Origin of the sequence: Brevibacillus sp. (assembly GCF_003521185.1) — a bacterium.
Lineage (GTDB): Bacteria > Bacillota > Bacilli > Brevibacillales > Brevibacillaceae > Brevibacillus > Brevibacillus parabrevis.
Genome location: NZ_DOTK01000079.1, coordinates 57,672 through 169,285 on the forward strand (window position 1 = coordinate 57,672; position 111,614 = coordinate 169,285).

121 protein-coding genes, 1 pseudogene, 2 riboswitches and 2 other annotated features (2 of these 126 cut by a window edge) are annotated in these 111,614 nt (G+C 53.0%); of the genes and pseudogenes, 34 read left to right on the forward strand and 88 right to left on the reverse strand.

Annotation, left to right across the window (positions count from 1 at the left end; all coding sequences use genetic code 11):
* From nusB to DEP07_RS23635, 16 genes are all read right to left on the reverse strand, one after another.
* Positions 1–251: the 5' portion of a transcription antitermination factor NusB gene (nusB, locus tag DEP07_RS23560; protein WP_122965842.1), read on the reverse strand. 154 nt of this gene lie to the left of the window's left edge; 251 of the gene's 405 nt are visible here — the first part of the coding sequence; it begins with the start codon at positions 249–251; its stop codon lies beyond the left edge, outside the window.
* 51 nt (positions 252–302) lie between these two features.
* Complete coding sequence (locus DEP07_RS23565) at positions 303–515, reverse strand: DUF2273 domain-containing protein (RefSeq protein ID WP_122965841.1); 213 nt, start codon at positions 513–515, stop codon at positions 303–305.
* Between the two features lie 12 nt (positions 516–527).
* A complete protein-coding gene (gene amaP, locus DEP07_RS23570) occupies positions 528–1,091 on the reverse strand; it encodes an alkaline shock response membrane anchor protein AmaP (protein ID WP_173595766.1) in 564 nt (187 codons plus the stop codon).
* Positions 1,092–1,234: 143 nt separating this feature from the next.
* Positions 1,235–1,651 (reverse strand): Asp23/Gls24 family envelope stress response protein, encoded by a 417-nt coding sequence (locus tag DEP07_RS23575; RefSeq protein ID WP_122965839.1) that lies wholly within the window; start codon positions 1,649–1,651, stop codon positions 1,235–1,237.
* Positions 1,652–1,721: 70 nt separating this feature from the next.
* Positions 1,722–3,077, reverse strand: coding sequence for an acetyl-CoA carboxylase biotin carboxylase subunit (gene accC / locus DEP07_RS23580; protein WP_122965838.1), 1,356 nt, complete (start codon positions 3,075–3,077; stop codon positions 1,722–1,724).
* 16 nt (positions 3,078–3,093) lie between these two features.
* Entirely contained in the window at positions 3,094–3,603 is a 510-nt protein-coding gene (gene accB, locus DEP07_RS23585) for an acetyl-CoA carboxylase biotin carboxyl carrier protein (protein ID WP_122965837.1), read from the reverse strand.
* A gap of 213 nt (positions 3,604–3,816) precedes the next feature.
* A complete protein-coding gene (locus tag DEP07_RS23590; RefSeq protein WP_122965836.1) occupies positions 3,817–4,491 on the reverse strand; it encodes a SpoIIIAH-like family protein in 675 nt (224 codons plus the stop codon).
* 13 nt (positions 4,492–4,504) lie between these two features.
* Positions 4,505–5,143: a stage III sporulation protein AG gene (gene spoIIIAG / locus DEP07_RS23595; protein ID WP_173595765.1), complete on the reverse strand. Its 639-nt coding sequence runs from the start codon at positions 5,141–5,143 to the stop codon at positions 4,505–4,507.
* Between the two features lie 31 nt (positions 5,144–5,174).
* Positions 5,175–5,852 (reverse strand): stage III sporulation protein AF, encoded by a 678-nt coding sequence (gene spoIIIAF, locus DEP07_RS23600; RefSeq protein ID WP_122965834.1) that lies wholly within the window; start codon positions 5,850–5,852, stop codon positions 5,175–5,177.
* 8 nt (positions 5,853–5,860) lie between these two features.
* Positions 5,861–7,054, reverse strand: coding sequence for a stage III sporulation protein AE (spoIIIAE, locus tag DEP07_RS23605; protein WP_122965833.1), 1,194 nt, complete (start codon positions 7,052–7,054; stop codon positions 5,861–5,863).
* Between the two features lie 16 nt (positions 7,055–7,070).
* Entirely contained in the window at positions 7,071–7,460 is a 390-nt protein-coding gene (spoIIIAD, locus tag DEP07_RS23610; RefSeq protein ID WP_063226823.1) for a stage III sporulation protein AD, read from the reverse strand.
* Positions 7,461–7,474: 14 nt separating this feature from the next.
* A complete protein-coding gene (gene spoIIIAC, locus DEP07_RS23615; RefSeq protein ID WP_005827263.1) occupies positions 7,475–7,678 on the reverse strand; it encodes a stage III sporulation protein AC in 204 nt (67 codons plus the stop codon).
* A 16-nt stretch (positions 7,679–7,694) separates the two neighbouring features.
* Positions 7,695–8,213, reverse strand: coding sequence for a stage III sporulation protein SpoIIIAB (gene spoIIIAB, locus DEP07_RS23620; RefSeq protein ID WP_122965832.1), 519 nt, complete (start codon positions 8,211–8,213; stop codon positions 7,695–7,697).
* Positions 8,201–9,163: a stage III sporulation protein AA gene (gene spoIIIAA, locus DEP07_RS23625; RefSeq protein WP_122965831.1), complete on the reverse strand. Its 963-nt coding sequence runs from the start codon at positions 9,161–9,163 to the stop codon at positions 8,201–8,203. The genes spoIIIAB and spoIIIAA overlap by 13 nt, the downstream gene beginning before the upstream one ends.
* Before the next feature lie 163 nt (positions 9,164–9,326).
* Positions 9,327–9,812 carry a CD1247 N-terminal domain-containing protein gene (locus tag DEP07_RS23630; RefSeq protein ID WP_122965830.1) on the reverse strand — a complete coding sequence of 162 codons (486 nt, stop codon included), beginning with the start codon at positions 9,810–9,812 and terminating at the stop codon, positions 9,327–9,329.
* A 75-nt stretch (positions 9,813–9,887) separates the two neighbouring features.
* Entirely contained in the window at positions 9,888–10,151 is a 264-nt protein-coding gene (locus DEP07_RS23635) for a YqhV family protein (RefSeq protein ID WP_122965829.1), read from the reverse strand.
* Between the two features lie 149 nt (positions 10,152–10,300).
* On the opposite strand from DEP07_RS23635, the gene DEP07_RS23640 reads away from it, so the two are divergent.
* The 3 genes from DEP07_RS23640 to DEP07_RS23650 are packed head-to-tail and all read left to right on the forward strand — an operon-like array spanning position 10,301 to position 12,339.
* The gene (locus DEP07_RS23640; RefSeq protein WP_287103117.1) at positions 10,301–11,122 is read left to right on the forward strand and encodes a phosphosulfolactate synthase; all 822 of its coding nucleotides are present in this window, start codon (positions 10,301–10,303) and stop codon (positions 11,120–11,122) included.
* On the forward strand, positions 11,113–11,829 hold the full coding sequence (locus tag DEP07_RS23645) for a 2-phosphosulfolactate phosphatase (RefSeq protein ID WP_122965827.1): 717 nt from the start codon (positions 11,113–11,115) through the stop codon (positions 11,827–11,829). Before DEP07_RS23640 ends, DEP07_RS23645 begins: the two co-directional genes overlap by 10 nt.
* 39 nt (positions 11,830–11,868) lie before the next feature.
* Positions 11,869–12,339, forward strand: coding sequence for a DUF441 domain-containing protein (locus DEP07_RS23650; protein ID WP_063227107.1), 471 nt, complete (start codon positions 11,869–11,871; stop codon positions 12,337–12,339).
* Positions 12,340–12,488: 149 nt separating this feature from the next.
* Here DEP07_RS23650 and efp read toward each other — a convergent pair whose 3' ends face one another.
* The 4 genes from efp to DEP07_RS23670 form a co-directional block, all read right to left on the reverse strand.
* Positions 12,489–13,046: an elongation factor P gene (gene efp, locus DEP07_RS23655; protein WP_122965826.1), complete on the reverse strand. Its 558-nt coding sequence runs from the start codon at positions 13,044–13,046 to the stop codon at positions 12,489–12,491.
* Positions 13,047–13,088: 42 nt separating this feature from the next.
* On the reverse strand, positions 13,089–14,159 hold the full coding sequence (locus tag DEP07_RS23660; protein WP_122965825.1) for a M24 family metallopeptidase: 1,071 nt from the start codon (positions 14,157–14,159) through the stop codon (positions 13,089–13,091).
* Between the two features lie 33 nt (positions 14,160–14,192).
* On the reverse strand, positions 14,193–14,633 hold the full coding sequence (gene aroQ, locus DEP07_RS23665; RefSeq protein ID WP_122965824.1) for a type II 3-dehydroquinate dehydratase: 441 nt from the start codon (positions 14,631–14,633) through the stop codon (positions 14,193–14,195).
* 150 nt (positions 14,634–14,783) lie between these two features.
* A complete protein-coding gene (locus DEP07_RS23670; RefSeq protein WP_122965823.1) occupies positions 14,784–15,299 on the reverse strand; it encodes a YqhR family membrane protein in 516 nt (171 codons plus the stop codon).
* A gap of 134 nt (positions 15,300–15,433) precedes the next feature.
* Here DEP07_RS23670 and DEP07_RS23675 point away from each other — a divergent pair, with 134 nt between their 5' ends.
* Positions 15,434–16,369 carry a DUF1385 domain-containing protein gene (locus tag DEP07_RS23675; RefSeq protein WP_167470360.1) on the forward strand — a complete coding sequence of 312 codons (936 nt, stop codon included), beginning with the start codon at positions 15,434–15,436 and terminating at the stop codon, positions 16,367–16,369.
* A 35-nt stretch (positions 16,370–16,404) separates the two neighbouring features.
* Positions 16,405–16,758 (forward strand): hypothetical protein, encoded by a 354-nt coding sequence (locus DEP07_RS23680; RefSeq protein ID WP_063226811.1) that lies wholly within the window; start codon positions 16,405–16,407, stop codon positions 16,756–16,758.
* Positions 16,759–16,813: 55 nt separating this feature from the next.
* On the opposite strand, the gene DEP07_RS23685 is transcribed toward DEP07_RS23680, so the two are convergent.
* From DEP07_RS23685 to DEP07_RS23695, 3 genes are all read right to left on the reverse strand, one after another.
* Positions 16,814–17,743 carry a patatin-like phospholipase family protein gene (locus DEP07_RS23685; protein ID WP_173595762.1) on the reverse strand — a complete coding sequence of 310 codons (930 nt, stop codon included), beginning with the start codon at positions 17,741–17,743 and terminating at the stop codon, positions 16,814–16,816.
* 115 nt (positions 17,744–17,858) lie between these two features.
* Positions 17,859–18,287, reverse strand: coding sequence for a transcriptional regulator MntR (gene mntR, locus DEP07_RS23690; protein ID WP_063226809.1), 429 nt, complete (start codon positions 18,285–18,287; stop codon positions 17,859–17,861).
* Between the two features lie 96 nt (positions 18,288–18,383).
* Positions 18,384–18,950 carry an NADPH-dependent FMN reductase gene (locus DEP07_RS23695; protein ID WP_122965819.1) on the reverse strand — a complete coding sequence of 189 codons (567 nt, stop codon included), beginning with the start codon at positions 18,948–18,950 and terminating at the stop codon, positions 18,384–18,386.
* Between the two features lie 159 nt (positions 18,951–19,109).
* Between DEP07_RS23695 and DEP07_RS23700 the strand changes: the two genes are divergently transcribed.
* Entirely contained in the window at positions 19,110–20,120 is a 1,011-nt protein-coding gene (locus DEP07_RS23700; protein WP_173595761.1) for a hypothetical protein, read from the forward strand.
* On the opposite strand, the gene DEP07_RS23705 is transcribed toward DEP07_RS23700, so the two are convergent.
* Both DEP07_RS23705 and DEP07_RS23710 read right to left on the reverse strand, forming a co-directional pair.
* The gene (locus DEP07_RS23705; RefSeq protein WP_217021748.1) at positions 20,111–21,793 is read right to left on the reverse strand and encodes a PAS domain-containing sensor histidine kinase; all 1,683 of its coding nucleotides are present in this window, start codon (positions 21,791–21,793) and stop codon (positions 20,111–20,113) included. The two genes, DEP07_RS23700 and DEP07_RS23705, sit on opposite strands and share 10 nt — an antisense overlap.
* 348 nt (positions 21,794–22,141) lie before the next feature.
* Positions 22,142–23,470, reverse strand: a complete 1,329-nt coding sequence (locus DEP07_RS23710; protein WP_217021747.1) for a M28 family peptidase — start codon at positions 23,468–23,470, stop codon at positions 22,142–22,144.
* 353 nt (positions 23,471–23,823) lie between these two features.
* Here DEP07_RS23710 and dat point away from each other — a divergent pair, with 353 nt between their 5' ends.
* Positions 23,824–24,675 (forward strand): D-amino-acid transaminase, encoded by an 852-nt coding sequence (dat, locus tag DEP07_RS23715; RefSeq protein WP_217021746.1) that lies wholly within the window; start codon positions 23,824–23,826, stop codon positions 24,673–24,675.
* 93 nt (positions 24,676–24,768) lie between these two features.
* Here dat and DEP07_RS23720 read toward each other — a convergent pair whose 3' ends face one another.
* From DEP07_RS23720 to gcvT, 5 genes are all read right to left on the reverse strand, one after another.
* Entirely contained in the window at positions 24,769–25,599 is an 831-nt protein-coding gene (locus DEP07_RS23720; protein WP_063226803.1) for a lipoate--protein ligase family protein, read from the reverse strand.
* 76 nt (positions 25,600–25,675) lie between these two features.
* Positions 25,676–26,749, reverse strand: coding sequence for an undecaprenyldiphospho-muramoylpentapeptide beta-N-acetylglucosaminyltransferase (locus DEP07_RS23725; RefSeq protein WP_287103120.1), 1,074 nt, complete (start codon positions 26,747–26,749; stop codon positions 25,676–25,678).
* Positions 26,750–26,856: 107 nt separating this feature from the next.
* Positions 26,857–28,326, reverse strand: coding sequence for an aminomethyl-transferring glycine dehydrogenase subunit GcvPB (gene gcvPB, locus DEP07_RS23730; protein WP_122965813.1), 1,470 nt, complete (start codon positions 28,324–28,326; stop codon positions 26,857–26,859).
* Positions 28,319–29,671, reverse strand: a complete 1,353-nt coding sequence (gene gcvPA / locus DEP07_RS23735) for an aminomethyl-transferring glycine dehydrogenase subunit GcvPA (RefSeq protein WP_173595756.1) — start codon at positions 29,669–29,671, stop codon at positions 28,319–28,321. Before gcvPA ends, gcvPB begins: the two co-directional genes overlap by 8 nt.
* A 46-nt stretch (positions 29,672–29,717) precedes the next feature.
* Positions 29,718–30,818 (reverse strand): glycine cleavage system aminomethyltransferase GcvT, encoded by a 1,101-nt coding sequence (gcvT, locus tag DEP07_RS23740; protein WP_122965811.1) that lies wholly within the window; start codon positions 30,816–30,818, stop codon positions 29,718–29,720.
* A gap of 91 nt (positions 30,819–30,909) precedes the next feature.
* Positions 30,910–31,026, reverse strand: a riboswitch (glycine riboswitch).
* Positions 31,027–31,123: riboswitch (glycine riboswitch) on the reverse strand. It lies immediately after the preceding riboswitch.
* Positions 31,124–31,343: 220 nt separating this feature from the next.
* On the opposite strand from gcvT, the gene DEP07_RS23745 reads away from it, so the two are divergent.
* The 3 genes from DEP07_RS23745 (at position 31,344) to DEP07_RS23755 (ending at position 35,169) form a co-directional block, all read left to right on the forward strand.
* Positions 31,344–33,044 (forward strand): DEAD/DEAH box helicase, encoded by a 1,701-nt coding sequence (locus tag DEP07_RS23745; RefSeq protein WP_173599162.1) that lies wholly within the window; start codon positions 31,344–31,346, stop codon positions 33,042–33,044.
* 42 nt (positions 33,045–33,086) lie between these two features.
* A complete protein-coding gene (locus DEP07_RS23750; protein WP_287103124.1) occupies positions 33,087–34,211 on the forward strand; it encodes a YqhG family protein in 1,125 nt (374 codons plus the stop codon).
* Between the two features lie 109 nt (positions 34,212–34,320).
* On the forward strand, positions 34,321–35,169 hold the full coding sequence (locus tag DEP07_RS23755; RefSeq protein ID WP_173599164.1) for a hypothetical protein: 849 nt from the start codon (positions 34,321–34,323) through the stop codon (positions 35,167–35,169).
* Positions 35,170–35,266: 97 nt separating this feature from the next.
* On the opposite strand, the gene DEP07_RS23760 is transcribed toward DEP07_RS23755, so the two are convergent.
* The 5 genes from DEP07_RS23760 to DEP07_RS23780 all read right to left on the reverse strand — a co-directional run bounded on the left by DEP07_RS23760 (position 35,267) and on the right by DEP07_RS23780 (position 39,342).
* Positions 35,267–35,521, reverse strand: coding sequence for a YkuS family protein (locus DEP07_RS23760; RefSeq protein WP_063230799.1), 255 nt, complete (start codon positions 35,519–35,521; stop codon positions 35,267–35,269).
* Positions 35,522–35,558: 37 nt separating this feature from the next.
* On the reverse strand, positions 35,559–35,720 hold the full coding sequence (locus DEP07_RS23765; protein WP_083955784.1) for a YqzE family protein: 162 nt from the start codon (positions 35,718–35,720) through the stop codon (positions 35,559–35,561).
* Positions 35,721–35,785: 65 nt separating this feature from the next.
* Entirely contained in the window at positions 35,786–36,307 is a 522-nt protein-coding gene (locus tag DEP07_RS23770) for a shikimate kinase (RefSeq protein ID WP_173595753.1), read from the reverse strand.
* Positions 36,304–38,172 carry a stalk domain-containing protein gene (locus tag DEP07_RS23775; RefSeq protein WP_173595752.1) on the reverse strand — a complete coding sequence of 623 codons (1,869 nt, stop codon included), beginning with the start codon at positions 38,170–38,172 and terminating at the stop codon, positions 36,304–36,306. The genes DEP07_RS23770 and DEP07_RS23775 overlap by 4 nt, the downstream gene beginning before the upstream one ends.
* 201 nt (positions 38,173–38,373) lie before the next feature.
* The gene (locus DEP07_RS23780; RefSeq protein ID WP_173595751.1) at positions 38,374–39,342 is read right to left on the reverse strand and encodes a substrate-binding domain-containing protein; all 969 of its coding nucleotides are present in this window, start codon (positions 39,340–39,342) and stop codon (positions 38,374–38,376) included.
* Between the two features lie 144 nt (positions 39,343–39,486).
* On the opposite strand from DEP07_RS23780, the gene modA reads away from it, so the two are divergent.
* From modA to DEP07_RS23795, 3 genes are all read left to right on the forward strand, one after another.
* Positions 39,487–40,302, forward strand: a complete 816-nt coding sequence (modA, locus tag DEP07_RS23785) for a molybdate ABC transporter substrate-binding protein (protein ID WP_287103126.1) — start codon at positions 39,487–39,489, stop codon at positions 40,300–40,302.
* 101 nt (positions 40,303–40,403) lie between these two features.
* Complete coding sequence (modB, locus tag DEP07_RS23790) at positions 40,404–41,087, forward strand: molybdate ABC transporter permease subunit (RefSeq protein ID WP_287103127.1); 684 nt, start codon at positions 40,404–40,406, stop codon at positions 41,085–41,087.
* 18 nt (positions 41,088–41,105) lie between these two features.
* Positions 41,106–41,768: a sulfate/molybdate ABC transporter ATP-binding protein gene (locus tag DEP07_RS23795; RefSeq protein ID WP_007785279.1), complete on the forward strand. Its 663-nt coding sequence runs from the start codon at positions 41,106–41,108 to the stop codon at positions 41,766–41,768.
* A gap of 63 nt (positions 41,769–41,831) precedes the next feature.
* Here the strand turns inward: DEP07_RS23795 and DEP07_RS23800 are convergent, their stop codons facing one another.
* Positions 41,832–42,596 carry a 5-oxoprolinase subunit PxpA gene (locus tag DEP07_RS23800; protein ID WP_007785277.1) on the reverse strand — a complete coding sequence of 255 codons (765 nt, stop codon included), beginning with the start codon at positions 42,594–42,596 and terminating at the stop codon, positions 41,832–41,834.
* Between the two features lie 159 nt (positions 42,597–42,755).
* Positions 42,756–43,100: a YlbG family protein gene (locus DEP07_RS23805; protein WP_007785275.1), complete on the reverse strand. Its 345-nt coding sequence runs from the start codon at positions 43,098–43,100 to the stop codon at positions 42,756–42,758.
* Positions 43,101–43,175: 75 nt separating this feature from the next.
* Here DEP07_RS23805 and DEP07_RS23810 point away from each other — a divergent pair, with 75 nt between their 5' ends.
* Positions 43,176–43,511, forward strand: coding sequence for a hypothetical protein (locus tag DEP07_RS23810; protein WP_007785273.1), 336 nt, complete (start codon positions 43,176–43,178; stop codon positions 43,509–43,511).
* Positions 43,512–43,518: 7 nt separating this feature from the next.
* On the opposite strand, the gene DEP07_RS23815 is transcribed toward DEP07_RS23810, so the two are convergent.
* Positions 43,519–43,974 (reverse strand): YlbF family regulator, encoded by a 456-nt coding sequence (locus DEP07_RS23815; protein WP_007785272.1) that lies wholly within the window; start codon positions 43,972–43,974, stop codon positions 43,519–43,521.
* Between the two features lie 72 nt (positions 43,975–44,046).
* Positions 44,047–45,969, reverse strand: coding sequence for a hypothetical protein (locus tag DEP07_RS23820; RefSeq protein ID WP_217365718.1), 1,923 nt, complete (start codon positions 45,967–45,969; stop codon positions 44,047–44,049).
* Positions 45,970–46,009: 40 nt separating this feature from the next.
* Between DEP07_RS23820 and DEP07_RS23825 the strand changes: the two genes are divergently transcribed.
* Complete coding sequence (locus DEP07_RS23825; RefSeq protein ID WP_035317423.1) at positions 46,010–46,450, forward strand: protease complex subunit PrcB family protein; 441 nt, start codon at positions 46,010–46,012, stop codon at positions 46,448–46,450.
* A gap of 86 nt (positions 46,451–46,536) precedes the next feature.
* Here DEP07_RS23825 and DEP07_RS23830 read toward each other — a convergent pair whose 3' ends face one another.
* The 27 genes from DEP07_RS23830 to DEP07_RS23960 form a co-directional block, all read right to left on the reverse strand.
* Positions 46,537–46,956: a hypothetical protein gene (locus tag DEP07_RS23830; RefSeq protein WP_007785265.1), complete on the reverse strand. Its 420-nt coding sequence runs from the start codon at positions 46,954–46,956 to the stop codon at positions 46,537–46,539.
* A 108-nt stretch (positions 46,957–47,064) separates the two neighbouring features.
* Positions 47,065–47,412 carry a hypothetical protein gene (locus tag DEP07_RS23835; protein WP_007785263.1) on the reverse strand — a complete coding sequence of 116 codons (348 nt, stop codon included), beginning with the start codon at positions 47,410–47,412 and terminating at the stop codon, positions 47,065–47,067.
* Positions 47,413–47,638: 226 nt separating this feature from the next.
* Positions 47,639–48,208 carry a manganese catalase family protein gene (locus DEP07_RS23840; RefSeq protein ID WP_005827166.1) on the reverse strand — a complete coding sequence of 190 codons (570 nt, stop codon included), beginning with the start codon at positions 48,206–48,208 and terminating at the stop codon, positions 47,639–47,641.
* 20 nt (positions 48,209–48,228) lie between these two features.
* Complete coding sequence (locus DEP07_RS23845) at positions 48,229–48,495, reverse strand: spore coat protein CotJB (protein ID WP_007785261.1); 267 nt, start codon at positions 48,493–48,495, stop codon at positions 48,229–48,231.
* Positions 48,485–48,727, reverse strand: coding sequence for a spore coat associated protein CotJA (locus tag DEP07_RS23850; RefSeq protein WP_007785259.1), 243 nt, complete (start codon positions 48,725–48,727; stop codon positions 48,485–48,487). The genes DEP07_RS23845 and DEP07_RS23850 overlap by 11 nt, the downstream gene beginning before the upstream one ends.
* A 150-nt stretch (positions 48,728–48,877) precedes the next feature.
* Positions 48,878–50,431, reverse strand: a complete 1,554-nt coding sequence (locus DEP07_RS23855; RefSeq protein WP_007785257.1) for a hydantoinase/oxoprolinase N-terminal domain-containing protein — start codon at positions 50,429–50,431, stop codon at positions 48,878–48,880.
* Complete coding sequence (locus DEP07_RS23860) at positions 50,428–51,525, reverse strand: DUF917 domain-containing protein (protein WP_007785255.1); 1,098 nt, start codon at positions 51,523–51,525, stop codon at positions 50,428–50,430. Before DEP07_RS23860 ends, DEP07_RS23855 begins: the two co-directional genes overlap by 4 nt.
* Positions 51,526–51,556: 31 nt before the next feature.
* The gene (locus DEP07_RS23865) at positions 51,557–52,873 is read right to left on the reverse strand and encodes a cytosine permease (RefSeq protein WP_007785252.1); all 1,317 of its coding nucleotides are present in this window, start codon (positions 52,871–52,873) and stop codon (positions 51,557–51,559) included.
* A gap of 33 nt (positions 52,874–52,906) precedes the next feature.
* Positions 52,907–53,491, reverse strand: a complete 585-nt coding sequence (locus DEP07_RS23870; protein ID WP_173595748.1) for a TetR/AcrR family transcriptional regulator — start codon at positions 53,489–53,491, stop codon at positions 52,907–52,909.
* A gap of 157 nt (positions 53,492–53,648) precedes the next feature.
* Positions 53,649–54,689: a 2-hydroxyacid dehydrogenase gene (locus DEP07_RS23875; RefSeq protein ID WP_287103129.1), complete on the reverse strand. Its 1,041-nt coding sequence runs from the start codon at positions 54,687–54,689 to the stop codon at positions 53,649–53,651.
* A 20-nt stretch (positions 54,690–54,709) separates the two neighbouring features.
* Positions 54,710–55,564 (reverse strand): class II fructose-bisphosphate aldolase, encoded by an 855-nt coding sequence (locus DEP07_RS23880; RefSeq protein WP_122965797.1) that lies wholly within the window; start codon positions 55,562–55,564, stop codon positions 54,710–54,712.
* A gap of 29 nt (positions 55,565–55,593) precedes the next feature.
* Positions 55,594–56,352, reverse strand: a complete 759-nt coding sequence (locus tag DEP07_RS23885) for an SDR family NAD(P)-dependent oxidoreductase (protein WP_007785242.1) — start codon at positions 56,350–56,352, stop codon at positions 55,594–55,596.
* 14 nt (positions 56,353–56,366) lie between these two features.
* A complete protein-coding gene (locus DEP07_RS23890) occupies positions 56,367–57,881 on the reverse strand; it encodes an FGGY-family carbohydrate kinase (protein WP_217021741.1) in 1,515 nt (504 codons plus the stop codon).
* Positions 57,882–57,902: 21 nt separating this feature from the next.
* A complete protein-coding gene (locus tag DEP07_RS23895) occupies positions 57,903–59,165 on the reverse strand; it encodes a PTS galactitol transporter subunit IIC (RefSeq protein WP_007785236.1) in 1,263 nt (420 codons plus the stop codon).
* 146 nt (positions 59,166–59,311) lie between these two features.
* On the reverse strand, positions 59,312–59,890 hold the full coding sequence (locus DEP07_RS23900) for a glycerol-3-phosphate responsive antiterminator (RefSeq protein WP_122965794.1): 579 nt from the start codon (positions 59,888–59,890) through the stop codon (positions 59,312–59,314).
* Between the two features lie 172 nt (positions 59,891–60,062).
* A complete protein-coding gene (locus DEP07_RS23905; protein WP_173595743.1) occupies positions 60,063–62,510 on the reverse strand; it encodes a bifunctional diguanylate cyclase/phosphodiesterase in 2,448 nt (815 codons plus the stop codon).
* A gap of 38 nt (positions 62,511–62,548) precedes the next feature.
* On the reverse strand, positions 62,549–63,880 hold the full coding sequence (locus DEP07_RS23910) for a globin-coupled sensor protein (protein ID WP_173599168.1): 1,332 nt from the start codon (positions 63,878–63,880) through the stop codon (positions 62,549–62,551).
* A 268-nt stretch (positions 63,881–64,148) separates the two neighbouring features.
* Positions 64,149–65,279, reverse strand: a complete 1,131-nt coding sequence (locus DEP07_RS23915) for a response regulator (protein WP_173599169.1) — start codon at positions 65,277–65,279, stop codon at positions 64,149–64,151.
* On the reverse strand, positions 65,257–66,087 hold the full coding sequence (locus DEP07_RS23920) for a sensor histidine kinase (RefSeq protein ID WP_287103132.1): 831 nt from the start codon (positions 66,085–66,087) through the stop codon (positions 65,257–65,259). The genes DEP07_RS23915 and DEP07_RS23920 overlap by 23 nt, the downstream gene beginning before the upstream one ends.
* Positions 66,084–66,737 carry a sensor histidine kinase gene (locus tag DEP07_RS23925; protein WP_280648281.1) on the reverse strand — a complete coding sequence of 218 codons (654 nt, stop codon included), beginning with the start codon at positions 66,735–66,737 and terminating at the stop codon, positions 66,084–66,086. Before DEP07_RS23925 ends, DEP07_RS23920 begins: the two co-directional genes overlap by 4 nt.
* 567 nt (positions 66,738–67,304) lie before the next feature.
* Positions 67,305–67,847, reverse strand: coding sequence for a hypothetical protein (locus DEP07_RS23930; RefSeq protein ID WP_280648280.1), 543 nt, complete (start codon positions 67,845–67,847; stop codon positions 67,305–67,307).
* Positions 67,848–67,887: 40 nt separating this feature from the next.
* Positions 67,888–68,637, reverse strand: a complete 750-nt coding sequence (locus tag DEP07_RS23935) for a thermonuclease family protein (RefSeq protein ID WP_217021738.1) — start codon at positions 68,635–68,637, stop codon at positions 67,888–67,890.
* 162 nt (positions 68,638–68,799) lie between these two features.
* Entirely contained in the window at positions 68,800–70,359 is a 1,560-nt protein-coding gene (locus DEP07_RS23940; RefSeq protein ID WP_287103134.1) for a hypothetical protein, read from the reverse strand.
* The gene (locus DEP07_RS23945) at positions 70,343–70,885 is read right to left on the reverse strand and encodes an RNA polymerase sigma factor (protein WP_173599175.1); all 543 of its coding nucleotides are present in this window, start codon (positions 70,883–70,885) and stop codon (positions 70,343–70,345) included. Before DEP07_RS23945 ends, DEP07_RS23940 begins: the two co-directional genes overlap by 17 nt.
* 81 nt (positions 70,886–70,966) lie before the next feature.
* Positions 70,967–72,472 carry a YcdB/YcdC domain-containing protein gene (locus DEP07_RS23950; RefSeq protein WP_173595733.1) on the reverse strand — a complete coding sequence of 502 codons (1,506 nt, stop codon included), beginning with the start codon at positions 72,470–72,472 and terminating at the stop codon, positions 70,967–70,969.
* A gap of 403 nt (positions 72,473–72,875) precedes the next feature.
* Positions 72,876–73,925 carry a MerR family transcriptional regulator gene (locus tag DEP07_RS23955; protein ID WP_122965783.1) on the reverse strand — a complete coding sequence of 350 codons (1,050 nt, stop codon included), beginning with the start codon at positions 73,923–73,925 and terminating at the stop codon, positions 72,876–72,878.
* A gap of 128 nt (positions 73,926–74,053) precedes the next feature.
* Entirely contained in the window at positions 74,054–74,494 is a 441-nt protein-coding gene (locus DEP07_RS23960) for a CBS domain-containing protein (RefSeq protein WP_063230771.1), read from the reverse strand.
* A 182-nt stretch (positions 74,495–74,676) separates the two neighbouring features.
* On the opposite strand from DEP07_RS23960, the gene DEP07_RS23965 reads away from it, so the two are divergent.
* A complete protein-coding gene (locus tag DEP07_RS23965) occupies positions 74,677–75,021 on the forward strand; it encodes a YugN family protein (protein ID WP_063230770.1) in 345 nt (114 codons plus the stop codon).
* Between the two features lie 71 nt (positions 75,022–75,092).
* Positions 75,093–76,262, forward strand: a complete 1,170-nt coding sequence (gene ftsW, locus DEP07_RS23970; RefSeq protein ID WP_122965782.1) for a putative lipid II flippase FtsW — start codon at positions 75,093–75,095, stop codon at positions 76,260–76,262.
* A gap of 52 nt (positions 76,263–76,314) precedes the next feature.
* Here the strand turns inward: ftsW and DEP07_RS23975 are convergent, their stop codons facing one another.
* On the reverse strand, positions 76,315–76,650 hold the full coding sequence (locus tag DEP07_RS23975) for an Asp23/Gls24 family envelope stress response protein (RefSeq protein ID WP_173595731.1): 336 nt from the start codon (positions 76,648–76,650) through the stop codon (positions 76,315–76,317).
* Positions 76,651–76,726: 76 nt separating this feature from the next.
* A complete protein-coding gene (locus tag DEP07_RS23980; protein ID WP_280648277.1) occupies positions 76,727–78,355 on the reverse strand; it encodes a thiamine pyrophosphate-binding protein in 1,629 nt (542 codons plus the stop codon).
* A 257-nt stretch (positions 78,356–78,612) separates the two neighbouring features.
* Here DEP07_RS23980 and sleB point away from each other — a divergent pair.
* Positions 78,613–79,263: pseudogene (gene sleB, locus DEP07_RS23985) on the forward strand (spore cortex-lytic enzyme); the annotation flags it as partial.
* Positions 79,264–79,337: 74 nt separating this feature from the next.
* Here the strand turns inward: sleB and DEP07_RS23990 are convergent.
* A complete protein-coding gene (locus DEP07_RS23990; protein WP_122965778.1) occupies positions 79,338–79,598 on the reverse strand; it encodes a hypothetical protein in 261 nt (86 codons plus the stop codon).
* 170 nt (positions 79,599–79,768) lie between these two features.
* Here DEP07_RS23990 and cax point away from each other — a divergent pair, with 170 nt between their 5' ends.
* Positions 79,769–80,812 carry a calcium/proton exchanger gene (gene cax / locus DEP07_RS23995; RefSeq protein WP_063230764.1) on the forward strand — a complete coding sequence of 348 codons (1,044 nt, stop codon included), beginning with the start codon at positions 79,769–79,771 and terminating at the stop codon, positions 80,810–80,812.
* A gap of 122 nt (positions 80,813–80,934) precedes the next feature.
* On the opposite strand, the gene DEP07_RS24000 is transcribed toward cax, so the two are convergent.
* The 4 genes from DEP07_RS24000 to DEP07_RS24015 all read right to left on the reverse strand — a co-directional run bounded on the left by DEP07_RS24000 (position 80,935) and on the right by DEP07_RS24015 (position 85,532).
* Positions 80,935–82,275, reverse strand: coding sequence for a sodium-dependent transporter (locus DEP07_RS24000; protein ID WP_122965777.1), 1,341 nt, complete (start codon positions 82,273–82,275; stop codon positions 80,935–80,937).
* 62 nt (positions 82,276–82,337) lie between these two features.
* Positions 82,338–82,585: a binding site (T-box leader), on the reverse strand.
* A gap of 41 nt (positions 82,586–82,626) precedes the next feature.
* Positions 82,627–82,868 (reverse strand) — a binding site (T-box leader).
* Between the two features lie 105 nt (positions 82,869–82,973).
* Positions 82,974–83,255: a YlaN family protein gene (locus DEP07_RS24005; RefSeq protein ID WP_063230762.1), complete on the reverse strand. Its 282-nt coding sequence runs from the start codon at positions 83,253–83,255 to the stop codon at positions 82,974–82,976.
* 93 nt (positions 83,256–83,348) lie between these two features.
* Positions 83,349–84,281: a glutaminase A gene (gene glsA / locus DEP07_RS24010; protein ID WP_122965776.1), complete on the reverse strand. Its 933-nt coding sequence runs from the start codon at positions 84,279–84,281 to the stop codon at positions 83,349–83,351.
* An 81-nt stretch (positions 84,282–84,362) separates the two neighbouring features.
* The gene (locus DEP07_RS24015; protein ID WP_287103135.1) at positions 84,363–85,532 is read right to left on the reverse strand and encodes a MalY/PatB family protein; all 1,170 of its coding nucleotides are present in this window, start codon (positions 85,530–85,532) and stop codon (positions 84,363–84,365) included.
* A 181-nt stretch (positions 85,533–85,713) separates the two neighbouring features.
* Between DEP07_RS24015 and DEP07_RS24020 the strand changes: the two genes are divergently transcribed.
* The gene (locus DEP07_RS24020; RefSeq protein WP_281868376.1) at positions 85,714–86,217 is read left to right on the forward strand and encodes a hypothetical protein; all 504 of its coding nucleotides are present in this window, start codon (positions 85,714–85,716) and stop codon (positions 86,215–86,217) included.
* Between the two features lie 141 nt (positions 86,218–86,358).
* On the opposite strand, the gene DEP07_RS24025 is transcribed toward DEP07_RS24020, so the two are convergent.
* Positions 86,359–86,496 carry a sporulation histidine kinase inhibitor Sda gene (locus DEP07_RS24025; protein WP_063230759.1) on the reverse strand — a complete coding sequence of 46 codons (138 nt, stop codon included), beginning with the start codon at positions 86,494–86,496 and terminating at the stop codon, positions 86,359–86,361.
* A 277-nt stretch (positions 86,497–86,773) separates the two neighbouring features.
* Entirely contained in the window at positions 86,774–87,985 is a 1,212-nt protein-coding gene (locus DEP07_RS24030; protein ID WP_122965773.1) for an ornithine--oxo-acid transaminase, read from the reverse strand.
* A 278-nt stretch (positions 87,986–88,263) separates the two neighbouring features.
* Here DEP07_RS24030 and DEP07_RS24035 point away from each other — a divergent pair, with 278 nt between their 5' ends.
* Both DEP07_RS24035 and DEP07_RS24040 read left to right on the forward strand, forming a co-directional pair.
* Positions 88,264–89,604 carry a sigma-54 interaction domain-containing protein gene (locus DEP07_RS24035; RefSeq protein ID WP_229049948.1) on the forward strand — a complete coding sequence of 447 codons (1,341 nt, stop codon included), beginning with the start codon at positions 88,264–88,266 and terminating at the stop codon, positions 89,602–89,604.
* 215 nt (positions 89,605–89,819) lie between these two features.
* The gene (locus DEP07_RS24040) at positions 89,820–91,253 is read left to right on the forward strand and encodes an amino acid permease (RefSeq protein ID WP_122965771.1); all 1,434 of its coding nucleotides are present in this window, start codon (positions 89,820–89,822) and stop codon (positions 91,251–91,253) included.
* Positions 91,254–91,560: 307 nt separating this feature from the next.
* On the opposite strand, the gene DEP07_RS24045 is transcribed toward DEP07_RS24040, so the two are convergent.
* The gene (locus DEP07_RS24045; protein WP_287103136.1) at positions 91,561–92,778 is read right to left on the reverse strand and encodes an MDR family MFS transporter; all 1,218 of its coding nucleotides are present in this window, start codon (positions 92,776–92,778) and stop codon (positions 91,561–91,563) included.
* Between the two features lie 132 nt (positions 92,779–92,910).
* On the opposite strand from DEP07_RS24045, the gene DEP07_RS24050 reads away from it, so the two are divergent.
* Positions 92,911–93,795 (forward strand): LysR family transcriptional regulator, encoded by an 885-nt coding sequence (locus DEP07_RS24050; protein WP_122965769.1) that lies wholly within the window; start codon positions 92,911–92,913, stop codon positions 93,793–93,795.
* A gap of 5 nt (positions 93,796–93,800) precedes the next feature.
* Here the strand turns inward: DEP07_RS24050 and DEP07_RS24055 are convergent, their stop codons facing one another.
* Both DEP07_RS24055 and DEP07_RS24060 read right to left on the reverse strand, forming a co-directional pair.
* Complete coding sequence (locus tag DEP07_RS24055; protein WP_122965768.1) at positions 93,801–94,466, reverse strand: phosphatase PAP2 family protein; 666 nt, start codon at positions 94,464–94,466, stop codon at positions 93,801–93,803.
* On the reverse strand, positions 94,453–94,917 hold the full coding sequence (locus tag DEP07_RS24060; protein ID WP_122965767.1) for a YaiI/YqxD family protein: 465 nt from the start codon (positions 94,915–94,917) through the stop codon (positions 94,453–94,455). The genes DEP07_RS24055 and DEP07_RS24060 overlap by 14 nt, the downstream gene beginning before the upstream one ends.
* Before the next feature lie 83 nt (positions 94,918–95,000).
* Between DEP07_RS24060 and DEP07_RS24065 the strand changes: the two genes are divergently transcribed.
* A complete protein-coding gene (locus DEP07_RS24065) occupies positions 95,001–95,315 on the forward strand; it encodes a hypothetical protein (protein WP_063230752.1) in 315 nt (104 codons plus the stop codon).
* Positions 95,316–95,423: 108 nt separating this feature from the next.
* On the opposite strand, the gene DEP07_RS24070 is transcribed toward DEP07_RS24065, so the two are convergent.
* Positions 95,424–96,377 carry a S8 family peptidase gene (locus tag DEP07_RS24070; RefSeq protein ID WP_173595727.1) on the reverse strand — a complete coding sequence of 318 codons (954 nt, stop codon included), beginning with the start codon at positions 96,375–96,377 and terminating at the stop codon, positions 95,424–95,426.
* Between the two features lie 192 nt (positions 96,378–96,569).
* Here DEP07_RS24070 and DEP07_RS24075 point away from each other — a divergent pair, with 192 nt between their 5' ends.
* Entirely contained in the window at positions 96,570–96,809 is a 240-nt protein-coding gene (locus tag DEP07_RS24075; protein ID WP_063230750.1) for a stage VI sporulation protein F, read from the forward strand.
* Between the two features lie 84 nt (positions 96,810–96,893).
* Here the strand turns inward: DEP07_RS24075 and DEP07_RS24080 are convergent, their stop codons facing one another.
* The 3 genes from DEP07_RS24080 to rnz all read right to left on the reverse strand — a co-directional run bounded on the left by DEP07_RS24080 (position 96,894) and on the right by rnz (position 98,826).
* A complete protein-coding gene (locus tag DEP07_RS24080) occupies positions 96,894–96,983 on the reverse strand; it encodes a YjcZ family sporulation protein (RefSeq protein ID WP_122965765.1) in 90 nt (29 codons plus the stop codon).
* A 132-nt stretch (positions 96,984–97,115) separates the two neighbouring features.
* Positions 97,116–97,727 carry a YczE/YyaS/YitT family protein gene (locus tag DEP07_RS24085; RefSeq protein ID WP_217364905.1) on the reverse strand — a complete coding sequence of 204 codons (612 nt, stop codon included), beginning with the start codon at positions 97,725–97,727 and terminating at the stop codon, positions 97,116–97,118.
* Between the two features lie 121 nt (positions 97,728–97,848).
* Positions 97,849–98,826 carry a ribonuclease Z gene (gene rnz, locus DEP07_RS24090; protein ID WP_242771845.1) on the reverse strand — a complete coding sequence of 326 codons (978 nt, stop codon included), beginning with the start codon at positions 98,824–98,826 and terminating at the stop codon, positions 97,849–97,851.
* A 130-nt stretch (positions 98,827–98,956) separates the two neighbouring features.
* Here rnz and DEP07_RS24095 point away from each other — a divergent pair, with 130 nt between their 5' ends.
* From DEP07_RS24095 to DEP07_RS24110, 4 genes are all read left to right on the forward strand, one after another.
* Positions 98,957–99,949 (forward strand): ABC transporter substrate-binding protein, encoded by a 993-nt coding sequence (locus tag DEP07_RS24095; protein ID WP_287103137.1) that lies wholly within the window; start codon positions 98,957–98,959, stop codon positions 99,947–99,949.
* Positions 99,950–99,955: 6 nt separating this feature from the next.
* Positions 99,956–100,759 carry an ABC transporter ATP-binding protein gene (locus tag DEP07_RS24100; protein ID WP_122965762.1) on the forward strand — a complete coding sequence of 268 codons (804 nt, stop codon included), beginning with the start codon at positions 99,956–99,958 and terminating at the stop codon, positions 100,757–100,759.
* Positions 100,740–101,546 carry an ABC transporter permease gene (locus tag DEP07_RS24105; protein WP_122965761.1) on the forward strand — a complete coding sequence of 269 codons (807 nt, stop codon included), beginning with the start codon at positions 100,740–100,742 and terminating at the stop codon, positions 101,544–101,546. Before DEP07_RS24100 ends, DEP07_RS24105 begins: the two co-directional genes overlap by 20 nt.
* Before the next feature lie 132 nt (positions 101,547–101,678).
* Positions 101,679–102,176: an 8-oxo-dGTP diphosphatase gene (locus tag DEP07_RS24110; RefSeq protein WP_122965760.1), complete on the forward strand. Its 498-nt coding sequence runs from the start codon at positions 101,679–101,681 to the stop codon at positions 102,174–102,176.
* Positions 102,177–102,203: 27 nt separating this feature from the next.
* On the opposite strand, the gene DEP07_RS24115 is transcribed toward DEP07_RS24110, so the two are convergent.
* The 3 genes from DEP07_RS24115 to DEP07_RS24125 form a co-directional block, all read right to left on the reverse strand.
* Entirely contained in the window at positions 102,204–102,593 is a 390-nt protein-coding gene (locus tag DEP07_RS24115) for a VOC family protein (protein WP_122965759.1), read from the reverse strand.
* A gap of 183 nt (positions 102,594–102,776) precedes the next feature.
* Positions 102,777–103,739 carry a tetratricopeptide repeat protein gene (locus tag DEP07_RS24120; RefSeq protein ID WP_122965758.1) on the reverse strand — a complete coding sequence of 321 codons (963 nt, stop codon included), beginning with the start codon at positions 103,737–103,739 and terminating at the stop codon, positions 102,777–102,779.
* A 98-nt stretch (positions 103,740–103,837) separates the two neighbouring features.
* Positions 103,838–104,212: an ATPase gene (locus tag DEP07_RS24125; protein ID WP_287103139.1), complete on the reverse strand. Its 375-nt coding sequence runs from the start codon at positions 104,210–104,212 to the stop codon at positions 103,838–103,840.
* Between the two features lie 174 nt (positions 104,213–104,386).
* Here DEP07_RS24125 and DEP07_RS24130 point away from each other — a divergent pair, with 174 nt between their 5' ends.
* Both DEP07_RS24130 and DEP07_RS24135 read left to right on the forward strand, forming a co-directional pair.
* Positions 104,387–104,830 (forward strand): DUF2621 domain-containing protein, encoded by a 444-nt coding sequence (locus tag DEP07_RS24130; protein WP_122965756.1) that lies wholly within the window; start codon positions 104,387–104,389, stop codon positions 104,828–104,830.
* A 163-nt stretch (positions 104,831–104,993) separates the two neighbouring features.
* The gene (locus tag DEP07_RS24135; RefSeq protein WP_122965755.1) at positions 104,994–105,242 is read left to right on the forward strand and encodes an OadG family protein; all 249 of its coding nucleotides are present in this window, start codon (positions 104,994–104,996) and stop codon (positions 105,240–105,242) included.
* A gap of 124 nt (positions 105,243–105,366) precedes the next feature.
* On the opposite strand, the gene DEP07_RS24140 is transcribed toward DEP07_RS24135, so the two are convergent.
* A complete protein-coding gene (locus DEP07_RS24140; protein ID WP_122965754.1) occupies positions 105,367–105,975 on the reverse strand; it encodes a DUF502 domain-containing protein in 609 nt (202 codons plus the stop codon).
* A 96-nt stretch (positions 105,976–106,071) separates the two neighbouring features.
* Between DEP07_RS24140 and DEP07_RS24145 the strand changes: the two genes are divergently transcribed.
* Positions 106,072–106,899 carry a sulfurtransferase gene (locus DEP07_RS24145; RefSeq protein WP_287103141.1) on the forward strand — a complete coding sequence of 276 codons (828 nt, stop codon included), beginning with the start codon at positions 106,072–106,074 and terminating at the stop codon, positions 106,897–106,899.
* A 144-nt stretch (positions 106,900–107,043) separates the two neighbouring features.
* Positions 107,044–107,457, forward strand: coding sequence for a DUF4288 domain-containing protein (locus DEP07_RS24150; RefSeq protein ID WP_280648271.1), 414 nt, complete (start codon positions 107,044–107,046; stop codon positions 107,455–107,457).
* Between the two features lie 140 nt (positions 107,458–107,597).
* Here DEP07_RS24150 and DEP07_RS24155 read toward each other — a convergent pair whose 3' ends face one another.
* Complete coding sequence (locus DEP07_RS24155) at positions 107,598–108,341, reverse strand: bleomycin resistance protein (RefSeq protein WP_287103142.1); 744 nt, start codon at positions 108,339–108,341, stop codon at positions 107,598–107,600.
* Between the two features lie 498 nt (positions 108,342–108,839).
* Here DEP07_RS24155 and DEP07_RS24160 point away from each other — a divergent pair, with 498 nt between their 5' ends.
* Positions 108,840–109,625 carry a DUF817 domain-containing protein gene (locus DEP07_RS24160; protein ID WP_173595649.1) on the forward strand — a complete coding sequence of 262 codons (786 nt, stop codon included), beginning with the start codon at positions 108,840–108,842 and terminating at the stop codon, positions 109,623–109,625.
* Positions 109,626–109,990: 365 nt separating this feature from the next.
* Here the strand turns inward: DEP07_RS24160 and DEP07_RS24165 are convergent, their stop codons facing one another.
* Positions 109,991–111,614 carry the 3' portion of an AraC family transcriptional regulator gene (locus DEP07_RS24165; RefSeq protein ID WP_287103143.1) on the reverse strand. 299 nt of this gene lie beyond the right edge of the window, so the window shows 1,624 of its 1,923 coding nt (coding positions 300–1,923); its start codon lies off the right edge, out of view — the gene reads right to left on this strand; the stop codon is at positions 109,991–109,993.

The following is a 111,614-nucleotide window of genomic DNA, read 5'->3' on the forward strand; positions in this document are numbered from 1 at the left end:
AAAGCAAGGCGCAAAATGGCGCGGTCAACGTTGGCAATACGCTCCAGCTGCCAGCCGCGCAAATACTTTTTGATTTCTGCATCGATGTCCGCCATGTTGGTCAAAACTCCATCGAGCAAGTAGCGCAAATACTGCGCGTTTTCCTCGGATTCTTCCATGACCAGATCGATTGCTTCTTTTACAGGCACCTCGGCCATATCGATCTGAAACAAGCATTGGACTGCTTTTTCTCGTGCTGTTCTTCGCTTCATACCATTCACCTACTAATTAAAGTCAGCAGGGGAGTTTTCCCCTCGTTCTTGTTACCGAAACTTGCCAGGCAGAATCCGATCCAGTATTTCGCGCAAGTCTTCCTTATGGTCAAGCTTGCGACCGATGTAATAGCCGGTTCCGACAAACACAACAAAGACCAGTGTATCCCAAAATCCGACGAGAAGGTAGATGATGCCGAAAAAAAGTCCGGCAGAAATCCCCATTAGCTTCCCCTTGTGTTCCCACATTAACTCCCATTTCATGGACTTCACCTTCTATTCTACCCGCTTGCGAGCCGCGTAGTTTTCTTGCTGAGCCACTTCCGTCACCACAACCGCTACTTCGGAAATCACGACACCAGCAATTCCTTCGACCTGCTCTTTCACATCCGCTTGCAGCTTTTGCGTCAACTCCGGCAAAGGTGTCTCGCCATCCACAGAAACACGCAGGGTAATGATGTTCCCGCTTTCCAGCGCTTTGACTGTCGTCTTCATGTCGCGCACGCCTTTTACACGTCGGGCAGCGCGCTCCGCGATTGTTTGGATCGTCTGAATCGTAATGTTGACTTCGCCCAAATCACTGCGCTGGCGAATGCCGCGATCCACTTTTGGCTTGTTGGAACGAAACGAGCTGAAAAAGAAGCGAAGGCTCACAATGAGGAAAATAATCGCGACGATGAGATACGTAATGTTCGTACCCTCAAGCATTTGATCCACATAAGGCTCAAAATAAGCAGATGAGACCAATCCGCTGGTGGCCGCAATCGCGATGCAGGACAAAACGATCAGCGCAAAGCTGTAAATCGTCAAAATAAAGCGGTCAAACAAGTTCACATGCATCTCTCCTTTACGCCATGTTTGAAAGGAGACAAACAAGGCTCAATCAAAGGCTAACGCTTCGCCATGAGCCAAGGCTTGGCGAAACAACTGATTGGAATGAGGAAAATGCCCCCTGTGAAAAGGGGGCATCCATCCGGTGCTGCTTAGCGCACACGCTGGTAATCTTCGACTACAGGCGCCGCCGGTGCTTTTTCTTCGGCTTTCAGCTCTACATCGACGATATGTACGTTTACTTCCACAACAGAAAGTCCGGTCATTCCTTCGATTCCATTGCGCACACTATCTTGAATATTACGAGCGACGTCTGGAATGCGGTGTCCGTATTTGACAATGATGGAAACATCCACTGCCGCTTCGCGGGAGCCAACCTCCACACGAACGCCGCGAGCTATATTTTTACGGCCCAATCTTTCAGCAATCTCCCCTACGAAACCGCCGCTCATTTGCGCTACACCTTCAACCTCGGACGCAGCCATGCCGGCGATCACTTCCAGTACCTCGGGAGCGATCTGGACTTTACCAAGCTCTGTTCTATCTAAATCCGGAGTAAACTCTTCCATGCTTCGCACCTCCCTTTAGATTTGTAATTCATTATACCAAGCGCACCGTTTTTTTACAAATCAGCCCTGTTTACTCTTCGTCCAGGTTCAATTCGTAGGTTTCCAGGAACTTGGTGTCAAAATGACCGCTTACGAACACTTCATGCTCCAGCACTTTTTGATGGAACGGAATCGTCGTGGTGATGCCATCGATGACAAATTCGCCGAGCGCACGCTTCATGCGTTCGATTGCCTCGTTGCGATCCTTGCCCCAAACGATCAGCTTGGCGATCATGGAATCGTAGTACGGCGGAATGGAATAGCCCGCGTACGCAGCACTGTCCACCCGCACACCGAAGCCGCCTGGTGGCAAGTACTCGGTGATGCGTCCAGGTGACGGCATGAAGTTTTTCGCCGGGTTCTCTGCGTTGATCCGGCATTCGATCGCCCAGCCGTCAAGCTTGATGTCTTCCTGACTGAAAGACAGCGGTTGACCGGCTGCGACCGTCAGCTGTTCCTTGATCAGATCATAGCCAGTAACCAGCTCGGTCACCGGATGCTCTACCTGAATCCGCGTGTTCATTTCCATGAAGTAAAATTGTCCGTGCTTGTCCAGCAAAAACTCGACTGTACCCGCTCCGTGGTAAGCTACCGCCTTGGCAGCAGCAACGGCTGCCTCGCCCATTTGCTTGCGTGTTTCCTCGCTCAAGGCAGGCGATGGAGCTTCCTCGATCAGCTTTTGGTGGCGGCGTTGGATGGAGCAGTCGCGCTCGCCCAGATAAACCGCGTTGCCATGCTTGTCGGCCATGATCTGGATTTCCACGTGACGCGGGCCTTCCACGAATTTTTCCAGGTAGACGCCCGGGTTGCCGAAAGCGGTTTTCGCTTCGTTTTGCGCCTGACGGATCGCCTTTTCCAAATCTTCGTCGTCGACTGCCACGCGCATGCCGCGTCCACCGCCGCCCGCAGTAGCCTTGACCATTACCGGATAGCCGATCTCATTCGCTGTCACGACGGCGCTTTCCACATCTTCGATCAGCCCTTCTGTTCCCGGAACAGTCGGCACTCCAGCCGCTTTCATCGTATCTTTTGCGGTGGACTTGTCCCCCATTTTTACGATGGCTTCCGGATCCGGACCGATAAACGTGATGTTGCATGCCGTGCAAATTTCCGCAAAGTCGGCGTTCTCAGCCAAAAATCCATAGCCTGGATGGATTGCGTCTGCCCCTACCTTGGTCGCGACACTCATGATGTTTGCTATGTTCAGGTAGCTTTCCTTGGATGCTTTTGGACCAATACAGTAAGCTTCGTCGGCCATTTTCACATGAAGCGCTTCACGATCCGCTTCGGAGTAGACAGCGACCGTACGAATGCCCAGCTCGCGGCATGCCCGGATGATCCGTACAGCAATCTCCCCGCGATTGGCAATCAATACTTTTTGAAACATTTCGCTCTCCCCCACCTTATTCTGGCTTCACCAAAAACAGCGCTTGACCGTACTCAACGAGCTGGCCGTCTTCCACCAGCACTTTGACGATCTCGCCGCTTACTTCTGCTTCGATTTCGTTGAACAGCTTCATCGCTTCCACGATGCAGACCACTTTGCTCGCATTCACTTTGTCGCCCGCTTGGACGTAAGGAGGCTTGCCTGGTTCCGGAGCGCTGTAGAACGTTCCAACCATCGGGGAAACGATCTTGTGCAGGTTCGCATCGTCAAGAGCCGGAGCGCTTGCAGCTGCCTTAGGCGCTTCCACGGCAACAGGAGCTGCTTGTACAGCTGCTGGGGCTGCCGCTTGCACTGGCGCAGCAGGAGCCGCTACCTGGGCTTGTACGACAGGCTGAGTCACTACTACTGTCTCTGTACCACTGGATTTTCGCAGGGTCACTTTTGCCCCTTCTGTCTCCAGCTTAAATTCATTAATGGAAGATTGATCAATCAGCTTAATAATTTCTCGGATTTCATGAATTTTCATGACGAAAAAGCACTCCTTCGTTTGTTTCAATAGAGGATCGGGGAGTCCCATATGTATCCTTTTTGGCAAACCATAAATCCATGGTAGCCTGTTGCCCATATCACGTCAAGAAAGGATTTCCCCGCTTCCTGCCAAGAAGAAGCGAGAAAATCCTTACCATCATGCCCACTTACGGCACCCGTTATAACGCGAAGGTCAGCTTGCCTTCGCCATTCAGGACGTCTGGAACTGGACCTGGATGTTCGTTGCCGGGAGATTCAATTGCTGCTTGACTTGCGCAATAATTTCCACCACTTCGTTTGCGCTCAGTTTGTCTTTTTGCACGATGACAGTCGCTTTGTCGTTCTGGACGAGGACGACCGCGTCCTTGTAGCCGCTCGCTTTGAGCATCTCTTCGACGTTCATCGTGGCCGTCTCCAGCGTGGACAGCTCATCGTACTTGGCTTTCGCTTCGGCTACCGCCTGGGGCGTTGCTTCGGAATTGTTCATGATCGCCAGCTGCTCGTCTTTTTGCTGCGCGGTTTGCGCTTCCCGGTTCAGCTTGAAGCCCTGGAACACTTCGCTTGCTGTATCCGCTACGGGGAGCACGGCATTGCCGGAAGTTTGCTTCGCTTCTTCAGGCGCCGGTGTTTGTGCGGTCGGAGTGGCCGGAGCCGTCGTTGTTTCCTGCTTGCCGTTTTTAGCGTCAACGGCGGCAGCGCCAGGAGCTTGCTCGACTTGCTTGGTTTCTACTTCCACGCCGGAGATTTGCTCCTGCTTCTGGACGGCCTGCTCTTGTCCGGAGGTCGGAACCTGCTCCTGCGGCCCCTTCACCAGGTAGTACCCGGAGAGTACAACCATGACAGCCAGCATTGTCAACAACCACACTGTTTGCTTGCGCAGAATCATTTGTCATTACCTCCTACCCTTTTTTGGGCAAAATGGATATTTTGTAAGCGGGAACATCCAAAACTTTTTGGACAGCTTCGGTGATCCATGCTTTCACCTGGATGTTGTCGGCCCCTTTGGCCACTACGAGCACTCCCCGGACGCGCGGTTTCAACGTCTTGACGACGACGGGCTGGTCTTGCTTGCCGCCTTGGACGATCACGACCTGTGCATCGCGCGATTGGTCACTCTGATTCCGGGTTGCCTTTTCCTTGTCCATCTCCTGGTTCACGGAGGAGCGGACATTGGTATTTTTTTCCACGACAATCTCTGGCGTCGATTCCAGATTGACCATGACTTCGACCTCTCCCACGCCGACTACATTCGCGAGGATTTCCCGAAGCTGGGTTTCGTAGATGTTTTCATATTCGGCGATAATGTCCGGTGCGGGTGAACCGCCCAGCGCCGGAGCTGATCCGTCGCCTGTTGGCTGCGGCGACGTCTCGCCAGGGTTGATCGAGAACCCGAGAGGCTGATCTTTTTCGACTTTCAGAAAATCTGTCAAGATCATGACAGCAATCCCGATTCCAAGTACGACGATAAAATAGTGCAATGGCTTGAGCTTTTTGTTGCTGCCGTTTCCTTCCCACAATTTTTTCAGCTTTTCCAGCATGTTGCTCACCTCGCTTGTGTCGACAGCGTGATTACTGCTTTTCGTTTTCCCGGGTCTCGTCCTTGATGATCACCTGTTCTTTGGATAGCCCCCACTGTTCTGCGAGGTCACTGGCCATTTTGCTCGCCAGCGGGTTCGCTTCTGGGGCTGAAACAGCCACTTCTTGCTGTTCTTGCGGCGGCTCCCCGACTGTGACTTGTACCGGAGCAATCGGTGTAATCGGCTTGATCGGCTGGACTTGCTGCGGGTCGTTGCTGTTTTTGCCGCTGTCAGCTTCGCCAATCACCAACTCCATCCGGGACAAGGTCGGCTCGCCTTGCTTCTTCTGATCGATCACAACCTCGACATCGACAACTTCCACGCCGTAATCGGCTTTGATTCTCGCCTTTACAGCTGATGCCACCTGTGCCTGCACATAAGCTGTCATCTGTTCGTTTTGTTGACCAAGCAGCTTGTCAGTCATTTTCTTCCATTCGACAGCGGCTGGCTTGTTCAAATTTTGCTGGTAGCGATCAAGTCTGAGGGCGAGATCGTCCTGCGACAGACTGAACAGGCTGAACACCGGGGAGATGATCGTCAAAAGCAAGATCAGACCCATCACCATTTTGACGTAGCGCTGCAAGGTCGTATTGGGCAGGATCAGATCGAGAAAAGCGGCCAAAAGAACGAGCAGGATGATTTTTTTGAGCCAGAGTGTTAACCATGTCATGTCATCACCTACCGGACCATCATGGAGATGTTGCCTGCCGCAATAATGATGGTAATCGCCAGAAAGAACATCAATCCCACTGTCGCAAGTGCGGCGAAGACGAACAGGAGGCTTTTGCCAATCGTGCCGAGCGCACTGATGATCGGACTGTTCCCCAGCGGTTGCAGCACAGCCGATGACAAATTGTAGATCAGGGCCAAAACCAGTATCTTGAGAGCCGGGAAAGCGCACAAGATGATGAGAATGACGACTCCAGCCAAGCCGACTGCGTTTTTGACCAGAAGCGAAGCGTTCAGAACCGTATCGGCCGCATCGGAAAACATTCGGCCGACGATCGGGATGAAGTTGCCTGTAATGTACTTCGCCGTCCGCAGCGTGACGCCGTCAGCCACAGCCGAGGTCGCCCCCTGAATGGAGATCACCGCCAGAAAAATCGTCAGGAAGGAGCCGAGCACCCCCATGGCGATGTTTCGCAGCAAGGTGGCAAGCTGGGTGACCTTGTACCGTTCGGAAAACAGGCTGACGATCGAGAGCATCGCGGACAGAAACAGGAGCGGAAAGACGACGTACGTGATCATCATGCCGCTGATGTTGATCATGAAAATGATCAGCGGATGAAACATGGTGGCCGTCGCCAGGTTCCCGACCGAGGCCAGCAAGGCAATCACGAGCGGAATCATCGCGAGCATGAAATCAGACATGCTGTTGATCGCGTCTTTGGCATATGTGATCGCGACGTGAAAACTGTTGATGGCGAGCACCATCAGGACGAGGTAAGCAATCGAATAGGCGACGGTGGATACGGCGTTGCGCTCGAAGGCGTTTTGCATCGTCTCCAAAATCATGGCAAAAACCGTGATGATAATGATCGAGCTGAGCAGCTTGCCGTTCATCAAAATTTCGTGAAAGACGAATTTGCCCATCCCTTTTAACACACTCGACAGCGTCAGTTCCTCTTGCTGCATCAAAATCTGGATGAAGCCTTGCGATTTCAAATCGGGCAAATAGCCTTTATACTCGCGCTGAAGCTGTTGCCAATATTGCTCGACACGCTCCAGCTGCAAGTGATCCACTTGCTCCTCGACAATCTGGTTGATCGGGTTGGCTGTGGTTGCTCCGGCGGCATGGACCGTGCCAGGGCCAGGCGACAGATAGATGAAAAGGATGAGCCACAACAGGATCAGTTTGCCAGTTTGCGCCACAGACACCCCTCCTCTCTCACGCCGGCAGCAAGTCGATCACTGTTTCGATAATGATTTGGATAATCGGTACCGCCATGACCAGAATCAGCACTTTTCCCGCCAGCTCGATCTTGGAGGCAATCGCCCCTTGTCCAGCGTCACGGGTCATTTGCGCCCCAAATTCGGCAATGTAGGCAATTCCGATGATTTTTAATATCGTTTCCAGAAACACCAGGTTCAGATCTGCCTGAACGGCCAGCTTTTCCAGAATGCGAATGACTTCGGCAATTTTGCCTACGAGAAAGTAAAAGATGATGACACCGCTCGCAATCGCCAACAAGAAAGCGAACATCGGCTTTTGCTCTTTGATCACCAAGGCAAGAATGGTAGCGACCAGTCCGAGTCCAACGATTTGTACGATTTCCATCGAAAAGCCCCTCCTCAGTTGAACAGGAAGACGCGTTTCACCTCAGAGAACAGGTCGCCGAGGTAGTGGGACACCATGTACAGGACGATGATGAATCCGACCAGTGTCGCCCAGTGCGCAATATCTTCCTTTCCCGCCTGTTTGAGGACCGTGTGCAAGATCGCTGTGATGAACCCTACCGCTCCGATCTGGAAAACAGGTGTCAAATCAAAATCCACTGTGAACACCTCGCCTTTAGAACATCAGGATGACGACCAGAAGACCACCCAGAAAACCGAGACTTTTGTACATGCGCTCGTATTTTGCCTGCTCGGCGCGCGCTTCTTCCTCAAGCCCCCTAAGATGGGTAACTGCCAGGCGCAAATGCTTCTGCTGGTCTTCCCGGTCGGATGATCCGAGAACCTGCCCCAGACTCGCCAGCACTTCTCGCTCTTGTCTGCGCAATGCGGTTTGTGCCCAGTACTTCCCCATTGCCTGCTGCAAGGAATCTTCTGCCGATGGCGCCTTTTCGCTGACTAGAAGCTCTGCTGCGTAAAGAAACAGCCTGCCCACTTCCTCGGAAACCCGGCGACCGACTTTGACAAAAGCGCGATGCAGCGGCGTCATGCCGTATACGATCTCGGTCTCCAGCATTTGCAGGGCGACCAAAAGCGCGCGAAGCTGCACGGGACGATAGGCGTAATACCTGCCGATCTGCCAGCCGACCATGGAGGCCGAGAACAGGATGAGCACCGCGCCAATCAGCTTGACCATGCAACCTTCTCCTTTTCCAGCGGCTTCATGCTTCGGTCATAGATCGCCTGGATCGTGCCTACGCCTTTCGTACGGCTGAGGACGATATAGCGGGAAAACACGCCGTGCCGGACGAGGTTGCCGAGCATCGGGCGACGAGCGACTTCATTGAGATCAGCGCCATGAGCCGAGCAGATGACTGCGACTCCTGCGTGAATCGCTTCCCATACGGCATCCCCGTCCTCCGCACGCCCCACCTCGTCCACAATCAGCACATCAGGAGACATGGAGCGGATCAGCATCATCATTCCTGCTGCTTTCGGGCATGCATCCAGTACATCTGTGCGCGGGCCGACGTCTCTTTGCGGCACGCCCTCCAGGCAGCCTGCCAGCTCGGAACGCTCGTCCACGATCCCGACTTTGCGACTGGAAGACCACTCGCTGCCGTAGCTGAGGGAGCGGGCCATGTCGCGCAAAAGAGTCGTTTTCCCGCATTGCGGCGGAGAAATCACCAGTGTGCTCAGTACGTTGCCGCCTTCAAACAAGTAGGGCATCACTTTTTGCGCCGCCCCTTTTTTCTCCCGGGCGATCCGGATGTTGAAGCTGGTAATGTCCCGGATGCCTTTGACATCGCCTTTTTCCAGCACCACTTTGCCCGCGATGCCGATGCGATGACCGCCCATCACCGTAATGTAGCCTCGCTTCAGCTCCTCCTCCAGCGCGTACAAAGAATGCTGGCTTACCTGACTCAGCAGCTTGACTGCCTGATCTGCGGAAAAAATCCAGCCTTTACTCGCAGTGGAGGTAAGCTGACCTGCTTGCGTCACGTAGCTGGATTGCTGACCGAATCGTACTTCCAGCGGCTGATTTTGCCGAAGCCGTATCTCTTCCAGATGCTCTTTGACCGCGGAGGGAAGAGCAGTCAAAATCGCGCGAATGGCTTCTGGCAAAATCGCCATGATCTCTCTCACATCTGGTACCCTCCTTTTTGTGGCTGACTCTCGTTTGTCCACATTGACTTACCTCCATCCTATGCGCGGCTGGACGAGGTTTATGCTAAAAAGTAGCCGGAGATAGAAAAAGCTTGCCCCTGCGCTTTCGTGGCGCGCTGGGACAAGCTGTGAGCCTGCTCTATTACGTCGGATTGACCGGCTGATAGTCACGCTGGGCCGAAGCCGACTCGATGACGTAATGACTGTAGCCGTCGTCATCGGTACCTTCTCGCAAGTGAATCTCTTTCTGGCAGTGCGGGCAGGAAAAATCGTAGCCCGTCGCCAAGTGCGTATCGTCATCCGACTCGTACAACGCAGCATCTTCATCGTCGTCGAGATCATAGTAAGTGGCGTAGTCGACATCGTCGTCATCCTCTATCGTTTCGTACAACGCCTCGTCATCTTCGAAAAGATAGAGTTCCACGTCTTCGAGGTCTTCGTCCAGCGCTTCTACATAATCCTCCGCCTCTTCCACGCGGGCGTGCAGCTCGCGAAACTGGGCGTACACCTCGTCCATGATCTCGATCATTTCAGTCATAATTTTGCCTTCTGCACTCTTTTCGCCCACATCCAGGCCATCTGCCAGCCCGCGCAAATAGGCGATTCGGTTCGCCATCGTTTCAAGCATGCCAATCCCTCCCATTCGTCTCTTGCACTAGCATTCCCAGATGAGGCGCTCATTACCAATGGAAGGAATTGGACATCACTTGCGCACTCCGATCAAAATGCAGGAGATACCGAGCAAAATCCAGGCGATTTTCGCAAAGCTGACCCGATCAGACATGCCGAGCAGGCCGATCGTCGTCGTGGTAATCAAAATCACAGGCCCTACGATTGCCAAGCCCGAATTTATGAGCAGTGCCTTTTCGACCTGATTGACCTTCAAAATGAGCAAGGCAGCCACAATCTCGATGCTGCCTGACAAGATCCGCAGCGCAGCCATCCCCATAATCGCTTTTTCCCACATACCGTCTCGTCCTCCCCTCCGTTCACTCTATGCCTGTACCCGTTCGTTTCAGCACTCGTGTGGGCAATCGCCTACTGCCTTTCTTCTTCACTCCTCCTCCACGGTGGGCATACACTGAACCATACGCCTAGAAGAAATGAGGAACTTGCATGGTAGACTGTGAGCATCCGTTTATGCCCGCGAGCTGGGCGAACCCGTTCGGGCACAAGCGAGCGAAGCCCCGCCAAAAGGGGTTGACCATGGTAATTGACAAAGGGCTGGGGCTGACCGCTTACTGCGATCTGCTGGAACTGGCTGCTCCTTATATCGATATATACAAACTCGGCTTTGGCACAACGGCCCTGTATCCGCCGAACGTGTTACAGCAAAAGCTTTCCAGGGCAACCGCCTTGGGCTTGCACATCATGCCAGGCGGAACTTTTTTTGAGATTGCCATTCAGCAGAGCACGATCAAGGCGTACATGCAACAAATCCGTTCGCTCGGATTTTCAGCGGTTGAGATTTCAGACGGGACGTTCCCGCTATCGTTTGAGCAGCGCAGAGAAGCGATTGAACGGGCCGTGGACGCAGGACTTGTCGTGTATACGGAGGTAGGAAAAAAGTCGGCAGGCTATCGCGCCGAGCGCAACGAGCTTTTGGAGACACTCGCCTTTGACTTGCAGGCAGGCGCCAGCCACGTCATCGTCGAAGCACGCGAAAGCGGAACGGTCGGCGTCTTTGACGGAAACGGCAAGATCGAACAGTCATTCATTCTGGATGTCGTCCGTGCCGCCAAAGCAAACGCGGAGCGGCTCGTTTGGGAAGCGCCGCAAAAAGACCAGCAAGTGTGCCTGATTCAGTCTCTCGGTGTCGATGTCAATCTCGGCAACATCGCCTGCACGGACGTCTTGTCGGTCGAGACGCTCCGCCGCGGACTTCGCGGAGACACCGCCCTGATGCTTGCGGAAGGGAGGTCTGCCCCGTGCGAATAGAGGTCGTGCCCACGGTCGAGGAAATTCGCTTTGACCAAATCAGCAATCATGTTGTGATTGTGATCGATGTTTTGCGCGCATCCAGTACGATTGTCACCGCGCTGGGCAACGGCTTTGTCTGCGTCGTTCCCGTTGAAACGATCGGGCAAGCGAACTCGCTCAGAGCCGCTGACTGCATCCTGGCTGGCGAGCGACATTGCCGCAAAATACCCGACTTTGATTGCAACAACTCCCCGACGGAAATCTCCGCGGCCAAAAATCCGGGCAAACGACTGATCCTCACGACGACGAACGGCACTCGCGCCATTCAGAAGGCGGAGCGAGCCTCCGCACTGCTCGTCGGCTGCTTTTTGAACGCGACGGCCTGCATTCGCCACGCGCTCACGTATCATCTCGATGTGACACTTTACTGCGCAGGGACGCGTTCCGAATTTGCCCTGGAAGATGGACTCGCGGCAGGGCTGATGATCGTCCAGGCGCAAAAAGCTTTGGCCCACCTGCAGATTTGCGATCTCGGCGAAGCGTTGAAAGCAAGCTATTTATACTATGCAGATAAGCTTGGCGAACAAATGCTGCAAACTACCACGGGCAAGCGCCTCGTTTCGCACCATTTTGCCGACGACTTGCGTTTTTGCGCACAGGTTGACCGCTACACGCTCGTGCCCTACGTCAAGGACAAACGCATACTCCCACACCTTGTCTCATAGAGTGAAAGGAGAACAGGGACAGGGGTTTTGATGCCAATGATGATGTCTGGAGAAGTGATGCTCGTCATCCTGATCGTCATAGGACTGATTGGCCGTTCACCGATAATCGCGACGGCGGCCAGCATTCTTTTGGTGCTGAAGCTGACGGCCTTGGAACGCTTTTTCCCCACGGTCGAACGCCGAGGTCTGGAGCTTGGCCTGCTTTTTTTGACGATATCCGTACTGGTGCCGTTTGCCAGTGAGAAAATATCGTGGAAAGACGTCACGCCGCTGTTCACTACGGTCGTGGGCCTTACAGCGCTGGCTGGCGGCGCGATTGCGACGTGGATGAACGGCAAGGGACTGGATTTGCTCCGGGCTGAGCCGCATATGATCGTCGGACTGGTGATCGGGTCGATCATTGGTATTGTGTTTTTCCGCGGCATCCCCGTCGGCCCGCTGATGGCTGCCGGGATTACTGCCTTTGTGTTAAAGCTGTGGGAGTGGTTCGGAGGGCGCTGGCCCCACTGAGCAGCAAGGCCAAAAAACAGCAGATCGCTGAAATCCCCTTTTCGCTTTCGGGAAAGCGGGATTTTTTTTGTGGCAACGCCGAGACTCATGCGCAACTAAAAAAAGCTGCACCCGGGAGGGCACAGCTTTTTCCATGAGGATCTTGCAAGTTACGCGCGGGAAACGTAAGCTTCCGAACGCGTATCGATGATCAAACGCTCGCCTTCTTCTACGAAGAGAGGAACGTTTACCACGAAGCCAGTTTCCAGCGTTGCTTTTTTCGTAACGTTGGAAGCGGTATCGCCTTTAACGCCTGGCTCACATTCAGTAACAACCAGCTCAACTGTGTTTGGCAGTTGGATTCCGATTGTTTCACCGTTGTACTGCATGATTTGCACGTTCATGTTTTCCTTCAAGAAACGCAGCTCGCGCTCGATTTGTTTGCGAGTGAACGTCAATTGCTCATACGTTTCGGTGTTCATGAAAGTGTAATCGTCACCGCTCGCATACAGATACTGCATGGTGCTGGATTCGATGCGGGCAGGGTTTACTTTTTCGCCGCCGCGGAAAGTCATTTCTGTCGTGTTGCCATTGCGCAGGTTGCGCAGTTTGGAGCGTACGAAAGCCGCACCTTTTCCTGGTTTTACGTGTTGGAACTCAAGCACGGTGTAAATGTTGCCGTCCACTTCGATCGTCAAACCGGTCCGAAAGTCGTTTACAGAGATCATCGTTGTCCTCCCAAATCAATCAATAACGTAGATTAGTATAAATTACACGGGCAAAATGAGCAACTCTTTCGTAGACTTGTTGAGGTTCTCATGCCCATCCGCCGTGATCAGAACGTCGTCCTCGATTCGCACTCCGCCGAGTCCAGTCACATAAATACCCGGTTCCATCGTGACAAGCATGCCTGGCTCCAGAACGAAGGTGCTCACGGTAGACAAGCCCGGCAGTTCGTGCACCTCGATGCCCAGACCGTGACCCGCGCTGTGTCCGTAGGCATCGCCATAGCCAGCCGCTGCAATCAGGTCACGCGTAGCGGCGTCTGCCGCCTTTGCTGTCACTCCCGGTTTCAGGGCTTCCAGTCCGGCCAGTTGTGCGCGCAAGACGATATCGTAAATCTCTTTCATTTTGGCGCTAGGTTCGCCGACAGCAAGCGTGCGGGTAATGTCGGAGTTGTAGCCTTTGTACGCTGCGCCGAAGTCGAGCGTAACCATTTCTCCGGCCTCGATCACTTTTTCCGAAGCTCGTCCATGCGGCAATGCTCCGCGCACGCCGGATGCAACGATCATGTCGAACGCAGACCCTGTCGCCCCTTGTTTGCGCATGAAATATTCCAATTCCAAAGCAACGTCTACTTCGCGTACGCCAGGACGGATATATCCTTGAATATGCGCAAAAGCCGCCTCCGCAATTCCCACTGCTTCACGGATGATGACCATTTCCGACTCTTCTTTGAACATGCGAATTTTTTCCAGCAGTCCGCTCGTTGGAACCAGCTCTACCCCGGCAAAGCCTTTGCTCCACTCCTGATATGTACCAAAGGAAACGCTGCTTTCAAAAGCGAGACGCTTGATGCCTTTTTCCTGTAGCAGCTTGCCAATCGCTTCGACCGCTTTTCGCTCGTTGTTGACGACAGTGAAATCAGGTGCCTGCTCCTCTGCCTGTTCGACATAGCGGAAATCCGTAACCAAAAAGGCTTCGGTTTCCGTGACGATCACCCAGCCGGTGGAGCCAGTGAAACCGCTCAGATAAAAGCGATTTTCCGATTTTTCCGTGATGAAAGCATTCGCCCCTACTTGGGAGAGCGCTTCACGCAATTTGTCCAAACGTTGTTTCATGACAACCAGTTCCCCTTTCGCTTTGCCAAACCGTTATTTGTTCTCGATTTTGCGGACGAGCGCCCGCAGCGCCCATTCGTATCCGTCCATGCCCAGACCGACTACTTGCCCTATCGTAACGGGTGCAATCACGGAATGGTGACGAAATTCCTCGCGCGTATGAATGTTGGAAATATGTATTTCAATGGTCGGGATTGCCACGCCTGCCAGAGCATCGCGGATCGCATAGCTGTAGTGCGTGAAAGCGCCGGGATTGATCAAAATGCCGTCGTGCACGCCTCTCGCCTGATGAATCGCGTCGATCAGAGCGCCCTCGTGATTGGACTGGAAATGTTCAAGCTTGCCCCCAAGCTCATCCATGACAGAAGTCAGCTTCGCGACGAGATCTTCCAGCGTTTCCCTTCCGTATACGTCAGGCTCCCTCGTTCCCAGCAAGTTGAGATTGGGGCCATTCAAAAGCAAAACGGAAGCCATTGTCTTCCCTCCCCGTCTGTTTTCGCAAAAAGTTTTTTTACTAATGAAACATTTTACCACAAGCCTCTCCTTGTACAACAGTAGGCGACAAAAATCGGCCAACATTTCGAATCTTGCAAACGGCAGATGCAGAGGGGACAACCCGGTCCCCTATCGCTCTTTGTCTTTGCCGCCCCACTGCTCTTCGTCGGATTGTTCCAGAACAAGCGTCATGCCAATGAACAATCCATAGGACAAGTACCAGGCTCCTTCTGTACTGAGCGTGCCTACTTCCCAATTCCCGATGCGAAAGAAGAATCCTGCAATCGCAAGCAAAATCGCACCGTAGAGCAGGCCGATCCACCATGCTCGCATCTGGCCGAACAAGAGGGAGAACAAAAAGCTTGCCAGGATCGTCTCCACGAACAGAACAATCGCTCCCAAGGAGTTGCCCATCAGGCTATTCTCCTCGTATCCGCTGAGCAAAGGCCGGGCAAAAGCACCTAGTCCGTACGGAGTCAAATTCAAAAAGTGGGCGAGCATGCGGATCACCCCCCACAAAATCGTGCCCCAAAAAGCAAGCTCGACGATTTTGCTGACGGAAGCCGCCTTTCGCTCCGCCGTTCCCCGCTCTCTCGGCTTGCCCAACAGCTCTTTGTTTCTTCGCGTGGCTTTGCCTGCTACCATACCTATCACCTCACAGATAGTATGTGCTGTTCCCATGTTTTTCACTAACTGTTTACATTTCTTGGCACAGCATGAACTCCTTGTAGCTTCAAGGCTCGCTTTCCGTTAAAATGGAGGGTAAGGAAGGTGATAGTGTGGCTCAACAAAACGTACCCAGCTACGGCGGTCAGGCCGTCATCGAAGGTGTTATGTTCGGCGGCAAATCGATGACTGTAACAGCTGTTCGCAAAAAAAATCATGAAATTGAGTATTTTGAAGCACCGCGTACGGAATATAAATGGATTACCCCACTGAAAAAAATTCCGTTCATTCGCGGGCTGGTCGGCCTGATCGAAGCCAGCGCCAACGGGGCCAAACATCTGAACTTCGCCTCGGAGCGGTTCAACATGGAATCCGGCGAAGAAGTCAGTGAAGGTCCTTCCAAGCTGACGATGATTCTGGGGGTCGCCCTGGTCGGTGTACTCTCTTTCTTGTTCGGTAAATTTGTGTTTACCCTCGTTCCCGTATTTCTCGCCGATTTTCTCCTGGGAAAATGGGTGCCGGATGGGGTGCCCCAAACTTTGGCGGAAGGCGGCTTCAAAATCATTTTGCTGCTCGGCTACATCACTGCCATCGCGAAGGCTCCCCTGATCAAAAGGCTCTTTCAATATCACGGAGCGGAGCATAAAGTGATTAACGCCTTCGAAGCAGGGGTAGAATTAACAGTAGCCAATGTGCAAAAATTTTCCACCTTGCATTATCGTTGCGGTAGCAGTTTTCTCATTTTCACCGTGTTTGTCGGCGTTGTGATCTACTCCCTGTTCAGCTACGACTCCTTGACCGAGCGTGTTGTGCAGCGGATCGTCCTGTTGCCGCTGGTCATCGGGGTCTCCTATGAAGTCTTGCAATGGACAAACAAGCTCCGTGATACTCCTGTGTTACGCTACCTTGGCTATCCAGGTCTCTGGCTGCAAAAAATCACAACGCGTGAACCGGATGACAGCCAGGTCGAAGTAGCCATCGCTTCTTTCCAGAAGATGCGGGAGCTGGACCTTCAGCATGTTCAAGGGAAAATGGCTACGACCGGATAACGTGAGGCATTCTTATTCCCATTGAGGTGAGGCCTATGTTACGTCGCATACCACCCGTGATTTTGATTATTGTGCTGCTCGCCATTTACGGATTTTTATTGACGCTCATCAGTGATCCGATCAATACGCTGATCATCCTGGGATTGTCTGTGGCGCTGTTTTTGATCGTACGCAACTATTTGCGCACGGGCTCCTTTTTTTCGAAAAGTCCTGGACCTGGCAAGCCAAAGCAACAAAAGGTGAAACCAAAACCTCCGGTGATGCGACAAGCGCACAAAAAGCAACCGACGGCCTCCAGAAAAGATCACCCGTTCCGCGTGATCGATGGCAACAAAGGCAAAACAAAAGAAAAGCAGAACGAGAACTCGCCAAACAATATGTCCCATTAAAAGAAAAACAGGTCGCCGCTGCTGGCAACCTGTTTTTTCGTTTTGCTCCTCTTCGCTACACCAGATGCTTGGGAGAGGAAATGCGGAATACTTTGACATATTCTTCGAAGTCCCAGCGCTGCAAAAATTGCTGGGCTGCGGCTTCCCCGGACGCGTACAGCTTCTCCCGCATTTCCTTGGAAAGCTGAAACTGTGTCGTCCGAACGCCGAGCGTATGAATGAAAACGGTCCGTACCGCCTGTGCTTTTTCGACGTAAAGCCTGTCATGGGCGTCGAGCATCGTGGCAAGCAAGCCGCGCGAAAACGAAAACAGCCCGGTAATTTTTTTCGTCTCCCGCTTGCTCTGATCGTCGGAAAGCCGAAAGCCGATGGTCGGCCATTGCGGTATCCCGGGGACGTCAAACAGCCAGATCGGATAATTGCTCAGCAAAGCTCCGTCGACAATATAGTGGGTGTCGTTGCCGCTTTTCAGTTGGGCAGGCTGAAAGAAAAAAGGAATCGACGAAGACATGCGGACTGCTCTTGCCACAGAAAAGCTGTCCGGGTCAATCCCGTAGCGAGTAAGGTCGTCAGGCAGCACCGTCATTTTCCCCGAGGTCACGTCAGAAGCGACGATTTTCAGCCTGCCCGGAGCCAAATCGCCAAATGTACGCACATTTTTGCGCCTTAGCAAGTCTTCAATGAACAGCTCCATTCTGTCTGCGCGATAGACGCCTTCCCGCACGATCAGTTCGTGGATCGGCCCGATGAGCGGCAGTCTGCCAATCCCCGCCCGATGCAAAAAGTGCAGATAGTCCAGCTCGTCAAAAATCGGCTTCAGCTCATGGCTCGTATACCCTGCGCTGAGCAGAGCGGCTACGATCGAGCCTGCCGAAGTGCCCGCCAGCTTTTCCCACGTATAGCCGTTTTCCTCCATGACCCGCAAGGCTCCGATAAAAGCGATTCCCTTCACACCACCGCCTTCAAAAACCGCGTCCGCTTTCACCCTGTCGCCCCCCTTCACTAAAATATAAGGCGACAGCTTTTCCCATACGATTAAAAAACGTCATTTTCACCAAAAAAGAAAAGCGCAAGCCATGTCAGCCTGCGCGCTCGGAGACTTATTCTTCTTTTTGCTCATCTTCCAACCGGATGCGACGGAGATCCTCCATCCGGCTCGGTTCTTGTTGAAAATATTGAACAAGATATTCCAAACATGTAATCGATTCCCAGCTCAAATGATGTTCGATTCCCTCGACATCTTGATAAATATGTTCTTCGTCAACGCCGATGACCCGCATGAACTCTTCCAGCAGGCTGTGGCGATCCACCAAACGCTTCCCGATCTTTTTCCCTTTTGGCGTCAACACAAGGCCACGGTATTTTTCATAAACGAGATATTTGTCTTTGTCCAGCTTCTGAACCATTTTCGTGACCGAAGAGGGATGTACTTCCAACGCTTCAGCAATATCGGAGACACGAGCATAGCCCTTTTCTTCAATTAAGCTGTAAATACGTTCCAAATAGTCTTCCATACTCGGCGTCGGCATGTGAACCCCTCATTTCAAACCATATTTCTTCCGGCCAAAAAAGGCACGTAGAAATATAATACCTTTAAATGAGAACGATTAGCAAGAGAAACCTGTCTATTGTGGCTGTTTTTCTGTTTCGCGGTTCATCATTTGGACAAATTGCACCAGTTGCTGTCCGAGCGCTTCCATCCGGGCTTGCAACCGTTCATCTTTCAGTTTGCCCTCTGGCGTAAACGCATTGTAAGCGCTCGGAATGCTCGGACTTGCTGGCAACGGCCACGCATGCAAATTGCGCATGATCAACTGGAGCGTATTGACCGTGTTCGTCGCTCCCATGCTGCCCCCGGCAACACCGATGAGAGCCACTTGCTTATCGCGCAGATGGCGCCCTTCCAAAAAGTCGATCGCATTTTTCAATGCTCCGGTAATCGTGCCGTGGTATTCAGGCGAACCGATCACAAGTCCATCCGCCTCGGAAATTTTTTGTACGAAACGATGGACGATTTCCGGATAAGTCGTCGCGTCTTCCCGGTCGTCGTAAATCGGCAAGCTCCAGTCTGCCAGATGAATCATTTCAATATCAGCACCTGCAGCCTTCGCTGCATCGAGAACAATCGCTACCGCTTGCTTCGTTGTCGAGTTGTTGCTATTCATGCTTCCCGCTATTCCTACAATTTTCATCTTGGAGTCACCTCATGCAATCTGCTTAACTGGTTTATTTTTCATTATAATCCACATCGTCATACTTTGTAAATGAATAAGTATGTTTAATATTCCCGGTTCTGAACAAGCCTTGCTTGGACATACACATGTAGCAAGTTGGGAATAAGGATGATGCCTATGGACAAAGTCGCTTGGCAAATCGCCATTCTGTTTGCAGGGTCCGCGCTGGGAGGACACTATCTGGGCGGTTATGAGTGGCTCCGTTTCTTTACCTATTTTGGCTCCTGGGGCACGGTCGGCATCGCCCTCGCAGGCATTGGAATCGGGTGGATCTGCCTCCAGCTGCTGAATTATTGCCATCGCCATCAAGTCGGTTCGCTCTATGAGCTGTACCTGTTCTTATTCGGAGAAGCTTTTGCTTCCAGCCTGTCGATGATTACCCATCTTTTTTTGCTGGCATACGTGGGTGTCATGCTCGGTCAGCAGTCGGCCCAGCTCATCCCAGGGCTGTCGTCTGTCTGGTTCGTCTTATTGTCTCTCATCGTGACGATCAGCTTCCTCTTCAAGCGTTGGCAATGGATTGTAACGGGGTCAGGCATTTGTTTAGGCGCAGGTCTGCTGTTTTTCGCCCTGCTTTTCCTCCGCCAACCCCATGTCCCTATCCCTGGCCTCGGCTACCAAATGAACGGAAGCTGGGTGATTCACGCCGTTTTTTTCCTCGCGCTGCATCTCTTGCTTGCGCTTGTCGTCTTGCTGCCCGTAGCGGGACGAACCGATCAGCCGAATGCCGTTCGTCTGGGCGTCGGCATCGGAACGGGGATCACCTTGTTATTTTTGCTGCTCGGTCAAGCGATTTTCCTGTCTCACTGGCATGATATTCATACTTCACTCTCGCCTGTGCAATTGATATCGTCCCGATTGCTGCCCGCTGGCAACTGGCTTTTCGCGATTTTGGCCCTGATTCAGGGTGGCGTGCTTTCCGCCTTGCTCCTGCACTCGCTCGCCTTGCCTGTGACCCTGCGCCATCAACTGCAAATGCCACCGCTTCTGTTCGTGATGCTGCTTTTGGTCGGGGTGTTCGCCCTGCTGCCGCTTTTTTTGCCCTGGAGCGTCTCTGTCGTGGCAAGCGGAGCTACTTACTGCGGCTTGTTTTTGATTGGCTGGTTTATTTGGAAACGTCAGACCTGATGGACGCTTGGCACACATACGGGAAGCAAAATGTTCACCGTCGTTCCCTTGCCCTTTTCGCTTTCGATCTGTAGACTTCCGCCGTGATCCTCCAAAATGCGCTGGCTGACCATCAGGCCGAGGCCCGTTCCGTTTTCTTTCGTCGTATAAAAAGGCTCTCCCAGGCGCGGGATTCGCTCCGGATCAATCCCGCAGCCGTTGTCCTGGATGCTGACCTGAATGTGCTCCTCACTGATCCGCCGACTCTGAACGTAAATTTCGCCGCCATCGGGGAGCGCTTCCATCGCATTTTTGCAAATGTTGAGCAGCACTTGCTTGATCTGGTTTTCTTCGCAAGCGATTGGCGGCATCGCTTTTTCAGTCGAAGCGTACATCTGGATATTTTTTAAGTTCGCCTGGCTTTCCAAAAGGGACAGGACGTTATGGATCATCACCGACAAGTCTTTTTGCTGAAAGCTCACCGCTTGCGGCTTCGCCAACACCAGCAGCTCGCTGACAATCAGATTGATCCGGTCCAGCTCGGACAGCATGATTTGGCAGTAGTTGCGTTGCACGCCTGTTATGGAAGCATTCAACAGCTGGATGAACCCGCGCAGCGATGTCAACGGATTGCGAATTTCATGCGCGATTCCCGCCGCCAGCTGACCGATCGCAGACAGCTTGTCCGATTGGCGCAACAGCTCTTTCGTTTTCGTAATCTCGGACACATCACGCGAGACGATCAACATGCTGTCCACCACTCCATCGCTGTTGCTGATCGGCTTGAAGCGCGACTCGACGTTGACCCAGTGCCCCTGGCTATGCCGCAGCCGATAAATCCCGCTCGCCTCTTCTTCCTTTCGCCAGCTCAGCCGGAACAGATCGCTGACCTTTCTTTGATCTTCCGGATGAATGATCTTGTCGATGACGGCTGGCCCCATCCCGATCATGTCCTCGCTGGAGTACCCCAAAAATGTCGTGTGCGCGTGAGAGACATACGCAACCGTCCCATCCCACTTTACGAGGTAAATCATTTCGGTCATGTTTTCGGTGATCAGACGGAAATGAGCCTGGCTGTCTTGCAGAGCCTGCTCCATCCGCTTTCGCTCTGTTATGTCACGGGAGCAACAAATGATCCCTTTGACCTTCCCTGCTTTGTCCAAAACAGGGCCGTATGACAGCGATACGTGCATCAGCGAGCCGCTTTGATGGACGCGAACCGTCTCGTAGCCGACGATGGACTTCCCGTTCAGCACTTCGCTGTGGCACCGCTCCATTTCTGCGATATGCTCCTGCGGCACGCAAGGAATGGCATTGCCCAGCAAATCAGACGCGCTGTAGCCGAATTGTTCGACTGACGCCTTGTTCACATGAATGAATTTCCCGTCCCGACCCACGATCGAAACAGCGTCTGGAGTTTGTTGCAGCAAGGCATCAAGCAGCTCCTTCGTCTCATCCAGCTCGATTCTCATTCGCGTGATTTCTTCCTGCTTCCGGCTATCCTTTTCCCTCATCTGGCTGTACATGCGATAGAACTGGAGTACAAGCATAAGCGCATACAGCAGGTTCAACAAGCAGAACGACCACACATTGATTTTATTGGGGTACAGGTAGAGCAAAAAGACACTGAGTGGAATCCAACCGATGATAAGAGTTAAGGAAAGGGCGAAATGACTTGAGCCTATTGGTATCATCACAACCTCCGCTGTTCTTTGCTGAATATTTGCTGTGTAGGATGGATCATCGTAACTAGCATGGATTGGATTGAATATAATTTTCAGAAATATGTAACTGCAACAATATACAATGGACGAAATTTTTTAGGATTCTTAAAAATTATAAACTTTTTTCCAATGGGTGGCTATGACTTGTTATTCCACATTTTTCGACAAATTCGCAAAATCCCCCGCTGATCGAAAAAAGTTTGCCGGGAGTTTTTGCGAGGGCGATGGCGAGAATCGTCTGCACACAAAAGGCGCCCCGTGTCTTTTCCTGGACGCCCTGCGTTTGCCTTCGTTTTTACGATGCGCTCGCAACCAAGCCTATTGAAGATCTTCTCCCGCTTCCTGCTGTCTGCCCGTTTGCACGGACTGACGCGGTTCGGCAGGAGCAGTAGAGTCGGTCAGGCTGCCGACCACAGATGAAATGACTTTCGCCGCTTGCGCAAGCTGCTCTTTTTGAATCTGGACAAGCCCGTCCTTCGCTTCCTCCTGCGCTGGCAGACGTGTAAGCAAGACCGCCGGAATCCCTGTCCCGGCAAGCAATTGCAGCTGTTTTCGCTGACGCGCGCCCACTTGCTCCAATGCGCTTGCTTGCACTCCGGCTTGCGTGAACACGCTGCCTGTCTGCGTGGAGGTCGATTGTGCAGGCACCGCGGTCAGTTGACCGTCCCTGCCCACTGCATCCACGTATATGGCAGCCACGATCTTCGCCTTGTCTTTTGCCGCAAGTGAATCAAAAAATGCCTGTCCGCCCCGTTCCCCGGCTGTCTCCGCTCCCAAACTGACCAGCTTCACCTGCGCATCCAAGCGGCTCTCGGCCAGTTGGCGCGCCACTTCAAGCAAGACGGCTACGCCGGATGCGTTGTCATTGGCTCCTGCGGACGATGCGGTCGAGTCATGATTCGCCAGGAGGAGTACCTGCCGCTCCGTGTTTGCAGCTGTCGTTTTGTTCGTCGCGATGAAATTATAGGACGTATGTCTGCTCGTCTGGCTTCCGTCTACCTTCACGGTTGCGCGCAGCGGCTGCTGATCCCGCAAACGCTCTTGCAGCAGGCTGCCGTCCGCCTGTGACAAGCCGATGACCGGAACGGACATGTCCAGCGGCTCGCCCAGTGTCGCCTTCCACTCCCCCTCGCGATCGTTCCAGATGATCGCCGCTACCACTCCTGCTGCCGCTGCCTGTCTGACCTTTTCGCCAAACGGAATTTCTCCCCGCTTGATCAGCGCGATTTTCCCTCTCGCCGCTCCATTGGCAAAATCATTGGCGCGTCCGTAGCCGACATCGACTATGTCCGCTGTTGCCGTCCCGTTCTGGGCAAAAGTCAATCCTTTGATCGCCCAACTGCGCTTCCAGTCGTCGATCGCAAGCGACAAGACCGTTGGGCGTTTGTATGTATGGTAATAAAAAGGCTGGAGTTCTGTCTCATAGCCATAGGCGCGCCACAGATTCTCCACGTACACCCCTGCTGCGAACTCCGACTCGGTCGCAGGCGGCCTCGCTGCTTTCGCCAAGCGCTCTACATGGCTGTACAACAGCTCTGCATCTGTCTGAACCTGATTCGCATATGCCTGTTGCGAAGAGAAGGGCAAGGACAGCAAACTCCCGCAAACAAGCAGTGCTCCTAGTGCGCAATAACCAACGGATCGCATGGCGTTCTCCCCTCTTCCTGGCGCTCTTTGCTTTTATTATGGACAGACTGCTCCATAAGCGTCTAGTCAGAATAGTTAGTCAAATACCAGCACGCGCCGTCAGCGGCGGACAGCTTTCGTTCTCCTTCTGCCCAAATCTGCCTGGACATGCACAGCGACACGAGGAACTCGTCGATTTGTCGGAAAGGAGACGCCCATTTAAAAAGTTAATAGATGAACGCTTCTCCTTGCTAAATTATTGATAGCGGAAATCCGCTTTTCAAATTGACCCTGAGAGGTACGATTTGCTAATGTTGAATCAAATAAAAAACCGTTGGAAAAAAGCGGCTGGAATCAGTAGAGGAGGACTCACCATGCTTTATGTAGATGGCAAATGGGTGGAAGAGGGGCAAGCAGCGGTTCATCCGGAAGATCGCGGATACAACTTCGGGGACGGCATCTATGAAGTCGTACGAATCTATAAAGGGCGCATGTATCAATGGGACGCCCACTTGACCCGCCTGTTCCGCAGCGCGCGGGAAATCAAGCTGGAGCTGCCGTGGAGCCCGGAATCACTGACCGATTTGGCTCAAGAGCTGATGGCGAAAAACAACATTACCGACCAGGACGATGCCACCTTGTACTTGCAAATTTCTCGCGGCGCCGCTCCTCGCGTCCACGACATCCCAAGTGCCATCACTCCGGTCATCATGGCTTTCGTGCGCCCCAAAGCTCGGCCAGTCGACGATTTGAAAAAGGGTTGGACAGCTTCCCTCGTAGAAGACATTCGCTGGCTGCGCTGTGATATCAAGACTCTCAATCTATTGGGAGCCGTGCTCGTCAAACAGTACGCCAAGGACAAAGGCGCACAGGACTCGATTTTGCACCGCGACGGGATCATTACCGAATGCAGTTCGTCCAATCTTTTCGCAGTAAAAGACGGCGTGCTGTACACGCATCCGGCTGATCACCTGATCCTGCACGGCATCACCCGTCAGGTCGTCATCGATCTGGCCCAGGCAAACGGCATCGCTGTTCACGAAAAGCCGTTTGACATCGCCTTCCTCAAACAAGCGGATGAGTTGTTCCTCACCAGCACGACCGCAGAAATCATGCCGCTGATCTCCGTCGATGGCGAAGCGGTAGGCAACGGTCAGCCAGGTTCGGTTACATCCAGGCTGCAAGCTTTGTTTGAACAGCACATTCACGACAGCGTACTCGTCTAACCGTACGAAACAGATGGAAAACGAAAAAGCTCACCAGCGATTGTTCACACTGGCGAGCTTTTTTCTGTACGTTTGTCACCTGTCGGCTATTGTCTATCGGCGCAAGTTCCATTCGTCTGTCGCATAACGGGTGGCGGCGAGTTCCTCTGCCAGCGCCCGCTCTTCGTCTGTCAGTGCGGACGGCACCAGTTCGACGTCCAGACCGGAGGCAAAGCCTTTGGAAAATGCCTCGATCGCTTCCTGCAAGCTGACAGGACGCGGGCTTACTTCGTTAATCGTCACCGCTTTTTGGCGGAAGCTGTCCATCATCCGCTGTTTGACGCGATCCGACGGGAAATGCAGCAGCGAGAACAGCAAATCGACGTCCATATCGAGCAAGATCGAGCCGTGCTGGAGGATGACTCCCTTTTGACGCGTTTGCGCACTGCCCGCTACCTTTTTGCCTTCGACGACCAGCTCATACCACGATGGCGAGTCAAAGCAAGCAGACGAGCCTGGCGAGTTGTACTTTTCTTTTTCCTCCTCGCTGGCAAGCGACACCATCTCTGCGGCAAGCCCCAGGTTCTGGAAGCCGTGCAGCAATCCGAGGCTGATGATTTTGTAAGCCTCTGTCACGCCAGATGGCATCCGCGGATGATCTTCGGACACGATCACACTGTACGTCAGCTCCTGATCGTGGAGAACGGCGCGTCCGCCTGTTGCCCGGCGCACAAAGCCAAGTCCGCGCCGCTGTACTTCCTCCAGGTTGATTTCCTTGATCGCCTTTTGAAAATATCCAATCGACAAAGTAGCCGGGTCCCACGTATAAAAACGAACGGTCGGCGGTACCTTGCCTTCGCTGTGCAGTTGCAAAATCGCTTCGTCTACAGCCATATTCATCGCCGGAGACATCGGCTCCGTTACGACATAGCGCCACTGTTCCATATGTATGTACCTCCTTCTCACAACGATTTCATTGTACGCTTCTCCCAAAAGGGCGGCAAGACTTGGATGCGCTGTTTCAATGAGCCGCTTCCTCGATGATCGCGACGACTTGCGCCAAGGCGTCTTTTTGTTTTCCGATCGCGGCGCGCTGCTTTTCCGCGATGGCGCTTCGCTTGTCGGCAAGGCTTTTCAACGCTTGCAAAAAGCTCGCCTCGTTCAGCGCCTCTTCCTGCAAGACGGCACAAAAGCCTTGCTGCTCAAATGAGCGTGCGTTCAACAACTGATCTCCCCTGCTGGCTGCAAGAGACAACGGCACAAGCAGCATCGGCTTTTGCAGTTCGAGAAACTCGTAAATCGCATTGGAGCCCGCGCGCGAGACGACCAAATCCGTCATCGCCAAAAGGTCGGGAAGCTCCTCCTGGACGTACTCGAACTGCTTGTAGCCTTTCTTTTGCAAGCTTTCGTCCCGTTGGTTTTTGCCGCAAATATGTACGATGGAATACTGTTTGAGCAGTTCATCGAGCGTTCCCCTGATCACTTCGTTCAAACGTTTTGCCCCGAGACTCCCGCCCATGACGAGCAGCACAGGCTTCCCCGGAGAAAAATCACACAGGGCCAGCCCTTGCTCTTTTCGGCCTTTTTTCAGTTCCTCGCGCACGATGGCTCCTACGTGCGTTCCCTTGCCTGCTGGCAGATGCTTCAATGTATCAGGAAAAGTCACGCATACTTTGTCGGCAAAAGGCAGCGACAGGCGATTGGCCAGTCCTGGCGTCAAATCAGACTCGTGCAGGACGACAGGCAGCCGATTCAGCCAGGCGCCGAACACAACCGGGACGGAGACGAAGCCGCCCTTGGAAAAGATTACGTTCGGCTTCCAGTCAGCGAGGAAGCGGTACGCCTGCCAAGCCCCTTTGCTCACACGCAGCGGGTCCGTGAAGTTTTTCCAAGCAAAATATCGGCGCAGCTTGCCTGTAGCAATCCCGATGTAGCGCACGCCGTCCAGCTTCTCGACCAGCTCCCGCTCAATCCCCTCTGTCGAGCCGATGTAGGCCACCTCCCAGCCCCGCTGCAAAAAATGCGGGATGAGGGCGAGGTTGAGCGTGACGTGCCCGGCAGACCCGCCGCCAGTAAATACTATCCGTTTGCTCATGTTTGTCTTCTCTCCCCGAAAGTCGGATCAACCCCATCTGTTCATGATAGCATCATTCGGAAAGAAAAACCGCCCTGTAAAAAGGCGGCTTTTCCCAAAGAGAGTTATTAAGCTTGTGGCTGATAGCGCAGGATCGGCTTGCGTGCCGCAGTCGCTTCATCCAGACGTTTTACCACGGTCGTGTGCGGAGCTTCCTGTACAAGCTCAGGTGTTTCTTCACACTCGCGGGCAATTTGCAGCATGACGTCGATGAACTCGTCGAGCGTTTCTTTTGTCTCGGTTTCAGTCGGCTCGATCATCAGGCACTCATCGACAATCAGCGGGAAGTAGATCGTTGGCGGATGGTAGCCGAAGTCGAGCAAACGTTTTGCGATATCCAGCGTGCGCACGCCGAGTTTCTTTTGGTTCACGCCAGACAAGACAAATTCGTGCTTGCAGACGCGGTCAAACGGCAGGTTGTACGCCGTAGCGAGACGACGCATCATGTAGTTGGCGCTGAGCACCGCATTTTGCGAAACTTGCAGCAAACCTTCTGGACCCATCGTGCGGATGTAGCTGTAAGCGCGAACGAGAATGCCGAAGTTTCCGTTGTAGCCTTTTACGCGGCCGATCGATTCCGGACGGTTGCTGTCCCAGTAGAAGCTGCCGTCTTCTTTTTTCGCCACGATTGGCGTTGGCAAAAATGGTTCGAGAACCTTTTTCACGCCGACTGGTCCAGCACCTGGGCCGCCGCCGCCGTGTGGTCCGGTAAATGTTTTGTGCAAGTTGAGATGCACGACGTCAAAGCCCATGTCGCCTGGACGGGCAATGCCGAGGATCGCATTCGCATTGGCTCCATCGTAGTACAGCAAGCCGCCTGCTTCGTGGACGATTTTCGCCATCTCGACGATGTCTTCCTCGAACAGACCGAGTGTGTTCGGGTTGGTCAGCATGAGCGCTGCCGTGTCAGAGCCAACCGCATCGCGCAGAGCTTGAATGTCTACCAGACCGCGCTCGTCAGAAGCAATCGTAACGGTATCCAGACCTGCTACAGCCGCAGACGCCGGGTTTGTACCGTGCGCGGAGTTCGGCACGATTACTTTTGTACGGTGAGCTTCTCCACGGCTTTCATGGTAAGCGCGGATCATCATCAGACCCGTCCACTCGCCTGCCGCTCCGGCAGCCGGTTGCAGGGTAACGGCGTCCATTCCGGTGATTTCAGCCAGTTCTTCTTGCAGGTTGTACAAAAGCTCCAGTGCGCCTTGTACAGTTTCTTCCGGCTGGTACGGGTGAGTTTGCGCGAAGCCGGCATAGCGAGCCACGTCTTCGTTGATTTTCGGATTGTATTTCATCGTGCAAGAACCGAGCGGGTAGAAGCCGTTGTCTACCCCGTGGTTGCGACGGGACAACTCGGTGTAGTGGCGAACGAGTTGCAGCTCGGATACCTCTGGCAATTCAGCAGGGGTTTCACGAATGAGGTGCTTTGGCAAAAGGCTTGCGACCTCTACTTCCGGTACATCCAATGCCGGCAGATTGTAGCCCACACGGCCCGGTTTGCTCATTTCAAAAATCAGTGCTTTCTCCTGGTCGTTACGCACGTGTGATCGCCTCCAATTCAGCCGCCAATGTGTCGATTTCTTCCTTGGTCCGAAGCTCGGTTACTGCGAGCAAGGTATGGCCTGCAAATTCTGGGTAATCCAGCCCCAGATCGTAGCCGCCGATGATTCCTGCCTGGAGCAGTTGCTTGTTGGCTTCTGCTACTGGCTTGGACAGCTTGACCACGAACTCGTTGAAGAACGGGGAAGTAAATACGACTTCCAGCCCTTTGGCTTGCAGGGCTTGCTTCGCGTAATGCGCCTTTTGCAGGTTCATCATCGCCATTTCCTGTACGCCTTGTTTTCCGAGTCCAGTCAGGGTGATCGCAGCCGCCAGTGCCAACAGCGCCTGGTTGGAGCAAATGTTCGAAGTCGCTTTTTCACGACGGATATGCTGTTCACGAGCTTGCAGCGTCAGTACGAAACCGCGCTTGCCGTTCTCGTCTTTCGTTTGCCCGACGATGCGTCCTGGCATTTTGCGCATCAGCTTGCTCGTCGTCGCAAAATATCCGCAGTGCGGTCCGCCAAACGATGCCGGGATACCGAACGGTTGCATGTCGCCTACTACGATGTCAGCGCCCAGTTTGCCTGGCGCTTCCAATACGCCCAGTGCAAGCGGGTTGGAAGAAACGACGAACAGGGCGCCTTTGCCATGAGCAATCGGCTCAACTGCTGCCAAGTCTTCCACGTTTCCGAAGAAGTTAGGATATTGCACGATCACAGCCGCTGTGTTTTCGTCAATCAGCGCTTCCAGAGCTTGTGTGTCGGTTACGCCATCGCTGTTGATGCCGACTTCAACCAGTTCTACGCCTTGACCGTACGCGTATGTTTTCAGAACGCCGCGCGCTTCCGGATGCACCGCGCGGGAAACGATGACGCGCTTTTTGCCAGTGTGACCAGCCGCCATCATAGCCGCTTCTGCCAAGGAAGTCGCTCCGTCGTACATGGAGGAGTTCGCTACTTCCATTCCTGTCAGTTCACACACCATTGTCTGAAATTCAAAAATCGCTTGCAGCTCGCCTTGGCTGATTTCAGGCTGGTAAGGCGTATAAGCCGTGAAAAATTCTCCGCGGAGCAGCATGTGGTTGACTGTGCTTGGCGCATAGTGCTGATAAACGCCAGCACCCAAAAAGTTGACGTGTGTGCTGAAGTTGACGTTTTTGTTAGCCAGGCGAGTGAAGTATTTGACCAGATCAGGCTCGGACAGAGCTTCTGGAATGTTCAGCGCACCTTTGAAACGCACCTCTTCCGGAATGTCTGCAAACAGTTCTTCTACACTGGAAATGCCCAGAGTTTCGAGCATTTCGCGCTTGTCCTGATCAGTTTGGGGCAGGTAGCGGTATTTCACGAACGTTGTCCTCCTCAAATAGGATGTATTGTGGGCTTATGCTTGGTTATTTCGCACGTTTATAAAAAGGAGCGGCAACAACAACAGCTTTCAGTCGTTTTCCGCGAATTTCCACTTCAACCTCTGTGCCAATCGCCGTGTGCTCGCTTTTGACCAGGGCCAGACCAACGTTTTTCTTCAAGGTCGGGGATTGTGTCCCTGTGGTCACTTCTCCTACCAGCTCTTCTCCGACATAGACCGGATAGTGCGTGCGCGGAATGCCGCGATCGATCATCTCGATCCCTACCAGCTTGCGAGGCGCGCCGTTTTCTTTTTGCGCTTTCAACACCTCTTGGCCGATGAACGGCACTGCTTTATCTACCTTCACCGCGAAGCCGATACCCGCTTCGATCGGTGTAATGTCCTTGCTCAGTTCCTGACCGTACAGTGGCAGCTTGGCTTCAAAGCGCAGCGTGTCACGCGCCCCCAGTCCGCAAGCAACCAGACCGTCTTCTTTGCCTGCTTCAAGCAGGGCGTCCCACAGCTCTGCCGCACGATCCGCAGCCAGGTAAATCTCGAAGCCATCTTCGCCCGTGTAGCCTGTACGGGATACCAATGCCGGAATACCGCTAACCTCTACATCGCGCTCAAAACGGAAAAAGCCGATTTGGGACAGATCCGTTTGGGTCAGCTTTTGCAAAATCGATTCAGCCAAAGGCCCCTGGATCGCAATCTGCGCCGTTTGCGGCGAGATATTTTCGATCGTGACGCCCGGAATCAGGTGCTCCTGCAGCCATGCATAGTCTTTGTCAATATTGCCAGCGTTGATGACAAGCAGGTAATGGTCGTCTGCGTATTTGTAAACGAGCAAATCGTCGACCGTACCGCCGTCCGGGTAGCAAAGCACGCTGTATTGAGCTTGTCCCACTGCCAGCTTGGAAACGTCGTTGGTTGTCACGCGCTGCAAGTATTCGAGCGCGCTCTCGCCTTTTACGTCCACCTCTCCCATGTGGGATACATCAAACAAACCTGCTTTCGTGCGAACAGCTTCATGCTCCTGACCAATGCTGGAAAACTGTACAGGCAGCTCCCAACCGCCGAAGTCGATTGTTTTGGCGCCGTATTTTGCATAGGAATCAAACAGTGGCGTTCTTTTCAGATTGGACATGTGTGGCACCTCCTAAAGGCAGATAGTCGGCATTTTTCCCCATGAAAAAACAGAGGCGAAAAAACGGGTACACCAAAAGAAAGGTGCCCATTTCTCCTCCTCTGTCCTTGGTACCTGAGAGTTACCTTGCCAATCAAGCTCGGCGGGGATCACCGGGCTTGCAAGTTTCCCCTTTGGTGGCTCGACATGCGAGCTCTCTCCAGAGTTGCGTCCAGTAGAGGTTCTTTTGCCTGAGAGATTCACCGTTACCGGCTTGCTCCTTCGGCGCTGCAGTGGTTCACGCAGTCTCTCCCTGCTACTATCATTCGCGTTGGTTAGATGGTCATACATAAGTTTTTGCTATGATTTCCATACTAATGAACGAACTTCCTCTATATCCTACCATGAGAGTCGACAGTTGAAAATATGCAAATTAACAGTCAGATCAAGAAATACTTAACAAAGTGATGAACATTACCCATAATGTTAAGTTTTTTATTAAAACGCATGAAAGTTATGGCAGAGCTGTGTAAAGGAGTAACGTATATGCCGAATGTTCCTGTTTCATTTGACACGAGCTGGATATCGCCGCTGACCGAGCGGCTGCACGAAGATGGTCCATGGGACAAGTGGGAGCTGTTCAAGCTGGCGCTGGAAGCAGAAGAAGCGATGGCGGTTCGCGAGTTCGATTCTTTGCAATGCCTGAACTACTTGCCGCTGCTCTCGCCTTTTCCCCATCAGCTCCAGACGGCGGAACGCGTGCTGAATGACATGCGCGGCCGCGCGATTCTCGCGGATGAAGTCGGATTGGGCAAGACCATCGAGGCAGGGTTGATCATGAAAGAATACATGGTCAGAGGCTTGGCGAAAAAAATTCTCGTCCTCGTTCCCGCCTCTCTCGTCATTCAGTGGACAAAAGAACTGCAACAAAAATTCGGCATTCCTGCCGTCGCGCAAAAAAAAGAGTACATGTGGCGTCAGCACGAAGTCGTCGTCGCTTCCATCGACACGGCCAAACGCGACCCGCATCGCCGCCATGTGCTCGATATCGACTACGACATGCTCATTATCGACGAAGCGCACAAGCTCAAAAACAAGCGAACCCGAAACTATCAATTCGTGAAGGAAATTCGCAAAAAATACTGTTTGCTGCTCACCGCCACCCCTATCCAGAACGAGATGGACGAGCTGTACAACCTGATCAATTTGCTCAAACCGGGGCATCTGGGCCACTCGACGTCGTTTTCCACCAATTACGTCGAGGGAAAGCGCCAATCGAAAAACAGCGAAAAATTGCGCGAAGAAATCGAAAAGGTCATGATTCGCAACAAGCGAAGCGACGGCGGCATCCAGTTCACCAGCCGCCGCGTGCAGTCGATTCCCATCGAGCTGACGCAGGAGGAGATGGAGCTGTACGAGGGCGTCACGCGCTTTGTCCACGATCAGTACAAGACGGGAACCGGGCTGTTCAATTCGCTCGCTCTCATCACGCTCCAGCGCGAGGTTTGCTCCAGCAAGGAAGCCTCCTTCATGACGCTGTACAACATGCATCAACGCACCAGCGAGGAGTCTTTGCTGCGGGCGCAAATACTGGAACTGGTGGAGATGATCAAGCGGATCGAGACGCATTCCAAGGCCGCCAAAACGGTCGAGCTGATTCAGCAGATCAACGACAAAGTGATCGTTTTCACCGAATATCGGGCCACGCAAAATTACTTGCAAAAATATTTGCATGACCACGGAATTACCTCTGTGCCGTTTCGCGGCGGCTTCAAGCGCAGCAAAAAAGACTGGATGACCGATCTGTTTCAAAACCGCGCACAAGTGCTGATCGCGACAGAAGCAGGCGGCGAAGGGATCAACCTGCAATTTTGCAATCAGGTGATCAACTACGACATGCCTTGGAACCCGATGCGTGTCGAACAGCGAATCGGCCGCGTTCACCGTCTCGGGCAAAAGCGGGATGTGCACATTTACAATCTGTCCACGGTCGGGACGATCGAAGAACATATTCTCAAACTGCTGTACGAAAAAATCGATCTGTTTGAAATGGTCATCGGCGAACTCGATGATATCGTCGAACGCCTCAACCTGAGTTCCTCGCTGGAAGAAAACTTGACGCAAATTATTATGGACTCCGCATCCACGCGCGAAATGGCTTTGAAGCTGGACAACATGGGGCACGCGATTCGCGCAAGCCGCCAGCCGCACGTCGCCCCTGCTCTCTCGGAAGCCGCCGAGCAGTAGTCTGGATGCCCCCAACTAGCCAACAAGAAAAGAGGTTCCCTGATGCAAGCCAACCAGGTCAGGCAATTCGTAGAGCGCTATCTCGCGACTTTTTCTGCTCACATCGTCGAATCCCACCCCGACTACTTGACGGTCAAACTGCCTGTCGAGGTCGACAAAGATATCGGCAACCGGCCTTTTTACTGGAGCTGGGTCGACAAAATGAATCTGGCGTACCAGCCGCTCGTGCTCACCTTCGCCTTTCATCCCGACCGCATGCCGGATGGGCTGCGTGCCGAACACCTGCACCTCGGCGCCGGGCGCATGCAGCAAATTTTTGCCTCGGCGAAAAAGCACGGTCAATTCGTCTGCATGTACGAGCAAAATACCGCTTCGCTCCCCGCCACGGGCAAACGCCGTTCTACGCCGCTCGTTCCGTGGCTGGGCATCAATCTAAAAGTGTCGTTTCTGTGCGACAAGCGGCGCGATCTCATGCTCTACCTCGGGGTCAACCTGCACCAGCCGCGGGTCGTGCACGACTTTTCGACGTACTTGTTTCAGTTGCCGCTCTCCCCGGCCATCCCGGACTATTTCTATACGCTTGATCGGAAAATTTCCGTAGAGGATGCGCTCCAGATGGCTCGCCAGGAAGCCGAAGCGGTCATCGCCAAGGAAGACCAGGCGTGGGCTGCCGAGGCAAAAGCCCGCTTGGCGGAAGAACTGGACATTCTCGCCGCCTACTACGAAGAACTGGCGAAGCGGGAGCCGCAAGCAGAGCAGGCTGATGCGGACGACGAAGAAGCGGAAAAAGCCGAGGAGCCGCAAACAGCGCAAGCCATCGTTCCCCTCCCGCAAACGGAAGCTCCTCCTGTCGCGGAGCCTGTTGTCGAAGCAACGCAAACCATTGACGAATACCGCTCATCTGGCGGACGAATCCTCGACTTTTTACGTGCGAATGGCATTCAGGTGACACCACGGGAAGAAATCAATCAGGAAGAGTGGAAAAAAAGCACGCCGGAAGAAGAAAAACAGCGGCGAATGGACGAGCTGCGCTGGCAGTATGAACCCCGCATCGAGGTTCACTTCATTAACGGCGGGCTGTTTTACTTGCACTCGAACCCGCCTGTTCAAAAGCTTTCTGGCGCAAAAACAGTGCGCCATCTTCCCGCAAACGGGCGAATCATGTAAAAGATCAACGAGAAGTAGTGTGAGAGGAGTGACAAGTTGCAACAAATCTTTTTGTCATAGCTGGTTACAATAGGAATAGGATAGCCAGCGCAAAAGGTGGTGCATGTTTGTGACCAGACGATTTCTGCCCTTTCTCGGGGTCCTCTTGTCTTTCGTATTGATCTCCTGGCCCGTTCATGCCGAGGAGCAAGGCGGCTGGGAAAAAGCGTTTCAGGCTCAAATCCAGACCTGGATGAAAGAGCTCGCAAGCCGTGATCCGCAATTCAAAGAGTGGCAAAAAGCTGATACAGAAGTACAGACGCTCGGCCCGAACCAGCATCAATGGCTGGTCAGCATCAAAAAAGCCGACAAGCAAGTAGGCTATCTGGTCGTCGGAGAAACAGTCGAATCGAATGTCCCGGAAAAATTCGTCTTGCTCGAATACGGCGTCGGGGAATACATTTTGTTCGACGATGCCTTCGCTCCCCGGGAAATTGCCGCTGAGCCAGTCTACGACGGATTCGCTTCCCACTGGCTGATTGCCCGCCAGTCTTCGGCGCAAATGGTGAACGCCAAAACAGGCGAAGCTTATCCCGCTTCGTTTGCAGCCAACGAACCAACCGTGCTGCAAAATCTGGTGCAGACAGGACAAAAACTGACCCAGACCCGCACTTTGCAATCGGCGCAGACAGACCCGTTCGACCAGATCGGCTGGTTCAACCAAATGCAACGCGGCAGCGCCGTTACGTGGTCAGAGCTGTGGCAACAGCAAAACAACGCGTCAGTTACCCTCACTGTTTCCTTGTACCACGCCCAGGTGCTGGCTCCTTACGCTGTCGGCTCGCTCCATTTGTGGAACGACCAATCTGCCTATGTGGGGGTCTGGGATGAAGGACTGCGCTTTATCCCTTACGTCTACGCTGACAAGATCGGCAAATTTTACGTATCCAGTCCGCAGGTGCGGCCGCCTCAAAGCTGACATATCGCTTCGTATGTATAAAAAAACAAGCTCCCCTGCCAGCGTGCAGAAGAGCTTGTTTTTTCGTTGTTTGCGCCGTCGGACGCCATTTTTTCGATCAGTGATGATCTGTTGGAGAAAGGCGTTCATGCACGGCGTGGAAAACTTCCGCGGCTGTCATGCCCTCCGCATTGATTATCGGCGCACCCGTAATCGTCTTGTTTTGATCGCCAAGAACGTTCACATCCTGGCCAGTGATCACGATCGCATCGACCACTTGCTGCCAGTTTCCCAAATCAACCACATCGTAGCCGTTATCGCACAGCATTTTGCGAATTTGAGAAAGGGAGTTTTCTACCGCTACTCTCGCCATACGCACGCACCCTCCGTCCGCTTACCATGGTGTAGGATTATTTGCGCCACAACAGCCGGATCGCCATGGGAATTGCCCCAAACCAGCGTGCAGACCAAGGCTCACGTGGAGCCTTTCGCTGACGCCGTTCGTCTTTTGGAGTATCCATGTACTGCACAAACAATTTCGTCAGGTACTTCAAATATTCTTGAAAGGACATCGCACGTGACCTCCTTCGTACTCGCAGATGCACGCCGTCGTTCACCGGCAAAAGCGCTGTCCTTTTTATTGTTTCCCGTCTTCTGTGCTTTCAACCACGCGCTGCTTAATTTCCTCCACGATTGCTTCCAGGCTTTTTCCGGTCGTATCCACCTGAATCGGGGCAAAATCGTACGCTCCTGCGCGTTCTGCCATGAGCGCCGTCACCCGTTCTGCCACCCCTGTGGCAAGCAAAGGACGAGCTGTGTCGTTTTTCAGCCGTCGTATCAGTTCTTCTACGGTTGCATGCAGGGCGATGACGATTCCTCGTTCCAGCATGACTTTTACATTTTGCTCGCGCAGGACGACCCCTCCGCCCGTTGTCAGCACTTGCGGCCCTTCATTCAGCAGCCTGGACAGCTCAGCCGACTCCACATCGCGAAAATAAGTTTCTCCTCGCTCTTCGAAGAGCTTTGGGATCGAGCGGCCTTCCTTATCCACGATGGCGGTGTCCAGGTCTGTATGCGCAAGCCCCAAAGAAGCGGCCAGCGCAGCGCCAACGGTCGTCTTGCCTGTTCCCATAAAACCGACCAAAATCAGGTTTTTCATTTTGTTTCCGACACCTTTCCACTCGATCTGCGCGTTTGTATTTTGACTGTTCTCTCATCGGGATTGTACTGGGTATCAAATTCCAGAATCGTCGCGAAAAACGACAGCGGCACCATCGTCCGCTCCTTGATCTCCATCAGCGGATGGCCGAGATCGAGCTTCTTGCCGTCGCGAATGGCAAAACGCTCGCGTTCTTTTACGTACACCTCGTAGCCGTTGCCCGTGATGCGGATCATTTGTTTTTCCTTGTCCCAGCTAATGGCAAGCCCCATCTTTTCCCCCAGCTCGCGCAACGGGAAATACACCGTGCCGCCCGTTGCCCGCGCCGAAATGGACGGATAGTAGCTCATATTGTTGATGACAGTCGTAATATACGGCTCCAGCTGAACCGTTCCCATGCCCTCGCGGTTCGATTTTTTCGTTGCCGTGACGAAGTATGAAGCCTCGCCTTGCAACGTCTGGCCCAGCGCCTGATCCAGATGCTCTGCCCCGATCACGCTGCCGTGGTAATTTTGCTGGACACGGTGGAGAAAACGCTTGTAGGCGTCATCCCCGATCTGCTTGCGCAAATGGTCGAACAAAAGGGCACCTCGGGAGTACCACGTCCAATGAAATTCTTCTTCCGTGGCGAACTTCTGCAACGGCTTGTCCAGCTTGCCATCCGGATAGCGCTCCTGCAAACGGCGGGCGTCATGACTGTACTCTTCCAGCAAGGTCGTTGCCGATTGCGCCCCGTACCGATTTTGCAAATAGTGGTACACGCTCAGCTCCACAAGCCCCTCGTCCAGCCAGCCGTGAGACGCTTCCAATGTCGCTACGCTGTTATACCACCACAGATGGGCAATCTCATGCGGAAGCCAGTGGTCAATCAGATTGCGCTGGTACATGTCGCGCTTGAACACGGCGAGATTGGCGTATTCCATCGCATAAGTTGTCCCCGTGCTCGTCTCCGCGATGGCAACATGCGGATAAGGAAGCGGCCCGTACCAGTCGGTGTACGTCGGAAAGACCGATCCGGCGATCGCCTTGATCCGCTCGATGTTTCCTTTGTCTACAGACGCGATATCAACAGACAGGTTTGGAGTAATCTGAACGGTTTCCACCTGGTACAGCGGACTGCCGATCAAGGCGAAATTCAACAGCTTTTTGCCCTCGTAATGAATTTGCTGCTTGCTGCCATCAATCGCTTTCGCATTTCCTCTGCCCCAGGAACTGACCCAGTTGTAGCCTTTTGGCGAGACAAAGGACACGTTGTAATCGGCGTAATGGTAGACAAACGGATCGCCAAAATCAACGCGTTGCGGCGGATCGTACCACTTTCCTTGCTGATTTTGGGCACCGAGCATCGGGTACCACGTCGTCAACGTCCAAATGTCATCCTTGACACCAAACCTGGTTCCTCTCCGCGGAACCGGATTTTCGAACTCAATGGCAATAGCTCCACGCAATTCCGAGCCTAGCGGGTTTGCCAGCTTGACGGTCGACAGCCCCCGCTCAAAGGCAAGCGGTTTGTCTTTATAGCGAATCGATTTGACTGCCAGCTTGTTCCACAAATAATCGTAGACGAAGAGGCGTACATCCGCTGTTCCCGGATTGTCAAATTCGATCGTCATTTTTCCGGTAATTTTTGCTTCCGACGTATGCAACTCGGCTTGAATGTTATACACGGGATGCAAGTCTTTCACAAGGGAAGGCAACGGCGGATCGTAGGAAAACGGATCGACCCCCGGCTGCTCTGCCACGGTCGCCTGGCTCGTTTGAAAAAAGCCCGAGATCTGCGGCCAGTAGCTGATGATCCCGATGGAGCCAAACATGACGAGAATGGTGATGCATACTAATAAGCTTGTTTTTTGCAAAGTCTTCATGACAGCCCCCAAAAATCGCTCGGCTGCAAGCGTGCGTTTTTTATCGTAATGGATAGGATAGACCGCTTGCGGGTCGACAAAACAGTCGTACCGTTTTGTTCCATTGTAGCAAATAACGGGCAGGGTGAGTAGAAATTCAGGAGATTCTGTCGAGAAAAAGCCGTCCGCCCTCGCAACAGCAAGGGTGAACGGCTCCGTGTGCTACCACGTCTCGTACATGATTTTTCCCGTTTGGGACAGGTCGTAGCCGCCAACTGCCTCAAGCTCCTTGGAAAAGGCAGCGGAGTGGAGAATATCCATGACCGTTTTCAGCAGCGCCTCGTTTTCCCCCGTTTTGAGAATGACGAGGTCGTATCGTTCCTTGATCAGCGGAACAAACTCAACGCCGACCATGCGAGCCGCTTTTTCAATGCCCACTCCCACATCCGCTTCCTTGCGTGCGACCACTCCCGCTACAGCCAGATGGCTGTTCTCCTCCCGCTCGTAGCCATTCACGTCCCGCCCTGTGATGGACGCCAGCCGAAACTGCTCCTCGATCAGCGTGCGTGCCCCCGATCCTTTTTCCCGGTTGACCATCCGCACCCCGGACTTGGTCAGATCGGTCCAGGACAAAAGCTGTTTCGGATTGCCAGGCTGCACATAAAAGCCGGCCCAACGAGCCAACATGTTAACGACGACAAAGCGATGGCCGGATAAAAGACGGCGGACGTAAGGAACGTTGTAATCCATCGTCTCGCCATCAAACAAATGGGTGCTGACGATATCGGCTTTGCCTGTATACATGGCGACCAGACTGTTCAGCGAGCCTTGGTAGGAGCGCAGCGGACGAAGCGCTGCATCGCTTTTTTCCAGATGGCTGGAAAGCAAGTCGAGGCTGACATCCTGACCGCTGATGATGACATTGCGTCCGGTTGTCGGCTGGGCTTGTCCCGGCGCCTGCTGCGCTTGCCCCGGCACAGGTAACGTGTACGCCACCGGCTGCGCAGCCGCACGGTATCCCCCTTTGGCGCGCGTTTTGTACGCCTCCAGGTCGCTTTCGTCCACGCGCATCTGTCTCCCGACCCGATAAGCCGGCAGTTCTCCTTTTTTAATCAGATCGTAAACGGTCAGTTTGGAGATGCGCAAAAGCTTGGCAATTTCTTCTGTTGTGTACGACTTTTCATGGCTCATGTCATGCCTCCGCTCGGTTCTTTCCTTTCATTTTCTTTCAATTCTCGTAAAATCGCAATTGATTATTCACATATAGGAACTATAATCTATTTATATCCAGTTATAATTAAATATAACGAAACATCACATTGGAGGTTAGTTTTGATGAAAAAGCAATGGCTCGCTTTATGCGCAGCATTTACCCTGATGCTCGGCGCGTGTTCGACTTCCCAAACAGCTCCGCAGGCAAATGAGCCTGCCAAAACAGAGAACAGCCAACAACAACAGGCTCCACAGGCAGAGCTGATGATTTCCGCAGCGGCAAGCTTGACAGATGCCCTGAACGAACTGAAAACGGGCTTTGAAGCAGAAAATCCGGGAACAACCCTTACTTTCAACTTCGGCAGCTCTGGCAAACTGGCGACACAAATTGCCCAAGGCGCTCCTTCCGACGTCTTCCTGTCCGCCAGCAAAAAAGACATGGACGGACTGGACGAAAAACAACTGATTGTCAAAGACACGCGCCAAGACTTTACGAAAAACTCGCTCGTCCTGATCGCGGGAAAAGACAGCTCGATCGCGATTACTTCTTTTGAAGAACTGAACAATCCAGACATCAAGCACATCGCTGTCGGTGAGCCTGAGTCGGTTCCAGCGGGACGTTACGCCAAAGAAACGCTGGACACGCTGAAAATGTGGGAGTCGTTGAACGGCCGCATGGTATTCGGCAGTGACGTTCGTCAGGTACTGACCTTCGTGGAATCGAAAAATGCGGAAGTCGGAATCGTCTATTCCAGCGACGCCGCGATCTCCAAAGACGTGAAGGTACTCGCTACAGCGAAGCCGGAATGGCACAAGCCAATCGTCTATCCAGGTGCGGTCATCAGCGCTTCCAAACATACAGATGCAGCAAAAGCTTTCCTCGCCTCCTTGACAAGTGACAAAGGAAAAGCGATCTTACAGAAGTACGGATTCCAATAAGCAGCAAAAGTTTATGACCGTTTGTGATTCACACAAGCGGTCACATTCTATTTCATGAAAAACGTCGAGACGTTCTCGCAGAAAAAAGGTGGGTTAGCGATATGGAAACGAATCTGACACCTTTGATGCTGTCGTTAAAAGTGGCTGCGCTATCCACCTCCTTTGTTTTTGTGCTTGGCATGCTTGGCGCGCGCTGGATGACGCAAAAAGAGTTTTGGGGCAAAAACGTGCTGGAGTCTTTTTTCCTGCTCCCGCTCGTCTTGCCCCCTACTGTTGTCGGCTTCGGTCTGCTGTTGCTGTTCGGAAAAAACGGATTTTTGGGCCAACTGCTTGAGCAATGGTTCGGTATCCAGGTCGTCTTTACGCTGTCGGGAGCGGTGATCGCCTCGATCGTCGTCTCGTTTCCGCTGATGTACCAGAGCGCCGCCGCAGCTTTTACCGGAGTCGACCAGCGCCTGGAAAATGTCGCACGCACGATGGGCGCATCCGAGTGGCGCGTTTTTTGGACCGTCGCTTTCCCGCTGGCTTGGCCAGGGCTTTTGGCAGGACTTGTGCTGTCGTTTGCCCGCGGCTTGGGGGAATTTGGGGCCACGCTGATGCTCGCAGGCTACATCCCGGGAAAAACGGATACGATTCCGGTCGCCATCTATTTTGCCGTGGAAGCCGGACAAATGGAAAAAGCGCTGTTTTGGGTCGTCATCATCGTATCGCTTGGCATGGGCACCACCCTATGGCTCAACTGGTGGAGCCGACGCAACGTGCGCAGGTACGCCAATCAAAAGTAAGGCAGGAGGGAGAGCGTCATGCTGGAAGTAGACATTCAGAAGCGCTTGCCAGATTTTGTGTTGGATGTCTCCTTTTCAACCGAACAGGAGATTGTCGTCCTCTTCGGCCCATCCGGTTCGGGCAAGACGACCATTTTGAACAGCATAGCCGGGCTTGTCCATCCCGATGGAGGGCACATTTCCCTGAACGGCCGCACGTTTTACAGCGCGGGGCAAAAACCGCTCGCCGTGCAGAAGCGCAACGTTGGCTACTTGTTTCAGGATTACGCCTTGTTCCCGCACATGACCGTTTCCCAAAACATTCGCTACGGTCTGCGAAAAGGGCACGAACTGCATCTGGAACCGCTTTTGACGACAGTCGGAATCGATCATCTTCTGGACAAGTACCCGCACCAGCTTTCGGGTGGGCAAAAGCAGCGTGTCGCGCTTGTGCGGGCACTCGCTACGGAGCCGGACATCTTGCTGCTGGATGAACCGCTTTCCGCGCTGGATACAGCCACGCGCAAGCAATGTCAGGACGAATTGCTCCGGCTTCACGAAATGTGGGGCATTCCGTTTCTGCTCGTCACCCACGACCGGGACGAAGCGGAAAAGCTCGGAGATACGATCCTTTTGATGGAAAACGGGAGAATCGTGGAAGCAAGCGCGCAAAAAAGCCATACAGCAACGTCGTCTTCCTGAATCGCAGGAGTTGGCGTTGCTGTATGGCTTTCTTTTATTACGGGATGGCTGCCAGTATGACTTTTACCGGGCAGTGATCGGCTCGATTTTCACATCGTTCTGCTTTGCCCATTTATGCACTTCCACCAAAAATTGCAGCACATCGTGACTCTCATGATGGACGCAAAGCGTATCGGCTGCAAGCTCGATGACCTCGCCATTGACCGTCGTTACTTTTTGCTTGAGCACGAGCTGGCGCGTCTGCTCCATCCGCTCTTCCTTGCTGATGAGCACGCTGCCTTCCAACTCGCGCGGAGCCAGACGGCCATTCGGCATGTACGCCCGTTCCGCGAAAACTTCCTCGGCTACTTGCAGTCCATGCTCCAGCCCTGCTTCCACCAGCTTGCTGCCGGACAACGCGTACAGGATCAGCTCCTCGTCGATGTCGGCAATCGCCTGGACGACCGCCTCGGCAAGCTCGGGACGCTCTGCTGCTTCGTTGTAAAGCGCTCCGTGCAGCTTGACATGGTGCAGTTCTCCCCCCAAAGCGCGTGTCATGCCGGACAAAGCCGCTACCTGGTACAAAACAAGCTCATATACTTCGTTCACAGACAGGTTCATGGAGCGTCGTCCAAAGCCTTGTATGTCCGGGTATCCAGGGTGCGCTCCGATTTTTACATCGTGCTTGATCGCTGCCTCGATCGTTCTGCATATGAGATGCGGATCACCTGCGTGCAAACCGCAAGCAATGTTGACGGAGGTGATCCATTTCATAATTCCCAAATCCTCTGATTGTCGTCCTCGGCTGAAGCATTCGGCCATGTCGCAGTTAATGTCTAGATGAATCATGTATGTACGCCCCCACCTTTCCTCTCATGATCTATGTACGCGTATTGAAAGCGCATTCATCAGCGTTACTCCTGGAGTCTTCCTATTTATCTAGCATACCATGTACACTGCCTTGGCAAAAGGAAAAAAGCTGCCGAAAACTGGCAGCTTGTGAACAACTTATGTCGAACCGACCGTCGCTGGACTTCCCTCTTCTGCCGTCATTGTCTCGGCCAGCGCCATCACCTGGTTTTTTTCCTGTTTGTAATCGTATTCCTTCGCTTTGTCCGGCCTTGCATTGTTGTACTCCACCGGAATCTCGTGACGATGGGACCGCTCGATTTTGGTCACGAAATGCAGTTTCTCCATGATGCGGATCGTTTCGTCCAGCAGATTCGCATCTACGTACATGGAGACGTAGTTCAGCCGTTTGGAGATGTAATGAATGGTGCCAAATTTGCGTAAATTTTTGGCCGCTCGTGTGTTTTTTACCCACACGGCAACACCAAGACGTCGTTCTCTCATGTAACCGTTGGTCTCCTTTCCCTTCATGGTATAATCACCTGTAAACGCCCGATACAGAAAGGATTTGTGGTCATTATGCTGACTAGCTTTTATCGAAGCTTCGAGGAAGCGCTTCACCAGGAAGGCATCGTGACAAAAAGCGGCTGGCGCACGCATGCGGGCCAACGCTTCTTTTATGTAAGCAGCACACTCCCCGCTTCTCGCCTGACTGAACGGCTGATGGAAACGGGGGAGCGACTGACCACCCATACCAAATTAAAGCCCGAGTGCATTTATGTGCGCTCAGGCGACGACCAGCACGTCTACCGTTTTCGCTTTCTGGTGCCCAGCGAAAAGCAGTTTTGCTGCGGCAACCTGTGCGAGGACTGTTTTCTGTTGCGTGAAAAGTCCTCGCCACAGGCCGAAGCGTGACTGCCTGTCAGGAAAGCTTTTTCGTGCTGCAACCGCAGCTTCCCCCGGTCCCGCAGCCACTGCCCTGCGCTTCCAGAAACGGATTGTTGCTCGGCACCTTGATGGTGTCAGATACCGAGTGGGCAATCGTTCTGCTCACCTGATACAACAACTCATCCAGCGCGTCCTCAGCCCGCTTGAAAGCCTGCACGGAATCGCGAAGCTCAATCGTCCGCTTCAGCTCGCGCACTTCTTTTGATATATGGTTGTAATCGGGATGGTACTTCCCGAACCGTTGTACATCTTCATACTGCTCCTTCTTCTTTTCAAACAACTCCAGAAGGCGCTGTACTTCTTCGTCTGCCTCCATCCAACGCTTGGCCTCCAAATATTGCACGACCTCGCGCGATTGATTGATCATGGTGGACAGTTCATGCGACTCCATAATCAACTGGGCCATATCCACAGTCTCTACTGCTTCCATAGGGCGAGACCTCCTTTCACACTAAAGGCGTAAAGCTTTTAGTCCCTTCTGATTGTACCACGATCTACACCCTTAGTACAGATAATCAGGCACTACAATGCGCACTCGGCCCAGATCATCAAGCCTGTAGGAGCGCTTGCCGTGCGGACCGCTGATGGAGACGACCCAATAGCCCATGTCCAGTTTGACTTCCACAGGCAGTCCATGCAGCCGCTCCTGATCAGTCAACTGGATTTCTACTTCCAGTTGCAGCTCGGCCGCCCGCTTGAGCAAATCCCGCAGCGATTGCGGATGATACGACTGGAAATGCTGCGTCCACATTTTCGGCAATGTCGCCAGCTGCGGCATGGCTTCATCTTGGGCAGGAAACGTATTTTCGATCGCGTATCCATCCCAGGGCCGTTCGATCAGAAGCAGCCCCCTTGCAGCCACATCCGGTAACGTGTCTTCTTCCCCATCGACAGCGTCTGTTTGCATGACGACATGCGGCTCGTAGCCATAATGCTTGAGCAGGTCGATCAGCTGCCTTTTTTGCGAGAGTGGGATGAAAAATTCCGCCGGAGACAAAACGTGCTGCAAAAACGGCTGAAAGTCAGGAATTTGCCGCCATTCCTCCACAAATCCGCCATGTGCGGTACGGACGCGGTAAAACGGCTCCAATTGGATTTGCGTAGCCGCCTTCGCCCAATGCCCGATCACTTCGACCAGGCTATCCGGCAATGGATGGGCACAGCCGCTCCGCAGCTTTTCAATCACCTGCTCCTTAGTTCCCCCCGAAGCAAGATACGACTGGAGCTTTCCCGCTTGCAATTCGCCCCTGATCAACTGGCCTTCAAACGTCAGCTGACAAAATGCGCTGATCTCCCACACGTCACGCAGCGGCACGAGCGGCGGAATCGTCAGTGCTCCGGTCGGATCGACAAACCAGCCTTCTTCGGCCGTCAAATGCGGCAAGCTGTTCCATCGCCAGAAAAGGCGCTCCTCGTCATCGGCTCCGAGCTGAATCCAGCCCATGCCGAGCAAAATGTGCAGCCATTGCTCCACAATCGCTTTTTCGGCCTCCTCTGGCAAGACAAAACCCGCTGTCTCTAGCATGCGCAATTGCGCGTCGACACAACACCACTGATCAAGCGGAACATGCCTCATCATCTGGGCAAAAGCATCCCACCAATCGCCATGCGGCAGCAGCTGATCCGCAACCAGCTGATACAGCTGTTCAAATCGCTCGGGAGAAGAATGGTTGAGCCACTGGCGGATTTGGTATGCGTCTGGGACAAGCTGTTTCTCTTTGCGCATCACTAGCCCCAGCCGGAAAGCCAGATCGAGGACAATCGTGAGCGCCAGGCCATCTCTCTGCTCTTTGTCCAGCGGAGCGAGGGCGATGCCTTGTACGTGCTCGTCCGCAATGGACAGGAGCGGAAGCATTTTTTGCATTGCCCTGCGGTGAATGCTCCCTTTTTGCGTCACAGGCACTTGCTGATCGCGGACGAACAGCAGAAGCCCAAAAAGATCCAGATGTATCCCTCTGCCGGCTGATATATAATAAGGGAGCGTTTTTGACAAAGAAACATAGGCCGAAGTCAATTGTGGCAACAACTGCATGGTCAGCTGCTCACGAATTTCTTGCGGCATCACATAACCGATCTCACTCCACATTTTGCGTACAGTCAAAATCAGTCCCAGTCGTCGAAGCCTCGTCAGACCGATGGACAAGTGTCTGTGCTCTTTTGCCGTTTCCCGTTCCCAGGCCCGTTTGCTGAAAAAGCCGCGTGGCGCTTTGGTAAGAAACAGCTTGATGACGGTTCTTTCCAGTTCATCAGCCTCTTGCCAGACACGGCTGATAAACGCGCTATCCAACAGTCTGGACGACAAGTCCTGCTGTTCCTGGTCAAGGCGAAAACGCCTCGTCTGTTCGTTTAGAATCGCTTGTCTCGTTGCTTCGGACAGGTATTCCAGCGAATCGTTCACACGCACTCCTGTCACCTCAGTTTTCATGATCTCATCACGATTACTTTTACCAATTGGAAGGAGAATGATGATGAATATATTCCCTAGTTTGTTGCTCGCAGCTTCGCTTTGTGTCACAGGTGCCCAATCGGTTTCCCTATCCCATCCTACCGCATCTGCGCCCGCAGTAAAAGAGGTTGCGCCTTTCGCAGCCGAGTATGAAGCTGTAGCCGCTCCGTACCCGCCTGCTGTAACGGAAGCATTGAAAACCGTGCGAAAAAATGGCGGTCATACGGTCGTGCGCGCGAACGGCAAGGCGTATGTCGTCATCAGCGCAGGACAACGGCCAACGGGAGGGTACCGACTTGTAGCGGATCAGGTCAAGCGGACAGGCCCGCACGGCTTCACCGTCCACGTTCGCGTTCAGCCGCCAGCACCTGGTGCTCTGAAAACGCAAGCGATCTCGTATCCGACGCTCGTCATTGCCTTGCCTGACCAACAGGCGCAAGTCAAAGTGCAAATGCGCTAATGAAAAAAGCCGACAAATCGAGTGCCATTGGCGCTTTTCTGTCGGCTTTTTTCTATGGAGTCTGACCACTTAGGCTTGGACGCGAATCAAGGCTTGACCTCGATGTTGAAGCGCTCGGATACTCCATACGACTCGTGGTTGTTGTGGGCCAATTCGACCGTAATCTCGTGCTTTCCGCTCGGGATGTCTTTCAAGACATAGCTTGCTTCAAACACTTTTGCGATTTTTTTCCCATCCAGGTACAGATGGACATGGCCTTCTCCCTGCTTGTTTTCTTTTCCCATGTTCTCCAGAGAAAAGGTAAAGTTGGTGACAGCCAGCTTGAGTTCCAGGTCATCTTGCGTGAGCGTATGCGTAACCTGGAGCGTAGGCGCAGCCTGGTGAGCCTGCGGCTGTTCTACCATGACATTCGTCTGTGCATCGTTTTTCGCATAGACGAACCACTCGACGAGCGCCGCGATGGCAATCAGCAGGAACAAGCGGAAAATCAATCGTTTGGTTTTCACCGAAAACGGCTCCTTTCCAAATTCAGTCATCCCACATTGTGCCCTGAAACAGGCCATTTATTCGCCGCGCTCTGAACCCGGTGCTCTTGAGGGGATTGACCGCAGCGATTAATGTTGCGGCTGGCTTCCGTATCCTTGTGTTTGTTGCTGCAAAGACAGCGGGACATTTGAGACGGATTGATGGACAGACAAACCCGCCTGCCTGCAAATGTTGGCGATTTGCTGCATTTGTTGAATGGCGATGTCATGTCCTTGAAGTGCTGTCTGAATCATATGTGCCGCTTGATGCTCTCTTTGCGCAATTTGTTCGAGCGCCATTGCATTTTTTTGTTCTTGCTGCAAAAGCTGTTGATACTGGGCTGATGCTTGTTGTGTCTGCTGGATCAGTTGCGCAATGAGCTGCTCGCATTTGGCCAATTGTTGTGCGATTTGATTATTGTTTGCAAAGGGATTCATAAGAAGCCTCCATTCCACTGCTTTTGTTTATGGACAAACTTATCATGTTTTCCCTGCTCAATGTTTATTCTCCAAAATTGGCTTGATCCGGTACATAATCACTTTCCCCTTCGTGAAAAGGAAAGATGCGATGTTGATCTTGCCCGTTATCGTGGATGTTTAACAAAAAAAAGAGAGCATTTCGCTCTCCTTTGCGTTCTTGGTCGTCTTCCCGCTGGCTATTTGCTTAAAAAATCGTCTTGCGGCCTTGTTCTTCCTTCAAAATCTCCACGGCTTCACGGAAGCGCAAGGAGTGGACGATTTCTCTTTCGCGCAAAAATTTCAGACTGTCCTGCAAATCCACATCGTCTGTCATGTCGATCAGCCATTGGTACGTGGCCCGCGCTTTTTCCTCTGCGGCGATATCTTCGTACAGGTCGGCGATCGGATCGCCCTTGGCCGCGATGTAGGTTGCCGTCCACGGCACGCCTGCCGCATTGTTGTAAAACAGCGCTCTGTCGTGGTTGGCGTAATGAGCGCCAAGCCCGGCTTCTTCCAACTGCTCGACGGTCGCGTCTTTGGTCAGCTTATACACCATCGTCGCAATCATTTCCAGGTGGGCAAACTCTTCCGTGGCAATGTCTGTCAAGAGACCGATTACTTTGTTCGGGATCGTGTAGCGCTGGTTCATGTAGCGCAGCGCTGCTGCCAGCTCTCCGTCTGCTCCGCCGTACTGCTCGGTCAAATATTTCGCCATTTTCACGTCGCACTTGCTGACGCGAACCGGATATTGCAGCTTTTTCTCATAAATCCACATCGGTTATTTTCCCCTCATTTCTACACTTGCCATGGCCAAGGCTCGTCATTCCACTGCCACGGATATCCGGAATAGCTGCGTCCGAACCCTTGCAAGGGGCCGTACAACTTTTCATACTCATTCGCCAGCGCCCAGCGCTTTTCCGTGAGCTGGTTGAACTGCTCTATCGCGTTCATATCGGTAGGATGCGTATCGAGATACAGATTCAGCTCGACCAGGACGAAATCGATCTCTTGCAGCCTTTGCAACAGAGCGTAGTATTCTTTTCCTCGTTGTTCAGGTGCCATGGGAACCCCCTCCCCCTCTTCCTAAGTGATCCATCCTCGGGTCGTACGGGCTGTACAGAGACGGCCACAATACACCCGTGCGCAAAGCTTCGGCTGGAGAATTTTGGGGCAAATCAGGGGGCTGGAATGTGATAAACAATTGTGGCGGCACCGAGTATGTTTTCACCCGAATCGGCGGGCAAGGATCGTATGGACTTACGTAGGGAAACCAGTTACGTGTTTGCGGGTACAAGCAGGATGCCCTCCTCCATGTGATTTTTCCGGTTTGTCATGAATACGATATGCTCCCTACCCAGAAGGCGTGATAAATGTCCCGGAATGCAAAAAAACAGGAGCCTGTTGTCAGCTCCTGTTTTTGCTCGTCATGCGATCAGCTTTGTGGTCATGCCTGCAAAAGCCCTGCCGCTTTTACGCGAATCAACAAGGCATTCCCCGGCAAATACGCCAACGGGATGTCTTCCATATGAACGATTTCCAATGACTGCGGATCAGCTCCTGCGGCAATTGCCTCGCGAATCGCTCCGGCTTTTGCATCCGCCAGTGCTGCTTCTCTCGTCTGCTCGTCCAGCGCGTATATTTTTTCGATTTGCCCGCTGACTTGACCGAGCGCCGCTCCGATCGCATTCGCTGCGCCAAAATGTTTCGGCCTGATCACTTCCGAGACGCCTTTCATCTGATCAGGCAGCAAGACGCTGCCGCCGCCGACGAGAATGACAGGGACCGGAGTCGGGCTCGTCTTCATCCGATCAATCGCATCCTCCACGGCTGCGACCAATTGAGCGTCTACCTGCTGGCAAAAAGCCCGGTCGATGCCTGCTACTTTCGCCCCCGGCCAGTCCAAGCGGCCCATGACGACTGCTACATCTGTCGCGGTCATCGTATCCCCGCCGACGATCAATGCCCGATTGCGCAACTGGTAGCCTACGCTGTCCGGACCAAGCTTGATTTCCTCGCCGGATCGGCGAACAATCGTGCCGCCTCCGATTGCGACGGAGAGAATGTCCGGCATGCGGAAATTGGTACGAATCCCCCCGATGTCGACGGCAAGCGAAGACTGACGTGGGAAACCGTTGATCAGAACGCCGATATCCGTCGTAGTTCCGCCGACATCGACGACCAGCCCGTCTTTTCGCCCGGACAGATGAGCCGCGCCGCGGATCGAGTTCGTCGGACCGCAAGCGATCGTCAAAATCGGGTAGCGAATCGCATACACGAGCGACATCAATGTCCCGTCATTTTGTCCGAAAAAGATTCCCGCATGTTCAATCCCGTTTTTGCCGAGCGCCTCGCGGAAACCTTCTGCCACCATTTTTGCCGTCTGGATGAGGGCTGCGTTCAAGATCGTCGCATTTTCCCGTTCCAACAGGCCGATGCTGCCGATCTCATGCGACACGGAGATCGAGATAGATTCGCCCAGCTCTTCGCGGACGATGTGCGCCACCCGCTTTTCCTGATCCGCATTGGCCGGAGAAAAGACGCCGGAAATCGCAATCGTCTCCACGTCGCCTTTCATCGAGCGGCAGGCGCTGCGGATTTCTTCCTCGTCCAAAGGAACGATTGTCCGACCGTCGTATTCGTATCCGCCAGACACCATATGCCAGTTCTCGCCTACGGCGGCCCGCAAGTCTTCCGGCCAGCCCATCATCGGCCGAACGGCTGTCGTGGCTGGCTTTCCGATGCGGATGGTGCCCACGCGGTTTAAGCGCTTGCGTTCTACAATCGCATTGGTGCAATGCGTCGTTCCGAGCATGGCGTACCGAACATGCTGCGGATTGACTCCGCTTTCGGCCACAACGCGGCGCAGCGCTTCGTAAATACCCGAGCTGACATCTGCTGTGGTCGGCGATTTCACCTCGTGGACGACTTGCAGCTGTTCATCCAGCAGCACCGCGTCTGTATTCGTCCCGCCTACGTCAATTCCAATCCGGTAGCTCATGCCTTTTCCCCTCTCTTTGCAACCAGTTGTTCCACAGGCACATAGTCAAAATCGTACCCGAAGTAGCGCGGCCCCACTGTCTCGATGCCTTTGGCCGTCCGCCATTTGGCATGGCACGGGAATGCCACAATCGAGACGCGCGCGCCGTATTTCAAGCCTTCTGTCGTGATCGGCATGCCTGTCTCTTTGTCCAGGACAGCGAGCAAGTCAGGCGTGGTCGCAAGCGGTTGACCGTTTTCCAGCGCGACGAGGTGCTCGTTTTGAAAGCCGAGAATCATTTGGCGTCCGCGATCGTGGTCGATCCCGTCAAAAGTCGCCTGGCCTTTTGTAAAGCCGCTGTCTGTCCGGCGGCTAATGTCGACGGTTTTGCCCGCAAACAATTCAAATCCGCCAAGCTTGTCCAGAAGCATACGCACCGGGCTCGTCTCCTGGCTGCGCGCGGTGCGCAACAGGGCGCCGATCTCCTGCGCCAAGGTCAGCGTGCCTGGAATGGCGCTTTGTTTCACCTGTTTGCCCGACAGCGGATAGTCGCACATCGCCGCAGAGCCGCCCATCTGGATGGTCACGCTGCGCGCGAACCTCTCCGACATGACGCCGTCTACCGGATACATCACGATCCCGTTGCCGCGCTCATCTGTCATCGCGGTTGGAGCCGGAGCCAGTCCGTCCAGGTAAAAGGTGACCATTTGCGCCTCCGGAAAAGCTCTGCCCATCGCATCTGCATCGAGGACGGGGATGCCTTTTTCCGCCGCAACGACCAGCGGAATGATCGAGTTGACCCCGCCGACCTCAATCGGCATCGTTACCGCCACCTTTTTCCCCAACGCTTGCTCGATAAATTCGAGGGCTTGCGTCACCATGCCTTCCGCCGGAATTTTCTCCACCATGACCGTAGGTGCCCCGATCATGCTGGAAGGCACGACGAGCGCGTCGTCGTCCAGCTCATCTACCGTCATGAGCGGAATCGGGCCGTACTTTTCAATCGCCTGCAACGCCATCATTTTGCCGATGTACGGATCGCCGCCCCCTCCTGTTCCCAAAACGGCTGCGCCTGCTGCAATGTCCTCGATCGCTTGTGCGTCAATGTATCTCATGCGTATCTTCCTTTCTGCGTGTACGTGTGCATTATCCTTTTGTGGCTGCTTCCTCGGCTTGTTGCTTCCTGCGGCTGGCTACTCCAAAAGCAACCTGGAACAACACGCCGCACAAAAAGCCGTCGAGCGCCGGAACCGTCGTCAAATGAAACAACCCCAAGCCATCGGGAGCCGCCGTTGTGCAGTAAGCGATGAACGAAGCGAGCAGCCACGACACCAGCGAGCGGGCAATCAACATGCGATGCGCTTTGTCAAAAGCAAAAGCCGCACGGTTGACGAAGTAATATTCGGCGATGCAAATTCCCCCGACGGGCGCAATCAGCATCGTGATGAACGACAGGAACGTAATAAACCGATCGTAAATGCCCATGTAGGCAAGAGCCGTGGCAAACAGGCCGGCAATCAGCGTAATCCATACCTTGGGCGTTTTGCTGAAGACGACGGAAAAGCCGAGCGATGAGGAATACAGGTTGCTCGTATTCGTCGTCCACTGCGCGAGCGTGATGACCAAAATCGCGGGGATGCCCAACCCGAGCGCCAAAAAGATCGTCGTCAGGTCGCTCGTGCCCATCGCTTTCGACAAAATGATCGCCACGACGATCATGAAGCTGTTGCCGACAAAAAAACCGACGAACGAGGCGAGCATCGCATCTTTTCGCGTCCGCGCCCATCTGGCAACGTCAGGCGTGATAATCGTCCCGACGACGAAGATGCCGATTACGAGCGAGACAGCCATCCCGAAGGACAGCGGCTCTCCGGACAACCCAGTCTGCGCCATTTGCGAAAACGGATGATTTTGAATAGTCAAAACAATAGAAGTAACAATTAAGATGACCATTAGCGGAACAGCCCAGGAGCTGAGCTTTTCCAATGCTCGATAGCCGTATATGGCGGTAGACATCATGAGCAGTCCGCCAATGACCGAGAGAACTGCCTGGTCCATTTCAATGCCCAAAACGGAAGAAAGCGCTGTCTGGGCATTTTGGGCAAAAAATCCGGCCTGTACGCCAAACCAGCCCAGCAAGGAAATGCCGATGATGGCGGAAATCAGGCGCGCCCCGTACTCCCCGAAGGCGTAGCGGGTAATCATCGCAGTCGACAAGCCAGTGGCTGCGCCCATGTAAGCACATACGGCCCCCATGATCCCCAAAAGCAAGGAGCCGAGCATAACCGCCCAGATGGCGTCCCAAAAATTCATTCCAGAGCCAAGCTGCGCGCCGAGCAGCATTGATGAGATATCAATGCCGATGGCGATCCAGACGAGGCTGAGCGGAACCCACCCTTTTCGCAAGGCGAGTGGGACCGGCTCGCGTTCGTAGTCGTTTTTCTTGTTGTTCGCCTCTTCCATGTCATCTAACCCCCAGGTTCGGTATCTGTCTTTTTATGATCCGGCGATTCCACTCCAGAACAGCTTCCAGATGTTTTGCAGCTTGTGCTCAAACTTCGACTCGTCATAGTAGAGCAATTGCAAAAACAGTCCATCCATCAGGCACAAAAAGCCGTCCAACAGATCGTCAAGCGGACGGTCTGCGATTGCGCCCGCCGCGATTCCTTCCGCAAGCAAAGCGCGGATTTCCTGCGTCAGCATCTCCTCTGTCGCGCCGAAGCGTTCTTTCAGCTTGTCCTCAAGCGACGCAGGCGGAAACATCATCGCGCGTTTGTAAAAAATCGTCTCTTCTTCCTGGCTGACGTGATACGTAAAGGCGCCTCGCAAAATCTGGTACAGCCGCTCTTCCACGGTACCGTCCTGCGCTTGTTCAATCGCGCTTTTGACCGAGTGATAATGGTTGGACAAAACATCTTCGAAAATCGATAAAAACAAGTCTTCCTTGCTGCCAAAAAACGCGTACACGGCCGGAGTTGTCACCCCGACTTCTTTTGTAATCGCCGACAGCGGCGTCCCTTCATACCCGCCCTTGGCAAACTGGGTCAGGGCAACTGCCTTGATTTTGTCTCTCGTCGTCATGGATACCCCCCTTTTGTTTGTGTGACACTTTTACTTAATGATCGTTAATTAAGTGAATCTTATAGCGAATCGTCTGACAAGTCAATCCTTTTTCTCGGTGAAAAAACAACGCCTTTGCTCGCGGCGAAACCGATGAGCAAAGGCTTTTGGAAGCTTGTTACAGTTGAGGTAATACTTCGTTTACAACAGGGACGTTCCCCTCTTTGCGGACGATGTTGGCCAAGTAGCCCGCCATCTGTTTCGGACTGTTCGTGAAGGCATCGCGCGTACTGCCCGCCATGTGCGGTGTAATGGTCACATTGTCGAGATGCAACAACGGATCATCCGCTGCCAGCGGCTCATTGTCAAACACGTCCAAAGCGGCTCCGGCAATCCGGCCTGCTTGCAGGCATGCCACCAATGCTTTTTCATCAATCAGCCCGGAGCGCGCCGTATTGATCAGAACTGCATTCGGCTTCATTTGCGCAAGCTCGTGCTCCCCGATAAAATGCTGAGTCTTTTCTGTCAGCCGCAAATGCAAGGAAACGATATCGGCTTGCTGCAACAGTTCGTCGAGCGCCACTTTGCGATACGGAGCCGGCACTTGCTCGATGTACTCATCGTACACGAGAATTTCGCAGCCCATGGCGGTGAGAAATCCGGCGATCAGCTGACCGACATTGCCGTATCCGATCAGGCCGACTTTTTTTGCAAACAGCTCGGGAATCGCCTCGCTGTTCGGAAAAGATTTTCGCCATTCCGCTTGCTTGAGCGCAGCGTGGGAACGGGCGATGTTGCGCACCTCGGAAAGAATCAGGCCAAGCGTAAACTCCGCTACGGCGCGGGCATTTCGGCCTGGCGTATTCAGGACGCTAACGCCGCGCTCTTTTGCAGCCTCAATCGCGACGTTCTCGGTGCCGCCGCGCAAAATTCCGATGACTTTCAGCTTGCTTGCCGCCGCGATCACTTTCGCAGAGACGGGGGCAAATTGAACGACAAGCACGTCATATTGCTCGATTTCGGCAAAGACGCTGTCTGGCATGGTCACCGCTTCCGGCCCGTGCAGCTCCACCGCCAGATTGTCTTTTTGCAATTCTTCCAGCGAGTTGTGCTGCCAGTCCCGCACCTCTACCTGAAAACCGAGCTTTTCCAACTCTTGCAGTCCTTCTCCCATCTCGCGAGAAGGAATAAACCGATCGGCAATCGCCAAAACTTTCATCTCTCTCACTCCTATATCTCTTACGCTCTGCCCAGCGAACCTAGCATGCGAATTTTGTGTTCTACCGTTTGCTCCAGCTCCTGCTTGATCGGAAGGAACATCTCTTCCGGCAACGGGTCGATTCTGGTCATTTCAGCGGCAGCCCGCTTCACGCCTTTTGCCATCGCGATCCGGCAATCGGCGTACAAGTTTACTTTGCTGATCCCGTGTTTGACCACTGCTTGCACTTGGGCATCCGGCGTTCCCGAACCGCCGTGCAGGACGAGCGGAACCGGGCTTGCTTGGTTGATTTCCTGCATTCTTTCCACGTTCAGGTTCGGCTCTGCCGTGTAGACACCGTGCGCCGTCCCGATGGAGACAGCCAAGGCATCGACACCTGTTCGCTCGACAAACTCGGCCACCTGATGCGGCTCTGTCAGTTTCGACTCTGTGCCGTACGCGCCGCCCAGCTCGTTTCCGCCCACATGTCCCAGCTCAGCCTCTACACTGATTCCGTGCGGGCGAGCCAAGTCTGTCACTTGCCTGGTCAGCGCGACATTGTCGGCAAACGGCAGACTCGACCCATCGATCATCACCGAAGTAAAGCCGTAGCGGATCGCTTCCTGGACGAGATCGACGTCCATCGCGTGATCCAGGTGCAAAACGATCGGGATGTTGTAAAAAGGGGCGACTGCCTTGATGTATTCCGCCAGGTAGACGAACCCTTTCGGCTCTCGCAGGTTGTGCTCCAGGCACATCAGGATGACGGGCGATTGCAGCCGCTCCGCCGTATCGAGAATGGTACGCACCATAATATCGCCTACGCAGTCAAAAGCCGGAACGGCGTATTGATTTTTTCGTGCATCGTTTGCTACTTCACGCAGTGTGGTCAACATCTTGCTTCCTCCTATCCTCTCTCGTGCTTCTATCTCATCAACATGCCGCCAGTGGCGTCCATCGTAGCTCCCGTGATGTAGTTCGCTTTCTCGGAGACGAGGAAAGCGGCGATATCCGCGATTTCTTCCGGCTTCGCCACCCGTCCCAGCGGAATCCGGCTGACGTAGTAGTCTTTTTTCTGTTCCAGATCGGCCTTGATCATATCCGTCTCCACAATGCCGAGCGCGAGCGCATTGACATTGATTCCTTGCTTCGCCACCTCGCGGGCAAGCGAAATCGTGAACGCAACCACTCCTGCTTTGCTGGCGGCGTAGTGCGCATGACCTGTCGTCGAGCCGTGGAAAGCAGCCTGCGAAGTCACATTCAAAATTTTTCCTCGGCGGTTTTCAGCGAGCAAATGATTGACGAAGCTTTGGCAGGTGAGAAACACCGACGTCAAATTGACATCCATCGTGTGATTCCATTCTTCCAGGGAAATGTCGGTCACCCAGTTTTTCGGCCATACGCCTGCATTGTTGATCAAAATATCCACGCTGCCAAATGCGGCGGTCGCTTCAGTCATCAGTCGGTCGCAGTCTGCCTTTTGGCCGAGATCGGCCTGGATGGCGATGCACTCGCCGCCTTGTTCCCGGATCAGCTCCACTACCTCATTCGCACTGTCGGCGCTGCGGTTGTAATTGATGATGACTTTTGCGCCCTCTTCCGCCAACGCCAAGGCAATCGCCCGGCCTACGCCCCTTGAAGCTCCGGTAATAATCGCGCTTTTTCCTTTGATGCCAAAATCCATGTCTGCTCCATCCTTCACGAAAGTTTTTTCCACAACGGCTGCAATGCTTCCAGCACTTCCAAATACGCCTGGTACTTTTGCTCGTAGATGTCTCTATGTTGTTCTTGTGGCGTGTACATTTTGCTGACTTTCACCATCGACTCTGCCGCTTGCGAGAACGAATCGAAGTGCTTCGTTGCCACCCCGGCGCAGATGGAAGCGCCAAGCGTTCCCTGCTCTGTGCCTTCGACCACCTCGACAGGCAGCTGCAAAACGTCAGCGAACATTTGCATCCACTCTTCCGACCTCGTGGCCCCTCCCGCCAGGCGCACCGCCTTTGGCCGGGAGCGGTGGACGAGCAGCTTGTCGATATGCTGGCGGTGACCGAACACGACTCCTTCGTACAAGGCTCTGACCATATGCGCTTTGGTGTGCCAGCCATTCAGGCCGATAAAGCACGCTTTGGCGTTGGCGTCCACGTTGGAGCCGAACAAAAACGGAAAGAAGACGATGTGGGAATCTTCCGGCTTCGTGCTGGCTACCATCTGGTTGCACAGCTCATACACGGTAATGCCCTGCTTGAGCGCCGCGTCGTGTTCCTGGCTGAAAAATTCGTTGGTGAACCACTCCAGATTGCTCGCCGAAGTCGGACTGCCCTCCAGCGTCAGCCAATAGCCGGGGATGCAATAGATGGACGTCATGAACAACGCTTTGTCGACGACTGGCTCTTTCGTGATGTATTCGTTGATGCTCCATGTGCCAGCTACGACGCACAATTTGTCCTCATCAGTGACGCCAGAGGCAATCGCTGACGCATCGATGTCGAACAATCCCCCCGCTACAGGTGTCCCTACCGCCAGCCCGGTTTCTTTCGCCGCCTGCTCCGTCACATAGCCGCAAATGTCAGCAGAGTATTTGACGGGCGGCAGCTTGTCCGCGATGCCTTGCAAGCCAAATTCGGCGAGCAGTTCATCGTCGTAGGATACGTCCTTGATGTTGAACAGGTTGGTGCCGGAGATGTCCGTCACCTCTGCATACGCTTCGCCTGTCAGCCGATAGCGGATAAAGTCTTTGCACATCAAAACCCAGCGTGCCTTTTCCAGCGCTTCGCGTCTGTTCGCTTGCAGCCAGCCCAAGAGCGCCACAGGCTGGCCTGCCCAGATCGATTGCATCGTCTTCGGCAGGACGCGTTCCGCCGTTCCGTCCTGATACCACTGCTCGACAAGGTGCTTGGCGCGGGTATCCGTCGAGACGATGCCGTTGCCAACCGGCTTTCCTGCTGCGTCGACGAGGTACAGTCCGTTGCCGTGTCCCGTGACAGCCACGCCCGCCACTTCTTTAGGATCGATGCCCGACTTTGCCAGCACCTCTTTTATGACGGACACATTCGCTTTCCACAGTTCTTCCATGTCTCTCTCGGTATGGCCAGGCTGTGGCATGATCATGACGGTCTTTCTGCTGGAAACCGCCAGCTCCCGTCCGTCCACCGTGTAGACAGCTGCTTTCGTGACTGTTCCTCCGTTGTCAATCCCAATCAAAAATGGTGCCACGTTCTCTCCCCCTTACTGGTTTCATGCAAAAATTGAAGCTAGTTTGATGAGAATCCAGCCGAGCGGAGTCGTTGCTCCCCCGACCAGGTTGGCCAACTCGGTTGTGGCGCTGACACCCTCAGGCAGCGAAACATGGACGAGATTCGCAGCGGTTGTGTACAGCGGCGCAATGCTTGTTCCCGCGTACAGCACGAACGCGACCATGACCAGCCCTGAGACGAACAGACGAACGAGATTCTTTTTCAAATACGGTGCCGCCATCGGGATCAAGAACACGAGCGAAGCCAGATCGACAAAAGGCAGCACTTTGTTGCCAGGCAACAAAATCGCGAGGACCAGCGCCCCGGGAATGAGCAGCAGCCCAGTAGCCAACACAGCCGGGTTGCCGATCAAGAGAGCCGTATCCAAGCCGATGTAAAACTCGCGGTCCGGGAAACGCTGTTTCAAAAACTGTTCCGCCGCCTGCCGCACGATCTCCAGCCCTTCGACCAGCACGTTGATCATCGCAGGCAAGAGAACCATCACCGCCGCTACTTGAATGCCGAGTGTCAAAATTTCCGCAATTCCGAACCCGGCGAGGATGCCGAGCAACACCCCGAGAATCGTACCAAGTGTGAGCGGTTCGCCCATCACGCCGTATTTTTTGGTGATTTCCTCCGGATCGGCCTTGATGTCCCGCAAACCGGGAATTTTTTCGATGATCCAGTTCACCGCGATGCCGATGGGCACGTAAATCGCCGATGTGGCATGAGCAAAGGAGACGCCTTTCAAGTCGAACTCTTTCTGGATTTTCGGCGCCGTAATGTCCGCAATCACAATCGCGATCAGGAAGTGAATGAGTGCAGCGATCGTACCAACTGCGATGCTGTTAGTTGCCGCATACACGACACCGCCTGTCAGCATGAAATGCCAGTAGTTGAAAATGTCGATGTTGACTGTCTTTGTCCATTTCAACATTAGCAACAAAATATTCAAGAGAACAGCACTGAAAACAACGATCGGGACAATCGGCGTCCCCCAGCCAATTGTCGCACCGACAGGCCAGCCCGGGTCAACGACCGTCAGCGACAGGCCAAAGCGACTTACCATCGCTTCTGCTGCCGGGCCCAGCGTTCCCAATAACAGGCCGATTACGAGGTTGATGCCGACAAACCCGATCCCTACCAGCATCGCTGCCTTGAAGCCTTGCCCGACCTTCACCCGAAAGATCATCGCCAAAATAAAGAAAATAATCGGCATCATAACAGATGGGCCCAACTGGATCAAAAACTGAATGACCGCCATTCGGTTGCCTCCTTTGATTTGTTTTTCGCTTTGCCCTTGCACGCTCGTTCGCTGCACCACCCCCTTTCCAAAACAAAAAACCCTACACAGAGTTAGCGCCTTTTCGCACTAACTCTCTGTAGGGTTTCGCATCTACACATAACCCGTTAACGTATTTTGTTGTCGCGTATGTTCCAAAGTTCACGCTTGCTTGTTGTCACACCGTTGATTCCGGCTGCGAACAGCTCGTGAACGACTTCTGCCGAATCGATAAAGCCACCTGCGAGAATCGGGACATTTTTCACGGCGCGGAACTGGTTCACAAACTGCTTGGCAAAAGGACCCGGGAGAATCTCAATCGCATCGAGATCGCTCATTTCCAGTCCTTTCAAACCATTTTCCAGCGAGCGTGAATCGAGGAGAAAAAATCGGTGAATCCCGATCAATCCTACGTTCTTCGCACGGTTGACAATTTTGGCACTCGGGGAAATGAGTCCATCTACCTGAAACAAGTCCTTGAGCAGCTTGATTCCCATTTGATCCTTGTTCAAGCCGCCGATCAGGTCCACGTGCACAATCACTTTTTTCTTGGCTTCGTGGCATTTTTGCGTCAAGCTTTTCAAATTTCCGATATGGACATCCGACAAAAGAATCACCGGAGCGTCGCTTTGCAGCGCGATCTGAAAATGGCGCAAGTCCCTGACAGAAGGAATCGTGACGTGGTTAGGAAAAAAATCAGTCGCCATCTTGAGACCCTCATTTGACATCTTGTTGGTAATTAAAGCGCTTTCGCCATTTATTTAATAACAGAACGAATCGTTTGTCAACTGCTCCTCACCGGAAATTCCGTTTTTTCAGATAAATCTTTTCCCCGTAAAAAAGGCCAACCCGGTGAGCGCGGGTTGACCTGCTGTGCCTCTATTCAAGGTGCTGCGCCTCGCGGGAAGGCATGATGAACATCGTCTCAACATCTGCCGCCGACAACGGGCTGGCGAAGTAATAGCCCTGAATTTTTTTGCAATCGTTTTCCGTCAAAATGTCCAGCTGGTCTTTTGTCTCGATGCCTTCGGCAATGACATCCAGCTTGAGGTTTTGCGCCATCGCAATGATTGTGGACACGATGGCCCGATCGTTGCGGTTTTGGGAGATATCGGTGATGAAGGAGCGGTCGATTTTCAGCTTGTGAATCGGAAATTTTTTCAGGTAGCTGAGCGAGCTGTAGCCTGTCCCGAAGTCGTCCAGGCTGATGCGTGTGCCAAGCTTGTTCAGCTCCTCCAAAATGTGAATGGAGACAGCCGGGTCCATCATCATGCTCTCCGTGATCTCCAGCTCCAAATACTCCGGGGCAAGCCCCGTTTCTTGCAGGATATTTCGGATATACGTCACGAGGTTGGACTGATGAAACTGGTGGGAAGACAGGTTGACCGACACAGGAATGAGCGGTCCGCCTTCGTCATGCCAACGTTTCATCTGGCGGCACGCCTCGCGCAAAACCCATGTTCCCAAGTCGTAGATCAAGCCGGTTTCTTCGGCTAGTGGAATAAACAGGCCAGGCGAGAGCAGTCCTCTTGTCGGGTGATTCCACCTGACGAGCGCTTCCACGCCAATCATCCGGTTGTATTCGGAATGAAACTGCGGCTGGTAGTAGACGACCAGTTCGTCTCGTTCGATCGCTTTGCGCAAATCGCTCTCCAGCTCGATGTGATCCAGCAGTTGGGCGTCGAGGTCATCCGTGTAGAACAGATGGCCGTTTTTCCCTTGTCGCTTGACCTTGTACATCGCCGCATCCGCTTTTTTCAGCAAGGAGACGGCATCTAACCCGTGCTCTGGAAAAAGGGCTGTCCCGATGCTCGCCGAAATGTAGAAGTCGCTGTCCTTCAGATGAAATGGCTGCTTCAATGTGTCGATGATTTTTTGGGCAAGTTCCGATGCTTCCCGGCCGTCTGGCTCGCATTTGCAAAGAATCGTAAACTCGTCGCCACCCATCCTGGCGATCGTGACCTCGCATCCAGCTGCACTCTGCAAAATCCGCTTGCTCACGCCCTGCAAAAACAAGTCTCCGTAGGTGTGCCCCAAAGAATCGTTGATCATCTTGAAGCGATCCACATCGAGCACCATGACGGCAAACGTCTTTTGCTCGGAAGCGCTGCGCTCGATTGCCTCCTCCAGCAGTTGGTTGAACCTTCTGCGATTCGGCAAGCCCGTCAGTTCATCATGGTACGCCAAGTATTCGATTTTTTGCTTGGCTGCGTTTTCTTCTGTAATATCCTTGACGATGATGTGTGTACCGACGATTTCTCCCGCGATTTCCACAGGTACTTTCATCACGCTCAGCTTGATGACATCGCCACCGGGGTAGCTCCACGCTGTTTCAAAGCTGTTCAGATGCTGCGCCGTCGTCTCGTAGAACAAACTTCTGGTCTGCTCTCTCTCTGCTCTCGGAATGTGCAATCCGATCTGGGCGACGTGGCGATTGATATATTGCTCGGTGATCAACCCGGTTATTTTTTGCACCGCCGGATTCATGTCGATGACCATGCCTGTCTTATCCAGAGAAATAATCCCGTACTCATTGTTTTTATACAAAGATCGATACCAGCTCTCGTTTTCCTCGATCTCGGAATCTTTTTGCGAAAAGCGCTTGTTGATGAACACGCCTATAAGCGTGACGCCCAATAGCAAAAACGTAGCAAACACAATGACGTACGCAAGCGTCTCCGGCTGCATCTGCATTTGCACGTGCTCCCGCACAAGCGAGTCTGTGTGGAAGCTGGCGGCGACCATGCCCGTGTAATGCATGCCCGCGATGGCCGCTCCCATGATCAGGGCGCTGCCCAGCTTGTACAAGGACGCGTAGCGCGTCTGATCTTTGCGGAAGTAAAACAGCAGCCAGAGCGCTGCTACCGAAGCCGTACCCGCAATGATGACGGACAGGACGACCCACCAGCTGTCATACGTAATCCCGATGATCATCGCTGCCATTCCGGTGTAGTGCATGCCGGATATCCCCGCAGCCATGAAAGCTCCCGAGATGACGAGTTCCTTTGGCGTCAGCTCGTCTTTGGTCACGGTGTACAAAGCGATGCTGGAAACAAAAATAGCGAGTACGACAGACAAGATGACGTAGGCCATATCGTACATAACATGGATCGGCAAAGTCAGGGCCAGCATGCCGACAAAGTGCATGGACCAGATGCCCAGCCCCATGGATGTTGCTCCGAAAATCAGCCACAGCACGCGATGTTTTCCCCGACTGATTGTCACTCTGCCTGCCAGATCGAGAGCAGAGTAGGAAGCGGTGACGGCGATTAAATAAGATAAAACAACAAGAAAGCTATCATAAGTTCCGTGAAGTTGGTGTTGCACTCTCTTCCCCCCGCTTTCCTCTGATGACTTGCACAGCGTTACGCTATGCCCGCAGCCTCTTGAAGCGTTTCAGCCGAGATGACCACCTGTTGTGTGGCAACCCCAATTTCCTCCATGCTTTGTACCAGAACGCGCATGCCTGCCTCGACGTTTTCAACCTCGCCAAGACTGCGTGCCATCGACTGGACGATGTGCGCAAACGATTCTTCTGTCGCTTCGGATTCCGCCTTGCTCGCCTGCACGAGTTGATGAACCTCCTGAATCGCGCCCACGACCTCTTCGGTATATGTACGGGTTTGGACGATGTAGGAATTGATCTGTTCCACTGACAGCTTCGTTTGCTCGGACAGCTTGCGAACTTCCTGGGCCACCACAGCAAATCCTTTGCCATGCTCTTGCGCCCGTGCCGCTTCAATCGCCGAATTAAGCGCCAGCAAATTGGTTTGCCCTGCGATGTCCTGGACGATTTTGATGACCGTGCCAATCTCGCGTACGGATTGGTTCAACAGCTCCACGCTTTTTTCCATCGTATTCGTCCGGTTGAAAATCGCTTCGATCCGCCCTTCCAGCTCGCCCAGCTTCACTTTGCCCTGCGATGCCAGATGCTGCGTCTCTCTCGATGTCTGCGCTCCCGAGCGAACACTGCGGTTTACTTCGTTGCTGCTGGAGATCAGTTCTTGCATCGAAGCACTCGTCTGCTCGGCAATCGACGTCATCTGCTCGCAAACCGTAAAAATTTTCGCCTTCAGCTCTTCCTTGACCTGTTCATACTGCTTCTGTTTTTGGCGCAAATTTTCTTTTTCGTAAGCTTCCAGGACGATTTGCTGTTCAAAATTGAGGATTTTCGAAATCACTTTGCCAATTCGGACACTTTCCACTCGATTCTCAATATTTTCGTGGACGATATCGAGCAATGTACTTTGCAAGTTTTGAAAGGCCCCCATGTACCACTTCGGCTCCAGGCCGATTCGATAGTGCACTTCTGCTACACGAATCCGCTTTTGCAAAAACTCGCCGTCGATTTGCCCGCTGAACATCTCGATCAGATGCCGCTCCAACGTCTTTTGCAGCCGTTCCAGCGTGCTGTTGTCCAGGATGATTTGTTTCAGTTCTTCGACATTGGTAATCGTCTGGTAGAAAGCGGACACAATCTCGCGAATATGTGCCTGGATCAGTTTCTGGATCGAGCTTGCCAGCCGGATTTCCTCTATGGTCAAATCAATCATTTCCAGCTGCTTCAAGATCGTCGGATCGGTCACGTCAATCTTTGCTTTTGCGCGATCTTGCTGATCAAGCCACCTGGAATGCTCCATCGGCTTTTTCCGGCTTCCCCACAAACTGTGAAAAAACGAAAATGGACATTTGCTCATGCTCTTCTTCATCCCCTATTCCCAATTCAAACCAGCTACAAACATTGCTTCAGATGCAGTCCCCCAACTGCAACCTATTCTTTAGGCAAATAGACCCTCTTTATGATACAACATCCACCTGAAAGATTTTTGAAACCGTCGCACTTTTTTTGGAAAAAACCTATTTTTTCATGGAAACGCAATATTTATAGGCAAAAAATACTAAAAACAAAAATAGAAATAGGTTTTTTTCATCAAAAAATCCGACCTGTAAAAAGTCGGCTCTTCGTTATGATTTTTGTTTCCACTGCGCAAACCACGCTTGAACCGCCGGATGAGCCTGGGCGTCAAACTCAGTTCGTAGCATAGACACGAGCAAGTCGTATTGCTTTTCCACGGAAAAACGATCGCCAAGCTTGGCGTAAAGACGCATCAGTTCATAATAGAGTGCTTCTTCGGAAGGCAAGATTTTTTGGACGTGCAAATAATGCGAAACGGCCTGTGTCAACTGGTTGCGCTCTACGAAAAAGCGAAAAATGTCATGCGCATGCTGAAGAAATTTTCCGCGCAGTCGGATTCGTTCGGTTTCAGCCCACAAGTAATGATGGTCAGCCAAGTAATCTCCGCGGTACTGCTGTAATACGGACAGATGCACGTCCAATGTTTCCGGATCAAGCGGTGGCGCGGTGTTCAGGTTGGCTTCCCACTCCTGCACGTCCAGTCTCGTGCCATTCATCTCCAGCAAGTAGCCTTCGTCACAGTTGACGATCTGAACGCTCATTTTTTCTTCATTGATGACTTTTCTGATCTGATAAACGGTCGTATAAAGCTGCGTAATCCCTTTTTTCCAATCGATTCCCGGCCAAAACTGGTCGAGAAGAACTTGTTTTTTGACAACCGTTCCCCGGTGGTGTAGCAAAAAGGCGAAAATTTCTTGTGCTTTTACGGTTTTCCAGCGCAACGTCAGCGGCTTTTGGCCAGCCAGCTCTAGTTGCAAAGAGCGAAGGCTGTGGATCAATCCGTTTTCCGGATCAGCATTACGAGCTGCAACAGCCTCAAGCGGCGCTTGTTTGCCGAGTCGCTGAATCGTTTTTTGCAAGCGCTCATGTTGAATCGGCTTCAAAATGTAATCCAGCGCATTCAGCTCAAAAGCCTTGATTGCGTATTCGTCGTATGCCGTCACAAAAACGATCGCCATGTGCGGATACAGCTGCAAAATTCGCTCGGCTAACTCGATTCCGTTGACACCTGGCATCTGAATGTCCAGAAACACCGCATCCATTGGTTCCTGGGTGATTCGTTCGAGAGCCAACTGCGGGTTGCGGTATTGTCCCAAAATGTTCAGCCCGCCGATGCGTTCAAGCTCCTGTGCGAGATGGCGAAGGGCAAGCGGCTCGTCATCCACGATGATTACTTTCATACGAAATCCCTACCTTTTCCAGCGGCAGACGAATCAAAATCTCGGTTCCTGTCCCTTGTGCACTGTTGCTCCGCAATCCTTGGCCGAACAGTTGCCTTAATCGCCGCTCGATATTTTTCAAGCCGATTCCACCAGACAATGAATCTGTAAATAAATGTTCGAGGACATCCGCAGCGATGCCAACGCCGTCATCCTCTACCGCGACGCACACATGCTCGTCTGTTCGGTAGACACGAATGAGCACATGTCCCCCTTCAGCCTGCTGCATAATGCCATGGCGAATCGCATTTTCCACCAGCGTTTGCAACGTCAGAGGCGGGATCAAAAAATCAGTCGTGGTGGAGATTTCAATCTGATAGGAGAGCCAATCTTCAAATCTGACCTTCTCGATGTGCAAGTAAGAACGAACCAGCGCCAATTCCCGTTCGAACGGAATGAGCGGCTCCGAGCTTTCAAACCGGAAGCTCTCCCGCAAATATTGCCCAAATTCATTTAACAAGGAAGCCATCCGGTCAGGTTCACTCCGACTCAGCGACGCAATGGAATTAAGCGTATTTTCATCCTGTTTCCCAGAATTTGCATAGCCTCCCGTCCATCCCGCGCTGTCGTCATCCACGACTAAAATTTCCGCTTCCGCCAATGCTCCCTCGCCGCTCGGCGCAACGCTGACACGATCGGCTCGCATCGTTGGCTTCGGCAGCACAGCTTCAACAAGCTTTCGCGAAACCTCTTGCTGTCCTGTATTCGCCAATGGAATAGCCAGGCGGTATACGACATCTTCAGGAGAATCAGCGTGAACCGTTATCACTCCGTCATTCCCTCGCCCTGCAACCGGATGGAAATGTCGGCAAACGGCTCCTTTACGCTCGCCTCAATGATGATTTTCCCGCGAATCACTTTCTTTTGAGCGTGGATCAAAATGCTCATGAGCAGCTGATCCATTCTCTCCTCATCCGCTAAAATGGGCGGAAACCCCAAAGGAATCTTGTTCTCGAACAAGACGCTGTGATCAAAATCGAGGTAGTACAGCCTCTCGATTCCTTCGTTGACCACTGAGCGAAAGTCAATCGGTCGAACTTGCAGCAGCATAGTTTTGTTGCGCAAGCGGGAAAAGTCGAGCAAGTCATTGACCATGCTTCTGATCGTCCAGCCTACAGAAGTGATAATCCGCAGGTCATGCCTCTGGTCAGGCGTCAGTTTGTCGTCCTCATGCAATCGCGCATCTGCAATGCTGATCGTCGCATTGAGCGGCGTTACCATTTGCTCGGAAATGCTCGCCATAAATTCATTTTTGAACTTGTCGACAAGCAGCATTTCCTGTGTGATCTTCTCGGTCTTGCGGTAAGCGAGAATGACTTGTTGCAGGAACAAAAAAGAAATGACTACGAGGAAGCTGAAGTTTTGAAAGAAGTACCAGCCGCCTTGTTCCGTGATTCCAAAAATGATTAGCGCGTTCAACAAAGCTTCCGATGCAAACAGACAAAAAGCCAGAAACTCATACCAGGCCCCCTCCTCTTTGCTTCGCAAGCTCCAAATGAGCAGAACGAGTATGAAAATATACATCAAGGTAGAGACAAGATTCCACGCTGCTATGTACTGCGTCGCCTAGTCAGGCGGAAACACGAGGATCATGCGAATAAATGCGCAGCTTATAAGCAGTACCAACTTTTTGAGCCACTTGTCTACTCGCCGCTGGCAGCGACGATAGACGAATATGAACACACAGTAATTCAGTCCGATCCTGGCAATCCAGCATATCGTCACAGTTGCGTGAAAAGAAAGAAACGGCAGCAAGTAGGAAAGCCATTTGGTGCTATTCACCGATACAACAACCGCTAGAAAAAAGAAAAACAGGGAGAGCCACTCCCAGCTATTTTTCCGATCAAAAAAAATGGAGAAGTCCGAAATACAAGGTAAACAGCAAATATACTACGAGAATGGCAAAATCAAGTGCAGCGATTCGCTGGTGTTCCCCTACGATTGCAGCAACAGGCCCCATGCTGATCGGCTGAATGATGCCTCCGCTTACGGCATGGTCAAAGTTAACGACTTGAACGAAAATATCGAAGCGCTCTTTCTCGATTTTTTCCACGCGACATACGGAACAGCTTGTCCAAAATATTGCGCCGGGTCTGGGACCACAATTCCTTTCGCGCCAATCTCCTGGCCATCAACGATTAACCGATGGGCAGAGCGAATCAGCGGTACGCGAAAAGCGATCTGCCCGGCTTGCTCGGCATCCATCACCACGGTTAACCGATACGTCCCGTAGCCTATGGCGCTGCGGGCATCGTCAGCATTCAAGCTTGGCCCCCAATTTCCGGGGGTCTGAATGTATGGGAAGCTGGCAGGCTGATTTTCCGGTAGCCTCGAAAGGAGCTGGCCCGGATAAAACTCCCACTCTCCCTTGAGCTTGAGCGGCTTTGTTGCGCCTTCCGTCCACCCGCGCAAATCCATGACTCCTTGTTTGGCTACCGGATCGTGATCCCAGTCAAATAACGACAGCATATTGACGCAGATCACTGCTATTACAACGGCACTCAAAATCGCAATCCGCTTTATGTTCATGCCCTGCCCCCTAGCGCTTTACGGCTTGCCCAGACAAAGACTATCGTTTCGGAGCGCGAAACCCTGCTGCTTGCGCCTCTTCTTCTGTGGCAAACCACATTTCCGCCTTCGTTTGCTCGTAGCTGGCCGAGCCGGGAACATGGTAAATTTTCTCGCCTTTGGCGTTGATGTTGCCTTTGATCGCCTTGCCCTCTGGCGGGGTGTCGCTGTCCGCGGACTTGCTCGGCTGCGCTTTGGACTCATCCTTGGCTTTGTCCTTTTTGCCTGCCGCTTTTTTGTCTGCGTCCTTGGCGTCTGCACCCTGCTCGCCTACATCCAGCCCCCACAGCCCGCGGTTGCCTTCCCGCGCTTCCCGCTCTGCGGTCAAAAACAAATCGGCCTGGGCCACATTCGGCGGGATGGTCATAATCCGCGCATACCCTTCCCGCACCAGCTTTTCGTTGACGAACGTCCCGTCTTCCATGTACACGTAAGCGAGCAGCCGCTGGTATTTGTCGTACGGCTCTACATCGAACTTGAGCGTGACCTTTTTGCCAGTCAGCAGCTCTTTCGTGTAATTGCTCGCTTCCTTGCCGTACGGTTCGACGGGATGGTTAGGCTTGACCGTTTCCGGTGTATCGACTCCGATCATCCTCACCTTTTCCCCGCTCGCCAGCTCAAACGTATCTCCATCGACCACGCGTTTGACGGTCGCCGTCATTTCCCCGTTTGCCTTTGGTCCTTCTGCTGTAGAACAAGCCGCAAGCAAAAGCGCTACCGCGAACAGGTACATCACTAGCTTTCGTTTCATTTTGTCTTCTCCTCTTCCGCATTGCTTCTCGTTATGTACTGCTTTCGTAAAAACCGTCTGACACGCGAAAAAACTGACCCAGAACGTGTCAGTTTTACGCGATTGCGATTTTTATGATTTTATAATTCTCCCCCACAATTTTCAAGCAAAGCCCTGCCTGTTCTACTCTTCGATATAATCAGACAGCATATCTCGCTCCAGCGGAACGTAAACCAGGGAAGGGGCCGTCTCGCCCTTGATCCAGACGTAAGCCAATTGCAGGGGATGGCGCTCTACGTACTGTTTGGCGGCTTCGACAGCGCTTGCTTGCTGGTTTGGTTTGTGCGCAGCCTGCTCCTGTTTCGGCGGCGTCTTCTGAAACCCGACAACTTGACCAGTCGCTGCTTGGACCGTAACGGTGTAGACAGGCAAGGCAGCAGCGTCATTTGCTTTGGGCAACGCTTGAAAATAAATGCGGTAAGCCAGTTTGTCCTGTTCGACTTCCATGACTTGCAAGCCCGTCACTTCCGCAGCGAGGTAATGTTGCAGGAACGAAGCCGCTGTCTGTGTCGCTGCCGCAGCATCTTTGGGAGCGGTTGTCCTGTCAGAAGCAGCAGGCAGACTTTTGTACTCCAGTTCCACGACCTCTCCCGTGGAGGAAACGGTTTTTAGCGCGATGCTGCCGCCGTTCTCCAAGCGCCACCGATAGTTGCGCGTGTCCAAAAAGTCGTTCTCCGCCCGCCAGAACGTTTTTTCCACCGTCAAGCCAAACTCGCTCGCCACCAACTGCACAGCCTCGTCTTCCGTCGTCACCTTCCAGCTTGTCCGCTCGGCATCCAGCTTGTACGTTTTGCCGCGCAACGAGTCGTGTGCCTTGTCAATGCCGATCAACTGCCCGCTTTGCGCATCGAGGAAGCCCATCAGAGCCGGATCGTAGCCACTCGTTTGCGTCTCGACAAAATAAGGCGTCAATGCTTGGACGAGAATCGTTTCGGCCTCCGCTTTTTCGATGGCAGCAGCCGGATCAGGGAAAAGCTGCTCGCTCCATTTGCCTCCTTGAATCTGCTTGGCCGCAATTGCCTTCCCGTTGTTGCGCTCATCCAACCCGACCGTGTAATGCTCGTTGAGAAACGGAAGCCCGTTTACTTGACGCACAAAGACGTGCTGGTTTTGCTTCGGATCGGCAAGCGATTCGACCAGCTTGTACTGACGCTGCTCGGCTCCGATCAGCTGTTCCAAATAGGCCGCCGCCTTTTTGGTTGCGCTGCCATCGGCTGTTGCTGCATACGGCTCGGCTGGCGCGACGGTTTGGCTCGTCGGCGGGGCAACCTGCTTTCTCGTTTCTGTTCGTGTCTCTGTTGCCTTTTGCTTAGTTGGCTTCGCCTGCTGTTCCTTTTCCTGAGCAGCTTTCCCGTCCTTTTCTCGTTCCAGCGGAGAAGTCTTCTGTGCAGACGGCGGATTCACGGTTTCGTAGGAGGGCTTCGCCTGCTCCGAATTGCCAGGCAGCTCCTGTTTCACGGAAGGAAACGCCAGAGAAGTGCCCCATACAGCCAGGGCAAAAAAAGCAGCCGTCTGCAGCGTCCAGCTTGCCGTCCTGCTCATTTTGCTGCGCCTGTCCATCTCGCGCGCCTGTTTGGACAACACCCCTTGCAGCCGCTTGATTTCTTCTGTTCGCGGTGCAGGTACATTTCCGCCTAGCCGTTTCATGCGTTCGTGCAGGAACTCGTCATCTTCCCAATACATGCTTTCCCCCCTCACCTGCTGTTCGCACGTTCAACTGTTTTTGAATCAGCTTGATCGCGCGATGATAGTCCACTTTTACTTTTGATTCGGATATGCCGAGAATTTCCGCTGTTTCTTTTATGCTGCACCCTTTGATGGAACGTAAAATAATAGCCAGACGATATTTGGGCGGAAGCGCGAGAATCGCCTGTTTCAGCTCTTGGTCCCGTTCTTTTTCTACAAACAGCTCTTCCGGCAAGCCATCCTTGGCTGGCAACTCGCTGAACCACCAATCCGCAAAAAAACGTTGAAATTTCCGGCGGCGATACAGGTCGATTGCCGCATGTTTCGCTATGGAAAAAATCCATGTTTTCATCCGGACTCTTCCGTCATACCGCGGCAATGCTTGCAACACTCGTATAAAGACTTCCTGGGTGATGTCCTCGGCGTCGCTCTGATTCCCGATAAAATGATAGAGGAAATAGAAGACATCCTGGTAGTACGTGTCGACCAGGTTCGCAATCCGCTCTTCGTACGTTTCGTTCATTGGGTTTCCTCCGTCTCCCCATCCCTAAAAGGTGCGCCTGCCCGCTTCCGCGAAAGGGCAGGCACATGCTCTATCCGTAAACTATTTCCAAGGGATACTGCTTCCTGTCACGGCATCCACATATTCCTGTACACTTTCACTCTTCGCAGACTTGTACACGAGCAGCGGGTTCGGCTGGCGCTTGCCACCCAATACTGGCTCCAGATAGACCAGGCTCAGCGGATGATGTTTCAAATACTCCTTGGCTGCTTGCTCGCGCGGAACGATGTTGGCCGGATCGGGGTAGGCCACATTTGCCGGTTTGGAAAATTCACCGAACAGTCCGATCACTTTGCCCGTTTCTTTGTCGATCGTCACCTGATAAGCATGGTTTAAGACGGGCAAACCGTTTTGCGTGCGGTAAAAAGTGAAGCGGTAAGCGTTCGGGTCTTTCAGATAGGAGCTTGCATCTAACGCTACCGCTTTCGTCTCTTTGTCCAAGTAGACTTGCAGCACCTGCACGGCTGCTTTCCTCGCTGCTTCCACGGTTACTTTCTGCTTTGGCTCCACATATTGGCTCGGTTCCAGACTCACATCGATGACTTGTCCGGTTGCTGCTTTAACGGATACGTTCGCAACGAATGTTCCCTTTTTCCAGACATAGTTTTGCACCTTGCCCTCTGGCGTATCTTCCGCAGCCCGCTCCACGTAAGTAGCGTCCTCTGTGTTGAAGCCGATGATCGTTTTCAGCAATGCCGCTGCTTCCGCTTTGTCTTTTGCCGTCAAAGTCTTGCCCTGCGGCGATACGGGAAGGAGGGCACCAGAAAGATCGGGTTCATAGTAAAACTGCGAGTGCTGCGTCTCTACCGATTGTCCGGTTTTGGCATCGAGCATGCCCGACCAGGACACATGATAGGTCAGCATCATGCTCTTGCCGTCTTTTTGCAAACGATACGCAGGTGTCATCCGCTCGGCAATTGCTTTCTCGGCTTGCGCTACAGAGATGGCCTCTTCTTTCTTCGGCAAGTTTGCGGAAGACAGCGGATTGCTTGCGGCATTCGCCATCAGCCCTGACACTTCGCCGTTTCCGTTCACGCTGACGAGCAAGTTGCGCTCAAAAAACGGAATGCCGTTTACCACGAGCTGATAACTTGGTGTTCCTAGTTCTTCGGACCGTTTGGCGTCGAACTGGTAGCCTTCCGCAGCATCACCGAGCAGCTCGCGCAAAAACACGTCCGCTTTTTTCTTCTGCTCGTCGGGCGACAGCTCTTCGTCGCCTGCATCATCCGCTGCATATTCGAAGCTCTGAATGCTGCCTGTTTGCTTGTTCAAATAAATGGTCATCGCCGCCTCTTTATCTTCTTCCAGCTTTCTGCGCTCGACGACGATGACGTCACTGTCCTCATCCAGACTCACTTTTTCAACGGGCAACTGCTCCATGTACGGCAGAAGCTTTTCCAGTTTCGCGATCGTTTGCTGCGCGACTCCCTGGGCTTGTGCTGCCGAGCTGTCGGCTGACTTCGCGCTCGCTTGAACTGCCCATGCAGGGCTTGCTGCCAAAAGGGTTGCAGCAACAATTGACATGACGGCACTGTTCCATTTTTTCATTTTCCTTGCCTCCTGAATGGTGAATGTTGTTTTTTGTTGCTCACTGGGTTATTCGCATGAGTTTGGAAAAGGTTACAAATTTTCGCAGCTTGCTCGCAAAAGCTTGTCCCAGGCAAATTCTTTGCGCGCTTCCCAGCGTCTGTGCCCGGCAGATGCCAAACCGAAAAAAACGACCTTCCACAAGGTCGTTTTGTCTATACGTACAGACTTAGTCACGATCGGCGCTAAACAAAAACAGCAGAACAACCACGACAATGATAATCCACAGAAACTCATCGTTATCGCGATCAAAAAAGCCATCGAACAGACCCATAGTGGAGTCCTCCTTTCCTTCTCGTTACAGCCTATGCAGAAGGCTAGGCACGTGTCAGCGATTGGAAGAGCCCAAAAGTAAAGGAATGTTTTAGCGCAGTCTGGCGATGAGCAAATGCGTGTAGACGGTCAGTTGCTTCGCCTCGATTTGAAAGCCGAGAGCGTCAAGCTCTGCAAGCAACCGGGAGCGATCGGCGTAAAACCGATCGTGGATTTGCATGATCGCTTCGTCTTTGCCTTCTCTGGTCAGCTCAGCGATGTGCGCCTGCCTGTGCCCTTCATCCACAAACATGAAATCCGCGATCACCAGGCGCCCTGTCGGCTTCAGTACACGGCGGCACTCCGCCAAGGCGAGCAGCTTTTGCTCATCGTCGAGATGGTGCAGCGCGTAGCTCGTCGCCACAAAATCAAAGCGATTTTCCAAAAACGGGAAGGCGAAAAAGGTGCCGAGCTTCGTTTCCATAGCAGGCAGTTTGCTGCGGCAACGGTTCAGCATTTGCGGCGACTGGTCAAAGCCGCTCATGATCGCTCCCTGGCTGACCAGCCGTTTGGCGAGATTGCCTGTACCCGTGCCTGCGTCCAGTCCGATCTCCCCGTGAATCGGGCCAAGTGCGGCGACGACCTCGTCCAGCACTGTCTCGTATGATTGGTGGGCGTTAAAGCTTTGCGATTCGCTGGTGACCCAGTCGTCGTAATAGTTGGCGATCTGGTTGAAATTCCAGCGATCCACCCAGTTGTCGCGGGACTGCCGCAACCGTTTGTTCGCCTCAGCCAGCTCGAACAGCTCGGCTGGATCGATCGTTTGACTGTGTCCGATCCGCTCGATCATCGCTTCTGTCGTCTGGATGACTTTGGCCATTTCCACCCATCGCGTGTACATGAAAGAGCGCTGGAGATCCAGATAATGCAGCAGACTGCCTTCCTGCTCCTTCATTTGCGAGAGCAGCTCGCGTATATCGTCAATCGACATGCCGACCTCGCGCAGCGTGATGATCGTTTGCAATCGCCATACATCTTCTTCGGTAAAATGACGATACCCGGACTCATCTGCTTTGGCTGGCTTGATCAGCTCTTTTTCTTCATAATAACGAATCGCTCTTGGCGTAATTTGCAGCCTGCGCGCCATATCATTGATCAGCATGCATTTCTCTCCCTGTCAGCTTCTTATCGGTATCATATACCTTACCGTTGCGTCAATGTACAGGGAAAAACGAAAAAAACTGCCTGTGCGGCAGCTTTTTCTCAGCTTGCTTCTCTTGTATCCGCCTGTTAGTGGCGGGCAGGCTCGGAAATTTCCTGAAGCGCATCGCTCGCCTCATCGTGGTGTACTTGGCGGATCGCCATGTCCGCAATCGCGACAATCCCGACCAGCTTGCCGTTTTCTACGACAGGCAGGCGACGAATTTGGTGCTCAGCCATGATTTTTGCTGCTTCATCGACCGTCATGCCCGGCTGGCCGAGAACGATGTCCTTGGTCATGACGACCTCTGTCGCCGTCGAGCCTTCATGCTTCTCGGCCAGGCCGCGAATGACGATATCGCGATCCGTAATTACCCCGATCACATCGTTCTTTTCATCGACAACCGGAATGACACCGACGTTCCAGTCGCGCATTTTGCAAGCTACTTCGTACACATTATCCTTAAGCGTCACCGTTGCGACATCTTTGGTCATAATTTCGCGCAGTGTGCGGTTTTCCACTTTCGCCATCTTGTTCTCCTCCTTTTGCTGTTTGCTAATGAACGGTTGTAGTGTGTCCTCTCTGCTCTCATTTCATGCGCTGCAAAAGGGTATGATAAGATCGTGGCGGAACAGAGTTATGCATTGCGCTTCTTCCAAAAACAGACTATCATTAATAAGTGAAAATCTCACCATTTGTAGGAGGAAAAAGAATGGTTATCAAGGACACGGGGATTGGCACGAAAGAAGTTTTTTTCGCTGATCTGGAACATTACATGAGCGAACTCGGCTTTGATCGTGGCGCCTGGGATTACAAGCACGCTACATACGATTATAAAATCCAAGATAAAGGAAACGTTTACTACCTGCGCATCGAAGCAAACGTGACCGAAGGCAAGCTGGAAGATTCCCACGCTGTCCTGAAATTGGATGAGCCGTACATGGGCAAACACCTTTTCCCACACGGATTGGACTACGACTATCCAATGCCTGATTCCGTTGTAAAAACTGCCAAGCTGAAACTGCAAATGCTCGGCGAAAAGCTTTCCTCGCACTAATTTCAAAATGAAAATGTCTTGCGATACAGAGAGGTATCCCCTCTCTGTTTCACGTAGAAGGGGGTATTACCGTGAAGACGAGGGGCGTACCTGACTTCCTGCTCCTGTTTTTAACTGCCCTGATTGTCGGGTTTGGTATTACCATGGTGCTTAGCTCAAGCTCCATTTTCGCCCTGACCAGCTTCACAGCCAATGGCTGCTCCTATTGCAACGGGGACGAGCTGTATTTCGTGAAGCGGCAAATTCGCTTCCTCCTGATCGGTGTCGTCGGCATGCTGGTCGCCATGAATATTCCCTTCTCCTTTTACAAACGCAATTTCCTGCTGATTGCGATGGTGAGCTTCTTCATGCTCGTGCTCGTACTGATTCCGGGAATCGGTGTCAATATCAAGGGAGCGCGGTCCTGGTTCCAAATCGGCTCATCCAACCTGCAACCAGCAGAGTTTGCCAAGCTTGGCCTGATCTTGTACCTGGCGGCCATTCTCTCGAAAAAAGGAGAAGGTGTACGCAAACTCAAGTCAGGTTTGCTGCCGCCGCTCATGGTCACAGGTTTGTTTTTTCTCCTGATTGTCGTGCAGCCCGATCTCGGGTCCGCCGCCATTTTGCTCGGGAGTGCTCTCGTTGTGATGATCTGCGGCGGGGCCAGACTTCGTCATCTGATCGGCCTCGGCGGTCCGGTTGTCACCGTCGCCTTGCTTGCCTACATCACGACGAAGTCTCACGCCTTGAACCGGATCAACTCTTACCTCAATCCTTGGAACGATCCAAGCGGAACCGGGTACAACATCATTCAGTCGTGGATCGCCATCGCTCACGGAGGATTGTCCGGGACTGGCTTCGGGAAGAGCATCCAAAAGTATTTGTACTTGCCCGAGATGCATACCGACTTTATTTTCTCGATCATTACTGAGGAGCTTGGCTTCATCGGCGCTTCCTTGTTTTTGCTGGTTTATTTGCTGTTTTTGTTGCGCGGCATCCATATTTGCCTGCGCGTCAAAGACACGTTTGCCAGCTTGGCCGGAATCGGTGTCGTCACGATGATTGCCTTGCAGGCGATCTTGAATATCGGTGGCGTAACCGGACTGATCCCGCTGACAGGCGTGCCGCTGCCTTTTATCAGCTACGGGGGGTCATCCCTGCTCGTTTGTCTGATCTCGACAGGCTTCTTGCTGAGCGTATCACGTGAGGTCAGCCGCCAAAAGCTGGAAGAACAGATGAAAAAACAGCCGTACTCGATGTAGGGCGCCTATTCGTCTCCAAAGAAAAAACGGCCTGCTGTTGCGCAGGTCGTTTTTATTTGCTAATATCGACGGTCTCCACATGCACGTTGACCGCATCCACAAACAGTCCGGTCAAGCTCTCCACCGCTTCTTTCACCTTTTCTTGCAGCGTGTGGCAAACGTGATGAATTTGCGATCCGTAACGGACCGATACCCGCATGTCAATGATGACCCTGTCCTCCGTTACCGCTACCGTGATTCCTTTTGCACCGCCATTCAGCTTTTTCGCCAAATCTTGATACAAACCGCCGGATCTCACCGAAATCTCCAATACATCCTCTACTGCCACAGCGGCAATGATCGCGATCACTTGATCGGCCACTCTGATCTCGCCCAGTCTTTCAGCCATCAGGATGCCCTCCTCTTTTGACCGAATGATAACGGCTGTTCCCGTGTTATCTGATTTTTCTTTCATTATAAACAAATCATGCTTGGGCTTGGAAGGGGATTTGTTTTTTTCTCTCGGTTAATGTCGGAGCGGTGCAATGAATGTCAAGCAGTGTCAAACGATTGCTGGCGAGCGCTTGCTGCAAAGCCGGCTCCAGCTCCGCAGCGCTGCGCACCGACACGGAGTCAGCCCCGCACGCCTTGGCCCACAGGCAAAAGTCTGGATTTGTCAGCCTCACGCCGAAGGAGCCGTAGCCTTCCTGCTTCATTTTCAACTCCTCCAAGCCGAGCGTCTGGTTGTTGACGACGATCAGCGTGATCGCAAGCTGCTGCTCCACCGCCGTCATCAGCTCCGCGAGGTTCATTTGCAGTCCGCCGTCGCCTGTCACACACACGACTTGTCTGTCGGGAAAAGCGAGCTTGGCCGCAATCGCGGCTGGCAGGCCGAAGCCCATCGTGCGCCACTTCCCGGAAAACAGCGGGTACTGCCTGACTGCGCGAAATGCGCGATTAAACCAGATCGTATGCTCTCCGGTATCGAGCGCCACAATCGCGTCCTCCGCCACCATTCGCCCTACTGTATGCAATAACAACTCCGGCTTCACCGCTTCGTCGGGCGATGACGCCTTGCTGATTTGCTCATTTTCCGCCCAAAGCTGCTCATGCCAGCTCTCTACTCTCTGTTCCCAAGCTTCGCCACGCTGACGATTTTTTAAACGGGCAAGCCACAGCGGCAATACGTCCAGCAGATCGGCAGTGACGGAAAGAAGCTTCGGCTGTGCATGCATAGACGTAGCAGCATGATCGACCTGAATAATCGGCAGATGCTTCGGAATAAACTCTTTTGGAAACCAGCTCGCCCCCAAAATGACGAGCAAATCCGCTTCGTCAAGCGCTTGCAGCACCCCCTCGCTTCCCCCTTCACCCAAGCCGCCCAGCACAAGTCGATGCGACTCCTCGATGGCCCCTTTTGCCCCCAAAGACAAAACAATCCCGGCCCCAAGCTGTTCAGCGAACCGCAAGCAAAGTGCCGCCGACTGCCGCGCGCCAATCCCGAGCAAAACGAGCGGCGCTTTGGCCTGCATGATCTGGTCAGCCGCCGATTCGATCTCTACGCGATCACCCAGCACGCGCGGGATGCGTGGCAATGACGGAAGGATTGTCGCTTGCGTTTTTTCGGCAAACACATTTTTGCAAATGGACAGATGCGCGACGTCTTTTTGCTGCGCGGCGGAAACAAAAGCGCGATGGAGCACCTCGCCCACGGCATCTGGTTCAGTCACCGTCGCCTGATAGCAGCTGATCGGGCGAATCATGTCTTCCTGCGCCACATACTGCTTGTAGCCGCCCCCGAGCTTGGCTGTCTCGACTTGTCCGGTAATGGCGATGACAGGAACGCGGTCTGTATGCGCGTCCGCCAATCCATTGAGCAGATTGACAAATCCCGGCCCCATCGTCGCGGTACATACCGCCGGCTTGCCAGTCAGCTTCGCTTCCGCACTCGCCATCATCGCGGCGGCAGACTCGTGTTTGCATGCGATATATCGCAGCTCTGACTGCTTCCCCAGTGAATCCAGCCAGGCAAAAATGCCATCCCCGGCCACTCCGTAAATGCGTTTGACTCCCCATTCGGCGAGCTGCCTGGAAAGATATTGCGCCACAAGCATCGTTACTCCTCCATTTCTTCGTTAGCGAAAAGTCAATGGTAGTGTACGCATTCTCCAATATTTTACTAGGGCCTCTTGTCGAAAGTTGGAGAACCTAACAATTATCATCAGCTGATAAGCACATTCCCAAAGGAGGATCAAAAATGAAGCAGCCTGTGAAATGGCTGATCGCACTGGCAGCAGTAGCAATCGTCGTCACCACCGCCGTCATGGCTTCCCCGCTGCGTTCTGACGCATTCAGCCAACAAGTCGTCAAAGTCGGCACAGAAGGAAGCGATGTTCGCGAAATGCAATACCGTCTCAAGCATTTAGGGTTTTACACCGGAACGGTTGACGGTATTTTCGGCTGGCGCTCTTACTGGGCACTCCGCAACTTTCAGTATGAGTTTGGTTTGCCCGTAGACGGCGTTTTGGGGCCGAAAACGAAAGTGAAGCTGTACAATGCCACCAAAAACTACAAGCCAACCGCTGCGGATTTGGGCGCGTCGCAGGCGGCTCCAAGCGCACCCGCGCCAAGCAATCCCAAAAAAGAGACGTACCACGCCGCCAACATATCAGCCAACGACTTGCGGCTGATGGCAAATGCGGTATACGGCGAATCTCGCGGCGAGCCTTACATCGGTCAGGTAGCCGTTGCGGCGGTCATCTTGAACCGGACGAAAAACCCCGCCTTCCCGAACACGCCAGCCGGAGTAATCTTCGAGCCTCGCGCGTTCACTGCCGTAGCGGACGGACAAATTTGGCTGACCCCAAACGAGCAGTCCAAAAAAGCGGTCAACGATGCGCTGAAAGGCTGGGACCCAACCGGAGGAGCCATCTACTACTTCAACCCGGACACAGCCACATCCGGCTGGATTTGGAGCCGCCCGCAAATCAAAAAAATCGGCCGGCACATCTTCTGCCGATAAGCCCGAAACACGAAAACAGGCACTACAGTCAACAAGACTGCGTGCCTGTTCCCTTTTGTCCGCGGAAACTGCGTTCATTGCGAACGCTGGGTCTGCATATGCTCTGCCATTTTGACAAAGCGCTCTTCTGATTCCGTCGTGCCGCACACTCCACACTGGATCATGTATGAGTCGCCTTTATACGGCTGATGAAAAATGTCCAGCTCCTCGCTCGACAGTTGCTGAACTACCTCGCCTGTTTGCGGGTCGAGACGCATGTAGCGCGGTACTTGCTCGATGATCGTAAAGCGCATCCGGTTTGACTTGCATGTAGGACAAAGCATCGGCTTGGTCATAAAAGCACCTCCCTGTCTTGTTTCATCGTTTAGTTTCTGTCAGAAGAGGAACTCTATACCTATCTTCCCAATTCCGCGCAGGGACCAACTTTTTGGTACAAAAAGGAAGACAATGCTGGTATGATTCAATAGGTAGGTAAGTAATTTGATTCTGCATCTGAGGTGATCACATGAATTTACGACTTTTCTTTTCGCTCGTCGGAGCATCTGTGCTGCTGGCTGCCTTCGCGCACTACTTCACAGAAAACGAGTTTTTCCAATTTGCTACCTCCGCCCTGGCGATTATTTTTCTCGCTGCCTGGCTCGGCAAATCGACGGAAAGCGTCGCGCATTACGCCGGTGACCGGATCGGCGGGTTTTTGAACGCTACTTTTGGCAACGCCGCAGAACTTATCATTGCTTTTTTCCTCGTCAAGGAAGGCTTGTTCGACATGGTCAAGGCATCGATTACCGGGGCGATTATCGGCAACATGCTCCTCGTGCTCGGACTCAGCGTGTTGCTTGGCGGACTCAAGTACAAGGAGCAAAACTTCAACAGCAGACTCGCTGGTCACAACGCTTCGCTGATGACGCTGGCGATCGTCGCGCTGTTTATCCCTGCCGTCTTCATGAGAGAGCTGCCGCCTGTGAAAATTGAGACGCTCAGCATCGTCATCGCGATTTTGCTGATCATCGCCTACGTTCTCTGGCTGATTTTCTCGATGATTACGCACAGCGACTTTTTGTCCGATATCGAGCCGCACGAAAGCGACGCGGTCTGGTCAAAAGGCGTCTCCATCCTGATGCTCGCCATCTCGACCGTGTTTGTCGCCGTCGTCTCCGAGTGGCTTGTGCACGGCGTCCAGCACGTCTCCCATTCGCTTGGCTGGTCCGAGCTGTTCGTCGGTGCGTTCGTCATCGCCATCATCGGAAACGCCGCCGAGCACAGTGCTGCCCTGTTGCTCGCCATGAAAGGACGGATCGGCGCTGCCGTGGAAATCGCCATCGGCTCCAGCCTGCAAATCGCGCTGTTCGTGGCGCCCACACTCGTTTTGGTCAGCCTGTTGCTCGGCAATCCGATGGACATCGTGTTTACGCCATTTGAACTGGCCGCCATCGGAGTCGCCACGTTCATTACGATCTCGATCACGAAAGACGGAGCGACCAACTGGTTCGAAGGGGTGCTTTTGCTTACGGTGTACATTATTTTGGGTACAGCCTTTTTCTTCGCTTGACGAGAGATCGCGCATAACTTTCGTCGTTCCCCGTAACGGGAATCTAGGAAAAGTCAGCTTCACTGAAAAAAGGAGTGCATGCGGCAGTTGACGCCGTAGCGCTCCTTTTTCGTGAATAGATGTTACCAGATCCCGAGCATTTGCATGAACACCAGCACAATCGCCAGCGGGGAAACGTATTTCAACAGCAGCAGCCAGATGACAAACAATCGTTTGCTGAGCGGGGAATGGTCAGCCCGCAGCTCCTCGATCAGCACTTCCCGCTTCATTTTCAGCGGGACGAAAATCGCGATCAGCAAAGCCCCAAGCGGCATCAAAATGTTGCTGACGAGAAAATCGAACGCGTCGAAAATCGATTTGTCAAACAGCTTGATGTCGCTCCACACGCCAAACGACAAGGCGGAAGGCGCTCCGACGATGAAAATGAGCAGCCCGATGATCCAGGACAGCCGCTTTCTTTTTGCTTCGTTCCCTTTTGTCAGAGACGCGACGATGATCTCCAGCATGGAAAAAGCCGAGGTCAGCGTAGCAAACAAGAACAAGGCGAGGAAGATCAACAGGAAAAAGCCGCCGAACGTAATCTTTTCAAACACGGATGGCAAAACGATAAACAGCAGACCTGGCCCAGCCGTCGGCTCCATGCCGAGCGAGAAAACCGCAGGGAAAATCGCCAGTCCGGCAAACAGGGAGACGAAAAGGTTCAGGCCGACGATCGAGCCTGCGGAACGGACAAGGCTTTCGTTTTTCGCCAAATACGAGCTGTACGTCACCATCACGGATACCCCGACGCTGAGCGAGAAAAACGATTGGCCCAGCGCGTACAAGATCGATTCCGCACTCAGCTTGGAAAAGTCCGGACGGAGGAAGAACGACACGCCCTCCATCGCTCCCGGCAATGTCAAGGAGCGGAACATCAGGACGAGAAAAAGAATAAACAAGGCCGGCATCATGTATTTGTTCGCGGATTCGATTCCGCTCTGCACGCCGCGCGCCACGACCCAGGCTGTAATCAGCATGAACACGAACTGGGCGGCAACAGAACCGAATGGAGCGGAAATGACTTCTCCGAAAAGCTGCTCATACGAAGCGCCCATGAGCTGCCCCGTCACCCCGCGCAGCAAGTAAGTAAGAATCCAGCCCCCGACGACACTGTAAAACGACAGCAGCAAAAAGCACGTCACGACTCCAAGCCGACCGATCCAATGCCACAAAGTACCCGGCGCAATCGCGCGATAGGCGCTGATCGCTTCTTTTTGCGTACTGCGGCCGATGACAAATTCACCGAGCAACAACGGCAAACCGATGACGAGCGTAAAAATCAGAAACAGACAAAAAAATGCTCCTCCCCCGCTCGTCCCTACCATGTACGGGAATTTCCAGATCGCCCCCAGCCCAATCGCCGAGCCAGCCGCGGCCAAAATAAAACCGAGGCGGCTCGTCCATTGCTCTGTTTGATTTTTCATGATCAATCACTCCTCAACTATACATACATCTTGTTCCAATGGAATAAAAAAAACCCGCCCCAAAAAGGGACGAGTTGTTCGTTCTCGCGGTACCACCCTAGTTAGGCATCGCCTTTTTTCCAAAAGACATGCCTCTCCTCGTCATTGATAACGGGTATGACCCGGACTCTCCTACTAGCGGCGCCATGCGTTCAGAGGTCAGCTCCAGAGTGAATTCTACGAAGACTATTCCTGCGGCCGCTCTCAGTCTGTGGCGGCGCTTCCCTGTCAGGCAGCACTTTCGTATACTACTCTCTTTCGTCGCTATTTTCCTATGCAGGGGGTCGGCTAAATATAAAAAAACCCGTCCAAAAAAGGGACGAGTCTGTTCGCGGTACCACCCTGATTAAGCACCAAGAACATAGGACGTTCCCGGCACTTCACTTGCTCATCGTTAACGGAATGACCCGTTTCCTCCTACTTGGCCTGCGCCGTTCAAAGGGCTGCTCTGGAGGGAATTTCACGAGGCTCACTTCAAAGCTGCTTGCAGTCTTCGGCAGCTTCTCCCTGTCAAGCGATGTCATTCGTGTACTGGTCTCCGTCATTGCATTTTAGTTGTTATTGAAATGCTAGTGTTAAATTTAATATATACAACACAAATAGGCAAGACTTTTTTCAAAAAAAAACGAAAAGCGAGGATGATCACCGCTCTCCTCGCCTTACTTTTGGTTGAACAGTTCATGGAGAGTCGCCAGCTTGCGCTCCAGTGAACCCATGATATCACGGCCGATTTCTTCACCAATCAGTCCAAGTCGCACTGCATACTCTACTTCACGGGAAAGCCCGAACATTTGTGTATCAAGCACTTCTTCATACAGTGGGCACTGCGGCATGGTCAGGTTTTCCATCTGCACGTCGATTAGCTTGTAAATCTTGTCTGCGTCCGCTTTAAGCAGTGCTAGCGCTTTCTGTTCCAAGTCAGGAACTTTAATTTCTGTCAAAACCTATCCCTCCGTTTGCCTCCATCCTTATCATACATAGTACGCGATTCTGGGCCATTTGAAAAGGGGAGAAGCTAGATCAACTGCAAGAAGCTAAAAGATACCAAGATTCCATTCTTGTGAGAGAAGCTCAAGCAACTTGACTCCGGCAACCGAATTTCCTTTTTCATCCAGAGCAGGGCCGAACACGCCGATCCCCATCCGTTGCGGCACAGCTGCCATAATGCCGCCAGCCACTCCGCTTTTCGCCGGAATCCCGACATCGATGGCAAACTCCCCGGATGCGTTGTACATCCCGCAAGTCACCATGAAAGTCTTGCATATGCGGGCAACTTCTCGTGGAATGATTCTTTCGCCTGTATGAGGGATAATGCCATCGGCGGCGAGCACCATGCCCAATCTCGCCACATCTTTTGCCGTTACCTCGATGGCGCAATGACGGAAGTACAGATCAAGCGTCTCTTCCACATCCGTGGTCAGCACTCCGCTGTCCTTCAAAAACCAGGCGAGCGCGCGATTGCGGTCAGCCGTCCGCTTTTCCGAGCGGTAAACCGCTTCATTGACAGACAGCCCACGATTCCCCGTGACGCTGCGCAGCAGGCCCAGAATCGCGTCCAGACGCTCTTCTACGCCATTGCCCTGGATCATTCCCGCAACCGCGATCGCCCCGGCGTTGATCATCGGGTTGAGCGGCTTGTGCGGCTTGATCGTCTCCAGCTTGATAATCGAATTGAACGGGTCGCCTGTAGGCTCCTTGCCCACCCGCTCAAATACATGCTTGTGTCCGTTTTGGCACAGGGCGACGACCAGCGAGAAAATTTTCGAAATGCTCTGTAGGGTGAAGGGAACATCCGCGTCTCCCGCTGATACAATCGTCCCGTCCGGCATACAGACGGCCGCGCCCAGCATGCGCGCGTCTACTTTTGCCAATTCGGGTATATATGCTGCTACCTTGCCTTGTCCTGTATATTCGCTGGCCGCTTGTACTTTCTCGGCCAATTGATTGGATGCACTCTCGATGTCCATCTGTTATCCCCTCTATCCATACTCGTGATGCATATGAATAGATTGTAGATTTGAATGCGTCGGCTGTCAAATTGTGGGACGCTATTCCACGATCGCCCGCTTCAGCCGCTCCATCGCTTCCACAACGACAGAGTGAGGGCAAGCAAAGTTGACGCGCTGGAAGCCTTCCCCTTCCTGGCCGAACACAAGGCCGTCCTGAAAGCCGAGCTTGCCTTTCTCCCGAAGCAGGCTGCTCAACTCGGCCTGTTTCAGTCCCAGGCTGCGAAAGTCCATCCAGCCCAAATACGTCGCTTGCGGAACCGGCATGCGAACCGCTGGCACGTGCTCGGCCAAAAAGCGGCTCATATAAGTCGCGTTTTTGTGCAAGTAGGAAAGCAAAGCTTCGAGCCACGGCTCCCCGTAGCGATAGGCAGCAATCGTCGCCTCCATCCCGAACAGGTTCACATTTTCACAGCCCATTCGCGAAGCCGTCACGGCAAAGTCACGCAGCAATTGGCGATTTTCCGTCAACAGGTAGGAAGTAAACAATCCTGCCAGATTGAATGTTTTCGATGCCGCCAAAAACGTGACGCTCTGCCTCGCCAGCTCCGTTGGCAACGAGTAGTACGGAACGTGGCTGCCTTTTTCATAGACCAGATCGGCGTGAATCTCATCCGCCACGACGACGACCCCGTGCTCCACGCAGAGCGTGCCCAATCGCACAAGCTCCTGCCTCGTCCAGACCCGTCCAATCGGATTGTGCGGACTGCACAGAAGCATCAGCTTTACCCGTGGATCGCTCAGCTTGTTCGCCAAATCATCCCAGTCCATCTCATAATGCCCATTTTGCTCCACCAAGGAGCTGCGCACGACTTGCCTGCCGCGATTTTCCACCGCATGAAAAAACGGATGGTACACGGGAGTCTGGATCAGGACGCGCTCCCCTGGTGATGTATATGCCTCTATCGCCACATGAATGCCAGGAATCACACCGGGAATGCCCGTCATCCAGCTCGTCTGCACCTCTACTCCATACCGTCTCTGTATCCACTCCTGCAAGCTTTCATAAAAAGCCGCGCTTTTCAGCGGATACCCGTAGATCGGGTGCATCGCCCGCTGCGTGATCGCTTCCGTCACTTCCTTGGGACATGCGAAGTCCATGTCGGCCACCCACATCGGCAGCACGCCTTCTCCGTTCACTTTTGGATTGTCAATGTCCCATTTTACACTGTCTGTCCCTCTTCGCTCGATTCTCGCATCAAAGTCGTACACGTTGTCTCCTCCCGCATATCCGAAAGCTTCCGGCCATTTTGTCCTTTATTTTTACAACTATGTCCAGCATACCCCCTCTTGGCAAGATTGTCCAAGCGTGAGGCGAAAGCATCGTTTGCCCTTTTTCAAAAAGGTATAGTAAAATGCTAGATGATTGAGAAAGATGACGGAGGTATGCATCATGTCTGATGTTATCGTGTTTAAAGGGGCCGTAACTTACCCCATCACTTTGGACCCGACTGTTTGGGTGTTCGACGATCGCAAGTTTGATTTGAACGCGTACACGGGTGAAGACGACCCTGCTTTGTCCAAACAAATGCAATATTTGCAAGGAACAGGAACACAGTGGGACAAGGAATTGCGCGAAGGCGCCCAGCTGCCGTCCGAGCGCAAAAGCTTGGCCGAGGAGCGCAAAGTGCTGGAAGGCGACTACGGGATTCGGCTCGATCCGTTCATCACTAATGCCGCTCCGCTGCCTGAAGCCACCCATGTTCGGCTTCATCGCGAAAACCAGGAGCCGATCGTCCTGCCGATTTCCGAAGCAAGACGGGCGATTTTGCAGTTTGCCAAGGCCGGAAAACCGATTAAAGGAGACGGGCCTGTTTACTTTTACTTGCCGGAAGTTCTGCTCAACAAGGAAGCGCCGATTACCGGAATCACGGCACTGGAGTTTTTTTCCGCCTGATCCCGCACGGCACTGTTTTTGAAAAAAGAAAGAAAAAGCCATCCTCTAACTGAACAGTCGCTCCCATCAATCAGGAGGACTGCTCATGGCCAAGGATGGCTTTGTCGTTTAGGTCTTATGTGTTGTGGTTGCACTGTGCACTCAGGCGCTGACCTGTGTGATGCGAATGTTTCGTGTCTGCATCTCTTCGCGAAGCAGTTCAATAAAAGCAGAATCTAGCTGAAGGTCGACAGCACGATGATATACTTCTATCAGCATTTGGTCACTCAAGTATTTCACCCTTGCTCACCTCCATCCTGTCGTATGAGTTCATTGTACCAGATGATAGAGTATCGAACAACCGTTCTGATATCCACAAAGCATGTGGAAATGTTGTGAGTAACTTGTGGGCAGCCTGTGTGTAACAAACAAAAACGCGGGATTCCCTATGTGGATTTTTCTTCCACTTTTATCCACAGGTAGTCGAATTTTGTCGAACGATTGAAGGATAGATTTCAGCGCTGCCAACGATAAAAAAACAGCCATCCTTGACGCCGGATGGCTGTTTGCTCTGTTTTTACGCGTTTGCAGTTTCCGATACGTGCAGCACTTGCTTGATGCGATCGATTGCCCAATCGAGATCTTCTTTGCTGATCACGAGCGGCGGAGCAAAACGGATCGTTGTTTCGTGAGTCTCTTTGCACAAGAGGCCCAGTTCTTTCAGCTTCTCGCAATATGGACGAGCCGCTGTAGTCAGTTCCAGTCCGATGAACAGACCGCGACCGCGAATTTCTTTGATGATCGGGTTGTTGATTTCACGCAGTTTTTCCATGAAGTACGTTCCCATTTCCAGGGAGCGTTGCACGAGACCTTCATCGGCAAGTACGTCCATAGCGGCAATCGCTACTGCGCAACCAAGCGGGTTTCCGCCAAAAGTGGAGCCGTGGGAACCTGGCTCGAACACGCTGAGGATTTCTTTGTCAGCAGCTACAGCAGAGATCGGGAATACCCCGCCGCCGAGCGCTTTCCCCATGATGTACATGTCTGGCTTGACGCCTTCCCAATCGCTTGCGAACAGTTTTCCGGTACGGCCAAAGCCTGTTTGGATTTCGTCGCTCACGAGCAGCACGTTGTTTGCTTTACATACAGCTTGTGCTTCCTTCAAGAAGCCTTCTGTCGGAATGATAATGCCCGCTTCGCCCTGAATCGGCTCCAGCATGAATGCTGCGGTGTTTGGTGTAATCGCTTGCTTGAGTGCTTCAATATCGCCGTAAGGGATGATTTTGAAGCCTGGAGTGAACGGTCCGAAGCCGCGTCTGTACTCTTCCGCAGAAGAGAAAGAAGTAATCGTTACGGTACGGCCGTGGAAGTTTCCTTCACAGACGATGATTTCTGCCTGGTTTTCCGGTACTTTTTTCACATCGTAAGCCCAGCGGCGAACAGCTTTGAGAGCGGTTTCTACTGCTTCCGCACCCGTGTTCATCGGGAGGATCATGTCTTTGCCAGTCAATGCGGACAGCTTTTCGTAAAACTCGCCCAGCTGGTCATTGTAAAAAGCGCGGGAAGTCAATGTCACTTTGTCTGCCTGATCTTTCAACGCCTGAATGATGCGTGGATGGCGGTGGCCTTGGTTCAAAGCGGAGTAAGCACTCAGCATATCCAAGTATTTGTTACCTTCTGGATCTTCTACCCAAACACCTTCTGCTTTGGAAATGACGATCGGCAGCGGATGGTAGTTGTGTGCGCCGTATTTTTCGGTTTGATCAATGACAACTTTTGTTTTCGTCATGGTGGTAGCCTCCTTCGGTTTCACTTGCCAATCTTAATCAAGCAAGAATGATGCCAATATAAAAAACGTGCGAAACGGCGCAATGGAATCCGTTTTCAGCAAAATTTTTTTGCATGCGTTTTCCTTATAATTTTGCAGGTGCATAGACATTTTGCACATCGCCTGTTCTATGATATGATACTGTCACGAAGAAAGGCTGGTGACCCATTGTGTCGACTTCAAGGCAAGAATCTTCCCTCGACACGTTTTTGCGCATTTACGAACATATCCTGGACAGAATGAACGAGGGCGTCCACGTGATTGACGCCACCGGCACAACGATTGTGTACAACCAGAAAATGACCGAGCTGGAGTCGATGGCCCGCCAAGACGTTCTGCATAAGCCTCTGTCGGAAGTGTTCCAATTCCACAGTGGTCAGGAGAGCACGCTGCTCACCTGCTTGCGAACAGGAAATAGCATACGCAATACGCGGCAAACGTATTTCAATGACAAGCAAAAAGAAATTACGACGATCAACAACACGTACCCGATCATCGAAAACGGGCAAATCATCGGCGCGATGGAGATTGCCAACGATGTGACGAAGATGGAACGGCTGATCAGGGAAAACCTGCTTGCCAAAAACGGCTCCCGCTACACCTTTGAGCAGATTATCGGCAAAAGCGGCCCGATTCTCGATGTGATTGAAAACGCCAAACGCGCGGCGCGCACCTCCTCCTCGGTCCTCGTCGTCGGCGAAACCGGAGCCGGAAAAGAACTGTTCGTGCAAAGCATTCACAACGCCAGTCTGCGCTCATCCGGCCCGCTTATTTCGCAAAACTGCGCAGCGCTTCCCGACAGCCTCATTGAAGGCTTGCTGTTCGGCACGGCACGCGGCGCTTTTACCGGAGCCGTGGAAAGACCCGGTTTGTTCGAACAGGCAGAGGGCGGCACTTTGTTTCTGGACGAAATCAACTCGCTTAGTATGCCTCTGCAAGCAAAATTGTTGCGCGCCCTCCAGGAGAAGTCGATCCGGCGCATCGGCGACACGAAAGACCGGGCCATTGACGTGCGGATCATCGCCGCCATCAACGAAGACCCTGTCGAGGCCATCGCCAATTCGCACCTGCGAAAAGATTTGTACTACCGTCTCGGCGTCGTCACGCTGTTTTTGCCCCCGCTGCGGGAACGCAAAGAAGATATTCCCATGCTCGTCTCGCATTTTATCGAAAAGTACAACGAGCTGTTTCAAATGGAAGTCGCGGGTGTCTCGGCGGATGTCCTGCAATTTTTCCAGGAGCATGACTGGCCGGGTAATGTCCGCGAGTTGCAGCATCTCATCGAAGGCGCGATGAATTTGATGGTGGACGAGACGATGATCCGCTACGAGCATCTGCCGCTGCATTTTTTGCGCCGCTCCCCTGCAAGCGCCGTCGTGATCGAACAAGCGCCGCCCCGTTCGCTCCCTTTTATCGAAGAAGGAAAATCATTGAAAGAAACGATGCAGGAGTTCGAAACCGCCTATATTCACCACGTCGTCGATCGTTACCACGGCAATATTTCCCGGGCGGCCAAGGAGCTGCAAATCAGTCGGCAAAGCTTGCAATATCGCTTGCGCAAACTGGGAATCAAAGGATAAAAAACAGCTTCATTTTTTCATGACGCCAAATTTCTTGGCGTTTTTTCATTTTTTTTGCACAAGTGTGCCGATTTGTTTTGCACTTTTCTCCATAAACTACCTGAAAAAGTCGATTTGCTTGGGCCGTTTCATTTGGTATCATTCTTGCAGAGCATATATCGCGCCTGAAAACGCATTCATCGAATCAATATTTCTCGCGTGAAGGAGAGGGTTATATGACACCAAGCAGCAACGAACAGAACAATGAACTAAAACGCAGTATGAACAGTAGGCACCTCTTCATGATTTCTCTTGGAGGCGTAATCGGAACCGGACTGTTTCTCGGTTCAGGCTATACTCTCAGCCAGGCTGGCCCTATTGGTACGATCCTTTCTTTTCTGGTGGGCGGATTCATCATGTACCTCACCATGCTCTGCCTCGGCGAATTGACCGTCGCCATGCCTGTTGCCGGTTCGTTCCAGACCTACATGACCCGGTTCGTAAGTCCGTCCCTCGGTTTTGGAGTAGGTTGGCTGTACTGGCTCGGTTGGGCGGTAACGGTTGCCCTGGAGCTTTTGTCGTCCGGTCTGTTGATGCAACGTTGGTTTCCAGACTCGCCTGTCTGGATGTGGTGCGCCATCTTCGGTGTCCTTTTGTTCCTGTTGAATGCGCTTTCTGCTCGTGCGTTCGGTGAGTCCGAGTTTTGGTTTTCCAGCATTAAAGTAAGCGCTATCATCCTGTTTATCATTTTGGGTGGCGCGGCCATGTTCGGCTTGATCGACATGAAAAATGGACAACCTGCTCCGATGTTCTCCAACTTCACCAGCACCTCACTGCTTCCCCACGGAATTACCGGGTTGCTGATGACGATGATCACGGTGAACTTCTCCTTCCAGGGTACCGAATTGATCGGTATCGCGGCAGGCGAGAGCAAAGAACCGGAAAAAACGATTCCGAAATCGATTCGCGCTACAGTTTGGCGCACGCTCGTCTTCTTCATTTTGGCGATTGCGATTGTGGCAGGGATGATCCCTCACCAGCAAGCCGGCGTTATCGAAAGCCCGTTTGTCGTCGTATTCGACAGCATTGGAATCCCTTATGCGGCAGACATCATGAACTTCGTCGTATTGACTGCCCTGCTGTCCGTAGCAAACTCCGGCTTGTACGCCGCAACCCGGATGCTCTACTCCTTGTCCAACGAGAAAATGGCTTCCCGCAAACTGGCGATTGTAAACCGCAAAGGTATTCCGATGAATGCGCTCATGATTACCTTCGCGATCTCCTTGCTCTCGCTGTTGTCTGGCTTTTTCGCGGAAGATACCGTGTTTATGGTGCTTTTGTCTATCGCTGGTCTGGGTGCGCAAGTGGGCTGGATCTCCATTTCGGCTTCGCAGCTCGCTTTCCGTCGCCATTATCTGAAAAACGGCGGCAAACTGGAAGACCTGAAATTCCGCACGCCTTGGTATCCGGTCCTTCCGTTGGTTTCGTTGATCTTGAACTTGACCGTTCTCGTGAGCCTGGCCTTCGATCCGGAGCAGCGAATTGCCCTTTACTGCGGGGTGCCGTTCATGATTATCGCGATCCTCATTTACCAATACCGCTTCAAAAACCGACTGGAGCCACAACCGAAAAACGATCTTGGCTCTTATCGCAAAGCGGACAATCTATAAGAAAGCAAAAAGAAAAGCTTGCACTCCCATTTTCGGGAAGCAAGCTTTTCGCTTTATACGCAAACTTGTTTGGCCATGCTACAGAGAGATTCGCACGATTTCCGTTATGACTACCATGGCAAAAACGGCAAATCCAAGGGAACTCGTCACCAGCAACATCCGCTTCAATTTTTTCATATCTTCCATATAAAATTCCCTCACTTTCGTTAACGCCCAGCATTTCGTTTCCTACCGATATATACGCACAAGGAATGGTAAATGTTTCAATTTGCGCCCAACATTTTTTCGTGTTTTCTCGTCAAAAAGTTTACGGCTGCGCGATTTTTGTCAAATCGTTGCCGAGTTTGTACGTATCGCGCTCCATCAGGTGAAGCATCCAGGCAACGAGCAGCCCGACAACGAGGCAGATCGTCCAAGAAAGCCACGTCGCTTCCAGCCTAAGCCCCACATCGTACACCCAGCCGCCTGCGATCTGGCCGAGCGAGCCTCCGATGGCGATCGAGTAGCCGTTGAAGCCGTAGTAAGCCCCTACCAAATCTTTTGGCGCAAAACGCGGAACGACGTCTACCAGATTGGGCACGGCGATCATCGTCCCCAGTGCGAACAGGAATACATCGATGAGCAACATCCACAGAGAGTCGGCAAACGTAAACAGGAACAGTCCTGCCCCCATGACGAGGGTGCCGATCCCGATCAAGGTGAGCCTGTGCGGGTAGCCTTCCAGCCATTGCGTCACTTTCATTTGAAAAAGGATGACGAACAAAGACATGGCAGACAAAACAATTCCGACCGAAGTTTTGCTATGTGTCACATGCTCCACGAGCAATGGTATCGTCAAAAATACTTGCATGTTCAAATAGTAGTAACCCATCAAAATCAAGGTAAAGCGCACAAAGCGCTTGTCCCGAATCACCGTGAACATGCTCTCCCAAATACTGTGCCGCGTGTTGGTAGCGCTGATCGGGGCCAGAAAAAAGAACGAGACGACCGCGTTCAAGGCAAAAACCGCTCCGGCAAACAGGGACAGGTAGGTAAAATCGACAGCCGACAGCGCTGTACCGACGATTTGCGAACCGACCACCGCAATATTTCCGAGCACATTGCGAAAGGCGAACACTTCTTTGCGGATAGAATCAGGGGTTAAAATCGCAAACGCCGCCGAGCCAGCCGGGTCAAACAACGCCCCACCCAAGCCTGACAAAATCGCTGCGATAAAAAAATGCCAAGTCTCGGTGCAAAAAGCAAACAGGGCAAAGCCGACAGCCCGCACTGCCATACCCAAAACCATCGCGCCCTTGTAGCCGAAGGCATCGGCAATGACTCCGCCCATAAACGCAAAGCCTTGCTGGGAAAATTGTCGCACGCTAAGTACCAGACCGGCCATCGCCAGCGTCCATCCGATACTGCCTGTCAAATACAAGGTCAAATAAGGAATCAGGGCGTAAAAGCCGAGATTCATCATAAAGGATGTCGCCAACAGCAGTTTGACCGAAAACGGTGTTTCTCTCCACATTTCCCGCTTCATTCGATACCCTCGCTCTCCCGTTTGCTCTCATGATTTAGGGATATCCCCAGCTTAAAGAACAGGGTATAATTTGGGAAACGAACGTTTTTGTATATGGTTATCAAATATTTAGATAAGAGGGAAACACACGCTATGGACTTCGAACAACTGCGCGCTTTCTACACATTGGCACAGACCAAAAACTTCACCAAGGCTGCGGAGATGCTCCATCTTGTCCAGTCTACGGTGACGATGCGAATCAAGCAACTGGAAGAAAAAGTCGGAAAGCCTCTCTTCATCCGTGACAAGCGAAGTGTTGAAATTACCCAGGCAGGCTTGACGCTTTTGCCTTATGCCGAGCGCATACTCAAACTGTCCCACGAAGCGCTCAACGAAGTCGCTTCTCTCCAGCCCTACGAGGACTACTTGTCGATTGGCAGCCTGAACGCCATCTGGACCTCTACCCTCGAACCGATCTTGAAAGAGTACCATTGCCGCTATCCGCAAATTGCCATCAGCACCAGAACCGGGCATTCCTCGGACGTCATCCAGTATTTGCTCGACAACGTGATCCAGATCGGGATCGTGTACGTGCCGCCCTCCTTGCCGAACTTTGAAGTCATTCCTACCTGGGATGATGAAATCGTCCTGGTCTGCTGTCCAGAGAGCAGCGTCGCCCAAGCGACTCACGTGGATTCGCGCGAGCTTCGCAACCTGCCGCTGCTCTACATGAACTGGGGACCGCCTTTTAACGAATGGATCAGGCAAACATTGCCGCGCAACTACGTGCCCAAGCTGACTGTCGACAAGGCGGAGCTTGCCATCGATTTGATCAAGGAAGGGCTTGGCGTCAGCTTGCTCACCCGCTCTGCGGTCAAAGCAGAGCTGGCTGCCGGGACGCTGAAGGAACTGCCGATCACTGGCAACAAGCCGCCCAAGCGCTCAGCCTATATCGTCCTGCCGAAAGACAAAAAAAATAAACCCAGCGTAGAAAAATGGCTGAGTCTGATGAGTGAATTGGGATACTCAACAACGTAGCGCAACTAGCGCGATTGCGGTATGGGGCCGACGACGACATCTCGTCTCCCCAGCCTTTTTTCATAGCCCCAGCGAACGCAGAAATACCAGCACATCGACAGGCAAAACCCGGTCAGCACATCGCTCAAAAAGTGCACGCCCAAGTACACGCGGCTCGCGGCAAGCAGCACAACGAAGACAAACACGACAGGCTGTACGTATGCCGACCAACTTTTTTCCTCGTACCAGCGGGCGATCAGCAAGGCGAGCATCAAGTAAAAGCCGGGCGCGATCATGGCGTGGCCGCTTGGGAAAGAAAACGAATCCGGCAGATCGATCAGATTGAATCCAACTGGTCGAGGACGGGCAAAAATCAGCTTCAAAATCTCGTTGACGACTTCACTGACCCCGAGCGACAGCAGGATGACGACAGACTCAAGCCTGCGTTTTTTGAGGAAAAGGGCGACGATCAGCACGACGCCAAACGGCGCAAGGAAAGTCGCGTTCCCAAAGTGGGTAAGCAGCTGGAAAAAGCTCGTCAAGCCAGCGGAGCGAACAGCGGCTGCCAACGAAAAGGCTGCCTGATCCATCCCCGCTACCTGACCGGTTATGTATTGGCGAAACATCCATGCCCCCAGCACCGCGAACACGATGCCGCAAAAAATCAATCCTCTTTCTTTACTCGTTCCCATCCTGTTGTTCTCCTCTCTCTAGCAATGAACGCAGTGCCGTCAAAAAGCGCTGGTCATCTTCACGCGTACGGGCCGCAGGGCCGCGCGTTCTTCCTCCCCCGCGACGAAAGCGGGCTTTCTCGTTTCGCTCCTCCAAATGAAAAGCCATCCGTTCCGGTTCAAAAATCAGGCCATGCGGCGTCAGCGGCTGCGCACGCTTGCCAAGAATCAGAGCCGCCAGTCCAATATCTTGCGTCACGACGACATCATTCGGGCGGGTTTCATTGGCGAGCTTCATGTCGACCGCCTGCGGGCCGGCATCGACTGTCACGTGATGCTCGGAACCGATCTGATGATTGTAGCTGGCAAACGTGAGGCACTGCCACCCGAACTCCTTGCACAACTGTTGCGCGATCACCAGCGCCTGGCGCGGACAAGCATCGGCATCGATCAGGACGCGTCCTTTTTGCATCCAACCATTCCTTTCAAGCGCTTTTCTCTCCCCGATTCCGCTCATTTTTGGTATGATGGAACTGGAGAGGAGTGAACTTACCTTTGCGCAATTACTTTACTTTCGATGAACGTTTAGGCATTCGCCTTCCTGCATTGGATATGCAATGGGAGGAGTATTCACATACGGAACGTGCGGACATTTTGATGGAGTGGGAAGAAATTCGCGCAACCATCCCCGATCGGATTCACCGGGTGGAAGCTGTGATCATCGAGAAAACCAAGCAGATGTCCGAGGAGGAAAATTTCGCGCGCTCTTGTGAGCTGAACAGCGAAATTCATGAATTGGCGAGCGTCATTAATGATCTTAATATATGGTTTCGCGTCCAGCAAGATCATGACACCAAAATTCATCAATAATCCTCGAAACAACACGGCGAGGAACACATTCGAGACGTTTTTCCCACAAAAAAAGCTCTGTGGCTGCAAGAAAGCCATGGAGCTTTTTTCCATTTCGCTGTCTTTCATCTACTTTGCCTTGTTCCGCTTGCGGCCGATTTCCAGCGCCATCAGCCCGGAGACGTGTGGAGCTGCCATCGAGGTGCCGTTCAGCTTTTTAAACTGGTTGCCCGGCCACGTCGATAAAATTTCCACACCAGGCGCTTTCGTATTCGCTCCCCTTCCGCGCGAGCTGAACGAAGCCAGCCTGCCCGACTGATCGATTGCGCTCACTCCGAGAACGCCTTTGTACTTGGCAGGGTACTCGACCTCTCCCCCGCTGTTTCCCGCCGAGGCTACCATGACGATGCCGTGCTCTTTCGCCTTTTCCACAGCTCGCGCCAACGCCTCGCTGTATTGCGGCATGCCGAAGCTCATGTTGATCACGTCCATTTTGTTGGCAATCGACCAGTGCAATGCCTGCAAAATCGTCGACAGCGACGCTTTGCCCTCGTGGTCGAAGGCGCGTACGTCGTACAGATGCGCCTCGGGAGAGACACCGACGATTCCGCGCTGGTTCATCTCGGCCACAATGATTCCGGCTACATGCGTCCCATGTCCGTTTTGCTTGCCGCGCACAAAATGGACGCCCCCTTTGATCCGATCCTTCAAGTCAAAATGGTCGCGGGAAATCCCCGTATCAATGACCGCCACCTTCACCCCTTCGCCCCGGCCTTTTCGCCACAGCTTTTGCGCGCCGACATAGCGGACGCCCCACGGGATTTCGTCTTCGCCCTCTGTTTCTGTTTGTGTTACTGTTTGTGCTTGGGCATGGACGCTTACGGTCACATTCTCTTCCACCATGGCTTGATACCTGCGAAAATGTTCGCAGTGCTGCTCGTATATGTTGTCCTTGATGCACAGGCAAGCCCAGTCATCGAAGCATCGCCAAGGAAGTCTCTCTGTTTTGGTCATCACTTTTTTCTGCAAATCGCTCAGGATGTCGTGAAAGGACGTCTCCCGCTGAAAGCTGATGATTTTCAACCCACTAGCCTCCTGTCATGCACAGCGTTGCCACATCCTATGTCACATCTGCCTCTGTCTGCTTGGGCATCTGCACACCGCCCGCCAAAATAGGCGATTCCCCCAGTCCATCTGTCCAAGCAAACAGATGCCTTCTCCCATATAACTGCTTAGGGCAGGCTCAAAGCCAATCTTGAGAGGAGAGAGTGCTGTATGGGTAAAAAGAAGGGCAAAGGCACAGGCGATCTCTTGAAAAAAATCAACAAGAAAAGCAAGAAAAAATGGAAAATGAGCGACATCAAGTCGTTGGCGAAAGGAATCACGAAAAAAGATTTGAAGGACGACAAGAAGCTCGGCGATCTGATTAAAAAAGTGAGCAAAGCCGTAGGCGTCAAACTGTCCGACAAACAAATCTCCAGTGTCAAAAAGCAGGTTCATGAAAAGCTCGACTAAGGCGAGCGAAACAGCAAAAAGGGAGAGCAGCTACGCTCTCCCTTTTGCTATTGCCAACCTTTTTGCGGTCGGTGTGTTACCTCGTTAGTCGCAAGCGCAAGCAACGATTGTCAGCAATACGAACAACACCAGAATCAAAGCAAAATCGTCGAATCCTCCGTTGAACAGACTCATTCGCTTTCCCTCCTTTGTCAGCAACTAATCATAATGTATGTGCGAATAGCCAATCTTGATTGGACGCTCGCCCAGACATTGCCCATTTTTCAGGATAAGAGTGTAGCTGCTGTGAGGGAAAACCGCGTCAGATCAACTCGCGCGACGCTCGATTGGCTCCATCAGGCCATACTGTTTTTTCATAACCGACTGCCAAAAAGGAATCGTCCGCTGAATCATCGGCCCCGTCAAAACGGCAATGAGCACCGTTCCGATCGACACTGGGCCACCCAGCGCCGCCCCGGCAATCAACACCGTTACTTCGATAATCAGCCGAACCTTTTGAATGCTCCAGCCCAACCGCTCGTTCATGGCAAGCATGAAGCTGTCGCGCGGCCCTGCCCCCAGGCGCGGAGACAAGTACATGCCGATGCCGATGGTCATGACGACTACGCCGAGCAAAAACACCAGCAAGCGCAGCCAGAATGACTCGAACTCCGGCACGATGTTGAGCCATAAAATCAAGTCCAGGAAGCTTCCGAAGCAGATCATGTTCAGAAACATGCCAAAGGTCGGCTTGATTTTAGCTACCAGATAGGATGACAAAATGACCACTACGCCGACGATCTGCGACCAGATGCCAATGGTTAAACCAAATGTTTTTTGCAAGCCGATGTGAAACGTATCCCAGGGCGCCACCCCGAGATTCGCCTTGATCGCGAGCACGCAGCCGAATGCCCCGATGAACAATCCGAGCACAAACATGGCGTAGCGCACGGCAATCGACTTGCTGACCCGTGTACCGGACACCGTCGTTCACCTTTCCTCTCCCGTTGCCATTTTTCTCTCACTGAATGGTGAAGTCTCACATCCATGCGTTCATAATTTATTCATTATAACAAGGAAGATCGGTTTCTCCCACCGTTTTTCGCACTCGCTTCACTTCGACGCTGCCCAAATCTTCGGCGAGCGTCGTCATGGGAAAGATCGCCTGCGCCTCTTTTAACAGATCATCCATGGAAAAGTCGCCGTCCTCATCCTCGTAGCGCGGACTGAAATGGGTCAGGCAAAGCGCTTTTACACCTGCACGCTTCGCCAGCTCAGCCGCTTCTTTCGCCGTGGAGTGTCCGCTGCGCACCGCCAGCTCCTTGTCGTGATCGGCATACGTGGCTTCGTGCACGAGCAAGTCGGCATTCGCCGCAAGCTCCTCGACGCTTTGGCACGGCTCCGTGTCGCCGCTGAAGACGATTTTGCGGCCTTGCTGCGGCGCTCCGACAAAATCTTTGCCATCCAGCACGCGACCGTCGGCAAGCGTCACCTGCTCGCCGCGCTTCAAGGCTCCGAAGAGCGGCCCGGACGGAACTCCCGCCTCTTTCGCTCGCTCGACGAGAAAAGCTCCCGGTTTGTCTTTTTCCAGGACGCCGTAGGCAAAAGACGTCACCCGATGGTTCGCTTTCCGGCACGAAACGACGACTTCCTCATCCTCGTAAATGACGCCTTCGCTGACCACTTTCAGCTCCAGCGGATATTGCAAATGCACCGGACTTACATCCATGATCGCCCGAAAATAGCGGTCAATCCCCGGCGGTCCGTAAAGCGTGAGCGGCGATGCTTCGCCATTGCGCAGCGAGCGGGAAGCGAGCAACCCGATCAAGCCGTACAAGTGGTCGCCATGCAAATGCGTGATGAAAATTTTGTCCAGCTGACTGATTTTCATGGGAGAGCGCAAAAGCTGATGCTGCGTGCCTTCCCCACAGTCAAACAGCCACCATTTTCCTGCCTGTAAAAAGCGAAGCCCGATTCCGCTCACGTTGCGGCGCGTGGTGGGCGCTCCTGATCCCGTACCTAAAAATGTCACAATCACAATGATTGCCCCTCTCTTTGTGCAGAGCTTCCCGCAAGCGTGCCTGTCACCATCTGTAGGCATTCACCCTTTTTTGTCTGGGCGCATACCTTACAACAAACAACAGCCTAGCAAGGAGGTACTCCTGATAATGAAACGATTTGTCGCGCTGGGGCTGGCTGCCTGTCTGGCTCTGATCGCCGTTTTGACCGGCTGCTCCAGCACTCCTGAAAAAATAAGAATTGGCGAAGTAACCCGCTCGCTTTTTTACGCCCCCCAATACGTCGCGCTGGAAAAAGGCTTTTTCAAGGAAGAGGGGCTCGATGTGGAGCTTTCCACTATTCCCGGCGGCGACAAGGTCATGTCGGCGCTCTTGTCTGGCGGGATCGACGTAGCGCTCGTCGGCTCGGAGACGAGTATTTACGTCTCCCAGCAAGGAGCAGCAGACGTCGTCGTCAACTTCGCCCAGTTGACCCAGACGGACGGCACCTTCCTCGTCGCCCGCAACAAAACCGACCAGTTTTCGTTTGACCAACTGAAAGGCAGCGTCTTCCTCGGTCAGCGCAAAGGAGGAATGCCGCAAATGGTCGGAGAGTATGTCCTGAAAAAACATCAAATCAATCCGCAGTCCGACCTGGAGCTGATCCAGAATATCGAATTTAAAAATATCGCTTCTTCTTTCGCTTCAGGCACAGGCGAGTACGTTCAACTGTTCGAACCGGAAGCGTCGCGGTTTGAGCAGGAAGGGATCGGGCATGTCGTCGCCTCCTTCGGCAAGGAAAGCGGCACCGTTCCCTACACCGTCTACATGACGAAGCAAAGCAATATCGACAGCAATGCGGCAACTATCCAAAAGTTTACCAATGCGATCTACAAAGGGCAACAGTGGGTTGCAAGCCACAGCGCCAAGGAGACGGCTGCGGTCATCGGCAAATATTTTGAACAGATCGATCCGACCATCCTGGAAAAAGCCGTGCAACGCTATCTGGAGCAAGGCTCTTACGCCACCGATCCGATCCTGGACGAAGCGGAATGGAATCAGCTGCAAGACATCATGGATGCCGCTGGCGAACTGAAACAACGGGCCGATTACAGCAAGCTGGTCAACACCACCTTCGCCAAACAATCCAAGGAAGGGAATTAATCCGTCATGAACCAGACTCCTTCTGCGCCAGCCAAGATTGAACTTTCCCACGTGACCCACCTCTATTTATCCACAACCAGGGCGTTCATGGCGGTCCAGGACATCAACCTGCGCGTGGAGGAAGGCGAGTTCATCTGTATGGTTGGCCCTAGTGGTTGTGGCAAGACGACATTGCTCTCGCTCATGGCGGGACTGGAATTGCCGACTGCGGGAAAAGTGTCCATTGATGGGACACCCGTTCGCGGAACTTCCCGCCAGGTCGGCTACATGCTTCAGCAAGATTACTTGTTCAACTGGCGCTCGATCGAAGACAACGTCTTTCTCGGCCTGGACATCCAGGGAATCCGCTCCAGGGAGACAGAGCAATACGCCTTGCATCTGCTCGATGAAATGGAGCTGTCTGACGTGCGCAAAGCTTCGCCCATGCAGCTGTCCGGCGGCATGAGGCAGCGTGTCGCGCTCGTTCGCACCCTGGCTTGCCAGCCTGACGTGCTGCTTTTAGACGAACCTTTTTCCGCACTGGACTACCAGACGAAGCTGAAACTGGAAGACTTGATCTTCTCGACGCTGCGCAGACACAAAAAAACCGCCATCCTGGTCACGCACGATTTGTCGGAGTCGATCGCCATGGGAGACCGCATCTACATCTTTTCGCGCAACCCTGGCCGCGTCAGCAGCGAAATCGCAATCCCGCCCGCCATCCGCGACTCCCTGCCCTTCGACGCCAGAAATCAGGATGGCTTCCAGGACCTGTTCCATCGCGTCTGGAAGGAGATGGAGGTAGTATCTGATGCAGCAAAAGGAAATTGAAAGCATCCATCGCCACTATTTGAAGCAGGAAGCAAAAAACCGCTACTGGGTGTTTTTCACCCAATGCATGCTGTTTCTGCTGTTTCTCGCCCTGTGGGAAGTGCTTGCGCGCACCAACACGATCAATGCGCTTATTTTCAGCTACCCGTCGAAAATTTGGGCGCAATTCTGGTCGCAGCTGCTCGACGGAAGCCTGCTGCCGCACGTCGGCATGACCGTCTGGGAGACGATTATCGGCTTTTTGCTCGGAACGTTGCTCGGGGCTGTGATCGCAACGCTCATCTGGTGGTCGCCCTTTCTCTCCCGCGTCCTCGATCCGTACCTGGTCATCGCCAACAGCATGCCAAAAGTCGCGCTCGGCCCTGTTTTCATCGTCGGCTTCGGCCCCGGACTCATGTCCGTCATCGCCATGGGCTGCGCGATCTCCATCATCATTACCACGATCAACGTCTACTCCGGCTTTCGCGAAGTCAACCAAAACTACGTCAAAGTCGTGCAGACGCTCGGCGGCAACAAACGGCACATTTTCCGCCTGGTCATCCTCCCCGCCACCTTCCCGACCTTGCTCGCCACGCTGAAAGTAAACGTCGGCCTCTCCTGGGTCGGAGTCATCGTCGGGGAGTTTCTCGTTTCTCAACAAGGCTTGGGCTATCTGATCATCTATGGATTCCAAGTGTTCAATTTTACCCTGGTCATGATGAGTCTCGCCATCATCGCGGTCGTCGCCACCTTGATGTACCAAGGCGTGGCGTTTTTGGAACGGCGGCTCACCAGCCAGTTTAAATAGATGCCTTTTCGCAACACAGCGCGACCATCGTCCGGGGATGGTCGCGCTGTGTTTTGACTGACAGACGTTTTGCGGTGCAAAAGCTGTGCTATACTTATGGTCAAAAAAGTCCAGAAAGCAGGAAAATCATTTATGGGTACATCAGATGTACAAGCTCCCGCTCTTACTTATCAGTTGATGACTATGTGCATGATCCGCGACGGCGACAGGGTACTTTTGCTCAATCGCCCCAGTTCCAAAGGCTTCCCCGGCTACATCGCCCCCGGGGGCAAGGTGGATTTTCCCGAGAGCCTGACGGAAGCGGCCATTCGCGAAGTGTATGAAGAAACAGGGCTTCGCGTCACAGACCTTGCCTTCAAGGGCGTGGATGAGTATGTCGTTCCGGCGACAGGCTTTCGCTACATCGTTTTCAACTATTTGGCAACCCGCTTTGAAGGCGAGCTGTTGACACATCCTCCCGAGGGAGAGCTGCATTGGATTTCGCTCGACGAGATTGACCAGGTGCCGATGCAACCGTGGTTTCGCCGTCGTTTCCCGCTCTTTTTCGAGCCGGGAACATTTGAAATCTCCATCGTCTGGGATGAAGAAAAACAAGAACCGATTGCCGAGAAAATCAAGCAGCTCGGGTAAACCGTCCGGGACGTGCCGCCTGTTTACTTACTCCGGCGCTACGATCTCCACCTTGATCCGATCCGGGTCTTCGCAAAACAGCGCGTAATGTTCCGGGCCGCCCGCATGTGGATGGCGATCCTCGTAGAGCAGCGGCACGCCTCGCCGCCGCAGTTCCTCGCGAATCGACTCCACCTGCTCCCGGCTGCGCGCGTGAAAAGCGAGATGATTCAATCCGACGCGACAGCGGTGATACGGCACATCGCGAAACCGCTCCTCCGCCTGCACGAACACCAGATACGTGTTGCCATGCTTCCAACTGACCCCGCTCGCCCATTGCTGGTAGCGTTCATAGCCTAGCTGCTGCTCCAACAGCCAGCCCCAAAATTCCGCGGACCGCTTCAAATCTGTGACGTACAACTCGACATGATGCAGCATCGCCCAGCCTCCTTTGCCCCAGTTACCTGTCTTTTATCGTGAAAACACGTGAAAGCCGCTTCCTGGCTTCAAGCCTAAGCACAATTCTGATCGCCTTCCGGTCCGGCATAGCCTTTTTATCCGCATACGCATAGAAAAAACGCCCGACCAATCGCATGCCGGGCGTTATGTACGCGTCTCATCTTACTTCCAGAACTTCCACCAGCTCTTTTTCTCCGTCTGATCGCCAGCGTGGTTGCCTGCTTCCACTTTTTGCTTCGCTGCTTCTTCTGCTTCCAACGCGCCAGGCACCCGTGCGAGGAAATGATCGACCATCGGCTTGTAGTTGTCCGGCAAATGATCCTGCATGTTGCGCAGCATCGCAATCGCCCGCTCCTTTTGGTCGGTAGCCAGCAAAGCGTTGGCGTAGTTGAAGCCCGCATACGGATACGGGAACTGCGGCGTCCAAAACTTTTCGCAAATCTGGATCAGCTGATAGACATAGCCTGCCTGGCCCAGCTCGCCCGTTACCGTCATGACCACTTCAAAGCGGTCTTTCGCCCCCTCGATGGCAATCGTGTACCACTTCATCGCGTTCAGGAGGTCGGTCTCGGTCAGAGCAAGACGCGCCAAGTGCAGCTGCGGTCTCCACGCTCCCTCCTTGACGGAGAGCGCTTCCAATCGGGTTCTCAGCTCCTCGCGCTTGCCATTTTGCAAAAAGCTTTCCACGTACATGTTCAATCCGTTTTCCTGGTTCGGATCTTTGTGCAGTCCGGTATTCAGGATTTCGAACGCTTTGTCCTCTTCCCCTTCATACGCGTAAATTTTCGCCAGGTTGGTACAAGCCGTTCCCGACGCCGGGAATCGTTCCAGGCAATCGTTCAAAATCGTTTTCGCTCTCTCAAATTCTCTCGCCTGCATGTGAACGACTGCACGGAAAATGAGCGCGGACTCGATCGGCCCGTACAATTCGAGCAGCCTGTCCGCCGCAATCGCCGCTTGCTCGTGAAATTGCTCCTTCACCAACTCCATCGCGAAGTCACGAAGCTTTTCCTTTTGGTCCCAATACATATCCAGATTGTGTGGAATCACTTTTTTCTGATAGTCCTCTCTGGACATCTCGATCGTATGGCCAAATTCATTGGTAAACGTCACAAATTCAGACATGAAACAGCCTCGCTTTCATTTCCTTCACAATAGTATCAAGGGACAAGCCCTGTCTTGCAAAGAAGAACGATTTTCCCCAAAAGGAAAACCGCGATTGGTTATATCCAGGCTTTCAGGTTTACTTTACGGATAAAATCCTCCATTGATTCCTTCGCTGGTTCGTCATTTGCCTCATCTGCATCCGACATGCCCATCAGTTGCCTGAAGAGAGCCTCGTTGCGGGTAGCCAAAGCGTAATCAAGCAAGGCTTCCTGCGAGACGCGCTGCGCTTCCTCCTCCAGCAATTGTTCTTCCAGGGCGATGTCCTCTTCCACCACAGGAAAGTGCTTATCTATTTTGGGTATGCGAATGACCCATGCAAACGCACTGTCCGGGTTGCGGTCGCGCGCGATCAAATACCCGTATTCGCCAATCGGCAAACCTTGCTCGAAGGAGTCGGCAACAATGACGACGCGTTGTCCAAGCTTGAACATGAGCGTCCACTCCCAATAAAGATTAATTCTAATCATACTAAATTGTATGTGTACTTGGGAAGAGAAAACCCTCGCGATGGGCAAAAGCACAAAAAGTTTGTTGCGTACACGAAAATAAGGTACACTTTACCTATATAGGCTTTTTTATGGATTACGGTTACGAGGTGTTCGCAAATGAATGAAATGTCTACAGGGTTTTCCCTGTTCATTGTTGGCTGGACGATTGTGCTTGTAGGACTGATGGGGATTGGCGGCTACTTCATGTTTCGCAAGTTCCTCAAGTCCATGCCCAAAAAGGACGGCAAGTCCGATCTCGACTGGCAGGACTATTACATCGACAAAACGCGCGCAATGTGGACGGAAGACGGCCTGGTGCTTCTCAACGAACTGGTCGACCCGGTTCCGCAGTTGTTCCGTGATGTAGCCAGACGTTCGATCGCAGCCAAAATCGGGCAGATCGCCCTTGAAGAGAAGGCGACTGTAATCACCACCGACCTGATCGTCAAAGGCTATATCGTGGCTACCCCCAAACGCGACCACAAATGGCTCATCGCCCATTTGCAATCCAAGCAGATTGACTACACGCCGTACGAAAAATATTTGAACGCGGAGGGCTAAACAGCTTGCACGCTCATGCCCGAAGGCTCGTTCTCTTCGCTTGAAACTTCTTGTCTTCCCGTCCGTAACATAACTTATACGGATAACCGGCCCGCGAAAACGCGTGAAGCTTGCTTACCGCACTTTTCGCGAAAACCAGGTTGGACAAAAGGAGACGATGTTGATGTCAGTCATACTTACCATTTTGGCGATCGGTTTCGTGCTGTTCCTCGCCGCGATCATTATTGTGATCGTCCTGCTGAAAAAAGGGGCCAAATTCATCTGGAAAATGGGCGGACACGGCTATCGCAAGTACAGCAGCAGCGATTACCGACATCGCGGGCCGTTGTGGAAGTTCGGTCACAAGTCGTACGGACATCACTACTATCGTCGTCGCAAACACTCCAGCCACAGCGGTTTTTTCAGCAGTTGATCCTCTCGCCAAAAATCAGGGCAGCCCGACTTGTCTAAAGTCTGGCTGCCCTTTGTACGTTCTGCATAGCGTCTGCGGATGCTTGTTTGGATAGAGGCGGCGCATGCTTGGCTGAAAAACTGCCTTATCCCTGCCCGGCTGCTTCGTTTTCCGCCTTGGCAGCCGTCTTCTTTCCCGATACCCCACCGGACACGAGAAAAGCCATGACGTCCGCGCTGTCCATGTCCAGCGGCTGTACTTGCTCGCTTGGAAAAAGCAGCAGATTGCCAGCAAAGTTGTACGACTGCGGAAGGTAGACGGCGACGTGATCGGCAAGCCCGTATGTATCCATGCTTTCTTTTGTGATGAAGCCGATGACTTTCGCCCCAGTGTCTTTGGACAATGTGACCAAGACAGGTTTGTCGAAGCTTTTTTTATCCCCGACAAAGGCGCCGATCAAATCTTTGATCGAGGTGTAGATCAGCTTGATGAATGGCACTTTTTCAAACAGTCTGTCCACGATGGACAGCACCCCGCGAGTCAGCACATTCGACGCGAGAAATCCGACAACCGTAATCCCCACAATCGTGATCAGCACGCCTATGCCCGGGAAGTGCAGAGGGAAATTGTTGCGGGCCAGGTTGTAAAACCAGCTGTCGACCGTCGCAAAAATGTAGTACAAAATATAGATCGTCACAGCCAGTGGGATGACGTACAGCAATCCTTCCAAAAAGTAGCGGATAACACGCTTCATTCCGTTGCCCCTCTCTGCCAACACTTTTTAGAAATATTGTACCCCATCGGATAGCCATCTGCTATGATGAAGAAAAATCAGAAAGCAGGGTGAACGATGCAAGCACTTGTCACGCCACAATGGCTCCGCGATCATAGGAACGACGAACGAATTGTTATCGCCGATTGCCGCTTTGCCCTTTCCGCTTCCGAACAAGGAGCCGAAGAGTACGCAACAGACCACATCCCGGGAGCGCTCTATTTTCATCTGAATCGCGACTTGTCCGGCCCGAAACAGGAACACGGCGGACGCCATCCTCTTCCTGATCCGGCTGCTCTCGCCGCGCTCTTTTCCCAGGCTGGAATCGATGAGCACACAACCGTCATTGCTTACGACGACCAAGAAATGGCGATGGCGGGACGCCTTTGGTGGCTATTGCGCTACCTCGGTCACGATCGTGTCGCTGTGCTCGATGGCGGATACGCAGCCTGGAAAAAGGCTGGCTACGAAGTGACTGCGGAAGTGCCGACGCCGCAAGCACGTACTTTCGTCCCGCAACTGCGCCCGGACATGCTGGTCAGCGTCGAAGGCGTAAAAAATCGCAAGCCGGGAGCGGTGCTGCTCGACTCCCGCGCAGGCGAACGCTATCGCGGCGAGCAAGAGCCGCTCGATCCGAAAGCAGGACATATCCCCGGCGCCCGCCACTTCTTTTACAAGGACAACCTCAACACAGACATGACCATGCTGCCAGCCGAGCAGCTTCGCAACCGCATCGCCGGCTTCGCCGAACAAGAAATCATCGTCTACTGCGGCTCAGGCGTGACCGCTTGCTCCAACCTGCTCGCCCTGCACCATGCTGGCCGCACAGATGCGAAACTGTACGCAGGAAGCTGGAGCGACTGGGTTTCGTACAGCGATAATCCGGTTGCTACGGGGGAAGAGTAAGAGTTTTACTAGGAAGACAGTTAGACGCGATAGTAGGGCTGTAACAGGTTAGCGGTATGCGGCCTGTTACGGCTTTTTTGGCGTTTTGGAGGCAGATGCTAAAACAGGAGATTCAGCAAAAATTAAAGGTGTAAGGGTGAAATTATGGAGACAAATTCTAAACCGCCCCAAACAAAATGGTATGCAGTCAAAGTCTTATTTGAATCGGTTCACTCTGGAGGTTCCGATCAGCCAAAAAATGAAGTCAATGCTGAGAACAACATGAAACTTTTTGAAGAAAGTATTATTCTCGCAAAAGATACGAATATGGAAAAGGCCATTGAAATTGCGGAAAAGTTTGCCAAAAAGGCTGAACATGAGTCTTTGAATAGCTTTGGTGAAACAGTTAAGCATCAGTTTGTAAGACAGCTGCATGCATTTGAGCTAAATGATGATGAAATCACGATTGGAACTGAAATTTATTCAAGATTTATCCATGTTGGTCAAGAGACTTCAGCTAGTGATGTCATCAAGCGCTATTACCCAGAAGTTTTAGATGAAGACGGCGATTCTGAGTAGAAAATGCAAAGCAGTAACCGTAACTCCTGTTAATATGGATTGCCTGAGCAACCAGCGTGAGACGGTGTTCGACCGTAGCGCGCTGGTTTTTTCTGGAAAACAAAGTCCGCGGGAGCTACAATTGCACTGGTCCTATCCCGTCAAGAATGACCGTGCCCGAAAGCCCCTTTCAGTTCAAGCAACCTTTTTGTTGCCTCCACCACCTCTTCCCGCTCTTGACCAGACAGCGATAATTGCTCTGCCTCCTGCATCAAAACCCGCGCGAGATTTATCTCGTCCATTGAGGCCGCGATATCGGCTCGCAGCACATAAGCTTTGTAGCGCAGGCTTGCCGAAGCTTCTTCTGCTTTTGAAAATACAAGATCCAGTACCTTGGCCGCCTCTGCGGGTTCGTCTTTGGCATACGCCAATCGATATGCCGTTTCGAACGCATTGGCAAACCTGGACGGCTGCGCCATCACGGTTTGCTCAGTTTGGACTGGCGCGGCAGATGCATGCTTCTGACCGATTAACAAGCGGTTTCCGGCAGGGTCGATGAGGTTAAATCGGCGGTCTTCCGCGAGATTATTCGGTTTGGTAATTCTCGGAAAACCTCTGGAAGGAACCTTGCCATACGCATTTTTCAAGTTTTCACAAAACTCTTTGTGCACGGCATCCACATCGCGGACGTGTACATAGCACATGCTGTACGAGTTGGATGGGTCCAATTGCTTCCATACAAAAAAATGCAATTCCACAATTCGGTGACGGACGCAAGCGTATAAGTTTGGCTTGGCTTGCCTGTAAGTCAGTTCAAAACCTAGCGCCTGATAAAACTCCAACTGTTCGTCTATCGATCTGCAAGGGAAAATAGGAATTGTTACGCTCTCCCGATTGGTTGACACGCTACCACCCTCCACGCCCAAAGAAATACTGTGCTAAGTGAAATCAATCGACCTCCTTAATCGTACTATATTTATGCAAATGGTAAGGTTTTGCGGAAGTCAGCCTTGTGCTGCAAGCAACATCCGTCGCGAAGTTTAAACATTGATTGAAGGTTTAAAGGAGGTGGGCTATACGCGTGCTGATTCCCGGGTTAGGGATCGCATTTTGTTCGCGAAGGGATGCCGCGCATCATACAAGGGGATAAGCTTGAGGTTTCTGAGGTTAATCAACAAAGCGCACATTGGCCTTCAGCCCGCGCGTCAAAAAGAGTGGGGGGTTCGCTTCTATCGTTCCTCTGACATTCGCAATTCGCATTGCGCCCGCACGATCATCCCCGCATGTTTGTTTAGGTACTATTCAAGCATTTGGTTTCATGGGAGAATAAGAAGCTGGAGCGACGGGCGTTCCAACGATCTGCCTGTCGCCAAAGACGCTACAACTGCCGAAGGAGTCACATCATGATCCGATTTATCCGCCTCCTGCTCCACTTCGGATACCAGGAGGCCATGTCTTGTCTGTTTCCCGTGTTCATCTTCGCCTCGCTCGCGATCTCCAAGTTCGTCGCCATCCCTGGCCTGCCCAGATACGACCTGCTTTTGCTGCTCTGTCTGGCCTTCCAGGTGTTCATGGTCAAAAGCAGACTGGAGTCGCGGGACGAGTTGAAGGTCATCACGGTTTTTCACCTGATCGGACTGTGCCTGGAAATTTACAAAGTGCACATGGGCTCGTGGAGCTATCCGGAAGAAGGGTACAGCAAAGTGTTTGGCGTCCCGCTCTACAGCGGATTCATGTACGCGAGCGTGGCGAGCTATTTGTGCCAGGCGTGGCGACGGCTGGACGTCAGTCTGACAAACTGGCCGCGGCCGTTTTTGGTCACTTCGCTCGGTGCGGCGATCTACTTGAATTTTTTCACCCATCATTACATCTGGGATCTTCGCTGGGTGTTGATGGTGCTCATGTTCGTCGTGTTCTGGCGCTCGAAGGTCTACTTCCGCGTCACCCATGAGCGTTTTTCCATGCCCGTCCCGCTCGGCTACTTTCTGATCGGCTTTTTCATCTGGATCGCAGAAAACATCGCCACGTTTTTCGGCGCCTGGGCGTACCCGAACCAGCGCTCCGGCTGGGAGCTGGTCCATCTGAGCAAAATCAGCTCGTGGTTTTTGCTCGTGATCGTCAGCTTCATCATTGTGGCGGAGTTGAAGCATGTGAAGGCTAGGCGGGGTGGCGGGAAGCCCGATCGCTAAAACGGAAAGCTCATAAGCGTAAATGGCAGTAACAAGCCCATGTTCATTTGGGCGACCGCAACTGCTCACCTGTTTTTTTATGAAAATGGCGAAATGTATGCTCAGAAAAAGACAACGACAACCTCGTTGTCTTTTGTCATGAAAGGCATGAAACTTTTCCTGCTGCTTTGTCTGTTCGGCGGTCCATCCGTCAAAAAGCTCCGCTTGCGGCAAAACGTCGATCAGGTTCCAAGCCATGAGCGTTCCCCGCCCCAGTTGACAGTTGATGAAGCCTCGTCCATTTTTGACCTGCGTCCACCTTACAACAAAAAAACCCAAACCCCCGCTCGCCTGCCGCGTGCAAAAGGTTTGGGTTTTGAACTGGCTTACTTCACCACATTTTCCAGCACGTTCTCGATCATTTGCCGATTGGCGATAACTCCCGTGTACAGCCAGCTGGACTCTGTGGAGAAATCGTAGACCTGCCCTTTTTGAACGGCAGGGATGTTCGCCCAAACCGGCTCCTTCAAAAATTCATCCTTGGAAGCGCCTTTGCTGTTCACGATGAACAAGTAGTCCGCATCCATCTGAGCCAGCTTCTCTTGAGACAGAGCGTTCCAGTTCGCGTCGCCGGATTTGGAAATCTCCTGGACGACGGCTGGCACCGTAAACCCGAGGTCTTTATACAGCACATCGCCACTGGACAAATCTTGGCGCGCTACATAAATGTTTTTGGCTGTCACCCACAGGGCCGCAGCCGTTTTGTCGCCGATCGCCTGCTTGAGCTTTTGTTTCGATTCCGCAACGTAGGCATCGTAGTCCGCGAGCACTTTTTTCGCCTCTTCGCTCTTGTTCAGGACTTCCCCCACGACCAGCAGCTCTTTGCGCCAATCGCTGTTTTTCTCTTTTCCGATCGTATATGTCGGCGATATTTTGGCGTACTGGCTGTACTTGTCTCCCGCTACGAGGTCTTCATTGTCCATGATGATCAGATCCGGGTTGTAGCTCATGACCACTTCTGGCGGCAAATCATGCGGGATTGCCGGAATACCGGCCAAGTCTTTTTGCAAATATCCTTGAACATCGCCCTTCCCTACCGACCATTGGGCAACCGGCTTGACTCCGAGTGCCACCAGATGATCTTCCAGGTAGGTCGCAATAATGCGCTGCGGATGTGACGGCACCGTAACCTTGTTGCCCATGCCATCGGTCAACTCGCGCTGTGTCGCGCCAGTTTGCTCCTGCACGCTCCCTGTCTGTGGTGTCGGGCTGGCTGTACCGGAGCACGCGCTCACGAACAGTGCTAGACTGACCATGAAAAGAGTTGCCATGTGGCGCGTCGATTTTTTGTTCATGTGGATGATCCCCCCAAAGCTTCGCTGATAACGATTATCGTTAACACTATAGCTTTCCCTATGCGCGTCCACAATACACAATCCGGGCTTTCCATATAGACGATCTGGACCTGGGGCATGTCCGGAAAAGCTGGTAGGTGTCATGCCCGTATGCTTTTTGAACAGCCGACTGAAATAGAGCACGTCGTGGTACCCGACAGAAGCCGCCACCTCTTGCATCGTCGCATCTGTCTGGGAAAGCAGTTCCTTCGCCTTTTCCATCCGTAGCGAGATCACATAGTCGATCGGGCTGTGGCCCGTCTCTTCCTTGACCAGTCGAGTCAAATATCTGGCACTGTAACAAAAATGCTCCGCGAGGCTCTCCAGCGAAATTCTCTCGGTATAATGCTCCTCCAAATAGCGAACGACCTGTTTGGCGAGCGGCTCTTGTTCTTGTTGAAACCCGTGCCGCAGAAGCTGCTGCATGACCTCATGGACGAATTGCAAAAACGTGCCTTTTGCCCGAAGCCGCTCCTGTGCTGCCCATTCGCGGGCCATCGTCGCGACGAGATGATACAGTTTGGTCGGCTCATGCGGCACGAGCGCATACGGCAGATGAAACGGCTCTTCCCCGCCATTGCTCAACAGAGCTTGGTCGACGGAGCGCGGCAGCATC

Bases quoted from the DNA above. Each gene is read 5' to 3' on its own strand.
- mntR (WP_063226809.1), bottom strand. From the start codon at position 18,287: ATGCCGACGCCGAGTATGGAAGACTATTTGGAACGTATTTACAGCTTA.
- DEP07_RS23955 (WP_122965783.1), bottom strand. From the start codon at position 73,925: ATGCTGATCAATGATATGGCGCGCAGGCTGCAAATTACGCCAAGAGCG.
- DEP07_RS23930 (WP_280648280.1), bottom strand. From the start codon at position 67,847: ATGAACATAAAGCGGATTGCGATTTTGAGTGCCGTTGTAATAGCAGTG.
- DEP07_RS23910 (WP_173599168.1), bottom strand. From the start codon at position 63,880: ATGAGCAAATGTCCATTTTCGTTTTTTCACAGTTTGTGGGGAAGCCGG.
- DEP07_RS23880 (WP_122965797.1), bottom strand. From the start codon at position 55,564: ATGTTGACCACACTGCGTGAAGTAGCAAACGATGCACGAAAAAATCAA.
- DEP07_RS23845 (WP_007785261.1), bottom strand. From the start codon at position 48,495: ATGGCACCTGAACAACGAGGAAAAGAATACTACGCTCTGTTGCAAAGG.
- glsA (WP_122965776.1), bottom strand. From the start codon at position 84,281: ATGGACATCGAGAGTGCATCCAATCAATTGGCCGAGAAAGTACAAGCG.
- DEP07_RS23590 (WP_122965836.1), bottom strand. From the start codon at position 4,491: ATGATTCTGCGCAAGCAAACAGTGTGGTTGTTGACAATGCTGGCTGTC.
- DEP07_RS23895 (WP_007785236.1), bottom strand. From the start codon at position 59,165: ATGGCGGTCATTCAGTTTTTGATCCAGTTGGGCCCATCTGTTATGATG.
- DEP07_RS24100 (WP_122965762.1), top strand. From the start codon at position 99,956: ATGAACCAGACTCCTTCTGCGCCAGCCAAGATTGAACTTTCCCACGTG.
- DEP07_RS23960 (WP_063230771.1), bottom strand. From the start codon at position 74,494: ATGGCGAAAGTGGAAAACCGCACACTGCGCGAAATTATGACCAAAGAT.
- DEP07_RS23565 (WP_122965841.1), bottom strand. From the start codon at position 515: ATGAAATGGGAGTTAATGTGGGAACACAAGGGGAAGCTAATGGGGATT.
- DEP07_RS23705 (WP_217021748.1), bottom strand. From the start codon at position 21,793: ATGATACCAATAGGCTCAAGTCATTTCGCCCTTTCCTTAACTCTTATC.
- DEP07_RS24115 (WP_122965759.1), bottom strand. From the start codon at position 102,593: ATGCTGCATCATGTCGAGTTGTACGTCACAGATTTGAAGCGGTCCGCG.
- DEP07_RS24135 (WP_122965755.1), top strand. From the start codon at position 104,994: ATGTCAGTCATACTTACCATTTTGGCGATCGGTTTCGTGCTGTTCCTC.
- DEP07_RS24035 (WP_229049948.1), top strand. From the start codon at position 88,264: ATGAACGAGGGCGTCCACGTGATTGACGCCACCGGCACAACGATTGTG.
- DEP07_RS23805 (WP_007785275.1), bottom strand. From the start codon at position 43,100: ATGAGAGAACGACGTCTTGGTGTTGCCGTGTGGGTAAAAAACACACGA.
- DEP07_RS24075 (WP_063230750.1), top strand. From the start codon at position 96,570: ATGGGTAAAAAGAAGGGCAAAGGCACAGGCGATCTCTTGAAAAAAATC.
- DEP07_RS23700 (WP_173595761.1), top strand. From the start codon at position 19,110: ATGGACAAAGTCGCTTGGCAAATCGCCATTCTGTTTGCAGGGTCCGCG.
- DEP07_RS23820 (WP_217365718.1), bottom strand. From the start codon at position 45,969: ATGAAAACTGAGGTGACAGGAGTGCGTGTGAACGATTCGCTGGAATAC.
- accC (WP_122965838.1), bottom strand. From the start codon at position 3,077: ATGTTTCAAAAAGTATTGATTGCCAATCGCGGGGAGATTGCTGTACGG.
- DEP07_RS23680 (WP_063226811.1), top strand. From the start codon at position 16,405: ATGTTACGTCGCATACCACCCGTGATTTTGATTATTGTGCTGCTCGCC.
- spoIIIAG (WP_173595765.1), bottom strand. From the start codon at position 5,143: ATGCTGGAAAAGCTGAAAAAATTGTGGGAAGGAAACGGCAGCAACAAA.
- gcvT (WP_122965811.1), bottom strand. From the start codon at position 30,818: ATGTCCAATCTGAAAAGAACGCCACTGTTTGATTCCTATGCAAAATAC.
- spoIIIAD (WP_063226823.1), bottom strand. From the start codon at position 7,460: ATGGAAATCGTACAAATCGTTGGACTCGGACTGGTCGCTACCATTCTT.
- DEP07_RS24055 (WP_122965768.1), bottom strand. From the start codon at position 94,466: ATGGGAACGAGTAAAGAAAGAGGATTGATTTTTTGCGGCATCGTGTTC.
- DEP07_RS23935 (WP_217021738.1), bottom strand. From the start codon at position 68,637: ATGAAACGAAAGCTAGTGATGTACCTGTTCGCGGTAGCGCTTTTGCTT.
- DEP07_RS24020 (WP_281868376.1), top strand. From the start codon at position 85,714: ATGTCTGATGTTATCGTGTTTAAAGGGGCCGTAACTTACCCCATCACT.
- DEP07_RS23765 (WP_083955784.1), bottom strand. From the start codon at position 35,720: ATGTCCTTTCAAGAATATTTGAAGTACCTGACGAAATTGTTTGTGCAG.
- DEP07_RS23725 (WP_287103120.1), bottom strand. From the start codon at position 26,749: ATGAGCAAACGGATAGTATTTACTGGCGGCGGGTCTGCCGGGCACGTC.
- DEP07_RS23650 (WP_063227107.1), top strand. From the start codon at position 11,869: ATGATGTCTGGAGAAGTGATGCTCGTCATCCTGATCGTCATAGGACTG.
- DEP07_RS23815 (WP_007785272.1), bottom strand. From the start codon at position 43,974: ATGGAAGCAGTAGAGACTGTGGATATGGCCCAGTTGATTATGGAGTCG.
- DEP07_RS24095 (WP_287103137.1), top strand. From the start codon at position 98,957: ATGAAACGATTTGTCGCGCTGGGGCTGGCTGCCTGTCTGGCTCTGATC.
- DEP07_RS23750 (WP_287103124.1), top strand. From the start codon at position 33,087: ATGCAAGCCAACCAGGTCAGGCAATTCGTAGAGCGCTATCTCGCGACT.
- DEP07_RS23770 (WP_173595753.1), bottom strand. From the start codon at position 36,307: ATGAAAAACCTGATTTTGGTCGGTTTTATGGGAACAGGCAAGACGACC.
- DEP07_RS23775 (WP_173595752.1), bottom strand. From the start codon at position 38,172: ATGAAGACTTTGCAAAAAACAAGCTTATTAGTATGCATCACCATTCTC.
- DEP07_RS23745 (WP_173599162.1), top strand. From the start codon at position 31,344: ATGCCGAATGTTCCTGTTTCATTTGACACGAGCTGGATATCGCCGCTG.
- DEP07_RS23710 (WP_217021747.1), bottom strand. From the start codon at position 23,470: ATGCGATCCGTTGGTTATTGCGCACTAGGAGCACTGCTTGTTTGCGGG.
- DEP07_RS23950 (WP_173595733.1), bottom strand. From the start codon at position 72,472: ATGAAAAAATGGAACAGTGCCGTCATGTCAATTGTTGCTGCAACCCTT.
- modA (WP_287103126.1), top strand. From the start codon at position 39,487: ATGAAAAAGCAATGGCTCGCTTTATGCGCAGCATTTACCCTGATGCTC.
- DEP07_RS23835 (WP_007785263.1), bottom strand. From the start codon at position 47,412: ATGAATCCCTTTGCAAACAATAATCAAATCGCACAACAATTGGCCAAA.
- accB (WP_122965837.1), bottom strand. From the start codon at position 3,603: ATGAAAATTCATGAAATCCGAGAAATTATTAAGCTGATTGATCAATCT.
- spoIIIAB (WP_122965832.1), bottom strand. From the start codon at position 8,213: ATGGTCAAGCTGATTGGCGCGGTGCTCATCCTGTTCTCGGCCTCCATG.
- DEP07_RS23900 (WP_122965794.1), bottom strand. From the start codon at position 59,890: ATGGCGACTGATTTTTTTCCTAACCACGTCACGATTCCTTCTGTCAGG.
- DEP07_RS23840 (WP_005827166.1), bottom strand. From the start codon at position 48,208: ATGTGGATTTATGAGAAAAAGCTGCAATATCCGGTTCGCGTCAGCAAG.
- DEP07_RS23695 (WP_122965819.1), bottom strand. From the start codon at position 18,950: ATGAAAATTGTAGGAATAGCGGGAAGCATGAATAGCAACAACTCGACA.
- DEP07_RS23915 (WP_173599169.1), bottom strand. From the start codon at position 65,279: ATGAAAGTAATCATCGTGGATGACGAGCCGCTTGCCCTTCGCCATCTC.
- DEP07_RS24085 (WP_217364905.1), bottom strand. From the start codon at position 97,727: ATGTTTGTGCTCGGATTGTTCATCGGGGCATTCGGCTGCGTGCTCGCG.
- DEP07_RS24110 (WP_122965760.1), top strand. From the start codon at position 101,679: ATGGGTACATCAGATGTACAAGCTCCCGCTCTTACTTATCAGTTGATG.
- DEP07_RS24030 (WP_122965773.1), bottom strand. From the start codon at position 87,985: ATGACGAAAACAAAAGTTGTCATTGATCAAACCGAAAAATACGGCGCA.
- DEP07_RS24080 (WP_122965765.1), bottom strand. From the start codon at position 96,983: ATGAGTCTGTTCAACGGAGGATTCGACGATTTTGCTTTGATTCTGGTG.
- amaP (WP_173595766.1), bottom strand. From the start codon at position 1,091: ATGCATGTGAACTTGTTTGACCGCTTTATTTTGACGATTTACAGCTTT.
- DEP07_RS23760 (WP_063230799.1), bottom strand. From the start codon at position 35,521: ATGGCGAGAGTAGCGGTAGAAAACTCCCTTTCTCAAATTCGCAAAATG.
- DEP07_RS24125 (WP_287103139.1), bottom strand. From the start codon at position 104,212: ATGTTCAAGCTTGGACAACGCGTCGTCATTGTTGCCGACTCCTTCGAG.
- DEP07_RS23965 (WP_063230770.1), top strand. From the start codon at position 74,677: ATGGTTATCAAGGACACGGGGATTGGCACGAAAGAAGTTTTTTTCGCT.
- DEP07_RS23990 (WP_122965778.1), bottom strand. From the start codon at position 79,598: ATGACCAAGCCGATGCTTTGTCCTACATGCAAGTCAAACCGGATGCGC.
- DEP07_RS23780 (WP_173595751.1), bottom strand. From the start codon at position 39,342: ATGAGCCATGAAAAGTCGTACACAACAGAAGAAATTGCCAAGCTTTTG.
- DEP07_RS24150 (WP_280648271.1), top strand. From the start codon at position 107,044: ATGGAGACAAATTCTAAACCGCCCCAAACAAAATGGTATGCAGTCAAA.
- DEP07_RS24130 (WP_122965756.1), top strand. From the start codon at position 104,387: ATGAATGAAATGTCTACAGGGTTTTCCCTGTTCATTGTTGGCTGGACG.
- DEP07_RS23720 (WP_063226803.1), bottom strand. From the start codon at position 25,599: ATGGAACAGTGGCGCTATGTCGTAACGGAGCCGATGTCTCCGGCGATG.
- DEP07_RS23630 (WP_122965830.1), bottom strand. From the start codon at position 9,812: ATGCTTGAAACGATGGCGAACCGAATCGCCTATTTGCGCGGGCTGGCA.
- DEP07_RS23885 (WP_007785242.1), bottom strand. From the start codon at position 56,352: ATGGATTTTGGCATCAAAGGAAAAAGCGCGATTATTACCGGAGCTTCA.
- DEP07_RS23945 (WP_173599175.1), bottom strand. From the start codon at position 70,885: ATGAACGAAACGTACGAAGAGCGGATTGCGAACCTGGTCGACACGTAC.
- DEP07_RS24040 (WP_122965771.1), top strand. From the start codon at position 89,820: ATGACACCAAGCAGCAACGAACAGAACAATGAACTAAAACGCAGTATG.
- DEP07_RS24105 (WP_122965761.1), top strand. From the start codon at position 100,740: ATGCAGCAAAAGGAAATTGAAAGCATCCATCGCCACTATTTGAAGCAG.
- DEP07_RS23875 (WP_287103129.1), bottom strand. From the start codon at position 54,689: ATGAAAGTTTTGGCGATTGCCGATCGGTTTATTCCTTCTCGCGAGATG.
- dat (WP_217021746.1), top strand. From the start codon at position 23,824: ATGCTTTATGTAGATGGCAAATGGGTGGAAGAGGGGCAAGCAGCGGTT.
- DEP07_RS24145 (WP_287103141.1), top strand. From the start codon at position 106,072: ATGCAAGCACTTGTCACGCCACAATGGCTCCGCGATCATAGGAACGAC.
- DEP07_RS24120 (WP_122965758.1), bottom strand. From the start codon at position 103,739: ATGTCTGAATTTGTGACGTTTACCAATGAATTTGGCCATACGATCGAG.
- DEP07_RS23855 (WP_007785257.1), bottom strand. From the start codon at position 50,431: ATGAGCTACCGGATTGGAATTGACGTAGGCGGGACGAATACAGACGCG.
- DEP07_RS23800 (WP_007785277.1), bottom strand. From the start codon at position 42,596: ATGATTCATCTAGACATTAACTGCGACATGGCCGAATGCTTCAGCCGA.
- DEP07_RS24050 (WP_122965769.1), top strand. From the start codon at position 92,911: ATGGACTTCGAACAACTGCGCGCTTTCTACACATTGGCACAGACCAAA.
- DEP07_RS23640 (WP_287103117.1), top strand. From the start codon at position 10,301: ATGGTAGACTGTGAGCATCCGTTTATGCCCGCGAGCTGGGCGAACCCG.
- DEP07_RS23980 (WP_280648277.1), bottom strand. From the start codon at position 78,355: ATGCTTGTGGCGCAATATCTTTCCAGGCAGCTCGCCGAATGGGGAGTC.
- DEP07_RS23870 (WP_173595748.1), bottom strand. From the start codon at position 53,491: ATGACGACGAGAGACAAAATCAAGGCAGTTGCCCTGACCCAGTTTGCC.
- DEP07_RS23660 (WP_122965825.1), bottom strand. From the start codon at position 14,159: ATGAAACAACGTTTGGACAAATTGCGTGAAGCGCTCTCCCAAGTAGGG.
- DEP07_RS23860 (WP_007785255.1), bottom strand. From the start codon at position 51,525: ATGAGATACATTGACGCACAAGCGATCGAGGACATTGCAGCAGGCGCA.
- spoIIIAF (WP_122965834.1), bottom strand. From the start codon at position 5,852: ATGACATGGTTAACACTCTGGCTCAAAAAAATCATCCTGCTCGTTCTT.
- DEP07_RS23795 (WP_007785279.1), top strand. From the start codon at position 41,106: ATGCTGGAAGTAGACATTCAGAAGCGCTTGCCAGATTTTGTGTTGGAT.
- DEP07_RS23975 (WP_173595731.1), bottom strand. From the start codon at position 76,650: ATGGCTGAAAGACTGGGCGAGATCAGAGTGGCCGATCAAGTGATCGCG.
- DEP07_RS23865 (WP_007785252.1), bottom strand. From the start codon at position 52,873: ATGGAAGAGGCGAACAACAAGAAAAACGACTACGAACGCGAGCCGGTC.
- DEP07_RS24000 (WP_122965777.1), bottom strand. From the start codon at position 82,275: ATGAAAAATCAAACAGAGCAATGGACGAGCCGCCTCGGTTTTATTTTG.
- cax (WP_063230764.1), top strand. From the start codon at position 79,769: ATGAATTTACGACTTTTCTTTTCGCTCGTCGGAGCATCTGTGCTGCTG.
- aroQ (WP_122965824.1), bottom strand. From the start codon at position 14,633: ATGGCTTCCGTTTTGCTTTTGAATGGCCCCAATCTCAACTTGCTGGGA.
- DEP07_RS24160 (WP_173595649.1), top strand. From the start codon at position 108,840: ATGATCCGATTTATCCGCCTCCTGCTCCACTTCGGATACCAGGAGGCC.
- DEP07_RS23940 (WP_287103134.1), bottom strand. From the start codon at position 70,359: ATGTATTGGGAAGATGACGAGTTCCTGCACGAACGCATGAAACGGCTA.
- DEP07_RS24060 (WP_122965767.1), bottom strand. From the start codon at position 94,917: ATGCAAAAAGGACGCGTCCTGATCGATGCCGATGCTTGTCCGCGCCAG.
- DEP07_RS23575 (WP_122965839.1), bottom strand. From the start codon at position 1,651: ATGGAAGAGTTTACTCCGGATTTAGATAGAACAGAGCTTGGTAAAGTC.
- DEP07_RS24140 (WP_122965754.1), bottom strand. From the start codon at position 105,975: ATGAAGCGTGTTATCCGCTACTTTTTGGAAGGATTGCTGTACGTCATC.
- DEP07_RS23810 (WP_007785273.1), top strand. From the start codon at position 43,176: ATGCTGACTAGCTTTTATCGAAGCTTCGAGGAAGCGCTTCACCAGGAA.
- modB (WP_287103127.1), top strand. From the start codon at position 40,404: ATGGAAACGAATCTGACACCTTTGATGCTGTCGTTAAAAGTGGCTGCG.
- DEP07_RS24045 (WP_287103136.1), bottom strand. From the start codon at position 92,778: ATGAAGCGGGAAATGTGGAGAGAAACACCGTTTTCGGTCAAACTGCTG.
- DEP07_RS23670 (WP_122965823.1), bottom strand. From the start codon at position 15,299: ATGGTAGCAGGCAAAGCCACGCGAAGAAACAAAGAGCTGTTGGGCAAG.
- efp (WP_122965826.1), bottom strand. From the start codon at position 13,046: ATGATCTCTGTAAACGACTTTCGGACCGGTTTGACGATCGAAGTGGAC.
- DEP07_RS23825 (WP_035317423.1), top strand. From the start codon at position 46,010: ATGATGAATATATTCCCTAGTTTGTTGCTCGCAGCTTCGCTTTGTGTC.
- DEP07_RS23635 (WP_122965829.1), bottom strand. From the start codon at position 10,151: ATGTGGGAAAAAGCGATTATGGGGATGGCTGCGCTGCGGATCTTGTCA.